Genomic DNA, 115343 nt, shown 5'->3' on the forward strand with positions numbered 1-115343 from the left:
GGCGGGGGGGGGGGGGGGGGTCGGGGGGCCGGGGCCCCGCCCCCCCCCCCCCGCCCCCGATCACGCCTTCTTGATGATCCAGCGCTGGTCGGTCCGCCGAGACTCGCACGAAGCGAGCCTCAACTCCTTGTAGACGCCGTTGTGCGTGATGCACTGGTCGCTGGTGCCGAGTTCGAACTGCCACGAGTGGTAGCCGTCGTACGAGTGGCCGACCCAGCGCTGGCTCTCGGACCCGTCGCACTCGCGGCCCGCGACCGCTCCGTCGACCTCCGTCGCGCACCACCCGTACTTCTTGTCCCTGATGGAGCCGTCATCGGAGATGTACCACCGCTGGTTGTCCTCGCCGTGGGAGGGGTGGGCGACGACCGGGAAATCCGGGTCCCACGCCCAGTTGGACTGGTCCCACACGTCGCCCGGCCGGGTCACGCTCTCGATCACCCACTCGTCCTGGGGCGCATCGACTTCGACGGCGTTGGAGGTCGGTGCGATGAGCAGCGCCGAAGCAGCCACGGCAACGGCAGCGAGAGCTCGTCCGAACTTCATTCGGGTTCCTTCCGGTTCGACATCCGAAGTGCACCGTCGAGTAGACGCAACGACCGGGCTTCGCGCTCGCCGGAGACAACGAAAGTGGGAGCGAATGACACGCATGGTGGATCTTGCCGCCACGCCTGTCACCGCCCCCAAGAGGTGCGCCGCTTCCTCAAGGGACGGTCAGCGGTCGTCACCGCCGCGCGCCCCCGCGTCACCGCGAAACAGGAACGCGGCGACTTCTCGGCCCACCGAACGGGGATCGTCGCCCAGGTCTCGGGACAGGGCTCCGGTGTTCCACAGGGTTGCGAAGCCGTGCACGATCGACCACGCCGCCACCGCTGCCAGCCTCGGGTCGGGCTCGTCGGTCACGCCTCCTTGGAGCAGGGCGGCGGCGCGCCGTTGAGCGGCTCGGAGGTCCGGGTCGTCCGAGTGGTACAGGTCGGGGCGGAACATCACCTCGAAGTGGGCTCGGTGGTCCACCGCGAAGGCCACGTAGGCCGCTCCCACGTCCACGTACGTCCCTCCCCCGTCCCCGGCCGCCGCCAAGGTCTCCGCGAGGGTGTCGAAGCCCTCGGTGGCCAGCGCGGTCAGCAGGCCCGCCTTGTCGCGGAAGTGGTGCACGGGGCCGGCGTGCGAGACGCCCACCCTCCTGGCCAGGTCGCGCAGGCTCACGGCGGACGGGCCGTGTTCGGTGATCACGTCCACTGCGGCGGTGAGCACGGCGCGGCGCAGGTCGCCGTGGTGGTACGGGCGCTCGGGTGTCACCCCACCAGCCTAGCCGCGATCTAGGCGTTGACAAGTTCGGGTCCGCAGGCGCATCTTGTCACTGTCTAGTTGCCGCACTCCGGGAGAGCCCGCCGTGGAACCGTTGATCATTCTCGTCTCCGTCGCGCTGACCCTGGTCGTCGCGCGCGCCCTCGGGCTGACGCGGGTTCCGCCGTGGCCGTTCGCGGTGCGGATCGGGTTGGCCGGGATGTTCACGGCGACCGGGATCGCGCACTTCGTCGGACTGCGCGGCGAGCTGGTCGCCATGGTGCCGCCGAGCCTCCCGGCACCCGAACTGCTGGTCACCGTCACCGGGGTGCTGGAGTTGGCGGGCGCTATCGGGCTCCTGGTGGACCGCACCGCCCGCCCTGCCGCGCTCGGCCTGGCGGTGCTGCTCCTGGCGATGTTCCCGGCGAACGTCCACGCGGCGGCCAACGGCCTGTCCCGCGCCTTCGGCGACCAACTGCTCCCCCGCACGATCATGCAGGTGGTGTTCCTCGCCGCGACCGTCGCGGTGCTCGTCAAGCACCGCTCACGACGACCCGCGCTTGACCGTGCACAAGTGTGAGTGTTTAATCACTCTTGTCCCGAGGTCCGAAAACAGAGCGAGGCCGGGCCAGGGTGTGAATGGTCAACCACACATGGAGGTACGTCATGCGGGCACGGGAAGTCGTCCTGCCGGGGATCGTGGAACCCGAGGGGCTGCGCCTGCGGCACCGCGAGCTGCCCTCCCCCGCCGTCGGGCAGGTCGTGGTCCGGGTGGAAGCGGGCGGGGTGTCGTTCGCCGAGCAGCAGATGCGCCGGGCCAAGTACTACGACCAGCCGCCGTTCCCGTTCGTGCCCGGCTACGACCTCGTCGGCACGGTCGCCGAGGTCGGGCCCGGCGTCCCGGCCGACCTGGTCGGCCGGCGGTTCGCCGCGCTGACCAAGACCGGCGGGTGGGCCGACCACGTCCTGCTGCCGGCCGCCGACCTCGTGCCCGTCCCGGCGGGCGTCGACCCGGCGGAGGCGGAGTCGTTCGTGGTCAACGGGATCACCGCCTGGCAGATGCTGCACCGCGTCGCGCGGGTGCGGGCCGGGCAGACCGTGCTCGTGCACGGGGCCAACGGCGGCGTCGGCTCCACGCTCGTGCAGCTCGCCCGGCTCGCCGGGGCGACCGTGATCGGCACCGCCTCGCCGCGCCACCACGACGCCGTGCGCGCGCTCGGCGCGACCCCCGTCGACTACCGCGACCCCGCGCTCCCCCGAACGGTCCGCAGCCTGGCACCGTCCGGTGTGGACGCCGTCTTCGACCACGTCGGCGGGCCCGGGATCGTCGACTCCTACCGGCTGCTCGCCCCGCGCGGCACGCTCGTCTCGTACGGCACCGCGTCCACTAAGGACGAACAGGGCTCCTCGCGGCTGCCGGTGCTGCGCCTGTTCGCCCGGCTGATGTGGTGGAACGCGCTGCCCAACGGCCGTCGCGCCACGTTCTACAACATCTGGGCCGGCAAGCGCCGCCGCGCCGCGTTCCAGGCCCGCCTCGCCGAGGACCTGGGCTCGGTGTTCGCCCTGCTGGCCCGGGGCGAGCTGACCGCCCAGGTCGCCGCCCGGATCCCGCTCGAAGAGGTCGCGCGGGCGGTCCGGCTGGCCGAGTCCGGCACGGTCGCCGGCAAGGTCGTCCTCGTGCCCTGACGCCCGCCGGCCGGAGTCGTGGGACGACAGGCGGGTCAGGATTGGCGGACGAGGGCGGTGATGCGGTCCGCGAAGTCCGGGAACTCGCGGCGCGCGTCGGCGACGACGTCCACGGCGGGCCGCTCCCGGCCCGGGGCGAAGCGCTCGGCGACGGCCCGCAACTGCGCGTGCGGCTTCCCGGGCTCCTCCGGGTACTCGGTCGCCTCGTACGGTCCGACGCCGCCGGCCAGCACCCAGAGGAACCCGGCCAGGTCTCCCGCCACGACCCCCAGCTCGCCCTCCGAACCGAGGAACACCACGGGCTGGTCGACCACCTCCGCGCCCGGCCGCACCAGCCAGACCGCCGCGTACCCGCCCGTGCCGTCCTGGCCGAACACCAGGTAGTCGTCGCCGGACGCCACCGGGTTGTCGGTCCACGCCCGGATCCAGTCGGCGGTGTCCTCGGCGGACAGGAACTCCCGGCGCGGCTCGAAGTCCATCCCGGTGTCGTGCTCGAACTCCACCTCGGCCACGGCGGCCAGCGCGGGCGGGAACGTGCGGTCGTGGGTCTGCGTCACGCGCGAAGGGTAGCCGGCCCCCGTGCTCAGGTCCCGAAAGCCCGGACCACGGCCGCCATGTCCTCGGTGCCGCCGTGGTCGGCGGCCACCCGGTACTGCTCGTGCAGCGCGCGCATCACGCGGTCCTCGGTGCCCGCCTCGCGCATCGCGTCGAGGATCAGCTCGGCGTCCTTCACCGCGCCGTCGATGCCGAACGACGGCGCGAAGTCGCCCGCGATCATCGCCCGCCCCTTCGCCTGGGCGTAGGCGCTGTCCGCCGGCCCGCCGGAGATCGCGTCCAGGAACGCCTCCGGCTCGACGCCGAGGCCCCGGCTCAGCGCGACCGCCTGCGCGGTGGCGGCGGTGATCGACAGCACCCACGAGTTGGCCGCCAGCTTGAGCCGCTGGCCGTCCCCCGGCTTCTCGCCCGCCCACACCGTGCGCGCGCCGATCGCGTCGAACACCGGGGCCACCCGCTCGCGCAGCGCGCTCGGACCGGACGCCAGCACGGTCAGTTTGCCCTCCTCGGCGGGTTTGCGGGTGCCGAGCACGGGGGCGTCGACGTACCCGGCCCCGCCCGCCAGCCCGGCCAAGCGCTGCGCGCCGGTCAGGCCGACCGTGCCGCTCTGCACCCACACCACGTCGTCGCCGAGGTCCAGCCCGCCCACGACCTCGGCCGTGGAGTCCGCGTCGAACAGGACGGTCAGCACGACGTCCGCGCCCTCGACCGCGACCGCCGGGTCGTCGGCCACCACCGCGCCGTCCTCGGCCAGCGGCCGGGCCTTGTCCGCGCTCCGGTTCCACACCGCCACGGAGAACCCCGCCCGCAGCAGGCTCCGCGCCATCCCCGCACCCATCATCCCGGTGCCCAGCACCGCGACCGACTTCGCCACCTGGAATCCTTTCCCTCTGGTGACCGCAAATCTGCCACCGCTGCGGCCGACCCGCATCTTTCGTCTTCACTGGGTCGGAGCAATTCCGCTTGCGCCCGAGCGGATCGCGCGCGTTGCTCCGCCCGCCGGCCCTACCGTGGGCCCGAACGCACGCGCGTGGGGAGTTCGGTATGGACGGCACGGCACGGCCGGGCGGCTCGGCACTCGTCGCCGCCGGGTGGACGTCCTCGGTGGTGGGCCTGGCCCTGCCGCTGGGGGTGGGCTGGCTGGTCGGCTCCGGCGCGCTGGACTGGTGGCACCTGGCGGCGCTGCCCGCCGGCGCGGCGCTGGTGCACGGCGGCGAGCGCACCCGGGCACGCGGCCGGGGGCATCCCTCGCGCGGCGGCGAGCGGACCCGGGCACGCGGCCGAGAACACCCTTCACGCGCGCCGGGACGGCCGCGCGAGGTGGTCGCGTGCGGCGCGGTCCGGACGGCGACGGCGCACCCCGCGCTCGAACCGGTGCGCGCGACGCCCGACGACGGGGACGCGGCGGCCGATCCCGCCCTGGCCCGGCGGAGACGGCTCGGCGAGGTCATCCAGGCGCTGGGCGCGGTCCTGGTCGCCTTCGCGCTGTGGCGACTGGGCCTGGCCCTGTGGCGGCTGGTCCGCCACGACTGGGCGATCGGCTGCCACCAGCTCTACGTGATCGTCCCGGCGGTGTTCGCCGGCACGTGCGGCGCGGTCGCGGCGCGGCTGGGCGGCCGGATCAGGCGGCGGGCCGCTCCGCCGCCGCGCGGGTCCGGGTGAGCAGGAAGCCCGCCAGTGCCGCGATCGGGAACATGATGACGCCGTAGACCGCCGCCGGGACGGCCAGCCGCTCGCTGCCCATCACCGTGACGGCGACGGCGATGGCGAGCGTGCTGTTGTGGATGCCGACCTCGAACGCCGCCGCCACGGCCTGCCGCCGCCCGACCCGGAACAGCCGGGGCAGCAGGTACCCGGCGGCCAGGCTGCACGCGCAGAACAGCGCGGCGACCACGCCCGTGTCGGCCAGGTAGCCGCCCAGGTTCTCCCGCTCGGCGAGCAGCGCGCCCGCGATCACGGCCACCAGCACGACCGCCGACACGATCCGCACCGGCTTGTCGGCGCGGTCGGCGAACGCGGCCGACCACCGCCGCACGGCCATGCCCAGCACCACCGGCACCAGCACGACGGCGAACACCTGGGCGACCTTGCCGAACTCCAGGCCCACGGCCCCGTCCCCGACCGCCGGGCGGAAGTGGTCCAGCGCCAGGTTCACCACCACCGGCAGGGTCACCACGGCGAGCACCGAGTTGACCGCCGTCAGCGTCACGTTGAGCGCCACGTCGCCCCGGAACAGGTGGCTGAACAGGTTCGCCGTGGTGCCGCCGGGCGAGGCCGCGAGCAGCACCATGCCCACCGCGAGCACCGGGTCCAGCCCGAACGCGGTCACCAGGCCGACGCAGACCAGCGGCAGCAGCACGAGCTGGGTGGCCAGCGCGACCGCGACGGCGCGGGGCTCGCGCACCACCCGCGCGAAGTCGGCGACGGTCAGCGACAGGCCCAGCCCGAACATCACGACCGCCAGCGCGACCGGAAGCCCGACGCTCGTCAACGCGGTGCCCACGGGCCACCACCTCCCCGTCGAGCCGCGACGCTGCGGCGTGACGGGCGCATCCTCCCCCGGTGTCCGGTTCGCCCGGAAGGGTCGTTACCGAACAGCGGCCGGACCCGGTGGGTGGCGGACCGGCTGGTGGGTCAGCGGGCGACGGTGAAGCGGCGGTTCTCGAACTTCGGCTGCTCGATCTCGTCGACCAGGGCGACGGCGTAGTCCTCCGCGCTGATCCAGCTCACGCCCTCGGCGTCGCCGACCAGGTCGTCCTCACCGGTGCGGTACCGGCCGGTGCGCTCGCCGGGCTCGATGGTGGCGGCCGGGCTCAGGGCGGTCCAGGTCACGTCCTCGACGCCGCGCAGGTAGTCCAGCGCGTCGCCGTGCGCGTGCATGATCTGCAGCAGCCAGTCCGGCAGGCCCGGCTTGTCCCAGACCTGCCCGCCGCCGGGCGCGCGCAGGCTGCCTGCGCCGTTGACGACGATCAGGCGCGGCCTGCCGTCGACCGCGCGCAGCGCCTCCACCAGCGACTTCGCCGCCGGTGCGATGGTGGCCTGGTGGCCGGGGCCGTCGCCGCCGCCGACCGCGCTGACCACCACGTCGTGCCCGGCCAGCAGGGCGGGCAGGGACTGGGTGTCGAGGACGTCGCCCGCCACGGCCGTCAGGCCGGCGTCGGTGCGGTCGAGCTTCGCCGGGTCGCGGACGACGGCGGTGACGGTGTGGCCCCGGCGCAGCGCCTCGTCGAGGATCCGGGTGCCGATGGTGCCGGTGGCGCCGATGAGCGCGATGTGTGCCATGGCTGGACTGCATCTCCACTGTGGACGGTGGGCGCCGTGTCACGCCCGTAGTGCATATTCAAGCCACGCTCCGGCGGACCGGCGAGGTGGGAGAAGGACACGTCATGGTGAAAAAGCGACACATCCCGGAGGTGACCTACCGGAACCCGACCGGCACCGAGCTGGGTGTGGAGGTGCTCACGCTGGGCGGGCTGCGCTCGCGCGCGGGCGACGGGCACGACCTGACCCGCCCCCAACGGCCCGACTTCCACCTGCTCATGCTGATCACCGCCGGCACCGGCACCCACACCGTGGACTTCACGCCCTACCGGCTGCGGCCGGGCAGCGTGGTGTGGGTGCGCCCCGGCCAGGTGCAGCAGTTCCAGGACCGGTCACGGGTGGAGGGCCCGCTGCTGCTGTTCCGGCCCGACTTCCCGCCGCCCGGCTCGGCGAGCCCGTTCGGGCCGGCGCACTGGCAGCTCACCACCCAGGACCGGCTGCTCGCCGCGACCGCCGCGCAGCACCTGGCGACCGAGTACGCCGCGCTGGCGCACGCGCCCGTCGCCGCCGCCGGGCGGCTGCTGGCCCACCTGCTGGCGGCGCTGCTGCACCGGCTCTCGCTCGCCTCGGACACCCGGGGGCCGGTGTACAACGACGCGTTCCTGCGGTTCCGGGAGGCCGTGGAGCGGGACTTCGCCACCCGGCACCGGGTGGCCGACTACGCGCACGCCCTGGGCTACTCGCCGCGCACGCTGACCCGTGCCGCGCAGGACGCCGTGGGGATGGGCGCGAAGGAGTTCCTGGACCGCCGGGTCGTGCTGGAGGCCCGCCGGCTGCTCGCCCACACCGACCTGCCCGCCGCCGCGATCGGCACCCGGCTCGGCTTCCCGGACCCGGCGAACTTCTTCAAGTACTTCCGCCACCGCGCCGGCTGCTCGCCCGGCGAGTTCCGCGCGGCCTTCACCGCGTGACGCCGGCGGGTCGCGCGGGGTGGAACCCGGGCCGGCCGCCGGGGCGCGGCGGCCGGACCGGAGTCAGATGTCGCCGAGCAGCTCCTCGGCGGCCTTGATGGCGGCGTCCTGGTGCGGTTGGAGCTCCTGCTGCCCCAGGTTGTCGAACGAGAACGGTTCCTTGAGCGGCTCGGTCACGCCCGCCAGCACCTCGATCACGGCGTTGGCGCAGAACGGCACGTACGCGGGGGCGTACCCGCCCTCGTGCACGGCCACCACCCGGCCTTCGCACAGGTCGGCCGCCGCGTCGAGCACCACCCGGGTGATCTCCCGGTACCCGCGCGGGGTGACCATCATCCGGCCCAGCGGGTCGAGCGCGTTGGCGTCGAACCCGGCCGCGATGATCACCAGGTCGGGCCGGAACCGGCGCAGGGCCGGCAGCACGACCCGGCGGGCCGCCTCCAGGTAGCCGCCGTTGCCGGTGCCGGGCGGCAGCGGCAGGTTGAGCGTGTAGCCGAAGCCCGCGCCCTCGCCGCGTTCGGTCAGGTGCCCGGAGTCCGGCGGGAACATCCGGTCCTGGTGCAGCGACAGCGCGAGGACCGTCGGGTCCTCCCAGAAAACGGTCTGGGTGCCGTTGCCGTGGTGCACGTCGACGTCCACGACGGCCACCCGCTCGACGCCGCGCGAGCGCCGCGCCGCCCGGATGGCGATGGCGATGTTGGCCAACATGCAGAAGCCCATGCCCGAGTCGGGCACGGCGTGGTGGCCGGGTGGTCGGACCAGGGCGTAGGCGTTGTCCACCTCGCCGTCGAGGACGGCCTCGACGGCGCGGATCGCGCCGCCGGTCGCCAGCCGGGCGATGTCCAGCCCGCCCCGGCCGAACGGGGTGCCGCCGTCACCCCCGTCGCCGCCGGTGTCGTTGGCCGAGGTGAGCCGGGCCAGGTGGCCGGGCGTGTGCACGAGGAGGATCTCGTCGTCGGTGGCGGGGCGCGGGGCGAGGCGGGTGAGCCGGTCGATGAGACCGGTCGCCACGACCAGCTCGTGCACCCGCCGCTTGGCTTCGGGGTTTTCCAGGTGTCGGAACGGCTGGATCCCGCGACGCGGGTCCGCGGGCACGAGGCTCGCGTGGGTTCCGGTGTCGTGCCAGCCGTAGAGCTCGTGGTACACGTAACCCGTCGACATTCCGTCGATGGTCCTCGCGCCGGAGGCGGGCCGTCTTGTCCTCCAGCGCCCGGGGGTTGACTGCCCGCGAACGTGCGCCGGCGACCAAGTCCGGTACGCCGCACGCCAAGAATTTCCCGCGCGCGGGACGAATACTCGGGGCATGACCCACAGCCCCCACCCGCTCGACCCGTTCACCGCCGACGAGATCTCCCAGGTCAGGGAAGCGCTCGTGCGCGCGGGGAAGGTCGGTGGGACCACCCGGTTCCCCAGCGTCCTGCCGGTGGAGCCGGCCAAGGAGGCGGTGCGGTCGCACCGCGCGGGGGACGCGGTCACCCGGCGGGCGCGGGTCGTGCTGCTGGACACCGCGACCGGGGTCGCGGCCGAGGCGGTGGTGAACGCGACCGAGGGCGCGGTCGAGTCCTACCGCGAGCTGGAGCCGGCCAAGGACGGCCAGCCCGCGATCCTGTTCGAGGAGTACGACCGCAGCGCCGAGCTGGTCAAGGCCGACCCGCGCTGGCAGGCGGCGATGCGCCGGCGCGGCGTCGAGGACTTCTCGCTGACCTTCATCGGCCCGCTGTCCCCCGGTTTCTTCGACGAACCGCTGCTGCGCGAGCGCCGGGTGCTGCGGGCGCTGACGTTCCTGCGCGACCACGTGGACGACAGCCCGTGGGCGCACCCGGTCGAGGGCCTGCTGTGCGAGGTGGACCTGATCGCCAACGAGGTGCTGGCGGTGACCGACGAGGGTGACGTGCCGACGCCGGTCGAGCACGGCAACTACACCGGCGAGCCGGCCCGCACCACGCTCAAGCCGATCTCCATCACCCAGCCCGAGGGCGTGAGCTTCACCGTCGAGGGCAGCGAGGTCACCTGGGAGGGCTGGCGGCTGCGGGTCGGCTTCAACGCCCGCGAGGGCCTGACCCTGCACCGGATCTCGTTCGGCGGCGACCCGGTGCTGCACCGGGCGTCGATGGCCGAGATGGTGGTGCCCTACGGCGACCCCGCGCCGTGGCGGAACTGGATCAGCTACTTCGACGCGGGCGAGTACCTGCTGGGCAAGAACGCGAACTCGCTGCGGCTGGGCTGCGACTGCCTGGGCGTCATCCACTACTTCGACGCGGTCCTCGCCGACGACCACGGGCACCCGGTGGCGATCCCCCAGGCGATCTGTATGCACGAAGAGGACTACGGGGTGCAGTGGAAGCACACCAACATCCTGACCGGGGCGTCGGACGTGCGGCGCTCGCGGCGGCTGGTGGTGTCGTCGTTCAGCACCATCGGCAACTACGACTACGGCTTCTTCTGGTACTTCTACCTCGACGGCACGATCGAGCTGGAGGCCAAGGCGACCGGCGTGGTGTTCTGCGGCGCGGGCGGCGACAACCCGCACGGCGCGGAGATCGCCCCCGGCCTGATGGCCCCGGTGCACCAGCACCTGTTCTGCGCGCGGCTGGACACCGAGGTGGCGGGCCAGGCGAACACCGTGGAGGAGGTCGACTTCGTCGGCGTGCCGTCGGGGCCGGACAACCCGCGCGGCAACGCGTTCACCACCACGACGACCGTGCTCGACCGGGAGTCGGCGGCGGCCCGCCTCGCGGACCCGCTGCGCGGCCGGACGTGGGTGGTCAGCAGCTCCGACGCGGTCAACCGGCTGGGCAAGCCGCGCGCCTACCAGCTCGTGCCCAAGCCCGGCCCGACGCTGCTCGCCCAGCCGGACTCGTCGATCGCGGCCCGCGCCGGGTTCGCGTCGAAGCACCTGTGGGTGACCCGCTTCCACGAGGACGAGCGCTACCCGGCGGGCGAGTACCCCGACCAGCACCCGGGCGGCGCGGGGCTGCCCCGGTGGGCCGCGCAGGACCGGCCGCTGGTGGACGAGGACGTGGTGCTCTGGCACGTGTTCGGCCCGACGCACCTGCCGCGCCCGGAGGACTGGCCGGTCATGCCGGTGGATTACAGCGGATTCATGTTCAAGCCGCTGGGATTCCTGGACCGGAATCCCACGCTCGACCTGCCGGATTTCGCGGCGTGCTCGCACTGCCCGCCGGGTGAATGCCACTGCGCCCACTGAAATCCCCCACGGACCGGTCGGCGAACCGGCCCCGGAGCCCCCGATGCGCCGCGCAGGCACCGGGGGCTCCGGGTTTTCCGGGCCGCCCGGCCGGCGGGCGGGGTCGGCGTTCGCGGGTACCGGGGCGGCGGAACGCCCGCCCGGACTGCTCCCGCAGGTCCAGACCATTGCGGCCGACCGGGTCCGGCGGCGGTTGCGCCGGACGCCGGTCCGGGCCAAGTCGCCGCGCCTGTGAACGGCCGGCGACGGTGCATATGCACGGGCATGTCCGGAGAGTGACTCCGGCGTTACCAAATCGTGCACAGCGGACACGCTCCGCCATTGTCCGAACGCTTTCCGGTGAATACCTGTCGACCCGGCCCCTGACCGGCGAAAAGCACCCGGTGCCGCCGGCCGGGCGCCGGGGGCCGTGATCTTCCCGGGACCTCCCCCGCCTTTCCCCGGCGGGCGCTTCAGTATTTCTACGGACCGGTGATCGAGTCCTCCGGGACCACTCTGACCCGACCACCCCGGAAGTGTCGACAGGACGGTGGGTTCGGTGAGTGTGCTGTCCCTGGAGGACGTGACGGTCCAGAGGTCCGGGCTGACCATCGTGCGGGGCGTGTCGCTGCGGGTGGACCCGGGCTCGGTGACCGCGCTGCTGGGCGCGAACGGCGCGGGCAAGACGACCCTGCTGGAGGGCGTCTCCGGGGCCATCCCGATCGCCTCCGGCCGCATCCGGCTGGCCGGTGAGCGGGTCGAGCGGCTGCGGGCGTGGCGGCGCGCGCGGGCCGGGCTCGCGCACGTCGAGCAGAACCGCGCGGTGTTCCGCGAGATGTCCGTGCTGGACAACCTCCGCGCCGCCGGCCGGTCCGGCGACACCCCGGACCGGGTGCTCGACCTGTTCCCCGAGCTGCGCAAGCAGCTGCACGCCCCGGCCGGGCTGCTCTCCGGCGGCGAGCAGCAGATGCTGGTGGTCGGCCGGGCGCTGCTGGGCAGGCCCAAGGTGCTGGTCATCGACGAGATGTCGCTCGGCCTCGCGCCGATCGTGGTGCAGCGGCTGGCCACCGCCGTGCGCAGGCTCGCCGACCGGGGCGTCGGCGTGCTGCTGGTCGAGCAGTTCGCGGCCCTCGCCCTCGACATCGCCGACCGGGCCTACGTGATGGCCCGGGGCTCGATCGTGCACTCCGGCGACGGCCGCCGGCTGCGCGCCGACGAGGGCTACCTGCGGGCGCTCTACCTGGGCGACGCGCACAACCGGAGCGGAGTCTGACCGTGCACCTCCTGCGCCGCCGACCGCACCCCGTGGTGCCGGGCCTGCTGCTCGCCGCCGCCGTCGCGGTGGCCGGGGCCACCCTCGCCAACAGCAACGTCACCTTCCTGCTGACCGGCGCGGCCGTGTCCGCGGTCTTCATGCAGAGCTACGGCCTGATCACCGGCCGGGCGGGCGTGATCTCGCTGTGCCAGCTCAGCTTCGCGGCCATCGGCGCGTGGGTGGTCGGCTGGGCCAACGTCGCCGACCTGCCCGGCGGGTTCTACGCCTGGCTGCTGCTGGGCGGCCTGGCCGCCACGGCGGCGGGCGTGCTGATCGGGCTGCCCGCGCTGCGCCTGCGCGGGGTGAACCTGGCGGTCGCCACGTTCGCCTTCGCCATGGCCCTCGACGTCGTGTTCACCGGCATCCCCTACCCCGGCCAGGGCAACTACGACTTCGTGCAGCGGCCCGCCGGCTTCACCACCGACAGCGGCTACTTCGTGTTCACCGTCGTCGTCGTGACGGCGATCTTCGTCGGCCTGCGGTACCTGGACCGCACCCGCACCGGCGGCGCGCTGGTCGAGATCCGCCACTCCGAGCGGGCCGCCGCCGCGCACGGCATCAGCGTCGCCCGGGGCAAGCTCACCGCGTTCGCGCTCAGCGCGTTCGTGGCCGGCGTCGGCGGCGGGCTGATGGCGGGCCAGCTCGGCATCGTGACGGCGGGCAACTTCGCCGCCCTCGCGTCCGTGTCGTTCTTCGCCATCGCCCTGTTCATCGGCACCAACAACGTCGAGGGCGCGATCGCGGGCGGCCTGATGGGCGCGCTGTTCCCCGTGCTGCTCGACGCGCTGGGCATCCCGCAGGACCTCGCCGTGCTGTTCTTCGCGGTCGGCGCGGTGCAGGTGCTGCGGCTGGGCGGCAGCCAGACCGACCTGCTGCGCGCGAAGCGGCGGCGCAAGCTCGCCGCGCGCCGGGGGTCGCTGCCCATCCCGCACGCCAACCCCAAGCCGATCGTGCCGCTGCGGCTGCGCGCCCCGCGCGACACGGCCGACGCCACGCCCGCGCTGGAGGTGCGCGACCTGCGGGTCCGGTTCGGCGCGCTGACCGCCGTCGACGGCGTCAGCCTGACCGTGCCCCGGGGCCACGTGGTGGGCCTGGTCGGCCCGAACGGCGCGGGCAAGTCGACCCTGATCAACGCCGTCACCGGGTTCACCGCCGACTACAGCGGCCAGGTGCTGCTCAACGGTCGGGCCGTGGACGGCCTCGCCGCGCACCGCCGCGCCCGCCTCGGGCTGCGCCGCAGCTTCCAGCAGCTCCGGGTGCCCGAACAGCTCACCGTGGGCATGTTCGTCCAGGTCGCGGCCGGCCGGTCGCTGCCACCCGAGGAGCTGGACGAGCAGTTGGCGCTGTTCGAGTGCCCCGCCGCCGACGTGCCCATCGACACCGTGGACGTCGCCACCCGCCGGCTGCTGGAGGTCGCCGGGCTGGCCGCCGGCCGGCCGCCGGTGCTGCTGCTCGACGAGCCCGCCGCCGGGCACTCCGGTACCGAGACCGAGCTGCTCCAGCGCCGGCTCGCCGAGATCCCCGAGCGCTTCGACACCGCCGTGCTGCTGGTCGAGCACGACATCGAACTCGTCCGGTCCACCTGCGACACCGTCGTGGTCGTGGACTTCGGGCGGGTCATCGCCTCCGGTCCGCCGGACGAGGTCCTGGCCGACCCGGCGGTCATCGCCGCCTACCTGGGTTCCGCAGCCCGCTGACACACGCACAACCGAGGAGAATCACCTTGACCAGCAAGCACCTCAAGGCGGGAGCGGTGTTCGCCGTGGCCGCCCTGACGGCGTCTGCCCTGACCGGATGTGGCGTCGGGGGCGGTGGCGACACCATCAAGATCGGTGCCGTCGCCGGCCTCACCGGCCAGTTCATCACCGCCGAGGTGCCCAAGACCGCCCAGCGCGTCTTCGACGACGCCAACGAGGCCGGCGGCATCAACGGCAAGAAGATCGAGTACATCGTCAAGGACGATGCGGGCAACGCCCAGCGCACCGCCCAGGTCGCCCGCGAACTCGCCGACGCGGGCGTCGTCGCCATGGCGGGTTCGGCCAGCTTCACCGACTGCGACGTCAACGACGGCTTCTACCGGCAGGCGAAGCTCAGCTCCGTGATGGCCGTCGCGGCCACCCCGAAGTGCTTCCAGAGCCCCAACATCGCCCCGGTCAACGTCGGCCCGTTCACGCTGATGACCGCCGTGCTGCTGCACGCCACGCAGAAGCTCAACGACAAGCGGGTCTGCAACTTCACCGTGGTGCTGCCCGGCTCCGAGGACGCGGTGAAGGAAGCCCTGTCGCGCTGGGAGAGCCTCAGCGGCCAGAAGCTCGTGATCGACGACCAGACCGTGCAGCAGAGCGGCGACCTCACGCCGTACCTGCTCAAGGCCAAGCAGGAGCGCTGCGACGCGATCCTGTTCAACCCGGCCGAGCAGCTCGTCGTGCCGTGGTTGCAGGCCGCGAAGACCCAGGGCATGGACGACGTCGACTTCCTGCTGCTGGCACCCGCCTACACCGACAGCGTCGCCAAGGCCGTCGGCGGCCTCGGCCTCAACGTCTACGCGGGCAGCGAGTTCGAGCCGTTCACCTCCGACAGCCTGGCCAACAAGGGCTGGCGCAGCGCGGTGACCCGGGGCGACGCCCAGCCGACCGCGTTCTCCCAGGGCGGCTACCTGGCCGCGAAGTTCACGGTCGAGGTGCTCAAGTCCATCAAGGGCGAGATCACCCGCGAGTCGGTCGGCGCCGCGCTGCGCGACATGACGCCCATCGAGGACCCGATGCTGGGCACCCCGTGGGAGTTCGGCCCCGGCGAGGCGCACGCGCCCAACCAGGCGTCCAAGATCGTCCGCCTGACCGGCCTGCGGTGGGTCGTGGTGGACGACACCTTCATCACCGTGCCCAACGCCTGACCCGGAGGCTGCCGTGCTGCACGTGTCCGCGGCGATCGCGGGACTGGTCACCGGAGGGGCCTACGCCCTGATGGGCCTGTCCACGCTGCTCACCTACCGCCTCGTCGCCGTGGTCAACTTCGCGCAGGCCGCCGTGGGCGCCTTCGGGGCGTTCACCATGGTGGTCCTGCACGAGGAGGGCCTGCCCCTGGTCCTCGCCATCGCGTGCGGCCTGGTCACGGCCGCCGCGCTGCACATGGGGCTCGGCGCGGTCATGGTGCGCTGGTTCTCCGAGGCGGGCGAGGGGGTGAAGGCGGCGGTCACCATCGCCACCTTCACCGGGCTCGTCGCGGTGGGCCTGCGGCTGTTCGGCGCGCAGCACCCGCACCGGTTCCCCAGCCCGTTCGACAGCCCGGCGTTCACGGCGGGCGGCGTGGTGGTGACGTGGACGGCGGTGGTCACGATGGCCCTCGCGGTGCTGTTCGCCGTGCTGCCCACCGTGCTGCTCAAGCGGACCCGCGTCGGCCTGCTGCTGCGCGCGCTGTCCGAGCGGCCGACCACGGCCGAGCTGATCGGCATCCGGGTGCCCCGGCTGTCGATGGTGGTCTGGGGCACCGCCGGCGCGGCCAGCGCCCTGGCGATCATGATCGTCGCGCCCCAGCTCGCCAGCGACTTCGGCTCGCAGGCCCTGCTGATCACGCCCGCGCTGGCCGCCGCCCTGGTGGGCGGTTTCCGCAGCTTCGCCTGGACGTTCGCGGGCGGTGTGGCGCTGGGCGTGCTCCAGGGCCTCGCCAGCACCGTCGTCGCCCTCCAGCAGTACCGCGGAGTCCTGCCGTTCCTGGTGATCCTCGTCGTCCTGCTGTGGACGCGCCGCCGGGACCGCTGGGACTCCATGGCCTGACCGGACCGAAGGGGGTTCGCATGACCCGAGCCGACGACCAGCGCCCGCCGACGCCCCCCGGGGCCGGCGGGCCCTCCGGCGCGCGGGACGGGTGGTTCGACGCCGGGGTCCCCCGCCCGCCGACCGCGTCCCCCGCCGGGTCCCGGTCCCGCGCCGTCGCCGGAGCGGTGTGCACCGCCGGCCCGCCGACCGCCGGACCACCGGGGCAGGTGAGCGCCGGGCCGCTCCTGGCCGAGTCGCCGGCATCGACGGCCGACGAGCTGTCGGTGGCCGGGCTCCTTGATGTCGTGGGGCCGGCGCACGGGCCGTGGCAGGAAGCGCCGCCGGCGGCGGGATCGTCGGCGGCCGGCGGGGCGTCGGGTACCGGGTCGGGGGCGGGTGACGGGTGGTTCGTGGCCGGGCTGCCCGCCGCGCGTGCCGCGTTCCCCGCGCCGGGCCCGCACCCGTTCCTCGCCCGCGCGCTCGCCGAGCGGGCCGGGCGCGGTCCCGCCCGCACCGACCCGACCAGCCCGGAGGCGTAGATGCGTCCCACCGCGACCCGCGCGGCGGTGCTGCGCGACTTCAACGCGCCGCTCGAACTCACCTCGGTGCCGCTGCCCAAGGAGCTGCCGCCCGGCTCGGCGCTCGTCCGGATCACCTGCACCACGCTGTGCGGCACCGACGCCCACCTGTGGGCGGGCGCGATGCCGTCGGTGTCGCTGCCGATCATCCTCGGCCACGAGATGACCGGCGAGGTCGTCGCGCTCGGCGCGAACTCCGGCCGCGACGCCTACGGCAAGCCGGTCGAGATCGGCAGCCGGGTCGTCTGGTCCGAGTCGGTGTGCGGGCACTGCGAGGGCTGCACGGTGCTGCGCGAGCCGGTGCTGTGCGACAACCGGGGCTACGGCTTCGGCCAGCGCTCCGACCGCTGGCCCTACGCGATCGGCGGGCTCTCCGAGTACGTCTACCTCGCGCCGGGCGCGCACCGGATCGTCGTGCCGCAGGACCTGCCGGACACGTGGGCCGCCGCCGCCGGGTGCGCGGTCAAGACCGTGGTCCGGGCGTTCGCCAACGCGGGCGGCGTGCGGCCCGGCTCGACCGTGGCCGTACAGGGCGCGGGTCCGCTGGGCCTGGTCGCCACGGCGTTCGCCCGCGCGGCGGGCGCGGGCCAGGTGATCACCCTGGGCGGGCCGCCGAACCGGCTGGCCCTGGCCGCCGGGTTCGGCGCGGACGCCACCATCGACGTCACCGACGTGACCGACCCCGACGAGCGGGTCGCCCAGGTCGAGGAGCTGACCGGGGCGCTGGGCGCGGACCTGGTGCTGGACTTCGCCGGTGCGCCGACCGCCAACCGCGAGGGCGTGCTGATGTGCGGCAAGCGCGGCACGCACGTGGTGGTCGGCATCGCCGGGCCCCGGGCCGCGCCGGTGCCCATGGACGTGGTGCTGGGCCGCGAGATCACCGTCGTGGGCTCGCTCAACGGCGACGTGGGCGACCTGGCCCGCGCGCTGCGCTTCCTGTCGGCGTTCGCCGACCGCTTCGAGTGGGACGCCATGTTCTCCCCCGCCGTCGGGCTGGCGGGTGCGGGGCAGGCGATCCGAGACACGGAGTCGATGGCCTCGGTGAAGGCCGTCGTCGACCCCGGACTGGACTAGGAGAAGACCGCGATGACCGATACCACCGCACCGGTGACCGTCGCGGCCGGGTGCACGGCCGCCGAGGACCTGCTCGTCACGAGCGAGCTCGGCGTGTACAGCGCACTGGCCCTGGGACCCGCGACCAGCCTGCAACTGGCCGAACGCGCCGAACTGCCCGAGCGCACCGCGCGCTCGCTCGGCGACGCGATGGTGGGCCTGGGCCTGCTGGAGCGCCGCGACGGCGGGTACGCCAACACCCCGGCCGCCGAGGCGCACCTCGCCGCGCGGTGCGGGATCGGCCCGCCGGCCGGCTCGGGCCACCCGCGCCGGTGGCCCTGCGCCTCCTCGACCCGGCTCGCCCCCTTACGGGCCACCGCGACCGGCACGCCGAGGAGCGGCACCCGCGCGCACGACCCGCTCGCCGTGACAGCCGTGCCGACCGTGACAGCCGTGCCGACCGTGACTGCCGTGCCGACCGGCGGCGGCCGGACCCGGACCGCCCGGCCCCGCACCGCCCTGCACGCGGTCGTGCTGGCCGAGCACTACGACTTCTCGCGGCACCGGCACGTGCTGCACCTGGGTGCCCGGTCCGCCGCGTTCCTCGCCGAGGCCGTGAAGCGCAACCCCGGGCTCACCGGGGTGCTGGTGGGCACCGGGGAGCCGGCGGCCCGCACCGTCGTCGACGCCGACCTGGCCGGGCGGATCACGCTGCACGCGGCCGACGCGCAGATCGACACGCGGATCGACGCGGGACTCGACGTGGTGCCCGGCCGGTACGACGCCGTGCTGGCGCACCTGCCCCACCGCTTCCACGCCACGCGCACCGGGGCCCTCCTCCGGGTGGCGCGCGGCGCGGTCGACCCCGGCGCGGTGCTGCTGCTGCCGGACCCGTCGCCGCACGCCCCGGACCGGTGGTCGACGGTCGCCGAGGTGCGGGCCACCGGCTGGCGGGTGCGGGAGACACGGCCGCTGCCGGGCTGCCCGGCCCTCGTGATCGCCGAGGCCGTGTGATGGTCGCGCTGGTGACGGGTGGGGCGGGCGGTATCGGCGGTGCGATCGCGGCGGCGCTGGCCGGGCGCGGGCACCGGGTGGCGATCGCGGACGTGGACCCGGTGGGCCTGGCCCGGACCTCGGAGGAGTTCGGCGGGTTCCCCGTGCCGATGGACGTGCGCGACGAGTACTCGGTGCGCGCGGGCGTCGCCGCCACCGTCGCCGAACTGGGCCCGATCGACGTGCTGGTGCACGCGGCGGGCGTGGTCGGCGGCGCGGCGCCGCTGATGTCGCTGCCCGTGGAGGCGATGGACGCGGTGCTCGCGGTGAACGTGCGCGGCACGTTCCTGGTCACCCGGGTGGTCGGCGAGGCGATGATCACCGCCAGGCGCGGCGGGTCCATCGTGCACATCAGCTCGGCGGGCTCGTTGCAGCCGACCGTGGGCCTGGGGCACTACGAGGCCACGAAGGCCGCGATGAACGCGCTGACCCGCTCGGCCGCGCTGGAACTCGCGCCGCACGGCATCCGGGTCAACGCGGTCGCGCCCGGCCCGGTGGAGACCCCGCTGACCGCCTCGGCCATGGCCGACCCGGCGGCCCGCGCGCCGTGGGTGGAGCGCATCCCGCTGGGCCGGCTCGCGAACACCGACGACCTGGTGCCGACCGTGCTGCTGCTGGCGTCGCTGGAGGCGCGGCACATCACCGGCACCGTGCTGCCGATCGACGGCGGCCAGCTGCTGAGGGGCTGAGATGGCACCCGTGGACCACACCCGAGCCCCCGTCGTCGGCTACACCGACCGGTTGGGCTACCGGCCGGGCGACCGCGTCACCGTGCACGCCAGCGCGTCCACGCCGGACGCGCGGGTGCGGGTGCTCCGGGTGGACCACGACGGCACCGCGCCCGTCCGGGCGCCCGTGGACCTCGACCTCCCGTCCCGGGTGGCGGTGCCGCACCAGGACCTCGACCACGGCTCGTACGGGCTGGTGCCGCGCCCGCCCACGCTGGGCGCGGCGGTGTCGTTCGCGGTGTGGGTGTGGCCGACCGCGTTCCCGGACGGGCGGGCGGGCCTGATGAGCCAGGGCGACGAGGCGGACGAGCCGTTCGCCGAGCTGGCGCTGCGCGCGGACGGCACGCCGGAGTTCGCCGTGCGCACGGCCGGCGGCGTCGTCCGGGTCGGCGGCCCGGTGCTGCGCCTGCGGCGCTGGTACCTGGTCGTCGGCGGCTACGGCGAGGCCGGCGCGCGGATCGAGGTGCGGCCCCGCGACCGGCTCGCCGACGAGGCCGGCGTCGTGGTCACCGCCGCCCCGACCGGACCGCTGGTGCCGGGCACGGCACCGCTGCTGTTCGCCGCGCGCCGGGTCGGCGACCGGGTCGGCGGGCACTTCGACGGCAAGCTCGACGGGCCCACCGTGTTCGCCGAGCTGCGCACCGAACTCGACTGGCTGGTCGCCGACACGCGCTCGGCGTGGCACCTGGGCGCGCGGGCGCACTGGGAGCTGTCGCACGACATCGGCGGCGACACGCTGCTGGAGCTGGTCGACGGGCGGCACGGGGCGCTGCGCAACCAGCCGCTGCGCGGGGTCACCGGGCACGACTGGACCGGGGAGGTGCTGGACTGGCGGTTCGCCGACCGGGGCTACTCGGCGGTGCACTTCCACTCCGACGACCTGGCCGACTGCGGCTGGGACCCGGTCCTGGAACTCACCCTGCCCGACGACCTGCCCGGCGGCTGCTACGCGGTCGAGCTGGCGACGGCCGAGGGCGTGGACCGGCTGCCGCTGTTCGTGCGGCCGACGCGCCCCGCGGCCCGGCTGGCGTTCCTGGTGCCGACGCTGAGCTACCTGGCGTACGCGCTGGAGCACGTGCACCTGCCGTTCCTGCCGGAGGACCCGGCGGAGGTGGCGGCGCCGTTCGCCCGCGACAACCACCTGCACAGCCTGTACGACCGGCACCGGGACGGCAGCGGCGCGGCCACCGCGTCGCTGCGCCGGCCGCTGCTGGGCGTGCGCGACGACCACGTGTTCCGGCACGCGGGAGGACCGCACCAGTACAGCGAGGACCTGCACCTGGTCGGCTGGCTGCGCCGGCAGGGCTTCGCGTTCGACGTGCTGACCGACCACGACCTGCACGCCGAGGGGGCCGCCGCGCTGGAGCCCTACCGGGCGGTGGTCACCGGCAGCCACCCCGAGTACTGGACCGGGGCGATGCTCGACGCCGCGCAGCGCCACCTCGACGGCGGCGGCAACCTCGCCTACCTGGGCGGCAACGGCGCGTACTGGGTCACCTCGATCCACCCGCGCAAACCGCACCTGGCGGAGCTGCGGCGCGGCTACGCGGGCGTGCGGATGTGGGAGTCCGAGCCGGGCGAGCTGCACCTGTCCTCGACCGGCGAGCCGGGCGGCCTGTGGCAGGAGCGCGGACGCGCGCCGCACCGGCTGTTCGGCATCGGCACCACCGCCGCCGGCCTGGTGGGCGGCGGCGCGTACGAGCTGGCGGGTCCGCACCCGCTGCTGGACGGGCTGGCGTCGCCGCTGGGCGGCTTCGGCGCGGTGCAGGGCCACGCGGCCTCGTTCGAGACCGACGGCATCGACCCGCTGCTGGGCAGCCCGCCGAACATCGTGCTGCTGGGCCGCGCCGGGCTCGGCGAGGGCTACGAGCAGGCGGACACCGGCCCGACCACCCCGCACCCGCTCGGCGACCCGCTGGACCGCCGGCGCTCCGACCTCACCCTGCTCGACACCCCGGGCGGCGGCGCGGTGTTCGCCACCGGGTCGATCGGGTGGTGCGGCGCGCTGTCCCACGACGAGGACGACAACGACGTCTCCCGGCTGACCGCCGCCGTCCTGCGGCGGTTCGGCGCGGGACCGGACACGGAGGACGACCCCGATGCCGCTGCACCCTGAAGCACGAGCGGTGATCGACGCGACCGACGCCCAGGGCGGCCTGCTGCCGCTCGACGGGTCGTCGCCCGCCGAGATGCGCGCCGCGTTCGCCAAGGCGTGGCAGCCCCCGCCGCACGTGGAGCAGGTCGACGAGGTCGTGGACCGGACCATCCCCGGCCCCGCCGGCGACATCCCGGTGCGGATCTACCGGCCGCACGGCGACGGCCCGTTCCCGGCGCTGGTGTGGTTCCACGGCGGCGGCTGGGTGATCGGGTCGCTGGACGAGAACGACTCCACCTGCCGGGTGCTGTGCAACGCGGTGGGCATGGTCGTGGTGTCGGTGGACTACCGGCTGGCCCCCGAGCACCGCTACCCGGCCGCCGCCGAGGACGCCTACGCCGCGCTGCTCTGGGTTTCCGACCACGGCGCGGAGATCGGCGCGGACGGCCGGATCGCGGTCGGCGGGGAGAGCGCGGGCGGCAACCTGGCCGCCGTGGTCTCGCTGATGGCCCGCGACCACGACGGCCCGCCCCTGTCGCTGCAACTGCTGGCCGCCCCGGTCACCGCGCCGCCCAGCGACCGGCCGTCCTACGTGGACTACGGCGAGGGCCACTTCCTGGACCGCGAGAGCATGGAGTGGTTCTTCAGCCAGTACCCGCGCGACCCGTCCGACCTCGACGACCCGTACCTGGCCCCGCTCGCCGCCTCGCACCTGGGCGGGCTGCCCCCGGCCCTGGTGATGACCGCCGAGTTCGACCCGCTGCGCGACGAGGGCGAGGAGTACGCGCACCGGCTGCTGGACGCGGGCGTCCCGGTCACCCTGATCCGCTACGAGGGCCAGATCCACGGCTTCTTCGGGCTGCTGGTGGACCAGCTCAGCATCTCGGCGACCGCGCACGCGCGCGCTGCCGCCGCCCTGCGCGCCGCGTTCGCCCAGGAGGCACTCCACTGACCCACCGGCCGAGTCACCGCAGTCTTCCGCGCCTGCCACCGCCGTGCCTGCCGGGCCGGCCGACCCGCGGATCTGCGGCCGGGGACGGCACACGGGACCGGGCGGCAGCCGGTCGGTGGCTCCGGGCGCGGCGCGGTCGGCGGTCGGGCTCGCGTGGTGCCGGGTCGACGTCGCGGGCCGGGTGGTCGGGGTGGCTCGACGGGGCGTCGAGCGGACCGGTCGTGGTGGTGGGCGGTCCACACGGCCCAGTGCCGACGATCCACTGGGTCCAGATTGGTTCAACCACTCGGCTGATGATCGGCGGCGTCGCACCTGCTGTGCTTGAGCGGGCCTCACACCCGGGGGCTGAAGTGCGGCGGAAGGCGGAATTGCGATGATCGGCAAGACGTTCGGCGCAACGATCGGCAAGACGGTCGGCGTCCTGGTCGCGGCGGTGCTGTCGGCGGCGGCGTTGGCCGCGCCGGCCCAGGCGGGGCCGTCCCGCTGGGAGTGCCGCTACGTGCCGGCGGGCCACACCTACACCATGATCCGGGCCGACCAGGGGTGCACGCCGCTGTTCCTGGTGACCCTGCCGGAGACCGGGCTGTGGGCGTGCCACGTCCCGGCCGGCTTCACCTACACCGCGACGCGGCAGAACTACAACTGCGCCTTCAGCCCGGCGATCTCGACGCAGTACCTGCTCGCCCAGGTGTGACCGGCCGCGCCGTCCACCCCGGGCGGCGCACCGCACCGCCGCCGCGCCCCCGTCCGCATCAGCTCCGGGCGAAGGCCAGGAAGTGCGCGCTCGCGTTGATCAGCAGCGGGTCGGTCTCCACCAGGCGGGCGCAGCGCAGCGCCGCGTCCAGCCGGTCGGCGGAACCGTCCGTCCCGAGCACGTCCAGCGCCGGCCACGCCGGTCCCTCCACCCCGTGCACCACCACGTCCCGGAAGCCGGCGGCGGTCAGCTCGTCGCGCAGCCCGGCGGCCGTGTGCCAGTGCGTCTCGGTGAACCCCACGTGCCCGTCGTACCGCCCGGTGGCCAGCACCTCGCCGACCCGGCCGACCAACTCCGGGGTCAGCGTGCCCGACGAACCGGTCTCCAGCACCGACAGGTAGCGGCTGATGGCCGCCGCCACGAGCACCCCTCCCGGGCGCAGCGCCCGCCGCGCCTCGGCCAGCGCCCGCGCCCGGTCCTCCGCCGACACCAGGTGGTAGAGCGGGCCCATGAGCATGACGACGTCCGCGCTGCCGTCCGCCACCGGCAGGTCGCGGGCGTCGCCCACCGCAGCGGTGACACCGGGCAGCCTCGACGCGCTGTCGACGTGCGCCGGCACGACGTCCACCAGGTGCACGGCGTGGCCGTCCGACGCGAGCCACCGCGCGTGCACGCCCGTCCCGCCGCCGACGTCGAGCACCCGCGCGGGCGCGGTCAGGTGCCGGCGCACGAGCTCCTGCGTGCGCAGGAGTTCCAGCCGGCCGTGCGGCGTCCGGTGCAGGCGGTCGTCCTCGTCGAACTCGGCGGTGTAGTGCCGGATCAGATCGGTCATCGCCCGATGGTGTCGGCGGGGGCGTCGGCGGGCAACGGGGTTTCCGGCCGGGCCGTACGATCTCCCGCACATCCGATCTCGAGGGCCGGCCGCGCAGTCCGGCCCGCATCCGTTCCAGGGGAGAGTCCTCGTGCGAGAGTTCGTCGTCGTGGTGTGCGCCGCACTGGCCGTGGCGGGGTGCTCCGCCGAGGCCGGGCCCGCGAAGCCCGACCGGTCCGGGGCGCTGCGGGAGCTGGTGCTGCCGGACGACGTCACCGCGCCCCACGGCCTGGTGCGCGCGGGCGAGCCGGTGGCCGGCGTGCGCGAGCTGGTGGAGTGCCCGGACCTGGCGTCGGCGGACCAGGCCGAGGCGGGGGTGACGGCGACTTGGACGTGGTCGCGGGACGGCCGCGAGGTCACCCTGACGCAGTACAACGCGGTGTACCGGGTGCCCGGCCGGGACGTGGTCGAGCAGGCCCGCACCGCGTCGAACTGCCACCGGGCCGAGGAGAGCGGCCGGCTCCGCGCCGACCTCGACACCGACGAGTACTTCCACCTCAACACCGCGCTGCCCGCCACGACCCCGGCGGTGGACGACCGGTACGCCTACTGCGTGACCAACCGGGTCCGCGAGCACAGCGTGTGCACCGGAATCCTGGCGAAGGGCGACGAGGTCGTGCGCCTCACCGTGGACGGCAAGGGCGACCGGCGGGGCATGGAGAGCCCTTCGGTGGAGATGTTCGCCCAGGCGCTCACCGACCGGCTCTCCACCTGACGACGGCACCCGGCTCGACGGCACCGAGCCGGGCCGTCACACCCAGTACGGGTCGGCCCCCCTGGTCAGCCTGGCCAGGGAGCCGACGCCGGCCGCGTCCGAGGACGGCCGCACGAAGCCCGCGCGGGCCGCGATCCCGGCCGCCTCGCCCCGCGACGAGCAGTCGAGCTTGGTCAGCAGGCGCTCGACGTAGGTCTCCACGGTCCGCCGGCTGACCACCAGGCTCTCCGCGATGGCCTGGTTGGACAGCCCCGCGACCAGCCCGGTGGCGATGTCCAGCTCGCGCGCGGTCAGCCCGGACGGGTTCTCGAACGGCGCGCACGCCGCCACCACGCCGTTGCGGGGGCCGTCCGCCACGCGCAGCAGCCGCACCCGGTACCAGCCGTCGCGCGCGGGCCACAGGAACGGCACGGTGCGCACGCCCAGCGCCGCGAAGGACTCGGCCAGCGCGCGCAGCGCCGGGTCGTCGGCGACCGGGGCGGGGGCGCGGCCGGTGACCGCGCCGTGCGCCGGGGACACCCAGCTCGCCGTCCACTCGGGCTCGAACAGGGCGTCGAAAGTGGGGCAGTACAACGGGTCCACCCGACGGGCCAGCGCGGAGCCGACCTGGGCCACGAAGCGCCGCGCCTCCTCGTCGAACGCGCCGCGCACGGGCGCGTTGGCGTGCAGCACGCCGACCACCTGGCGGGTGCCGCCCAGCCGGAGGGTCGCGGAGAGGCCGTCCTCGAAGCCGGCCGGGCGCAGGCGCTCCTGGTAGTGCGGCGAGTCGCGGAAGTTGTGCGGCATGTCGTCCATGAGCAGCGGCACCGGAGAGTCGAAGAGCTGGCCACCCCACCGCGACCGGGGCAGCTCGTGCGCGAGCTCCTGGCTGATCGCCCGGTGGTAGCCGTCCTCGCCCATCACCACGAAGCCCCGGGAGACCGGGTCCCAGCCGGTCACCTGCACCGCGCAGATGTCGGGCACCGCCACGCGGAGGGCGGCGAACACCTCGTCCCACTCCACGGCGGCACCGCTGCCCAGGGCGGAGCCGATGCGCACCGCCGAGGCCACTTTCGTGGTGTCCATCCTGTCTCCTCGGTAGGCGCACAACCTACGGTCTGTGACGTGATCACGACAATACCGGGTCACCCCAGGCACACGACGGGGTGCGCTACGGGTCAACCGAGGTTCCCGGGCTGTCAACAGGTTTGACTGTCCGTCACACCGTGGGAGATGCCACCCGCCGAACGAGCGACACGACGGCCCGGCGTCGGCGCGGCCGGCGGATCCGGGACGCCGGGACGACAGCGGCCCGACGTGCGCTCGCACGTCGGGCCGCCGGGATCGGGCAGGGGCGCTCAGCCGTGGTGGATCCAGACGCCCTTGATCTCCGTGTACGCGTCGATCGCGTAAGGCCCCATCTCGCGGCCCCAGCCGCTGGAGCGGAAGCCGCCCCACGGGGCCGCCGCGTCCGGGACGCACGGCATGTTCACGAACACCGCGCCCGCGCGGATGCCGTCGGCGAGCCGGTGGGCGACGCGCAGGTCGTTGCTCCACACCGACGCCGCCAGGCCGTAGGGCGAGTCGTTCACGCGGTGCAGCAGCTCGTCCTCGTCGTCGTAGTCGAGGACCGCCAGCACGGGCCCGAAGACCTCTTCGCGGGCGATGGTCATCCGGTCCTGGACGCCGCCGAACACCGTCGGGCGGAAGAAGTGGCCGGGGCCGTCGCCGCGCTCGCCGCCGGTGACCAGGTCGGCGCCCTCGGAGACCGCGCCGCGCACGAAGGACTCGACCCGGTCCCGGTGCTCGGCGCTGACCAGCGGACCCAGGTCGGTGTCGGGGTGCAGGCCCGCGCCCAGCCGCAGGTTGCCCGCCGCGTCGGCGAGCTTGGTGGTGAACTCGTCCTGCCGGGCCCGGTCGACGTACAGGCGGGCGTAGGCGGCGCAGACCTGGCCGCTGTTGAGCAGCCCGCCCGCGATGGTGCCGGCCACGGCGGCGTCGATGTCGGCGTCGCGGGCGATGACGGTGGGCGTCTTGCCGCCCAGCTCCAGGGTGATCCGCTTGAGGTCGGTCGCGGACGCGGCGACGATGTCGCGGCCGACCGACGTGGAGCCGGTGAACGACACCTTGTCCACGCCGGGGTGGCGGACCAGCGCCTTGCCGGTCTCCGGGCCGCCGGTCACCAGGTTGACCACGCCGGGCGGGAACCCGGCCTCGACGCACAGCTCGACCAGCCGGACCGTGGTCAGCGGGGTCTGCTCGGCGGGCTTGATGACGGTGGTGTTGCCGCAGGCCAGGGCCGGGGCGAGCTTCCACGCCATGATCATCAGCGGGAAGTTCCACGGCGCGATCAGGGCGCACACGCCGACCGGCACGCGGCGGTCGAACTGGAGCGTGTCCGGGAAGGACACGTTGCGCACCGCGCCGTCCAGCTTGGTCGCCCAGCCGGCGAAGTAGCGGAAGTGCTCGGCCGCGCCGGTCACGCTCACCGCGCGGGCCACGCCCAGCGGCTGGCCCTGGTCGCGGGTCTCCAGCTCGGCGAGCTTCTCGGCGTCGGCCTCGATCAGGTCCGCGAGCCGCCACAGCAGCGCGGCGCGCTCGGTGGCCGGGGTGGCGGTCCAGCCGGGCAGGGCTTCGCGGGCAGCCGCCACGGCGTCGTCCACGTCCGTGCCGCTCGCGTCGGCGACCACCGCCAGCTGCTCACCGGTCGCGGGGTCGGTGGTGGTGAACTCCCCCGCCCCGGCGGTCCACTGGCCGCCGATGTACAGACCTGTCGCGCGCATGTCGACTCCCTCCCACTGGCTCAACGCGGCAAGTGTGGGGTGCGCCGTTCCCGCAGCGCTTGCTCGCGGGCGCACGGCGTTTGACCGTCAGCGCGCCCGGTGCTCCACGCTGCGACGGCGGTACTCCGAGGGCGACAGGCCGTACTCGGTCTTGAAGGCGCGGCTGAGGTAGGAGGCGTCCACGAGGCCCCAGCGGGCCCCGATCACGCCGATGGCGAGCTGGTTCTTGCCCGGGTCGGCCAGGTCCTGGCCGCAGCGCTCCAGCCGGCGGTGCCGGATCCAGCCGGACACCGTGGTGCCCGCCTCGCTGAACAGCTTGTGCAGGTACCGGGTCGAGATGTGGTGGGCGGCGGCGATGTCGCCGGGCGAGAGCTCCGGGTCCTCCAGGTGCGCCTCCACGTAGGACTTGATCTTGACCAGCATGGCCGCGCGGGAGGTCTCGGCGGGCACGTCGGCGTAGTCGACCTGGTCGGCCAGCGCGGTGCCCAGCAGGTCGACCACGTTGCGCGCGAGCCGGACGCTGCCGTGCACCTGGGGGTCGTCGATGTTGCGCGCGAGCTGGACCAGGGTGGTGCTGACGATCCCGCTCACGCCCTGCCCGCCCGCGAACCGGATGGCGGTGAGCTGCTCGACCTGGCCGGAGGGCAGGCACAGCATCGACCTCGGGAACATCAGGACCATGGTGGACGACACGTCGTCGAAGGCCAGCGCGTACGGGCGCGTGGTGTCGTAGATGGCGAAGTCACCCGGGCGCAGCGCGGCCTGGCGGCCGTCCTGGGTGAGCTTCGCGGTGCCGTGCAGCTGGAGGGAGAGCTTGTAGTAGTCCGGTGCGGCGCGGGAGATCGTGCGGGAGGTCCGTCGCACGGTGTGCGCGTCCGCCGACGCCTCGTACACGGCGACGCTGCCCAGGTTCTGACCGCGCAACCGGCCCCGGAAAGCCGCGTGCTCGCCCGCCGTGGCCTCCAGCGGCACGAACGTCTGCGAGACCGCCGACTGCCAGAGATCGAACTGCTGCGTCGCCGGCACGCCGGCGGTGGTCAGCACGTAGGACATCGTTGCCCTCCCGGACCTCGTGGTGCACAGTGTTCTGCGTAACACTGCGTGACAGGCACAGTCGTCTTCATTCACCCGTTCGTCAAGGGGTCGTTGCCGAAGCGTGAATGGCCCGACCGCCCGGTGCACGCGGAGTCAAATGCCGTGCATCCGTGGTCAACCCTACTCCCCCGGCGGACTGTTACACCTGGATAGCCGGCACGACAGCCCGTGCCGGAGACGGATCGTATTCGATCCGCTACACGATCCCCGATGCGGAGGTGACCATGGGTGAGGTCGTGCTGGCCGCGAAGATCACGCATGTGCCGTCGATCTGGCTGTCCATCCACCCCGGCAAGCACCACGGCATCCGCAGGCCCGCCGAGGTCGGCCTGGCCGAGGTCGGCCGCCGAGCGAGGGAGCGCGGCGCGGACACCTTCGTGGTGGCCGACTCGCACTGGATGAACAGCATGAGCTTCCACATCAACGGGAAGGCTCGGCACCAGGGCAGCTACGCGTCCCACGAGCTGCCGCACTTCATCCAGGACCTGGAGTACGACTACCCCGGCAACCAGGAGCTCGCCCGCCTCATCGGCGAGGAGATCAACGCCGGCGGCCAGAAGTCCCTGGTGCACGACGTGAAGGACCTCGGCCTGGAGTACGCGACGCTGGTGCCGATGCACTTCATGAACCGCGACGGCGACCCCCTGGAGGTCGTCCCGGTCGGGTGCAACATCTACTCGTCCATCGACGAGAACCGGCGGGTCGGCGAGGCCATCGCGCGCGCCGTGCTGCGCAGCGACCGCAAGGTGGCGTTCCTGGCCAGCGGCTCGCTGTCGCACCAGTTCCCGCCGAACGAGGTCTCGTCGCAGTACCTGGACAAGATCAGCAACCCGATCAACGAGCAGGCCGACCGGCTGGTGCTCGACCAGTGGACCACGGGCAAGATCCCGGAGTTCCTGGCCGCGCTGCCCGCCTACAACGAGCGGTTCACCGGCGAGGCCGCCATGGCCGACACCGGCATGTTGTTCGGCATCCTCGGCTGGGACAAGTACAACGGCCACGGCGAGCAGCTGTGCGACTACTTCCCCAGCAGCGGCACGGGACAGGTGATCGTGGACTTCCCGATCCCGGACGGGCTGAAGTCGTGACGCACCCGCTCGGCCTGGCGCCGTCCAAGATCATCGCGGTGCACCTGAACTTCCGCAGCCGCGCTGCGGAGCGCGGGCGCTTCCCCGAGGAGCCCTCGTACTTCCTCAAGCCGCCGTCCTCGCTGTCCTGGTCGGGCCGCGACCTGGTCCGCCCCGAGGGCACCGAGCTGTCCGCCTTCGAGGGCGAGATCGCCGTCGTGATCGGCAAGCAGGCGTCCCGGGTCGCCCGGGAGGAGGCCGCCGAGTACATCGGCGGCATCGCCGCCGCGAACGACTTCGGCGTGCACGACCTGCGGTACGCGGACCGGGGCTCCAACCTGCGGTCCAAGGGCGCGGACGGCTACACGCCGATCGGCCCCGTGCTGCTGGACCCGCGCGCGGTCGACCTGCGCGACCTGCGCCTGCGCACGTGGGTCAACGGCGAGCTGATGCAGGACGACAACACCGGCGACCTGCTGTTCGACTTCGCGTACCTGATCGCGGACCTGAGCCGCACCATCACGCTGGAGCCGGGCGACGTCATCCTCACCGGCACGCCGACCGGCGCGACCGTGGTCTCCCCCGGCGACGTCGTCGAGGTCGCGGTCGGCGACACCGAGCGGCTGCGCAACACCGTCCGGGAGGCCGGAACGCTGGCCAAGCCCGGCGCGCGGCCGAAGGTGACCCGCGAGGACCGGGCGGCGGCCGTGGGCGGCAGCGTCCCGGCGATCAAGCCGGAGACCGAGGCGGCGCTGCGGTCGGTGTCCACCGCCACGCTGTCCAGCCAGCTGCGCAAGCGCGGCCTGCACCACACGTTCCTCACCGGGCTCAAGCCGTCCCGGCCGGACCTGCGGATGGTGGGCACCGCCCACACGCTGCGGTTCCTGCCGCTGCGCGAGGACCAGTTCGCCGAGCGCGGCAACGGCATGAACGCCCAGAAGCGGGCCGTGGAGTCCATCGGGGACGGCCAGGTCCTGGTCATCGACGCCCGCGAGGACCACGGCGCGGGCACCCTCGGCGACATCCTGGCGCTGCGCGCGCTCAAGCGGGGCGCGGCCGGCGTGGTGACCGACGGCTGCCTGCGCGACAGCCCGTCGTTCGGCGACGTCGACCTGCCCGCCTACAGCGCGGGGCCGCACGCGGCCGTGCTGGGCCGCAAGCACGTGCCGTGGGAGGTCGGCGTGGACGTTGCGTGCGCGGGCGTCCTGGTGCGGCCGGGCGACGTGCTGGTGGGCGACGCCGAGGGCGTCATCCTGATCCCGCCGGCGCTGGTCGACGAGGTCGCCTCGGACGCGGTGAAGATGGAGCGCGAGGAGCGGTTCATCCTCGAACGCGTCGCCGCCGGCGAGGGCATCGACGGCCTGTACCCGCTGGGCGCGGCCAAGCGCGCCGAGTACGAGGAGTGGTCGGGGTGACCGCCGCCCCAGTCCGATCCAAGACCCAGTACGCGTACGAGACGTTGCGCGACCGGATCGCGGAGGGCCGGTACGGGCCCGGCGTGCGGCTGGTGTTCGACCGGATCGCGCGGGAGCTGGGCATCAGCCCGGTCCCCGTGCGGGAGGCCGTGCGCCGGTTGCAGGCCGAGGGCTGGGTGGTGTTCGAGCAGAACGTCGGCGCGCAGGTCGCCGAGTTCGACCCGGACGGCTACCGCCACACCATGGAGGCCCTCGCGCTGCTGGAGGGCCACGCGGTCGCCACGGCGCGGGTCACCGGGGCGCTGCTGGACCGGGCCGCCCACCTCAACGACCTGATGGCCGCCTCCCTCGTGGAGTTCGACCCGCTCGGGTTCACCCGCCTCAACCGCGAGTTCCACCTCCTGCTGTGCGGCGCGACGCCCAACCCCCGGTTGCGCGAGCTGGTCGACAAGGAGTGGTCGCGGTTGGACATGACCCGGCGCACGACGTTCAGCCTGGTGCCCGGCCGGGCCCGGGAGTCGGTCGCCGAGCACGCCGAACTGCTGCGCCTCCTGCGCGCCGAGGCACCCGCCGAGGTCGTGGAGCGCTTCGCCCGCGAGCACAAGCTCAACACCCTCCGGGCCGTGGACACGAGGTCCCCGGCCCCGCTCTCAGGGGAGTTCCCGTCATGAGGTTCCGTTCCGACCCGGCGCAGATCCGAGGGTCCATCGCGCCCGTCGTCACGCCGTTCACCGCCGAGGGCGCCCTCGACACGGACAGCCTGCGCGCGCTCGTGCGCTGGCAGCTGGAGTCCGGCTCGCACGGCGTGTCCATCGGCGGTTCGACCGGCGAGCCCAGCGCGCAGACGATCGAGGAGCGGATCACCGCGATGCGCGTGGTGGCCGAGGAGCTCGGCGACCGCGTGCCGTTCCTGCCCGGCACCGGCGCGGTCACCCTCGACCACACGCTGGAGCTCACCGACCAGGCGCAGAAGCTCGGCGCGGACCTCGCGCTGGTCATCACGCCGTACTACAGCCGGCCCACCCAGGAGGGCCTCGTCGCGTGGTACGGCGCGGTGGCCCGCGAGTTCCCGGACATGCCGATCGTGATCTACAACGTGCCCTCGCGCACGGCCGTGGACATCGCGCCGGACACCGTGGCCAAGCTCCGCCACGCCCACGACAACATCGTGGGCATCAAGGAGACCACCAAGGACTTCGAGCACTTCTCGCACGTGCTGCACAAGTGCGGGCGCGACTTCCTGATGTGGTCGGGCATCGAGCTGCTGTGCCTGCCGCTGCTGGCGATCGGCGGCGTCGGGTTCGTCAGCGCGCTGGCCAACATCGCCCCCGCCGCCGTGGCGAAGATGTACGAGCTGTACGTCTCCGGCGACCACCAGGGCGCCATCGACCTCCACTACCGGCTGGCACCGCTGGTGGAGCTGCTGTTCGTCGAGACCAACCCCGCGCCGGCCAAGCACGTCCTGGCCGACCTCGGCCGCATCTCCAGCGGCCACGTCCGCCCGCCGCTGATCGAGCCGACCCCGGCCGGCCTGGAGAAGATCAACAAGCTGCGCGCCGAAGCCGCCGACCTGCTCATCCCGTCTGGAGTGAACGCATGACCACCGTGAAGAAGCCGGCGGACCTGCCCACCGAACTGCTGCACCACATCGACGGCAAGGACGTCCCGTCCGTCGACGGCGCCACGTTCCCGGTCGCCGACCCGGTCACCGACACCGAGTACGGCACCGTCGCCGCCGGCGGTCCCGCCGACATCGACAACGCCGTCGCCGCCGCCCGCAAGGCGTTCGAAGAGGGCCCGTGGCCCCGGATGTCGGACCGCGAGCGCGCCAAGGTGCTCAACCGGATCGCCGACGCCATCGAGTCGCGCGCCGACCGGCTGGCCGAGCTGGAGACCTTCGACACCGGCCTGCCGGTGACCCAGGCCAAGGGCCAGGCGCACCGCGCGGCGGAGAACTTCCGCTACTTCGCCGACGTGATCGTCGCGCAGCACGAGGACGCGTACCTCGTCGGCGACAAGCAGGTCAACTACGCGATCCGCCAGCCGGCGGGCGTCGCGGGCCTGATCACGCCGTGGAACACGCCGTTCATGCTGGAGACCTGGAAGCTCGCGCCGTCGCTGGCCTCGGGCTGCACGGTGGTGCTCAAGCCCGCCGAGTGGTCGCCGCTGTCGGCCAGCCTGCTGCCCGGGATCATGGCCGAGGCGGGCGTGCCGGACGGCGTGTTCAACCTGGTGCACGGCATCGGCGAGTCGGCGGGCGCGGCCCTGGTGGCGCACCCGGACGTGCCGCGCCTGTCGTTCACCGGCGAGAGCGGCACCGGCCAGATCATCATGCGCACCGCGGCGGAGAACCTGAAGGAGGTGTCGATGGAGCTGGGCGGCAAGTCGCCGTGCGTGGTCTTCGCCGACGCCGACTTCGACAAGGCCGTCGACGCCGCCGTGTTCGGCGTGTTCTCGCTCAACGGCGAGCGCTGCACGGCCTCCTCGCGGGTGCTGGTGCAGCGGGAGATCTACGACGCGTTCGTGGAGGCCCTGGCCGCCCGCGCGTCGGCCGTGCGGGTGGGCCTGCCCTCCGACCCCGCCACCGAGGTCGGCGCGCTGATCCACCCCGAGCACTACGCGCGGGTGCTGGAGTACGTCGAGATCGGCAAGAAGGAAGCCCGGCTGGTCGCCGGCGGCAGCCGCCCCGACCACCTGGACTCCGGCAACTTCCTGTCCCCGACGGTGTTCGCCGACGTCGCGCCGGACGCCCGGGTGTTCCAGGAGGAGATCTTCGGGCCGGTGGTCTGCGTGACGCCGTTCGACACCGAGGAGGAGGCCGTCGCGCTGGCCAACGCCACCAAGTACGGCCTGGCGGGCTACGTGTGGACCTCGGACCTCAAGCGCGGCCACCGGGTGGCCCGCGCCGTGCAGTCCGGCATGGTGTGGATCAACTCGCACAACGTCCGCGACCTGCGCACGCCGTTCGGCGGCATCAAGGCCAGCGGCGTCGGCCGGGAGGGCGGTGCGCACAGCATCGACTTCTACAGCGACCTGCGCGCGGTGCACGTGGCCGTCGGCGACCTGACCCCGCCGAGGTTCGGAGTTGCCCGACCGTGAACGGTCGTTGATTTCGGGCGCACCCGCCTGTGCCGGCTATGGGGCAGGCGGGTGTCGCGCGGATAACGTCCGATCATGGGCATGGAGGGCAGGGTCGCGCTGGTGACCGGGGCGGGCTCCGGGATCGGCGCGGCGGTGGCGCGCAAGCTGGACGCCGCCGGGGTGCGGGTGGCGGCGCTGGACGCCGACTCCACGGCGGTGGAGCTGGTGGGCGGCGCGCTGTGGTGCGGCATGGCGGTGCGCGCCGAGGCCGCCGACCCGGCCCAGGCCGAGTCGGCGGTGAGCACCGTGGTCGACCACTTCGGCCGGCTCGACCTGCTGGTCGTGACCACGCCCCCGGTGCCGTGCCCCGGGCCGCGCCGGCTCGGCGGCCTCACCACGCTCGCCCTGGACGACGAGACCTGGCACTCGGTGCTGGCCACCCAGCTCGACGCCGCGTTCTACACCACCCGGGCCGCGTTGCGGGCCATGCGCGCCGGGGTGATCGTGGCGGTGGCGGTCACCTGCCCGCACCTGCCCCACCAGTCGGCCTCGGCGGCGGGCGTGCGCGGGCTGGTCCGCGCCGTCGCCGAGGACGCCGCACCCGCCGGCGTGCTGGTCCGCTCCGTCACCGCCCGCTGCACCCCCGATCCCGTCGAGGTCGCGGACACCGTCGCCGACCTCGCCGTCACCACTGGAGGACCGACATGGGCTCTCGATTCACCGGCCGGGTCGCCCTGATCACCGGCGCGGGCACCGGCATCGGCGCGGCCACCGCGCGGCTGGTCGTGGCCGAGGGCGGCAAGGTCGTGCTGACCGGCCGCCGACCCGCGCCGCTGGCCGAGGTCGCCGGGCCGCTGGGCGACGCCGCGCTGGCGCTGCCCGCCGACGCGGCCGACGGCGCGGCGATGGCCGCCGTCGTCGCCGAGGCCACCGAGCGCCTCGGCCGGGTCGACGTGGTCGTCGCCAACGCGGGCGGCCACGGCCTCGGCACGGCCGGGGAGACCACCGACGAGGGCTGGCAGCTCGCCCTGGACGCCAACCTGACCAGCGCGTTCGTCACCATCCGGGCCGCGCTGCCCGGCCTGGTGGACGGCGGCGGCTCGGTCGTGCTGGTGTCCTCGCTCGCGGGCCTGTTCGCCGGGCCGGCCGTGGCGGGCTACACCGCCACCAAGCACGCGCTGGTGGGCCTGAGCCGGTCCGTCGCCCGCGACTACGGCAAGCACGGCGTGCGCGCGAACGTGGTGTGCCCCGGCTGGGTGCGCACCGCCATGGCCGACGAGCAGATGGACCGCTTCGGCGAGTCGCGGGGCATCAGCCGGGACGACGCCTACGCCCTGCTCACCGAGAACACGCCGCTGCGCCGTCCCGCCGACGCGGAGGAGGTGGCGTCCGTGATCGCGTTCCTGGCCTCCTCGGACGCCTCGATCGTGAGCGGCGCCGTCGTCACCGCCGACGCGGGTGCGAGCGCCGTGGACCTGCCCACCATCGAACTGGCCTGAGAGGACACCTGATGTCGGATTGGAAGACCGTCGACGACTTCGCCAAGGGCATCGACGGGAACCGGCTGCCGCGCACCGACGCCCTGGTCGGCCTGACCTGGACCGTCCGGCACGACGAGGGCGGCGAGGTCACGCTGACCTTCACCGACTCCTCGCACGCCGCGTGGACCGCCGGCGAGGCGTCCGGCACCGACCGCTACGAGGCGGTGGAGGGTGCGCCGGGCATCTACTTCGTGTCGCTGATCGACACCAACACCCCGCGCGAGTGCGCGGTGCTGATCGCCGACGTCGAGAACCGGCGGACGCTGAGCGTCGAGTCGACCATCGCCGAGGAGAAGGTCGACGGCGTCCCGCAGGTGTCGCAGGTGTTCAAGCCGGGCGTGCTGGACACCGGCGACGGCGTGGGCCCGAAGGGCGAGCCGGCCGCCGAGACGCGCGAGCTGATCGGGTTCCGCGCGCTCTACCGGTACAGCCCCAACCACCTCTACGAGCACGTCTACCTCAGCTCGGAGCGCTACGCCTGGCAGTGCCTGGTGGGCGAGCAGCACGGGCACGGCGACGTGGACCTGGCGACCGCGTACAAGATCGCGGAGAACCGGTACGTGTTCACCTTCCGGGAGTTCCGCATCCCGGTCGCCACGACGTGGCTCTACGACATGGACGCCATGCGCACCACGGGCACGTTCTTCGGGCTCAACGGCGAAGGCGAGATCCGCAGCGCTCCCGGCGGCGCGCACATCCTCCCGCTCGGCCGGGTGTCCTACCCCGACGAACAGCCCGTCTGAGAAGGAAGAACATGACCGCACTGGAAGTCGTCCGGGCCCACTACGCAGCCTCCGACCGGGGCGACCTGGACGGGATGCTGGCCCCCCTCGCCCCCGGCGCCACCTGGACCGAGGCCGCCGGCTCCACCTACGGCGGCACGTACACCGGCCGGGACGCCATCGTCGCCAACGTGTTCGAGCGGATCGGCGCGGACTGGGCGTCGTTCGGCGTCTCCGTGTCCGAGTTGCTGGACGCGGGCGACACGGTCGTCGCGCTGGGCAGCTACACCGGCGTGCACCGCGCCACCGGCAAGGGCATGACCGCCCGCTTCACCCACATCTGGCGGGTGGCGGACGGCCGGGTCACCAGTTTCGAGCAGGTCGCCGACACCGCGCTGATCGTGGGCGCGGAGTCCTGAGACGGGAGCGGGCCGCTCTCGGCGGGGCGGCCCGCTCCTCCCGGGGAGTTCCCCCCTCGGACGGGAGCGGGCCGCTCGGGGCCGACCGGCCCGCTCTCTTTTTCGTGCCGGGTCGCGGTGCGGTGGGTCGCAGAGCCCGGCACCGGGTCCGGTGGGCGGTGCTCAGGGTCTGGCCTCCCGGACGGGTGTCAGCAGGGTGGACGACCGCCCGATGCCGGTGATGGCGTCGAAGGTCGCCCGGCCCGCGTTCCACGCCCGTGCCCGCTCCGGCCCGAACACCCGGGACACCAACGGCGCGAGGCGCGGCGTCGCGTCGCTGACCTGGGCGAGGTCCTGGACGAACCGCAGGCTGCGCGGTGGCCTGGTCCGCACGTCGACGTGCAGGCCCGACACCGGATCGCCGTGCGCCGGCACCTCGTTGGCCTTGCGCGCCCGGCACGCCCGCAGGTACTCCAGCGACGCCGACAGGCTGCCCTCGTCCGGCGCGACGCGATCGTCGGGCCCGATCGCCCAAAGCACCGCGAACGGCGCGCGCAGCGGGTGCGGCGCGTAGGGGACGGACAGCCGGTCCGCGACCTCCTGGCAGTAGAACGTCAGGGCGACGTCCTCCATGGCGCGCTGCTTCTGCGCCAGGTTCTCACCGGCGACGGCGAGCCCGAAGAAGTCGGCCAGGCCACCGACCTGCCGGTTCGCCCACTCCTTGGCGTTGTCGAAAGCCCCCGCCGTGAAGGCGGTCCTCGCCAGGCGTTCGAGCGTGGCCTCCTGGTCCCGGTTGCGGCTCTCCAGCAGCTCTCGGCGCAGCACGTGGCTCGTCAGCAGGAAGAACTCGACCGCGTGCTTTAGGTCGGAGAACAGGCCCGGGTCCGAGTACCCGGTCTCGTAGTGGGCGCTGCTGATGTCCAGGAAGGTGGCCGGCGCGCCGGTCTCGGCGAGGGTCGCCACGTACCGGTCGAACAGGTCGGTGTCCACCCGCCACAGTGCCAGGTCCGTCCCCACCGCGAGGTCGGTGATCCACTGGTCCTCGTCGGCGCTGTCGACCACCGCGAGGACGTCGGCCAGCCCGTCGAACGCGACCGGCAGCCCCAGCGGGTCGACCCGCTCGGCGGTGATCCCGTCCCACCGTCCGGGCGACGGAGACCAGCGGCGTGCTCGTGCCGGTAAGGGGGTTTCCGGCGAACGGACCCGCCCGCCGGAGACCCCCTCATGTTCCGCAGCAAGCGCTCGACAGGCTTGTCCGGATCAGAGGACCGACAGGTCGATCGCGTGCGCCATCGCGCGGTAGCCCGCGTCGTTGGGGTGCAGCTTGTCGCCGCTGTCGTAGGCGGGCAGCAGTGCGTCCGGGTCGGCCGGGTCGGCGGTGGCGCGGTCGAAGTCCACCACCGCGTCGAACTCGCCGGAGGTGCGGATCCAGGTGTTGACCTCGTCGCGCACCGCCTCGCCCGCCTCGGTGTAGTACAACGCGCCCTTGTACGGCAGCAGGGTCGCGCCGACGACCCGGACGCCCTTCGCGTGCGCCTGCCGGATCAGGGTGCGGTAGCCGGCGACCAGCTCGGCCGCCGTCACCACCGGGTCGGGCTTGGCGCAGTCGATCGGGAAGTTGCTGAACCCGATGTCGTTGATGCCCTCCAGCAGGATCACCGTGCGCACGTCGGGCTGCCCGAGCGCGTCCCGGGCGAACCGCGCGGTGCCCTTCTCGCCGAAGCACGCCGAGTCGTTGAGCACCCGGTTGCCGCCGATCCCCGCGTTGACGACGTTCTTCGTGCCGCGCAACCGCTCCGCCAGCTCGTCCGGGTACCGGTTGTCACCGTCCACTGTGGACCCCGCGCCCTCGGTGATGGAGTCGCCGAACGCCACCACCACGTCCCGGCGCGGCGTGCGGTCGACGGTCTCGACCCCGCTGAGGTAGAACCAGGACTCCGACTGCTCGCCGAACGCGGCGGCCGAGGTGTCGGCCCGGTGGTCGCCGGACGCCCGGTAGCTGGTCGCGTCGGCGAACAGGTGACCGGTCGCCGGGCCGGTCTTCCCGGCCAGGTAGAGCGTGACCGTGACGCGCTGCAACGGTTCCACCGGCAGGAACGCCACGTCGCTGACCAGCTCGCCGCCGGTCCGCACGGTGGTGGAGCGGTGGCCGCCGAACGTCAGGTGCCGCACCGAGCCCGGCCGCACGGCCGCACCCTCGGCGGACCGGGCGACCGTCGCGCCGGCGACCCGCAGCGGCGTGGACCCGTGGGCGTTGGACAGGCGGACGCGCACCGCCGGCCCGCCGCCGGAGATCCGCACCACCTGGCGCACGGTGTGGTTGTCGAAGCCCTGCGAACCCCAGTTCGGGCCGAACGCGTCGGTGAGCTCCTGCGGTGACGCGGTCCAGGTCGCCGCCCAGCCGGGGTGCGCGGACGCGACCGGCGTCAGCACCGCCCCGAGCACGGCGGCGAGCAGGACTGCCGCGATCTTCTTCATCGAGTGACCCCCGTGGTCGATTTCCGAACCCGATCAACCGCCGCAGGAGCGCGTTTGTTCCGGCGGGGCGATGAGCGGGAGGTGGAACGGATCCGGGGCCGTCCGCCTACCGCCGTTCGTGTGAAACTCGCCGAAGCGCCTGGCCGGTACCCGCATCCCTCGCTATCCCTGTGTCGGGGGAACCAGGGGGGAAACCATGTCCATGGAGTTCAGCCTGCTCGGAGAAGTCTCCGCGCGGGCACGGGGGAAGTCGGTCGACCTCGGTCCGGCACGCCGGCGCTGCGTGCTGGCCGCGCTCGCCGTGGACGTCAACCGGGTGCTGGCGGTCGGCGAGCTGATCACGCGGGTGTGGGGTGCCGACCCGCCGCCCCGCGCGCGGGCCACGCTGTCCAGCTACGTGTCCCGGCTGCGCCAGGCGCTGGGCGGCGGTGCGCCGATCGTGCTGCGCTCCGGCGGGTACCTGTTGCAGGCCGCGCCGGAGTCGGTGGACCTGCACCGGTTCCGGGAGCTGCGCGACCTCGCGCGGACCGCCGACGACCACGCCGCCGAGGAGCTGCTGACCGAGGCGCTGGGGCTGTGGCGCGGCGCGGCCCTGACCGGCCTGGACGGCGACTGGGCCGACGAGCAGCGGGCGCGGCTGGGGCGCGAGCGGCTGGACGCGGAGTCCGACCGGGTGGACGCGCGGCTGCGGCTGGGCCAGGGCGAGCAGCTCGTGGCCGAGCTGTCCGCGCGGGCCGCCGAGCACCCGCAGGACGAGCGGGTCGCCGGGCAGTACCTGCTCGCGCTCTACCGCTCGGGCCGGACCGCCGACGCGCTGGAGCACTACCGGCGGGTGCGCGCCCTGCTGGTCGAGCGGCTCGGCGCCGACCCCGGCCCGGCGCTGCGGCAGCTGCACCACCGCATCCTCAACGCCGACCCGGCGCTGGACCCGGCACCGCGCGCCGAGCGGGCCGCGGTGCCGCGCCAGCTGCCGGCCGCGCCGGGTTCGTTCGTCGGCCGGCGCACCGAGCTGGACCGGCTGGGCGGACCGGGCTCGGGGGTCTCCGCGATCACCGGGCCGGGCGGCGTCGGCAAGACGTGGCTCGCGCTGCACTGGGCGCACCGCAACCTGGACCGCTTCCCGGACGGCCAGCTGTTCGTCGACCTGCGCGGGTACAGCGCCGACCGCGCGCCGCTGGAGCCGGCGGCGGCGGTGCGCGGGTTCCTCGACGCGCTGGGCGTCGAGCGCGACGCGATCCCGGCCGACCCGGACGCCGCCGTGGGCCTGTACCGCAGCCTGGTCGCCGACCGGCGGCTGCTGGTCGTGCTGGACAACGCCCGCGACGTGCGGCAGGTGACCGCGCTGATCCCGGGCGGCGCGCGGTGCGCGGTCGTGATCACCAGCCGCAACGCGCTGACCGGCCTGGTGGCCACCAGCGGCGCGCGGCCCGTCCCGCTGGACCTGCTGAACGCCGACGAGGCGCGGGAGCTGCTGGTGCGGCAGGTGGGCGCGGCCCGGGTCGACGCCGAGCCCGCCGCCGTCGACGGCCTGCTGCGGCCCTGCGCCGGGCTCCCGCTGGCGCTGGGCATCGTGGCGGCGCGCGCGGCGACGAGCCCGGAGCTGCCGCTGCGGGCGCTGGCGGACGAGCTGCGCGACGAGGTCGACCGGCTCGACGCGTTCGACACCGGCGACCCGGCGCTGAGCCTGCGCGCCCTGTTCGACGCCTCCTACCAGGCGCTGGACCCCGACCCAGCGCGGTTGTTCGGGTTGCTGGGCCTCGCGCCCGGACCGGACCTCGGGCTGCCCGCCGCCGCGTCGCTGGCCGGGCTCCCGGTGCACCGGACCCGGCTGCTGCTCGGCGCGCTGGAGGCGGCGAACCTGGTGGTGCGCCAGCGCCGCTACCGGATGCACGACCTGGTGCGGCTGTACGCGGCCGACCGGGCGGGCGCGGACGAGGAGGCGGTGCGCCGGCTGGTGGACCACTACGTGCACAGCGCGTTCGCCGCCGAGCGCCTCCTGTACCCGGCGCGGTTCCCGATCGACCTGGGCCCGGCCGCGTCGGGCTGCGCGGTGGTGCCGCCCGCCGACGAGACCGCCGCGTGGGAGTGGTTCCAGGAGGAGTACCGCTGCCTGCTCGCCGTCCAGCGGGTGGCGGCCGAGGCGGGGCTGCACGACCGGGCGTGGCAGGTGGCGTGGACGCTGGAGACGGTCCACCAGCGGCAGGGCCTGCACCGCGACATGCGCGACGCCTGGGGCATCGCGCTGACCTCGGCGCGGCGGTCGGCGGACCGGGACGTCCAGGTGCTGGCCCACCGCAGGCTGGGCTACGCGCACTTCTGGCTGGGGGAGCACGACGACGCCGTCCGGCACCTGCACCGGGCGCTCGGGCTGGCCGACCGGCCGGGCGCCGAGGTGCCCCGCGCGCACACCCACTACTCGCTGGCCCAGGCGTGGACGCGGCAGGGCCTGCACTCCCGCGCCCTGCGGCACGCCACCACGGCGCTGGACCTCTACCGGGTGCACGGCGAGCCGCTGGACGTGGCCGAGGGGCTGAACATCGTGGGCTGGCTGGAAACCCGCCTGGGCCGGCACGAACCGGCCCGCGCGCACTGCGAGCAGGCGCTCGCGCTGTACCGGGAGCACGGCGACGAGGAGGGCGAGTCGGCGGCGCTGGACAGCCTCGGCCACACCGCGCACGAGGCGGGCTGGCACGCGGAGTCCCTGCGGTACTACCGGGAGGCGCTGGCGCTGTGCCGCCGCCTGGGCCGGACGCTGGCCGAGGCGGAGGTCCTGGACCGGGCGGGCCACGCGCACGCCGCCCTCGGCTCGCCCGACGAGGCCCGGCTGCTGTGGCAGCGGGCGGTGGAGCTGTACCGCCGGCACCACCGCGCCGAGGACGCGGACCGCGTGGAGTCGGCCCTGTTCAGCCACCACTGACCGGGCCGTCAGCGCTGGTGCGGCACGAAGACGGCGTCGTCGGGCGAGCGGCGTTCGGGGATGGCGCGCGGGCGTCGCCGCCCGGTGGCGATGCCGTTGACGACGTGGTGCCGGGCCTCGCGCCGGGTCCAGCCGTCCACGCCGAGGTGTCCCGCTGCCGCGTCCAGCAGCACCTCCCGCGCCGCGCCCTCGTCCAGGAAGCCCGCGCCGACCAGTTCGCCGAGCCGGCACGCGGCGGTGAACAGCACGTGCGCCCGGGTGCCGGGCAGGGCCGACCGGACCCGCGCCACCTCGCCGTCGACCACGGCCGCGCGGTAGGCGCGCACCCGGCGCGGCGCGGGCGGGTCGGCGGCCGGCCGGCCCCCTCGGTCCGGCGAGTCGGCCCGGGGGTCGGCGTCCGGCGGGCTCAGCGCCGCGACCAGCCAGTCCGGGGCGGGCGCGACCGGCAGGTCCCGGACCACCTTGTAGAGCCGCAGCCCGCTCGTCGTGTGCCTGATCGAGCCCTGCGCGGCCACGTACCCGCCTGCCGCGCGGGTGTCGACGTGCCGGCCGAGCTTGCCCGCCGTGTTGCGCAGCGGCGCGTCCGGCGCGCGGAAGTAGCGGTGCTCTCCCCCGCTGGGCGTGGCGACGGTGTAGGTGTCGCGGGGGTCGTCGGCCCCGTGGGCGCGCGCGAGGTCGGCCAGCACGTCCCGCCCGTGCGGCACGCCCTGGTCGAGGTCCACCACGAGCAGACCCGCCGCCCGGCAGGAGATCCCGACGTTGTAGGGCCGGTGCTCCCACCACGCCAGCACCTGGTCCGGGTCGAGCGTCGCCCGCCGGTCCCAGTCCCGCAGCGCGGGCACCTTCCCGTAGGGCCGCAACGGGATCACCGGCCAGCCCCGTTCGACCGCCGCGACCGCCGCCGCCAGCCTCGCCCGCTCCCCGCCCATGGTCGGCCCCCTCCGCCTCACGGCAACGGGGGAAGCGCGCCGGCCTCCATTGTCCGGCGGGACGGCGGCCGGCGTACAGGTGCGTCCGGATGACATCCGCCGGTAACCGCCGGTCAGGGCGGCCCCACGCCGGCGGACGGCGTCCCGCCGGGACCGGGCGGTCGGCCGTCACGGGGCTCCGGTGGGCTGCCGGTAGACCGCCACCAGCACGCCGTGGACGGGCTCGCCCGCGCCGGCGTCGGGGGTCCGGTCCACCAGGTCCTGCAACGCCCGGCCGAGTTCCTCGGCGGCGGCGGGCGTGAGCCGGACGTGCCGGAGCGCGACCAGCGCGGTCGGGTCCTGGCCCGCTTCCTCCGCGACCGCGCCGAACATCGCGTTCGTGTGCTCCGCGCCGGGTGCGGCGAACGACAGCCGGCGGGCCGTCCGCTGGTAGTACTGCTCGGTGCCGCCCCGGACCTGCCGGGTCTCCACGACCCGCACCAGACCGGCTTCCCGCAACACCTTCAGGTGGTGGCCGATGCTGCCCTTCGCGGCCTTCAGCGCCACGGCGAGCCCGCTGGTCGTCGCGGGCTCGCGGCCCAGCGCGAACAGCAGGCGCTGCCGCAGGGGGTGTGCCAGCGCCTTGAACTGCTCCGGCGTGCCGATGTCCACGGTCTCGTCCACCGGCCAAGTGTCCAATTCTCTTGACGCTTTTACAACCGCGCTGCTCTACTCCCGCCGTGGACACCGCGAAGATCGTCGACCGGACCCGTGACCTGCTGCGCGAGCACTACGTCTTCCCCGACGTGGCCGCCGCGCTGGACCGGCTGCTCGCCGAGCGCACCCCCGACTACGCCGCCGCGACCACCCCGGTCGAGCTGGCCGGCCTGGTCACCGCCGACCTCCAGTCCGTCAACGGCGACCGCCACCTGCGGCTGAAGCACCACGAGGAGGAGATCCCGGAGGCCGACGACGCGGCGGTCGAGCAGGGCGACGCCCGGCTGTTCGCCGGGTCGATGGGCGGCGTGCCCCGGGTCGAGCGCCTGCCCGGCGGGGTGGCCGTGCTCGAACTGGCCCCGCTGCTGGCCCCGGTCGAGTGGGTCGGCGAGGTGGTCGCGGCGGCGTTCACCCTGGTGTCGCGGGCCGGGGCGCTGATCCTCGACCTGCGCGCGAACCGGGGCGGCGACCCGCGCACGGTGGCGCTGGTGTGCAGTTACCTGCTGGCCGAGCCGACCCACCTCAACACCATGTACCACCGCGAGGACGAGAGTTACCAGCAGTTCTGGAGCCTGCCGTACGTGCCGGGCCGGGTGTTCGGCGCGGACAAGCCGGTCTACGTGCTCACCAGCGGCCGGACCTTCTCCGGCGCGGAGGAGCTGGCCTACGACCTCCAGCAGCTCGGCCGCGCCACGGTCGTCGGCGAGCGGACCGGCGGCGGCGCGCACCCGCGCCGGGGTTTCACCGTCCACCCGCACCTGGAGGCGACCATCCCGACCGCGCGGGCGATCAACCCGGTCTCGGGGACGAACTGGGAGCTGGTCGGCGTCGTCCCGACGATCCCGGTGCCGGCCGCCGACGCGCTCGCCACCGCGCACCGCGAGGCGCTGGCCGAACTGGTCCGCCGCGACGCACCGACCGCCGGCGAAGCCGCGGAAGCGTTGGCGGAGCAGACTTCCTGACCCGTACTGCCGCCGGTCCGCGACGGGCGGTGTGCGGGGTCCGCGTGCGCGTGCGGACCCCGCACAGCCGTGTCAGCGCACCACTTCCCGCGCCCAGGAAGCGACCGCCGAGTAGTACTGGCCCGCGTTCGGGGCCAGGTTGATCGAGTGCCCGTAGCCCTCCAGCACGTAGGTCCGGAGGTCGTTGTAGTAGGGCGACTCGTCGGCGTGCAGCGTGGCGGCGCTGGAGCAGTTGCTGGCCAGCAACCCGCACACCGTGCCGTCGTACTGGCCGGTCACGACCAGCACCGGCACGTCGATCAGCTTGCTGTAGGGCAGCAGCACCGCGACGCCGAGCCCGTCGACCGCCTCGGTCGGCGCGAAGACGTCCTTGGTCCGCTCGTCCAGCGCCTTGAGCGGAGCGGGCAGGAAGCCCGGCGCGTGGAAGTCGTTGTAGCGGGTGCCGGGTGAGGTGGTGAGGTAGCCCAGCGGGTAGGCCAGGCCGAACTTGGGGTCGAGGTTGGCCGGGATCATGCTGCCCAGCACGGTGACCACGCCCGCCGGGTTGGCCCGGTGGGTCAGGCCGGTGACCAGCACGCCGTCCACGTCGTGGTACGTGCCGGCCTCCAGGATCGCGATCGACGAGCCCAGCGAGTGCCCGCCGACGATCACCTTGTCGTAGGACGGCCCGTAGGCCCCGGACCGCAGGCCCCGCACCACCTGGTGCACGGCGTCGGCCTGGACGAAGCTGGTCAGCGTCAGGCCCAGCGGCTTGGAGCTGGACCCGGTGCCCAACCGGTCCACGGCGAGCGTGGCGAACCCGGCCGCGTTCTGCGCGTCGCGGAACGAGTGCGCGCCGTCGTCGTAGTGCCAGTACGAGCTGTTGTAGGTCGATCCCGGGATCAGGACCTGGACGGTGGTCGCGCCGCCGGCGGGCGAGCACAGCTCCCCGTGCACGGTCTCGCGCTGGCCGAGCACCGTGACGGGGGCGTAGACGTCGCGGCACGAGGACGCGGCGGCGGCCGGTGAGGCGGTGAGGAGGGACGAGGCGACGAGCAGCGCCGCCGCGCCGACGACGAGTGAGGGGCGCAAGGTGGGGATGACCTCCGAGGTTCAGGGGACGGGTTGGGACCGGGTGGTCACCGGGCGCGATCGGGAACGCGCCCGGTGACCTCAGGGGGTGTGCGGAGCGGCCCCGGCGGGACGGCCCGGTGGAGCGGCCCGGACGGCGCTGCGGAACGGCATCCGGGTCGGATGTCCGCGTGAACTCGTCCACACCGCCGGGAATTGCGCACGTCTTCCCGGAAGTGCCCGCTGCCACCGGTTCGCGCCTTACCAGACTCCCGCCGACTCGCGGAAGTAGGGCCACTCCCCCGGCGCACCGGGGCGCGGTCCGCCGCCGGCTCGCGGCGGGTTGCGGAAAACGCCTGGTGAGCCGAATCCGACCAGCCGGAATCGCGTTCCCGGCCCGCCGGACCGACTTCGGCGCGCGCGAATACCACCGGGTTCCGGAACCGCATTTTCGCGGTTGCCGCGAGCTGTTCCCGCAGCTCGACCGGGGCGGCACGGGGCACGGCACGAGCCGCCGGACGGCGTCCGACAACTGTGCGAGCCTCATGTTCCACGATTCCGGCGGTCATCGACGTAAGCCTCCAGCCGGGATTGACCGCGAGCACTCTATGCTCCGTTCAGACGCCGTGGGGATCGCGCATTCGAGTTAAGTTGCTGGATCGGCTGGTGCCCGCGCGCACGACGCTGTTGGATGTTCGGGTTACTGAGGGACTGGAGTGCGCCATGACCGACTTCGACTGGGTGCCCGAGGGCGTCGACACCACCATTCCCAGCGTGGCCAGGGCATACGACTACATGCTGGGCGGCGCGCACAACCTGGCCGTCGACCGCGCGATGGCGACCGAGGCCGCGCGGCTGCTGCCCAGCACCCCGCGCCTGGTGCGGATGAACCGCGCGTACCTCCGGAGAGTCGTCACCCACCTGGTGGAATCCGGGATCGACCAGTTCCTGGACATCGGCTCCGGCATCCCGACCGTCGGCAACGTGCACGAGGTCGCGCCCGACGCCAAGGTCGTCTACGTCGACAAGGACCCGGTCGCCGTCGCGCACAGCGAGCTGCTGCTGTTCGGCAACGAGAACGCGACCGTCGTGCAGGGCGACCTGCGCGACCCGGACGGCCTCCTCTCCCACCCGCAGGTGCTGCGCCTGCTGGACTTCGACCGCCCGGTCGCCGTGCTGATGCTGATGGTGCTGCACTTCGTGCCGGACGCGGACGAGCCGTGGCAGCTCGTCGCCCGCTACCGCGACCACCTCGCGCCCGGCAGCTACCTGGCCGTCTCGCACGTCACCGACGACCGGCAGAGCGCCGCGTGGCGCGGGGTCGCGCGCACCGCCGCGCAGAGCCGGGACAGCCTGAACAACCGCTCGCACCCCGAGGTGCTGGAGTTCTTCGAGGGCTTCGAGCTGGAGGAGCCCGGACTGGTCGGCTGCGGCCTGTGGCGGCCCCAGGGGCGCGGCGACATCTCCGACAACGCCGAGGAGAACACCCTGATCTACGCCGGCCTCGGCCGCAAGCCCGCGAGCGGGAGCCGCTGACATGACCGCTGCGCTTCCCCAGGACGCGGAAGGACTGCGCGCCCGCGCGAAGCTCGCCAAGAAGTGGACCTACCTGCTCAGCTCGCGCACGTTCATCCCGCTGAGCACCACCGAACTCGAACGGCACCTGCTCGGCCTGGTCGAGCGGCTGTGCGCGGGTGTCGGCAGCGAACCGCTCACCCAGAAGGTCGGCCGCGAGGTCGGCGCGGCGCTGGTGGACCTGAACTGCACCGCGCCGGAGGGCCTCCAGGTCTCGGTCGAGGTGGTCAGCAAGGGCCTGCTCGGCATGACCGGGCTGGGTGCGCCGGACCGGCTGCGCGACCGCGTGGTGGACGTGATCGCCGCGCTCGCCGCCGGGTTCGTGGAGCGCGTCCGGGTGTCGACCCTGGAGCAGCAGGAGCAGCTCGGCCGCTCGCTGTACAAGGCGATGCGCCAGGCCCAGCTCGACCTGGAGGTCAGCACCACCCGCAACGAGCTGATCGAGGGCTTCACCTCGACCGGGGTCGCCACCACGGACCTGCAGGCGACCCTGCTGCGGGTCAACGGCGCGCTGGCCCGGATCGTGGACCACCCGCAGGCGGAGCTGACCGGCCGGGCGCTGTTCGACCTCGTGCACCCGGACGAGCAGGACGGGCTGCGCAAGGACTTCGCGCAGCTCACCGATGGCGGCACCACGTCGATCACCCAGCCGCGCAAGCTGCTGCGCGCGGACGGCGAGATCGCCTGGGTGACGCTCACGCTGTCGCCGCTGCGCCGCTTCGAGGGCGGCAACCAGGTGATCGTGCTCGCCGAGGACGCGACGGACGTGAACCTGCTGCAGGGCCAGCTCAACCACCAGTCGCTGCACGACGTGCTGACCCGGCTGCCCAACCGGCAGTTCTTCACCAGCCGGCTGGAGCAGGCGCTGCGCACCGCCGACCCGGCGACCGGCGTCACCGTGTTCCACCTGGACCTCGACGGCTTCTCGCTGATCACCGGCGGCCTGGGCCGCGAGGTCGGCGACCACCTGCTCAAGGTGGTCGCCGCGCGGCTGGAGGAGGTGGTGGCCGAGGAGACCGCGATGGTGGCGCGGTTCGGCTACGACGAGTTCGCCATCCTGGTGGAGAACACCGGCACCACGCCGGACGTGGTGACGCTGGTGCGGCTGATCAACGACAAGCTGTCCGTGCCGTTCGAGTCGGACGGCCACCGGATCGCCTGCACCGCCACCATCGGCGTGGTGCACCGGCCGCCGCGCGACGCCTCGCCGCACGACCTGCTCGACTCGGCGGACCTGACCCTGCGCCGGGCCAAGGGCAACGGCCGGCGGCAGTGGGAGCTGGCCGACCCGACCCGCGACGGCCTGGACCGGCGGATGTTCAGCATGGCCGCGACCATGCACGGCGCGTGGGAGAACGGGGAGCTGCGGGTCGAGTACCAACCCGTGGTCCGGCTGTCGGACCGGCGGATAGTGGCCGCCGAGGTGCTGCTGCGCTGGGACCACCCGAAGCTGGGCGCGGTGCCGCACGACCAGTGCCTGGCGCTGGCCGAGGACACCGGGCTGGTGGTGCCGCTGGGGTCCTGGATGCTGCGGGTGGCCACCGAGCAGGCCGGCGCGTGGCGGCGGCAGCTCGGTCGGGACGTGCCGGTGCGGCTGTCGCTGACCCGCAGCCAGGCGACCGACCCGGAGCTGGTCGGCACGGTGCGGGAGTCGCTGTCCGACGCCGGCCTGAGCCCGGGTTCGCTGTGGCTGGGCGCTCCCGCCGACGTCGTGCTGGGCGAGGAGGAGCCGGCCGACGACCTGCGCATCCTGGCGGAGAGCGGGGTGGGCGTGGAGGTGGACGGCTTCACCGCCGCGCCGGCGGACCTGCTGCGGGTGGCGGACTTCCCGGCCCGCGCGGTCCGCATGTGCCGCCCGCTGACCGACCAGCCCGCGCCGGTCGTGGCGCGGCTGCTGGCGCACATGCTGGGCGTGGTCCGGGACGCCGGGGTGGCGGTGTCGGTGTCGGGCGTGTCGACGCCGGCCCAGGCCCGGTGGTGGCGGGAGGCCGGGGCGGAGACCGCGTCCGGTCCCCTGTTCGCCCCCGCCGGCCCACCGGACGCGATCGTCGAGTAGCGCCACCGCCCGCCCCGCGCCGGGCGGGCGGCCCGCGCGGCCTCCGGCACTCGCCCGGCCGGGCTGTCCGCGAGACCGGCCGCCGGGCGAGGTGGCACCGCCCACGCGGCGGGCGGGCAGCCCGGCCACCCGCCGGGCCGGGTGACTCCCGAGGCGGGCCGACGGGCGGCACCGCTCACGCGGCAGCCCCGTCACCCCGCCGAGCGGGCGCTCCGCGAAGGCACGGCTCCGGTCATGCGGCGGGGTGGGTCGGGGTCAGGCCGCAGAGGCGGTCGGCCACCGACCACAGCTCCTCCTCGCGCGCCTCGTCGTACGACTCCGCCGACGACCGGACGGCCGTGCCCCGGTCGACGTACGCGCCGCTGTCGCCGGGGCGCGGGCCGGTCAGCGCCTCGGCCAGGGTGCGCCCGGCCTTGGCCGGGCCGGTGCCGGCGGGCGTGGCCCGCAGGAGCTGGCCGACCGTGGCCACCAGGAGGCGGCTGACCGGGCCGGCGTCGCGGATCAGGCCGGTGCCCGGCACGAAGCCGGGGTTGTAGCTGTACACGTCGACCCCGCGCGGCAGCCTGCGCCGCAGCGCGTGCACCAGGTACACCACGCCGAGCTTGCTGGTGGCGTACGCCTCGCGGCCCGCGCGGGTGCCGCCGGGTCGCGGGGTCGCCAGCGCGGCGGGGTCGCCCCAGCGCGGTGCCGGGACCACGGCGAGGCTGCGCTCGTCGCCGCCGAAGTGCACCTCGCTGCCCACCACGACGATCCGCGCCGGGGCGGCGAACGCGTCGAGCAGCAGGGTCAGCAGCAGGTGGTACGCCAGCACGTTGACGCCGAAGGTCATCTCGAACCCGTCGGCGGTGGTGGCGTCGGTCGAGGTCATCTGGAGCCCGGCGTTGCCGAGGAACCCGGTCAGCGGCGGGCGGTCGGCGAGCAGGGCGCGCACCTCGGCCGCCGCCCGGCGGATGTCGGCCAGGGACGCCAGGTCGCACCGCACGGTCGTGACGTTCGGGTTGCCGGTCTCCCGGGTGAGCCGCCGGGCGACGTCCGCGCTGCCGCGCACGAGCAGCACGAGGTGGTCGTCCGGGCGGGTGCGCAGCAGGTGGGCGGCGGCGTGCCGGCCGAGGCCGCGCGTGCCGCCGGTCATCAGAGTCGTTCCCATGAGCGCTCCTGGTACGTAGTACTAACTGGTACTCAGTACCATAATGGACGACGTACCGCCGCGCTATGCTGACCGCCATGTCCCTCCGGCAGCGCAAGCAGCAGCGGGCCCGCGAACAGATCGTGGACGCGGCGTTCGCGCTGTTCGCCGAACGCGGGTTCACCGACGTCACGGTCGCCGACATCGCCGAGCGCGCGGAGGTCGGCCGGACCACGTTCTTCCGCTACTTCGGCGACAAGCAGGAGGTCGTGTTCTCCGACGAGCAGCGGATAATCGACGACTGGACCGCCCGCTACCGCGCCCTCCCGCACACCGCCGACGTCCCGGACGCGATGGTCCGGCTGCGGGAGTTCACCGTCGCGCTGTGCCGCGAGATGACCGCCGACCCCGCGCACTACGTGCTGCACGAGACGCTGCTCGCCGACAACCCCGAGCTGCACGACCGCTCGATGCGCAAGCTCCAGCGGCTGGTCGCCGCGATGAGCGAGGAGCTGCGCGGGCGCGGCGTGCCCGAGCCGGCCGCGACGCTCGCGCCGCAGGTCGCCCTGGCCTGCTACCGCACCGGCCGGCACACCGCCGGGGTCGACCCCGCCGCGCTGCCCGGCGCGGTGGACGCGGCGTTCGAACAGCTGTCCGAGTTCACCTCCGGAAAAGCGCCCTTCCCGCCCTGATCGGCCACCCGGATGGACTAGGTTCGTCCCGTCATGCGACTCATCGGACGGGACCGCGCCACCGAGGTGCTGCGCACCGAGATCGACCGCGCCGCGCGCAGCCACGGCGGCCTGGTCCTGGTCGCGGGCGAACCCGGCATCGGCAAGACCGCTCTGGTGACCGGCGTGGCCGACCTGGCCCGCGAGCGCGGCGCGCTGGTGCTCGCCGGCTCGTGCTGGGACTCCGGTTCCGCGCCCGGCTACTGGCCGTGGGTGCAGGTGGTGCGGGCGCTGCGCCGGGCCGCCGACCCGGCGCAGTGGGCCGAGGTCGACCGCGAGCGGCTGGACGTGCTGCTCGGCGAGGCGCCCGCCGACCAGGCCCCGGAGAGCTTCCCGCTCTACGACGCGGTGACCTCCGCGCTCGTGGTGGCCTCGCAGCGGCGGCCGGTCGTGGTGGTGCTGGAGGACCTGCACTGGGCGGACGTGGCATCGGTGCGGCTGCTGGAGTTCGCCGCGCGGCACACCTGGTTCGAGCGGGTGCTGCTGGTCGGCACCTACCGCGACGCCGAGGTCGAGGCGGACGGCCACCCGCTGCGCCCGCTGATGTCCCCGCTGGTCAGCCGGGCGACGTCGGTGACGCTGACCGGGCTGTCGGAGGCCGAGGTCGGCGAACTGGTGGCGGAGACCGCCGGGCGCGCGCCGGACGCCGCGCTGGTCGCCGAGGTGCACCGGCGGACCGGCGGCAACCCGTTCTTCGTCGAGCAGACCGCGCGGCTGTGGCAGGGCGGCAACCCGGTGACCGCCATCCCGCCCGGCGTGCGGGACGCGTTGCGGCACCGGCTGTCCCTGCTGCCCGAGCCGGTCGGCGGGCTGCTCGGCCGCGCCGCCGTGCTCGGCCGGGAATTCCACCGCCAAGTGCTCGCCGCGACCGCCGGGCTGCCCGTGCCGCACGTGGACCGGCTGCTCGACCAGGCTGCGCAGGCCCGGCTCGTCCGGGCGCTGGGCGCGGGCCGGTTCACCTTCGCCCACGACCTGGTGCGGGAGACCCTGTACGACGCGCTGGAGGACGTGGCCGACCGGCACGCCGCCGTGGTGGCCGCGCTCGCCGACGCCTCGCCCGACCAGGCGACCCCGGCCGAGCTGGCGCGGCACGCCTTCCTGGCGGGCCACCGGCTCCCCGAGGAGCGGGTGGTCGACCTGCTGGTCGAGGCGGCGCGCGACGCCGACTCGCGGATGGCCGTGGACGAGGCCACCCGCCACTACCGCCGCGCGCTGGAGCGGACGACCTCTCCGCACCGCCGCATCGGGCTGGAGATCGCGCTCGCGCAGCAGTTGTTCTTCTGCGCCCCGTCCGAGCAGTCCGCCGCCCACTTCGACCACGCCGTCGAGCTGGCCCGCGAGCACGACGCGCCGGACGTCCTGGCCCGCGTGGCGCTGGCCCGGTACCGGTTCGTGGACGTGGGCGAGGAAGGTCTGGCCCTGCTCCGCGAGGCCCACGACCGGCTGATCGGGCCCGCGCCCGACGAGCAGGCGGACGTGCTCGCGCGCGCCCTGAGCGTGCGGGTCGCCGACCTCGCCCGCGACGGCCAGGACGACGTGGCGCTGACCGACGGCCTGTGGGCGGCGCACGACACCACGTGGGGGCTGGGCACCGCCTCGGCCCGGCTGGAGCTGGTCGGCGAGCTAGCCGACCTGGCCCGGCGCACCGCCGACCACGCGTCGGAGGGCTTCGCCGCGTCGCTTCGCTGGGTCGTGCTGCTGGAGCTGGGCGACCCCCGCTACCTGGACCAGTTGCGGGCGTTCACGGCGAAGGCCGACCGCTGGGCGATGCCCCGGTTCCAGTTCTCGTCCGCGATCGACCGGAGCATCATCGCCGCCTTCCGGGGCCGGTTCGGCGAAGCGGAGTCCCTGCTGGCGCGGGCGGACGCGCTCGGCGGTGACGACGCGAGCGGCTTCCGGATGATGCACGTGCACCTGCGCTGGGCGCTGTACCAGTTGCAGGGCCGGTACGACGAGCTGGACCGGCTGGACCTGGAGGGCTACCCGTACCCCGACCTGCTGCGCGGCCTCACCGCCGTGAACCGGGGCGACCTCGACACCGCGCGCGCCGTGCTGGCCGCGTACGACCCGCGCGACGACCGGTTCCTGCGCATGTTCGAGCCGCTGTGGACGCGGTTCCGGGCGCACCTGGCCTACGCGACGGGCGACCGCGCGCTGGCCGGGTCGGTGCGCGCCGAACTCGCCGACCACCGGGGCCAGTGGCTGGTGTCGCTGTACGGGTGCGACCTCAGCGGCCCGGTCGACCTGTGGCTGGGCCTGGTGGACCTGGTGCTGGGTCGGCACGGGGACGCGGTCGCGGAGCTGACCGCCGCGCGGCGGTCGGCGGAGGTGATGCAGTCCCGCCCGTGGGCCGAGGAGGTGCAGCGGTACCTGGCGGTGGCGTTGCGCGCCAACGGTTCCCCGGCCGGGGCGGACGCCCGTGGCACGGCGTCGGCGCGACCGTCGCCCGGCCGCGAGCCGGTCGACGAGTTCCGGCGGGACGGCGACGTGTGGTCGCTGTCCTACCGGGGCACGATCGCGCGGATGCCGGACTCGAAGGGCTTGCGCGACCTGCACGTGCTGCTGGGCAGTCCGGGCGTGCCCGTGGCGGCGGTGAGCCTGCTCGCGCCGGAGGCCGTGGCTGCGGCGCGGCTGGGCGGCGACCCGGTGCTGGACGACGAGGCGAAGGCGGCCTACCGGCGGCGGCTGGAGCGGCTGGATGAGGAGATCGACAACGCCCACGACGACGCCCGCGCGGCGGCGCTGGACCGGGAGCGGGCCGCGCTGCTGGAGGAGCTGCGCGCGGCGGCGGGGCTGGGCGGCCGGACCCGCCGACTGGGCGACGAGGCCGAGCGCGCCCGCAAGACGGTGACCGCGCGCATCCGCGACGCGCTGCGCAAGCTCGCCGACCGCCACCCGGAACTGGCGGAGCACCTGCGCGAGCACGTCTCGACCGGCTCGACGTGCCTCTACTCCGGTGCCGCGCGCTTTCGGCTGTGACGCCGCACGGCGCGCGCAAAACCCGGTGAGCGCTGAAACCCGTGCACACACCGGAGGCCGTGCCCCGTGACGGGGCACGGCCTCCGGCGCATGGTCACTTGCGGTTGTACAGCCGGATGGTCAGCGCGCCGAACACCACGACGAACCCCACGCCGTAGGCCAGCGTCCACAGCAGCGCCGAGCCGTCGGCCGCGCCCGCCATCAGCGAGCGCACCGCCTGCACCAGTTGCGTGATCGGGTTGACCTCCACGAACGCCTGGAGCCACCCCGGCATGGTGGCCGGCTCGACGTAGACGTTCGACAGGAACGTCAACGGCATCATCACCATCATGCTGACGCCCATCACGGACTTCTCGCTGCGCATCAGCAGCCCGAACATCGTCCACACCCAGGAGAACGCGAACGAGAACGCCACCAGCACAGCCACGCCCAGCACCACGCCGACGAACCCGCCGCCCGGCCGGAAGCCGAGCACGAGCCCCACCACGACGATGGTGAACGACGCCAGCAGGTACCGCAGCAGGTCGCCCAGGATGGAGCCGACCAGCGGCGCGGGCCGCCACACCGCGAGCGTGCGGAACCGGTCGAACACGCCCTTCGAGATGTCGGTGTTCACCGCCACCCCGGTGTACATGGTGATCATGACGACGCTGGTCACCGTGATGCCGGGCAGCAGGTACTGGAGGTACTCCCCCGGCGACCCGGCCAGCGCCCCGCCGAACAGGTAGGTGAACATCAGGATCATCATGACCGGGAACGCCGTCACGTCGAACAGCTGCTCCGGCACGTGCTTGATCTTGAGCACCGCCCGCCACCCGAAGGTGAGCGACGCGGACAGCGGTCCGGGGCGCTTCGGCGCGGCCCGGTCCAGCAGCACGCCGGCCAGGTCGTCCACCTTGGGCGCGGCGAGTGCGCCGGTGTTCTCGGTGACGGTCACGCCGCCGCCTCCTTCTTGTCGGTCAGGGCGAGGAAGACCTCGTCCAGGCTGGGCTGGCCGAGGGAGAAGTTGTCCACGGTGATGTCCGCGCGGGCCAGTTCCGCCAGCGCCCGCGCGGCCTGCTCGGTGGCCCGGCCGGACAGCCGGGCGGTCAGCGCGACCGGGTCGGTGTCGAGCAGCACCTCGGCGTCGAGCACGCGGGCCAGCAGCGCCCGCGCGTCGGCCCGCCGGTCGGCGTCGCGCAGCCGGACGTGCACCGCGCCCTCGCCGACGGACGCCTTGAGCTCGCCCTTGGTGCCCTCGGCGATCACCCGGCCCCGGTCCACGACCGCGATCCGGGACGCGAGCTGGTCGGCCTCGTCCAGGTACTGGGTGGTCAGCAGGACGGTGGTGCCGTGCGCGACGACCGCGCGCACGATGTCCCACACCTGGTTGCGGCTGCGCGGGTCGAGGCCCGTCGTCGGCTCGTCCAGGAACAGCAGGCGCGGGGTGTTCAGGATGCTCGCGGCGATGTCCAGCCGCCGCCGCATCCCGCCCGAGTAGTGCTTGACCTGCTTGCCGGCGGCCTCGGTGAGCCCGAACGCGTCCAGCAGCTGTGCGGCGCGGTCCCCGGCGTGCCGGCGGCCGTGCCCGATGAGCCTGCCGAGCAGGACCAGGTTCTCGGTGCCGGTCAGGTCCTCGTCGACGGACGCGTACTGGCCGGTGAGGCTGACCAGCCTGCGCACGGCGTCGGGGTCGGCGCGCACGTCGTGTCCGAACACCCGCGCCTCCCCGCCGTCGGGGCGGAGCAGGGTGGCCAGCATCCGCACGGTCGTGGTCTTGCCCGCCCCGTTGGGGCCGAGCAGGCCGTAGACGGTGCCGGTGGGCACGGTCAGGTCGACCCCGTCCACCGCACGGGTGTCGCCGAAGACCTTCACCAACCCCGAGGTTTCGATCGCGTTCACGGTTTCTTCCTTCCTCATGAGACGTAGGGGTGGGCGTGCCGCGCGCCGCGCAGCGCCGCCGCCCACCAGGTGAGCTGGTCGAGCATCGTGGTGGCCGCCCGGTGGCGGTGCTCGGAGTCCAGCGGCTCGTCGTCGAGCAGGTTGACGCCGACGCCGTTGCGCATGGTCACGACGTGCAGCTCGGTGAAGACGGTGCGCAGGTGCTCCACCGCGTACACGCCCTCGGACCGGTGCCCGTAGGAGACGAAGGCGGCGGGTTTGGCGTGCCACTCGTCGTAGGCGTAGTCGATGGCCTGCTTGAGCGACGCGGGGAAGCTGCGGTTGTACTCGGGGGTGACGACGACGAACCCGTCGGCCCACGCGACCCGGTCCACGAACCGGCGCATCGCCGGCGTGGGGTGGTCCGGGTAGGACGCGGGGAACTCGTAGTCGGCCAGGTCGACCACGCCGCACTCCACGTCGGACCGCAGGCCCACGACCTCGGCGGCCCAGCGCCCGATCGCCTCCCCGGCCCGGCCCTGGCGCGTGCTGCCGATGATCACGGCGATGTGCAGCGGCTGCATCCGGCACCTCCTCACACCCTGAAGGCGCGAGACGGCCCGCCAGCTCGGATCTGGCACCTCTGCCAGGCGCTGAGGAGCGGGCCGGCGGACGGTGCGCGGCGGGTGGAGTGCTCGTCCGGCCCGGAAAAGCAGGAAGGGCGGCCCGTGAGGACCGCCCTTCCGAGGAGTGCCGACCGATCAGATGCGACAGGTGTCCAGCGAGCTGACCAGGATCGCGCGCGCACCGACCCGCCACAGCTCGTCCATGATGAACGGGGCGTCGTCGCGCGGCACGAGCGAGCGCACGGCCACCCAGCCCTCGCGGGCCAGCGGCGACACCGTCGGCGACTCGATGCCGGGCACCAGCTTGAACGCCTCTTCCTGGGTGCTGACCGGGCAGTCGAAGTCCAGGATCACGTACCGGCGGGCGATCAGCACGCCCTGGAGCCGGCGGTGCAGGATCTCCACCGAGCGCACCGACTCCGGCACGTCCTCGACGGTGTCGCCCTGGATGAGCACCGCCTCCGACTTCAGTATCGGCTTGCCGAACGTCTCCAGGCCGGAGGTCTTGAGCGTGATGCCGGTTTCCACGACGTCCGCGATGGCGTCCGCGACGCCGAGTTCGACGGCGGTCTCCACCGCGCCGTCCAGCCGGACCAGCTTGGCCTTGATGCCGTGCTCGGCGAGGTGGTCGTCCACCAGGTGGGGGTAGCTGGTGGCGATCCGCTTGCCCTCCAGCCCGGCCGAGTCGGAAATGGTGCCGGGCCGGGAAGCGAAGTAGAACGACGCCTTGCCGAAGCCCAGCGGCAGGATTTCCTTGGCTTTCACCGTCGAATCGAGCAGCAGGTCCCGGCCGGTGATGCCGACGTCCAGCGACCCCTCGCCGACGTAGACCGCGATGTCCCTCGGCCGCAGGAAAAAGAACTGCACGTCATTCGCCGGGTCGGCCACGATCAGCTCACGCCCGGACCGATGGACCCGGTACCCCGCCTCGGCCAGCATTTGCGCCGCGGGAGCACTCAGGGAGCCCTTGTTGGGCAGGGCGAAGCGAAGAGGAGCCATGGCGCGCAGTCTCCCACACACGCCGGGTTGCCCTGACCTGGGGCCGGCGTCCTGTCCCAGGGAATGGAACCGGGCCGGTGCCCGCCGCGCGCCGACGCGCACCGCCGGTCGGCCGGGGTGGCGCGAGCGGCTCGGGCCCGGACGTGCGGCGACATCCGCCGACCGACTCCGGGCGGCCTTTCCGACAATTCCCGGGCGTCCGGACCGGCGGTATCGGCGAAAGAAGTCCGGTATTTCCGGAATTCACCCGGAGGGAGTACGGCAGTCCTCCTGGGGACCGTTCCCCGCCCGTTGTGAACGGTCTCAGGAATCCGGGCGGAGCCACCAGGTGGCGGAGGCCACCGTCTCGAAGCCCAGGGAGTCGTAGAGCGCTTTGCCGGCCTGCGCCGACGACAGGGTGCAGGGCACGCCCTCGCTGTTGAGCACGCCGTGCATCAGCGCTCTCCCGACGCCCTGCGAGCGGTGCGCGGGCAGGGTCGTGACCCAGTAGAGGCCACCGATGCCGTTGTCCACGACCGACAGGCACGCCCCGGCGACCTCGCCGTCCCGGCGCACCAGGAACAGCCGCATCCCGTCGTGGTCGAGCAGTGCCGGGGTGAACGCCTCCCCGTACGCGAACCCGGGCAGCGGGAACCCGTCCACGACCACCCGTTCGGCGACCGCGAGCTGGTCGGGCGTGCCGACCGGCGTCACCTCCAGGTGCGGTTCCGGCAGCGGCGAGGGCGGGCGGAACATGACTGGGAGCTGCTGCGGGACCAGGCCCCACGCGCCCGCGTCGACGGTGCCGTACGGGTCCTCGACCATGGCCTCGCCGGGCGCGGTGGTGATCAGCCGGGCGATGGCGGCCAGGTCGTCGGCGTCGGGCTCCGGCCGCAGGACGAGGACGCGCACCAGGGCCGGGCCGGTCATCGCGGTGAAGCCGGGGCGCTCGACCAGGCCGTGGCCCCGGGTCCGGGCCAGCGCGGCCAGCAGGTACCGGGCGTTGCCCGTGGCGAGGTCGAGCGCGTCGGAGGCGGAGGTGGTCATGATCCGACTGTAGGCGGGCGGTCGCCCCGGCCGGGGCGGCGGGTCAGGACCGGTTGAGCAGCCGCTCGAACGGCACCAGGTCGGCGAACCCGTCGGCGGGCCCGGCCGGTGCCCGCAGCACCTCGGCGGGTGCCCGGCCTGCCGGAGCGCGGTCGGCGGACCCGTCGGCGTGCACCCGGCCCGCCAGCGCGCCGACGAGTTCGGCCGCCGCGCGGTCGATCCGGTCGGACAGGCCCTGCGGCGAGCCCCAGTCGCCGGACGCCGCGTACACGGCGGTCGGCACGACGTCCGCGCGCAGGTAGGCGAACAGCGGGCGCAGCGCGAAGTCCAGCACCAGCGAGTGCCGCTCGGTGCCGCCGGTCGCGCCGATCAGCACCGGCTTGCCGACCAGCGACTCCGGGTCCAGCACGTCGAAGAACGACTTGAACAGGCCGCTGTAGGACGCGTTGAACGTCGGCGTCACGGCGATCAGCGCGTCCGCGCCGACCACGTCGTCCACGACGGCCGCCAACCGGGGGCTCGGGAACCCGGTGACCAGGTTGTCGGCGATGTCGCGGGCGACGTCGCGCAGGTGCGCCGACCGGACGGTGACCGGGGTGCGCGTGCCGACCGAGGCGGCGAGCCGGTCGGCCAGCAGGTGGCTGGACGACGGCTCGCCGAGCCCGGCGGAGACCACGGCGAGGGTCGTCATCGGACCGCCGCCGTCCGCAGCGACCCGTGGGTGGGCGCGTCCGGCACGTCGGCCGGGCGGCCCGAGGCGAACTCGGCGCGCAGCACGGGCACGATCTCGCCGAGGTGGTCGAGCTGCTCCAGCACGGTCTTGAGCGGCAGGCCGGCGTGGTCCACCAGGAACAGCTGCCGCTGGTAGTCGCCGAAGTGCTCGCGGAAGGTCAGCGTCTTGTCGATGACCTCCTGCGGGCTGCCCACGGTGAGCGGGGTCTGCTCGGTGAACTGCTCCAGCGACGGGCCGTGGCCGTAGACGGGGGCGTTGTCGAAGTACGGCCGGAACTCGCGCACCGCGTCCTGGGAGTTGGGGCGGATGAACGCCTGCCCGCCCAGGCCGACGATCGCCTGGCTCGCCGTGCCGTGCCCGTAGTGCTCGAAGCGCTCGCGGTAGAGGGTGATCAGCCGCATGAAGTGCTCCTTGGGCCAGAAGATGTGGTTGGCGAAGAAGCCGTCGCCGTAGTAGGCCGCCTGTTCGGCGATCTCCGGGCTGCGGATGGAGCCGTGCCACACGAACGGCGGCACGCCGTCGAGCGGGCGCGGGGTGGAGGTGAAGGACTGCAACGGCGTGCGGTGCCTGCCCTCCCACGTCACGACGTCCTCGCGCCACAACCGGTGCAGCAGGTGGTAGTTCTCGATCGCCAGGTCGATGCCGTCGCGGATGTCCTTGCCGAACCAGGGGTACACGGGTCCCGTGTTCCCCCGTCCCATGATCAGGTCCACCCGGCCGTCGGCCAGGTGCTGGAGCATCGCGTAGTCCTCGGCGATCTTCACCGGGTCGTTCGTGGTGATCAGGGTGGTGGCGGTGGACAGGATCAGCCGCTCGGTGCGGGCGGCGACGTAGCCGAGCATCGTGGTGGGCGAGGACGGCACGAACGGCGGGTTGTGGTGCTCGCCGGTGGCGAACACGTCCAAGCCGACCTCCTCGGCCTTGAGCGCGATGGCGACCATGGCCTTGATGCGCTCGGCCTCGGTCGGCGTCCGCCCCGTGGTGGGGTCGGGCGTGACGTCCCCGACGGTGAAGACCCCGAACTGCATAGCCGCTCCTCGATCCAAGTAGTTGCGAGTTCAACTACTCGGTCCAACCGTACCCCGACCGCGCCTATTCCGTCGCCACCGGGTGGCGCGGGCCACGCCCCGGGCCATGACCTCCGAGCCGCGGTCGCCATCGGCATCGCAGGCGCGGCTCCGGGCGCTTGCAGTCCGCACCAGCCCACCGTCGACGTGGTGCGGCAGCCGGTCGCCTGGACACCCCTGCCGTCGAACCGATCCGACCGGACTCACACACCACTGGTGTTGCAAACCGGCTACGGGCAACCCGCATCGACCTCGCCGAACCATGCCGCAACCCGACCGGATCCCATAAGGGAACCAGGACGAACCGAATGTAAACCGGCATACCCAGCGATAGACCCCCAAGTCCGCAAGCGTTTTTCCGCGCGAGCGGGGTGGCCCCTCGACGGTGACGACCTGGGTGATGCGCTTGTCGTCTTCCCCGCGCGGCGGGGGTGGCCCCCGCCCGCCATGCGAGCACGACGTGACTGGCACCGCAGACGTGGAGGGGACCATCACAACACCTGCCGTGGCTGCCATTCCGGATCTCGCCGGACGCATGACGGTTGTCGCTGCGATAGGTGGCCGGTGAGCTGCGGGCATCGGCGCAGCCGTTGATCCCGAAGTTGTTCACGGCCGCGTTGTGGCGTCGCCTGCATCAGGCCGTGCTGGGCGAAGAAGGGGCGATCCGACCGGCCCGAATCCGATCGACTCCGGTAGGCCGAGTTCGAAGATCCTCACCGTCCCGACCGCGCCGGGCTCACGTTGACCGTCTGCATCTTGGCCGCCATGCCGAAAACTATTGCGGCCCCTCATTCTTGCCGCAGCGTTGACCTGCTTCACCGGCGACATTGCAGACCTGACACCGGGGGGTAACGAAGACCTTCGGTGTGCGATAGAACGATACCGGCACCACCGAATCCGCATTTGTGCGGAAACCGTGTCCAAAAAGGAGAACCACCATGTCCCGGATCGTCTCCTTCTTCGCCGCAGTCCTGATGACTGCGGCGTCTGTCCTGTTCGCCACGTCCGGCACGGCGGCTGCCGCAGGTCTCGACGTCACGTGCACCCCGCCCAGCAGTGCGAGCCTGCTGTTCGACCCGCCCGCGACCAACCACCCGCAGGACATGACGCTCACCGTGTCCCGGCAGTACGGGCCGTGCGTCTCGGCCACCCGGCCGGACATCACCTCGGGCGTCTCGACGGCCACCGGCACGGTTTCGGGCAGAACCTGCCTGAGCCTGGTCGGCGCGAACGCGCTCACCATCCCGATCACCTGGAACACCGGTGAGACGTCCGTCCTGTCCGGCAACAACGTGTCGAGCCTGAGCGGCCTCACCCTGACCGTCGTCACGACCGGCACGGTGACGTCGGGCGTGTTCGCGGGAGCGACGTTCGTGCACACCATCGTCTACCCCAGCACGAACATCCTGCTGTGCAACCTGGGCCTGGACACCTTGTCCGGCCTGTACGGCCAGGTCGTCCTGGAGATCATCACCCCGTGAGCCGGAAGCCCACGATCCCCACCGGGTCCGCCGGGTACCGGAGGGTGCGGTGGGGCGGTGCCGAGGAGTGCGCGGACCGCGACCGGAGGGCGCGGCTTTCGAGCCGCCGTCGCCGTCGCCCCTGAGCCGGAGGCGCTGCGCGCCCGTGGGGCTTAGGGCGGTGCGCAGCCTGTCGGTGGCCGCAGGCGAGGGGTCGGTGGTGCGGTCTGCCGGCAGACCACCGCTGTGCCACCGGGCACCCGCAGGAACGCCCGGGCTTCACCACGGGCCGGGTTGTTACTTGAACATGGCATTCATTAACATCACGGGGTGACCGCCACCCTCGACGTGCCCGCGCGCGACTTCAGCCGCTACCTGACCGCCCGCCTGCTGTCGGTCGCGGGCAGCCTGGTCTCCGTCGTCGCGCTGCCCGTGCTCGTCTACCAGCTCACCGGCTCGGCCGGGTGGACGTCGGCCGTCGCCATGGCCGAAGCGCTGCCCTACCTGGTGTTCGGCCTCCTCGCGGGTGCCGTCGCGGACCGGGTGGACCGGCGGCGGCTGATGGTGTCGATGGACGTCGTCGTGGCGGTCGGGCTGGTGACCGTGCCGCTCGCCTGGTGGCTCGACGTGCTGACCGCGCCGCACGTGGTCCTGGTCGCGTTCCTCGCGCAGACCGCCTTCGTGTTCTTCGACGCCGCGAACTTCGGCGCGCTGCCCTCGTTGGTGGGCAAGGACAAGCTGACCGCCGCCTACGCCACGCTGTTCGGCCGGTCCACCGTGGTCGAACTCGTGGTGCCCGGCCTGGCCGGCCTGCTGGTCGCCACCGTCGCGCCGGCCGGCCTGCTCGCGGTCAACGCGGTCACCGCCGCCGGCTCCGCGATGCTCGTCCGCGCGATCCGGGGCGCGCTGTCCACCCCGCGCGCCGACGCCACCACCCTGGTCGGCGACATCGGCTCCGGGCTGCGCTTCCTGTGGCGGCACGACATCATCCGCACCCTGACGCTGATCGGCGCGACGCACTCGGCGGCGGCCGGCGCGTGGGTGGCGATGCTCGTCCCGTACGCGGACAAGGTGCTGGGCGTCGCGCCGTCCGGCGATCCCCGGCTGGCCGCCCTGTTCAGCTGCTGGGGCGTGGGCGCGCTCGTCGCCTCCCGGCTGCTGGCACCGCTCACCCGGCGGTGGGGCGGGGCGCGGCTGGCGCTGGGCGGGCTGCCGGTCTCGTTGCTGTGCGCGGGCTGCGCGCTGCTGAGCACGCACTGGGTGGCCGCGTGCCTGGCCGCGATCGCCTGGGGCGCGGCGCACTCGACCGTGGTGCTCAACTCGATCACCTACCGGCAGCGGATCTGCCCGCCGGAACTCCAGTCCCGGGTGAACACCACGGCCCGGATGCTGTCCTGGGGCCTCGGGCAGCCCGCCGGCGCGGCGCTCGCGGGCGCGGCGGCGGTGGTCGCCGGTCCGCGCGCCGGCCTCGCGTCGGGTGCCGCCGTGCTGCTGGTCGGGGTCGCGCTGGCGTGGGCGACCCCGACCCTGCGCCGCGCGGCTACGACCGGTGCTGCGGACTAGGCCATTTCCAGCGGAATCCGTAGCCGCCCGGTCCGAAATCGAGGGCGACGCCCAGCAGCGACCCGCCCGCGTCCATTTCCACCGGGCGCACGTCCTCGTCCCCGTCGCCCGAATTCCGGTACAATTCGCATTCCACCGGGCGGGCCAGCGGGTCGAATGCGACCTCCAGCACGTATTCGCGCACCGGCAGCCGGAATTTGCGCCCGCAGTCGGTGGCGACCGGGTACGGCGGCCGGTTCACCAGCTCGTGCTCGATGACGATGCTGTCGCCCCGGCGCAGCGCCCGGTCGAACAGCAGCTCGGCGACCACCAGCCCGGCCGCCGGCTGGGCGACCAGCCGGCCCACCGCGCAGTGCCGCAGCGGGCGCAGCAGCGGCAGCGGGCGGTCCCGCTCGTCGACGTGCACGACCACCACCCAGCGGTCCGCGCCGTCCGCCTCGGCCCGCAGCACGTGCCGGGAGCGGGTGGCGCGCTCGCCCCGGTCCGGGCCGACGGTGACGAAGTCGTGCTGGCTCAACCTGGTCAGCCGGGCGTCCCAGCTCGTGTCGACCTGCCGGATGGCCCAGTCCACCTGGTCCGGGTCCGACCACAGGGCACCGATCGGGGCCGGCTCGTCGGGCACCCGCTTGAGCCACCGGCCGCGTGGCCGGGGTGGACCGAGCAGGCCGGCCAGGTAGCCCGTCGGCAGGGCCAGGATCTCCTCCAGGTGGCCGATGGCGGCCAGCGACGAGCGGCGTTCGGGCCTGCTGCGGCCCGACTGCCAGTAGCTCAACGTCGCCAGGCTGACCTTCACCCCGTGCTGCGCGAGGTGCTCGCGGATGCGTTCGAGCCCCAGCCCGCGCTCCGCGATGGCGGCCCGTAAGGCACCGGCGAATGTGTCCGTTCTCGCTGTGTCCATGGCAACTCCCCCTTGCTGCCCGTACAACGGTATTGCGCGGATCGTGCCGGGGGAATGGCTTTATGCCCACTTTCTATGTCCGGATGCCCGGTGCGGTGGACTCGCCGACCACGAACAGGGCCAGCGGGACGTCCTGTTCTCCACCCCTGACGAGGGCTTTCACCGCGTCGTCGGTGAATCCGGCGACCGCGCAGCCGTTGAGCCCCAGCGCGGTCGCCACCAGGTAGAGGTTCTGCACCGCGACGCCCGCGTCGAGGTGTGCGGTGCGGTAATGGCGAGGACCGTATTTCGCCAGGCCGGGCCCCATCCGTCCACTGAGGACGATCACCGCGCGGGCGCGGCGGGCGAACTCCTCCTGCGCGAAGACGCCCGCGAGGTCGGCCGACCCGGTCGCGCACAGCGCGTGCTGCTCGCGCAGGTACTCGAAGACCGACCCCTCCAGCACGACGTGCACCCGCAGCGACGGCAGGCCGCCCGCCGTGGGGTTCGTGCCGTGGACGAGCGGGGTGCCCGGTGCGCCGGAGGTGTTGGGGCGCTGCGCGCCCACGGCGTAGCGCAGCAGCGACCCCAGTTTGCGGCGGCTCAACGGCCCATAGGAGTAGCGCGACCGGCGGGACAGCAACGCCTCCACGAGCGTCATCGCCGGTTCCTCCGGCTCGGGCAGCGCGATCACAGGAACGGCGGCGGGTCGGGCAGCACCCGGCCCGGCTCGCCCCAGCGCGGCAGGCCCAGGTAGCGGAACGCGGCGGGCGCGTTGGGCACGAGCCCGGTGGCGCACACCCGCACCACCCGCAGGCCGGCCTCGGCGACGTCCTCGGTGGTCAGGTCCGCGGTGGCGATCCGGTTGCCCGCCAGGCTCCGCCGCAGCGCGGCCAGGTCCCCCCGGGCGCGCGGTTCCGCCATCCGCTCGGGCCGGGTGAAGCGGGGCAGCAGCTCGGCCTGGACGCGCGGGTCCAACCAGACCTGGACCTGCGCGCCGAGGTCGCGCACCTTCGCGTACCCCTCGCCGGCGTCGTCGCGGTAGCGCCGGTCGGCGCGGTGTGGCAGGTACAGGCCCTCGGCGAGGATGCCGGCGTCGATCGAGCGGAACACCCACCCCCCGGGCTCCAGCAGGCCCTGCGTGAAGATCCAGGTGTGCACTGCCTCCAGCACGGCCTTGGTGCACGCCTCGACCGGGTCGAACCGGGCCGCTCCCCCGCCCGCGACGATGCCGGTGGCCGGGTCGACCACGACCGCGCCGACGCACGACACCGGGTGCTCGGTGGGCAGCTCCACCAGGTGCACCTCCAGCGGGCAGCCGGCCAGCTCCGCCGCCAGGCCGGGCACGGCGTCCACGGCGATGCCCGTCGTCGGCGCGTCCAGGTGCCACCAGCGCTCCAGGGCGTCGCGCTCGACCAGTTCGAGCAGGGCGCGGGTGAACGCGTCCTCGGCGTCGACCCCGGTGGCGATGCCGGCGTAGTTGAGGTGGTGCAGCCTCGGTTCGCCCCGGCGTGCGCCGGAGTGGTAGTTCAGATACACCCAGGAAGCGGGAAGGAGGCATATTTCACCTGATTCCTCGCCCTCCACCCACGCGATCGGCACATCGTCGTGGAACGGCCGATAGGGGAAACCGGGTGCGGCGTGTTGCGCGGGCGTGAAGAACGGCAGGTCGGCCGGCCCGAAATGCGGGATTCCGGCCGCTGCCAGTTCGCCGGCGGTGGCCGTGCGCAGACCGGGCGGGACCCGGTTGCCGCAGTAGCGCTCCACCGCCTCGCCCACGGCGGCGACGCGCGCCGAGTCCACGTCGCCGAACGTCGTGCCCAGGCTGACCCGGTCGGCGGGCCACGCGCCGAGCCGGCGGGCGTCGGCCACCTCGGCGGTGACGGCCCGGTAGCGGCGCGGTGCGCCGGGCACCCCGGCGACGTCCACCAGCCTGCGCACGATCCCGGTCAGCGGGTCCACCAGCAGCGGCGCGATCACGATGCGATCTCCTCGGGTAGGTCGGCGGCCCGGACCTCGCCGGACCCGGTGGGGTGCCAGGGGAGGCGGGCCCCGGCGTGCCGCACGGCCCGGCGGCTGGGGTGCAGGCGGGTGGCCCGCACGGGGTCCTCCCCGGTGTGCGGGTTGCGGGCGTGCCGGGGCCAGTGGTGCCCGGCGACCTCCAGCCGCAGCCGCGCGCCCGCCGGCACGGCGTGGCCGACCGGCGGCAGCTCCAGCGCGACCCGCGTCGGCTCCCCGGGCCGGTGCCGGACCCGGGTGATCGCGTGCGCGAGCTGGATGCCGTTGTGGGACAGGCGGATCACCCAGTCCGCGTCCGGCGCGTCGGCCACCGCGTCGAGCAGCACGGTCGTGCCGCCGCGCAGCTCGCCCCCGGGCAGCGGCGGGGTGAGCAGGACGCCGCTCGGGTCGTCGGTGATCGGCGCTCCCGGCGGGACCGACCGGAACGGGCGGTCCGGGTCGGCGCGGAACTCGCCCCGGACCACCTCCAGCGCGACCGGCAGCGCGGACGCGGTGTGCCGGCGCCAGCCGTCGACGGCGTAGAAAGCCCTGTCCCCCCTGAGGTCCGGCAACGCCCTGGCCCAGGCGAGGTACAGCGCGCCGATCCGCCGGCCGGCCAGGGCCGCACCGGGTTCGGCCGCGTCCAGCTCGTGCGCCCACGGGCCGAGCACCAGCCGCGTGGGGCCGCCCCAGCAGCGGGCCAGCCGTTCGGTGTCGGCGGCGAACGGGTCGTGCAGGCCGCCGACCGCGAGCAGCGGCATCGTCAAGCGGGGCAGCGCCCGCCACAGGTCGGCCGTGCGCGCGGGGGCGGCCCACAGGTCGTCCCAGCCGGTCACCAGGTCGACCACCGGGGTCGCGGCGAGGTCGGCGGACGCGGCGGTCGCCGCGTGCTCGCCCCACCAGCCGACCCGGCAGGCCAGCCGGGCCGCGCCGCCGGGCTCCCGGGCGGTCTCGCCCAGGCCCAGCGCGGGCACGGCGGCCAGCACGCCCACCACGGCGTCCGGACGGGCGATGGCGGCGGTCACCGCGCAGTAGGCCGCGTAGGACGACCCGGCCGCGATGACCCGGCGGAAACCCAGGCGTGCCAACGCGTCCACGACGGTCGCGCCGTCCACGGCCTCGTTCCGGTAGGGGCGGAAGCGGCCGGCCGAGCCGTGCCGGCCGCGCACGTCGCCGACCACGCAGGAGAACCCGCGCCGCCGCCACGCCTCGGCTTCGGCGAGGTGGTGGTGCCGCCCGTAGGGGGTGCGGATCAGCACGACGGGCGCGTCCCGGTCGGCCGCGACGAGGGTGTGGGCCAGCCCCGCCACGGTGAAGTCACGGGGCACTGGCGGGCACCGGCAGCACCGGGTGGTCGGCGAGCGCCCCGGTGTCCAGGTCGAGCACGCGCAGCCGGCGGTGCGCCGGGACCGCGCCGGGGGTCAGCGCGTTGCCCGTGACGGGCAGGTCGGCGGCCCAGCGCGCGAGGTCCTTCACGGCGAGCGCGGCGACCAGCAGGAGTTCGGCCGGGTCCGGGGTGTCGTCGCCCAGCACGACGTCCTCCCCGGCCCAGTACGCGCTCAGGTGGCGGTGGCCGGAGCCGGCGGCGGCGAGCCGGCGGGCGCGGACGTCCCGGTGGGACACGCCGATCGGCTCCAGCAGCACGTGCCGGCCCTCGCGGCTGACCCGCTGCCAGCCGATGCCGTGGTCGGCCAGCGCGTCGAGGTCGAGCCACCGGTCGGGCGCGGGGCCGTCGTGCCACGCGCACAGCGCGGCCGGGCGCAGCGCGAGCACCTCGTCCAGGCCCGCCCCCGGTTGCAGCGCAACGGGGTTCGCGCCGGCGCGGCGCAGCGCGTCGAGCAGGTCGGCGCTGTGGTCGGCCAGCACGGCGACGGTCCGGCGGGCCGTCGGCCAGCCCGCCCGGCGGCCGAGGTGCCCGGCGTGGTCGAACGCGCCCAGCTCCGGCGGCACGGGGGCGCCGGCCCTGGTGAGCGCCGCGCGGACCCCGCCGACCGCCTCGTCGGACAGGGCGACGGCGAACAGCTCGCCGGCCGCGTCCCGCAGCACCGCGCCGGACGGGCCGGTGAACAGCGCCGTGCCGGGCTTCAGGGTTTCCAACGCAGTCCTCCAGGTGCGGGGAAGGGTCCGGGGCCGCCGCAGCGGCGGCCCCGGAGCGGGTCACTCGTCGTCGTTGCCGTCGAACGGGTTCTCCACCAGGGCGTTGCTGTGGCTGGCGGAGTTGTGGGGCAGCTCGCGCTCGGCCTCGACGCTCACGAAGACCTGGTCCACGGGACATCTCCTCTCGTTGTGGGTTGCTGCGGTCGGATCGACCTCCACCAACCTAATCCGGAACGACAACCATTTTCAATACCCCGTTGGTGGTGATCCACACCACTTCGCCGGCCACGCCGTAGACGTCGCGCAGGAACGCCGAATCGACCACATCGGACGGTGGACCGTCCGCGTGCACCACGCCCTTCCGCAGCGCCACAACGCGATCCGAGTACCGCGCGGCCTGCCCGAGGTCGTGCAGCACGGCCACCACGGTGAGCCCGCGCTCCCGCTGCAACGCCCGCACGAGGTCGAGCACGTCGATCTGGTGCCGGATGTCCAGGTACGTCGTGGGCTCGTCCAGCAGCAGCACGGGCGCGTCCTGGGCCAGCGCGAGCGCCAGCCGGACGCGCTGCCGCTGGCCGCCGGACAGGCGCTCCAGCGGCGCGTCCGCCCACTGCGCGACCCCGGTGTCCCGCAACGCCTCGCGCACCGGTCCGTCGTCGGACTCGCCGAGCATCCCGAGCGGACCCCGTGCCGCGTAACGGCCTTGGCGCACGAACTGGCGCACGGTCAGCCCCTGCACGTACGGGGTCGCCTGCGGCAGCAACGCGATCCGGCGCGCGACGTCCCGGCGGGACAGCGCCCCGAGCGGCCCGCCGTCGAGCAGCACGGTGCCGGACGACGGTTCGAGCAGGCCCGCCAGGACGCGCAGCAACGTCGTCTTGCCGCTGCCGTTCTCGCCGAGCAGGCTCAGCCACTCCCCCGCGCCCACCGCCACGTCGACGCCCTTGAGCACCTCGTTGTCACCGAAGCGCACCCGCACGCCGTCCGCGCGCAGCGGCGTCGCCCGGACGGGGGCCACGTCCCGCCTCGGCGGTTCCTCGACGGGCACGTCCTCGGCGATCCCGCCGAGGGTGGTCACGTCCTGTCGAACCCCGTCCCGCGCTGTCTCGCCCCGCGCCGTCCCGTTGTGGGCTGTCCCGTTGTGGGCTGTCACCCGATCCCTCCCGTCCTCCGCGCCACCACGATCAGCACACCCGCGCCGAGCAGCGCCGTGATCGCCCCGGCGGGCACGTGCGCCACCTGCCCCACCGCGTCCGCCGCCGCCACCGCCGCCGCGCCGGTCAGCGCCGCCGCCGGCACCGCGTCCCGGTGCACCGCGCCGACCAGCCGGCGGGCCAGGTGCGGGGCGAGCAGGCCGACGAACGCCGTCGCGCCCATCGCCGCCACGGCCGCCGACGTGGCCAGCGCCGCCAGCAGCAGCACCGAGCTGCGCCACGGCCCGACCGCCAAGCCGACCGCGTGCGCGTGGTCGTCGTCCACCGCGAGCACGTCGAGCACCCCGCCCAGCAGCGTCGCGGCCACCAGGACCACCAGCAGCACCGGCCACAGCGGTGCGAGGTGCTCCCACGTCCGGCCCACCAGCGACCCGAGCAGCCACCGCGACACCGCGCCCGCCAGTTGCGGGCGCGCGGTCAGCAGCACCAGCGTCGTCCCGACCAGCACCGCCGAGACGACCACGCCGCGCACCGCGACGTCGCCCGACCGGCCGGCCACCACCCACAGCACGCCACCGCCGACCACGCCGCCGACCAGCGCGGCACCGGCCATGGGCAGCGGCTGGGCCGCGCCGACCACGGTGGCCAGCACCGCCCCGAGCACCGCGCCCGAGCCCACGCCGGTGATCTCCGGCGACGCGAGCTGGTTGCGGATCGCCGACTGGAGCAGCGTCCCGGCCACGCCCAGGCACGCGCCCGCGCACAACCCGACCAGCACCCGGGGCGCCCGCAGCTCCAGCACGACCATCCGCGCGTGCGCGTCGTCGCCGAGCAGCGCGCCCAGCGTCGCCCCCGTCGACCCGACGCTGACCTGCGCCAGCGCGCACACCACCACGACCAGCAGGAGTCCGCCCAACCGCAACCAGGTCCGGGTCACGCGCGCCTCCGCACCAGCAGGCCGACCGCGACCGCCGCGAGCGCGGTGAGCCCGCCCACCGGCAGCTCCACCGGGTACAGCGCGGTCCGCGCGACGAGGTCCGCGACGACCACCACGAGCGCGCCGACCAGGGCGGTGACCGCCGGGGAGGGCCGGCCGAGCCGGGCGGCGAGGCGGGGCGCGAAGAACCCCACCCACGCCACCGGGCCCGCCGGCCCGACCACGACGGCGACCAGCAGCGACGCCACCCCGAGCACGGCCGGCCGGACCCGGCCCGGGCGCAGGCCGGCCGACATCGCCTCGTCGTCGCCCAGCCGCAGCACGCGCACCCGGGGCAGCACGGCCAGCACCGCCGGGACGGCGAGCACCAGCCCGACCGCCACCGGCCAGAGCGTGCGCCACGTGGTGCCGGTGAGCGAGCCGAGCAGGTAGCGCACCAGCACGCCCTGCTCGCGCGAGTCGGTCACCGCGGTGGCGGCCAGCATCACCGCCTGGCACGCAGACCCGACCGCCGCGCCGATCAGCAGCACCGACGCGGGCCCGGTGGCACCGCGCACCGCCAGCAGCGTCAGGCCGCCGCCGACCGCCGCGCCGAGCAGCGCCGGGGTGAGCGGCGCGAACGGCACGGCGACGCCGAACGCGACGGTGGTCCCCACGGCCGCCGCCGCGCCGCTGGACACGCCCAGCAGCTCCGGCACGGCCAGCGGGTTGCGCAGCGACTCCTGGAGGAGCAGCCCCGCAACGCCCAGGCACGCCCCGGCGACGGCACCCAGCACCAGCCTCGGCGCGCGGAGCTGCCACACCACGACCTGCTCCAACGCGGTCTCCGGGACCAGCACGACCGGCTGCCCGAGCGCCAGCGAGCCGAGGACGGCCAGCACGGCGAGGGCCGCGAGCAGCCTCAAGCGGGGACCTTCGCCAGCGCCTCGTCCACGACGGCCGCCAGGCTGCGCAGCCCTCGGCCCGAGCCCCACAGCTTGGCGTGCATCTCGTGCACCTGCTGCTGCTGGACGGCCGGGATCTGCTGCCAGACGGGGTTGTCGGCGAGTTGGGCGCTCAGGGTCCTGTCGTCGGAGGAGAACAGCAGCGAGTAGACGAACACCACGTCGGGCTGCTTGGCGAGCAGCTCCTCGACGCTGTAGTTGCTCGCGGTGTCGACGTCGGTCCCCTTGGCGGGGAACGGGTAGCTGAACAGCTGACCGAGCAGGTGGCCCTTGAGCGAGGCCGTGGTGTCGACGCCGATCGAGTCGACGCTGCCGTACATCAGCAGCACCTTCCGGGCGGCCTGGGCGCTGCCGTGGGTGCGGGCGACCGCGTCGGCGAGCCTGCCCCGGAACCGCTCCTCCGCCTGCACGGCCCGGTCGGCGCGACCGGTCAGCGCGCCCAGCGCCCGCAGGTAGCCGGCGGACTCCTCCCACGTGGCGGGTTCGGCCGTCCACAGCGGGGCGAACTTCTCGATGGCGGGCCGCAGCGCGTCGTGCACGCCGGGCAGGCCGATCACCAGGTCGGGCTTCAGCCCGGCGATGGCCTCGACGTCCTCGCCGCCGAACGAACCGGGCACGACCGGGACGGACCGGCCGGCGTCGCCGAGCAGCGCGGGGTGGCCGGCCAGCACGGGGTTGCTGGTGCCGACGGGGGTCAGGCCGAGGTCGGCCACGATGTCGTCGCACAGGCCGTTGAGGCAGACGATCCGCTCGGCGGGCTTGGTGAGCGTGATCCGCTGCCCGTGCGGGTCGGTGACGCTGAGCGCGTTGGCCAGCGGCGCGGCGGTGCGGACCACCTCGGTGACCTTCGGGGCCTCTTCGGCGGAGGGTGCGGGCGTGCACGCGCCCGCCAGCGCGAGGAGGGCGAGCGCGACGGGGACCAGCGCGGCGCGGGCGGGCTCGGTCATCGGGGGTCCTCCAGCCAGGACAGCAGGGTGGCGGCGTCGCGGTGGAACGCCTCGGGCGAGTCGTCGGGCACGAACTCCAGCAGCACGTCGCGGTCGCGCCCGTCCTGGGCGAGCACGGCGAGCACCGGTCGCCAGAGGTCGTCGCGGGCGGCCAGCGGCAGCCGCTCGGTGAACCCGTCGGGGCCCCACGAGAACGCGTGCACGGCGGCCAGCCTCGGCAGCAGCGCGGCGACCTCGGCCAGGCACACCGCGACGTCCGGCGACTCGCGCGGCTGCCAGTGCGCCACCAGGTCGACCTCCTCCAGCAGCCGCACGGCCGACCCGAGCTCGTCGGTGAGCGAGGAGACGTGGTGCTCGGCGGTGACCGCGAGGCCGCGCGCGGCGGCGAGGTCGGCGCAGCGGCGCAGGTCCTCGGTGATGGCCGCGCGCTCGCCGGGGCCGACGTCGGCGGACGCCTCGACCCCGGCCCACACCCGGACGCGGGGTGCGCCCAGGGCCTCGGCGGAGTCCAGGACGGGCCCGAAGTCGGCCGGGTCGCTGTGGCCGGGCTTGTAGTACGAGCCGTAGGTGCCGACGGCCAGCCCGCGTTCGCGGCACAGCCGGGCGGCGCGGGCGGCGCAAGCCAGGTCGCCGGGCGGGACGTGGACGTCACCGCCCCACTCGACCACCCCCAACCCGGCGTCGGCGGCGAGGCCGGCGACGTGGTCGACCGGTCTGTCCCGGAAGGTGACCGAGGCCAATCCTGCGGTGATCATGGGCGCCCTTCACTCGTGCGGGTGAGGGTGCCATACTTACTGAATATGAGAGTCGTTATCAAGCCCAGATCGGTTGACGGCGCACCGCCATCCGGCGGACACGACGGACACCCCCTCGGTGGGAGGGGGTGTCCGTCGTTGCGGTGATCAGGGACGGGCGGACCGGCTCATCGGGGCAGCGCTGTTCCCGGGACCCGTCAGGTGGACGGCTCGAACGGCAGCGCGGGCACCGGCTCCGGCTCGCAGCACGGCCGACAACGCCGGCCCACAGCGCGGGTGCCGGCTTCGGGTTGCCGTCGGGGTCGGTCCCCGTCGGGGTCGGTCCCCGTCGGGGTCGGTCCCCGTCGGGGTCGGTCCCCGTCCGGCGACGCACCGCGCGCCGGACGGGTGCGGTTCAGCTCCGCTCGACCAGGTGCCCCACCACGTCCGGGCCCGGGTGGGCGTGGCCCGACCCGTCCCGCCGGGCGTCCACCTCCGGCAGCTCCACCGGTGAGCCGTTGGTCGCCGCGCCCGCCGGCCTCGGGCCGACCCACGCCAGCACCAACCCGTTCTCCCCCTTGAGGAACCGGTGCGCGCGCACCCCACCGGTCGCCCGGCCCTTCGCCGGGTACTCCGCGAACGGCGTCACCTTCACGCTCTGCCCGGTCGAGGTCACCACCATCGGCTCGCCGTGCTCGTCGTCGTCGGTCCGCACCGCGCCGAAGAACACCACGCGCGCGCCCGCCGGCAGGGTGATCCCCGCCATGCCGCCGCCGCGCAGCCCCTGCGGCCGGACCAGCGACGCGCCGTAGCGCAGCAGCGACGCCTCCGACGACACGAACACCAGCGCCTCGTCGGCGCTGCCCAGCCAGGTCGCGCCGACCACCTCGTCACCCTCCTTGAGGGTGATCACCTCGAACTCGTCCGACCGCACCGGCCACTCCGGCGCGCACACCTTCACCACGCCCTGCCGGGTGCCCAGCGCCAGGCCCGGCGACCCGGTGTCCGACAGCGGCGCGATGCCCACCACCCGCTCGCCCCCGGCCAGGTCGACCAGCTCGCTCGCGGCCATGCCGCCGCTGAGCGACACCGTCCCGCTCTGCTCCGGCAGCACCGGCAGCGGCAGCACGTCGGTCTTCACCGCCCGGCCCCGGTTGGTCACCAGCAGCACCTGGCCGCGCGCCGTCGTGTGCACGGTCGCGGCCACCGCGTCGTGCTTCACCCGGCCGTTGCGCCTGCGGGCCTCCGAAGCCTCCTCCGACTCGGCGGCCGTGCGCGCCACCAGCCCGGTCGCCGACAGCACCACCTGGCACGGGTCGTCGGCCACCTCCAGCGGCCCGGCCGGCTTCGACGCGGCCAGCACCTCCTTGAGGTCGCCGTCGAGCAGCACCGTGCGGCGCTCCTGCCGGAGGTCCTTGGCCACCTTCGCCAGCTCCGCCGACACGACCTTCTTCAGCTCGCGCTCGTCGTCGAGGATCTTCGACAGCTCGGCGATCTCCTCGCGCAGCCGGGCCTGCTCGGCCTCCAGCTCGATCGAGTCGTAGCGGGTCAGCCGGCGCAGCGGCGTGTCCAGGATGTAGGTGGCCTGGACCTCGGAGAGCTTGAACGACTTCACCAAGCCCTCCTTCGCGGCCTGCGCGTTCTCGCTGCCACGGATGAGCTTGATCACCTTGTCGATGTCGAGCAGCGCCTTGAGCAGGCCCTCCACCAGGTGCAGCCGGTCCTCGCGCTTGCGCCGCCGGTAGCGCGTGCGGCGGGTGACCACCTCGTACCGGTGGGAGAGGAACACCTCCAGCAGCGGTTTGAGCCCCAGCGTCCGGGGCTGCCCGTCCACCAGCACCAGGTTGTTGATGCCGAACGACTGCTCCATCGGCGTCAGCCGGTACAGGTCGGCCAGCAGCGCCTGCGGGTTCACGCCCACCTTGCACTCGATGACGACCCGGACGCCGTTCTCCCGGTCGGTCAGGTCCTTGACGTCCGCGATCCCGGTCAGCCGCTTGGACTTGGTCACCTCGTCGGTGATCTTCTCGATGATCTTCTCCGGGCCGACGCCGTAGGGCAGCTCGGTGATCGTGATCGCCTGCCGGCCGCGACTGCCCTCCAGCAGCCCGGTCTCCACCTTGGCCCGCATCCGCACCACGCCGCGCCCGGTCTCGTACGCCTTGCGCACCTCGTCCAGCCCGAGCAGCACCCCGCCGGTCGGCAGGTCGGGGCCGGGGACGAACTCCATCAGCTTGTCCAGCGACGCGTCCGGGTGCGACACCAGCCACCGCGCCGCCGCGACGACCTCGCCGAGGTTGTGCGGGATCATGTTCGTCGCCATCCCGACCGCGATCCCGGACGTGCCGTTGACCAGCAGGTTCGGGAACGACGCGGGCAGCACCGACGGCTCCTGGAGCGACCCGTCGTAGTTCGGCCGGAAGTCGACCGTGTCCTCGTCCAGCTCGCCCACCAGCAGCATCGCGGCCGGCGACATGCGCGCCTCGGTGTACCGGCTGGCGGCCGGGCCGTCGTCCGGGGAGCCGAAGTTGCCGTGGCCGTCGACCAGCGGGGTGTTCAGCGAGAAGTCCTGGGCCAGGCGCACCATCGCGTCGTAGATCGCGGTGTCGCCGTGCGGGTGGTACTTGCCCATGCAGTTGTGCACGACCTGGCCGGCCACGACGAACGCGTGCTCGTCGGTGCCGACCTGGACGTCGAAGGTCTCCTCCGGCGCGACCGGCTCGACCGACACCACCGCGCAGTGGGCCACCGGCTCGGCCGGATCGGCCTCGCGGCCGGCCCGGACCACCTCGACCAGCTGCTCGTGGCGGGTCTTCGCCCAGCGCAGCAGCGCCGCCGCCAGCGCCGCCGCGCCCCGGCCCGCAACCCACCGGCCGTCCGCCGCGCGCTCGCCGCGCAGGCCCGCGTCCGCGAGCAGCGCGGCCACCCCGTCACCGAGGTCGGCGAACCCGATCGCGCGGCCGTCGCGCACCTGCCCGGCGGCGTCGAACAGGCCGGCCAGGAACGGCGTCCAGCGGGAGCGGTCGGACAGCACCGGGGCCGGGGTGCCCGCCGTGGCGGCGAACAGCACCGGGTCCGGCGCGAAGGTCAGCACGTGGTGGTCGACGCCGGCGGACTCGTACTTGTCGCGGGAGACCGCCAGGCCCCGGGCGATCGCCCAGCCGTGCGCGTCGTCCACCGGCTCGGCGACGGGCAGCGCCAAGCGCACCCGGCCGTCCTCGACCACGCCCGCCGCGGCGACCAGGCCCAGCACGTACGCCTCCGCGTCACCGCCCGCCGCGACCAGGGTCGCGTGCCGGTCCGCGCCGAACGCCAGCGTCCGCTTGCCCGCCAGGTCCCGCGCGGCGGTCCACTCGTCGGGGCCGGTGCGGAAGCGCTGACCGGGCGTGACCCGCAGCGCGTCGCCGTTGGCCCAGGTCACCCGGACCAGCTCGGACACCGGGTTGCGGTAGGTCTGCACGACCGGCACCGGCAGGCCCGCGCCGTCCAGCACCCGGTCGCCGACCTCGACCTCCTCGATCGGGCGCAGGCCGTCCGGGGTGGACACCAGCGCGCCGCGCACGAAGCAGTCGCCGACCACGCGGGAGGACTTGACGTACGGGCTGGTCGGCCGGTGGCCCTGCTCGTTCATCGAGAACAGGATCCGGCGGTGCACCGGCTTGAGCCCGTCCCGCGCGTCGGGCAGCGCCCGCGAGTGGATCACCGAGTAGGCGTACTCCAGGTAGGAGTCCTCGATCTCGGTGGTCAGCGAGTTGTCGAACACCTGCGCGCCCGCCCGGTCGAAGGCGGACGGGTCGACCCTGGTCGTGGGGGTCTTGCGGCGTGCCACTGGAGTCTCTCCTGCGTTCAGACGTCGATCGCGGACTGGTCGACCCGGGCGGCCGACTCGACGAGCCACGCCCGGCGCGGCTCCACCTTCTCGCCCATCAGCAGCTCCAACGCGGCCTCCGCGGCCTCCGCGTCGTGCATGGTGATGCGCCGGACGGACCGGGTCGCCGGGTTCATCGTGGTCTCCCACAGCTCCTCGGCGTCCATCTCGCCGAGGCCCTTGAACCGGGGCACCGGCTTGACGACGGTCTTGCCCGCCTTCTCCAGCCGCGCGACGGTCTGCTCCATCTCCCGCTGGGTGAAGGTGAAGCGCGTCTCCGGGTTGCGCCCCCTGGTGACCACCTTGTGCAGCGGCGGCATGGCCGCGTACAGCCGGCCGTCCTCGATCACCGGCCGCATGTACTTGGCGAACAGGGTGATCAGCAGGGTCCGGATGTGCGAGCCGTCGACGTCCGCGTCGGCCATCAGGATCACCCGGCCGTAGCGCATGGTGGCCAGGTCGAACGTCCGCCCGGTGCCCGCGCCGAGCACCTGCACGATGGACGCGATCTCGGCGTTGCGCAGGGTGTCGGCGAGGCTGGCCTTCTGCACGTTGAGGATCTTGCCGCGCAGCGGCAGCAGCGCCTGGTACTCCGAGACCCGGGCCATCCGCGCGCTGTTGTGGACGAAGACGCCGGCCGCCAGCGCGAAGTTGTGGTGGCCGTCCACGGTCAGGTCGTACACGTCGGCCGTCCCGGGCAGCGGCTGCACCGACGCCACGGTGCGGTCGCCGTCCGGCCGGTCGGCGAGGGCCACCGACCCGGCAACCCGGACGCGACCGGCGGCCCGGTGCGAGGCCGGCCACCGCCCCGCGGAGGCGGCGTGGTCGTCCGCCGCGCCGGCGACCGGCGGGTGGTGCAGCGACATCAGCGCGTCACCGGGCTGGAGCAGGTCGGCGCGGCGGTAGGAGCCGTCGCCCAGCCGGAACAGGTGGTCCGGGGTGCAGCGGACCGACCGGCCGTCGTCCAGCGCCACCCGGACCAGCGGCGCGGCGCGCCTGGTCAGCCTCGGCTCGACCAGCGGGACCACCACCGCGTGGCCGGCGCGGTCGGTGGCGTAGCCGAGGTGGCGGACGCCGCGCCGCCAGTCCGCCGCCAGCTCGGCGAAGGGCAGCGAGCCGCCGGACGCGAGCGCCACCCGGGTGTCCCCGGTGAAGCAGCCCAGCGCGCTGTCGCCCTCCACCAGGAACAGCTCGCTGCGCGCCACGCCCGTGGTGCGGCAGTCGACCAGCTTGGGCGGCATGGCCGCGCCTTCGAGGGCGGTCTTGCGGCGGGCCGCGTCCTTCTGCTGCTTCTGGGTCAGGCGGACGCGGGAGGCGTCCACCACCTTCTGCAGGACGACCTTGGCCTCGGACTTGGTGCGGCGGTCCTCGGTCCACGCCTTGAGGTGCTTGTCGACCACGCCGAGCGCGACCTTGGTGATGCCGGCCGTGGACAGCTCGTCCTTGGTCTGGGAGGTGAACTGCGGCTCCGGGATGCGGACGTGCACCACCGCCGTCATGCCCTCCAGCACGTCGTCCAGGGTGGGCGGGTCCTCCTTGGGCTTGAGCAGGCCCCGCGTCCTGCCGATCGCCTCCTGCACCGCCTTGAGCACGGCCCGCTCGAAACCCCGGCGGTGGGTGCCGCCGTGCACGTTGCGGATCGTGTTGGTGAAGCACTCCACCGTGCGCTCGTAGCCGGTGCCCCAGCGCAGCGCGATCTCGACCTCGGCGTGGCGCTCGACCTTGGAGCGCATCACGCCGTTCTCGTCGGCCGCGTTCTCGTGGTAGACGCCGGCACCGTTGATCAGCAGCGTGCCGGAGACCGGCTTGTCGTTGGCCGGGGCCAGGAAGTCGACCATGTCGGACAGGCCGCCGGGGTAGTGGAAGGTCTCCTCGACCACCGCGCCGCCGGTCGCGTCGCGCAGCACGTAGGTCACGCCGGGCACCAGGAACGCGGTGTTGCGCAGCTTGGCGCGGACCGCCTCGACGTCGAGCTTCGCGCCGTTCTCGAAGTAGCGGGCGTCGTACCAGTAGCGGATGGAGGTGCCGGTGCGCCGGGTGCGGCCGGTCACGCGCAGGCCCGACTCGCGGGTGAAGGCCGCCTTCGGGCCGGGGCCGGCGAACGTGCCCGGCACGCCGTGCGCGAAGGACATCTCGTGCTTCTTGCCCTCGCGCAGCACCGTCACGTCGAAGCGGTGCGAGAGCGCGTTGACGGCGGACGCGCCGACGCCGTGCAGGCCGCCGGAGGTCTTGTAGCCGGAACCGCCGAACTTGCCGCCGGCGTGCAGCCGGGTCAGCACCAGCTCGACGCCGGACAGCCCGGACTTGGCGTGCGTGCCGGTGGGGATGCCCCGGCCGTCGTCGTCGACCTGGACGCTGCCGTCGGTGTGCAGGGTGACCACGACCTTGGTCGCGTGGCCGGCCACGCCCTCGTCCGTGGAGTTGTCCACCACCTCGGTGAACAGGTGGTTGATCCCCCGGCTGTCGGTGGAGCCGATGTACATGCCGGGGCGCTTGCGAACCGCTTCCAGACCTTCGAGGTGGGTCAGGTCGTCGGCCCCGTAAAGGATCTCAGCGGTCACCGGGTCGTTCTCCCCAGGTCTTGGCGTGCTCGAAGCGGTTCACGGTAGTGCAGGGTAACTTCCGGGTCCGACAATCGGCCGACCAGACGACGCCGCGAGCGCGTCGCGGAGGTGGCGCGGACCCGGTCCCGCGCCCCCGACCGTACACGCGCTGGTGACCGCCCGTGACGCAGCGGCGGCGATCCGGGCCGGGCGGGCACCACCGGTCGGGGCGCGGAGGTGCCCGGCCCCGGTGGTCCACTGTGGACCGGCGGGTGCGGCCGGACCGCAACTGCGCCGCCGAGGGCTTGGCCGTGGAGCCGTCGGTGTTCCCGCAGCCGGAGTCGGGAGTGGAGCTTCGCCCCGGCGGCCCCGGTCCCGCCGGGGCCGACGCGCGCCAGGTCGACCGCGCCCCACCGCCTGGTAGGCCAGGCGGTGGGCAGGTCGGCCGGCGCGGGCACGCCAAGGGCACCTCACAGGCCGGCCGGCGCGTCGGGAGCGCGAGGCAGATGCCGGCACGTCCGGCGCGCGGACAGCGCAGCGCACCGACCGGTCGGTGACCCCCTCGGGCGCGAGCCGGGGAAGCATCCCGCCCGTTGGGCCGACCGGGGGCACCTGCGAGCGGGAACGGCCCGTGCGGGGTGGCGGGGGCCACACGGGGCGGGCGTAACCCCCGGTCGCGCAGTTCGTGCCTGGCCGTACCCACCCCCGTTCCGCGTAGAGTGCGGGCGTTCCGCGCAGTCTGCATGGAGGTGATCGGACGCCGTGATGTTCCGACGTGCCGCAGCCGTGCCGAAGGAGCCTGTGGTGGCAGCCCCACCACCCGAACCGCCCCCGGTCGAGCGCGAACCCGCGCCCGCCCCGGCGCAGTTCTCGGCCTCCTTCGCCGGGGCCGCGCTGGTCGTGGGGCCGCCCGGCGGGCCGGGCGCGGCGGCGGCGAACCTGGCGCGGGGCCTGCCGGTGGACCGGGGCCGGACCGTGGTCGTGGTGGACTTCCCGCCCGGTGACGAGGCGGCGTTCTGGCCGGCCGTGGCGGCGGCGCTCCAGGGGCGCGGCCCGGTCCGGCTGATGACCTCGCACGCGGGCACCATGCGGCCGACCGCGCCCGCCCAGTGGCTGGCCGAGCAGCTCGGCGCGGAGGTGGTCGCGGCGGACGGCGCGGTGACCACCGTGCCCGGCGCGGCGTTCGTGGTGGGCACCGGCGGGTACGGGAGCTGGCTGCGGTTCGTGCCCGGCGGGTCGCCGATGCCGATGGGCCGGCGCTTCCCGGTGCCGCACTGGGAGGCGGTGGACCCGAACTCGCCGTGGCCGACCGGCGAGGTGGGCGTGTCCGAGCCGATCCCGGCGGGGCTGTGGCTGCGCGCGCAGCGGGTGCCGTTCGACCCGGCCGCGCCGGACGCCCGGCCGATCGTGGGCCTGCCGTGCCGGGACACCGTGCTGACCGTCGTGGTCGGCGGTCCCGGCCAGCCGCAGATCCCGACCGACGAGGTGTGCCGGCTGCTGGGCGGGCTGCCGTCGGCGGCCCGGTCGCGGGTGCGGCTGGTCTGGTACGGCGGCGAGCACCAGGGCCAGGCGGTGGCCGACCAGGTCGGCGAGCCGATCGCCCTCTACACGGGGTTGCCGGTGGGCTCGCTGCGCAACGGCGCGGCGGTCGTGGCGGTCAACCCGCGCGGCCAGCAGACGTGGCGGCCTTACGTGACCGAGGTGGCGTACACGGCGGGCGGTGTGCCGGTCGTGTCCGGCTACCGGGTGCCGGTGCCGGGCCTGGTGGAGCGCGGGCCCGGCGTGTTCGACCTGGGCGGCGGGGTGGTGCTGGAAGTCGTGCCGTCCGGCCTGTGGGTGCGCGACGCGGAGGACAACGGGCCGGAGGTGCGGGCGCTGCCGGTCGACCCGGAGTGGGCCCGGCTGACCGTCGGCACGCCCGGCAAGACCACCGCCGGCGCGGTCGCGGTGGCGGGCGCGTCGCTGGTGGAACGCCTGGAGCCGGAGGTGCGCCGGCTGCTCAAGGTCGTGTTCTGCGACCCGACGCCGCTGCCGAGGCCGCCGGTCGCCGAGGAGGAGCCCGCGCCGGCCGCCGAGGGCGGCGACCCGGTGCCGATAAGCCTCGACGGCCCGCTGCCGCCCCCGCCCGCCCCGGTGTGGGGCGAGCAGACCGGCGACGAGGTCGTGCCGCCGGACCACCGCAGCACCGAGCCGGAGCGCGACGCGCTGCGCCGGATGCTCGGCGAGCGGTACGGCGAGCACGCGGCCGTGGCGTGCCGGCACATCGAGGAGCGCCCGGAGGACCCGGAGGCGTTCGAGGCGGTGGTGACCGACCTGGCGGCGGTGTCGGCGTGCCTCCAGCAGGACGAGGAGGTCATGGTCGAGGCGCTGCGCTCGGGCCGGCTGGGCAGGCTGTGGCCGTACGCGGCCGGGGTCGTGTCCGGGCTGCGCCGGCTGCCGGCGCACCAGGGCGTGACGGTGTGCTGGGGCGAGCCGCGCGCGTTCCGGACCGGTGACGTGCTGGTCGAGCACGGGGTGCTGAGCACGGTGGCGGGCCCGGTGGTGCCGGTGGACGGCCGGGTCGAGTTCCTCGTCTGGTCGGTGACCGGGCGGCAGGTGCACGTGGTCGACTCGTTCGGCAGCCTGGTGCAGGAGCGGGTGGTGTTCCCGCCGGGCACCGCGTTCAAGGTGCTGGCGGTGGTCGAGGCGGAGGAGTCCGCGCCGATGCAGGTGATGGTCCAGGAGGTCGTCGGCCGCCACCACGAGCTGCCGCCGGGCGTCCTGGGCAGCCTCGAACGGGCCGCCGTGGCCCTGCGCAACGCCGCTCGCGCCCACGCCTGACCCGGACCCCCGCACCCGGCCTGGCTCGCGGAACCGGCTCACGAGCCGGGTCGGTGGGCGTCGGGTCGCCCGGCGACGGGTCAGGCCAGGGCCGAGGCCACCACGGGCGCGGTCGGGTCGATCCGCCGGGACAGGCGGTAGGACTCGGCCGCCTCCCGCGCGCGGCCCAGGCGGGCCAGCGCCCAGCCCCGGTAGAACGCGGCGCGGGCGGCGGGCAGACCGCCCAGCGCGACCCCCCGGGCACACGCGTGCACGGCCTCCTCCGGGCGGTCCGCCGCGAGCAGCGCGTCACCCCGGATCGCCCACGTGCGGGGGTCGCCCGGGCTGAGCCCGACCAGCTCCCCGGTCGCCTCCACCGCCCGGTCCGGCTGCCCGGTCCGCAGGTGGGTGCGCGCGATGGTCTCGTGCAGCGGGTAGGCGTAGTCGTCCCACGCCAGGCGGTCCAGCCCGGTACCCGGCCGCACCGACCGCTGCTCGGCCAGCGCCCGGTCGAGCAGGTCCCAGGTCCCCGCCACGTCCCCGGCCAGGAACGGCACGAACGCCAGCGCCCGGAAGTGCGCCTGGCGCACCAGCGGCTCGTCCGGGGCGGTCGCCCGGACGATCGCGGCGGCCTCGTGCAGCGCGGCCGTCCCGGTGCCCCGGCGGCCGTTGCGGACCAGCACGAACAGCGCCAGCGCGTGCCGCTCGGCGGCCGGCAGGTCGGACCGCGCCCCGGCCAGGGCCAGCGCCTCCACCCCGGCCGACGAAGGCCGCGACCAGAACAGCACGGCCAGTTGCTTGACCGCGCGCCCCGCCGTGAACCCCTCCGCCCCCAACCCGCCCGCCGAGGGCTCCCCCATCCCGAGCACGTCCGCCGCGTGCCGCTGGTAGCCCAGCCGCAGCAGCAGGTCCGCCGCGACCACGGGATCGTGCCCGGCGCGCACCCGGTCCAGCACCCGCCACCACAGCGGCGCGGCCAGGTCCGGCGGGAACGCCGCCATGTCCGGGCCCAGCGCGTCCAGCCTGCCCCGGCTGGCCGCCGCGAACACCCTGGTCGCCGGGTACGGGTTGGTGTTGAAGCGGGGCAGCACGCCACCGGTGCCGTCCGCGAGGTGCCGGGCGACGGCGTGGGTCACCTCGGCCAGCCGGGACGACCCGGCGTCCGGCGCACCCAGCCCCAACCACACCGGGCAGCGCACCGGCACGCCCGCCGACGCCAGCGCGGCCAGCCTCAGCGCCAGCGCGCGCGGCCCCGGATCGGGCGCGTAGGGCGGCACGACCATCACGCCACCACTGTCCCGCACCCCGGCGACCCGGGACCCGCCGAATGCCGGGCAGCCCCGTCCCGGGCTGCCCGGCAACGGTCAGACGTTGCGCCGGTACTGCCCGCCCACCTCGAAGAACGCCTCGGTGACCTGGCCCAGCGTGCACACCCGGGCCGCGTCCATCAGCACCGCGAACACGTTCTCGCCGGACTGCGCGGCCTCCTTGAGCCGGCGCAGCGCGGGCTCGGCCTCCTCAGCGTGCGCGGCGGCGAACGCCCTGGTCCGCTCGACCTGCGAGCGCTTCTCGTCCTCGGTCGCCCGCGCCAGCTCGATCGTCACGTGCTCGCGCTCGCCGTTCTCCGGCAGGAACGTGTTCACGCCGACCAGCGGCAGCGAGCCGTCGTGCTTGCGCTGCTCGTAGAGCATCGACTCGTCCTGGATGCGACCCCGCTGGTAGCCGGTCTCCATCGCGCCCAGCACGCCGCCGCGCTCGGAGAGCCGGTCGAACTCGACCAGCACGGCCTCCTCGACCAGGTCGGTCAGCTCGTCGATGACGAACGAGCCCTGCAACGGGTTCTCGTTCGACGACAGGCCCCACTCCTTGTTGATGATGAGCTGGATGGCCATCGCGCGGCGCACCGACGACTCGGTCGGCGTGGTGATCGCCTCGTCGTAGGCGTTGGTGTGCAGCGAGTTGCAGTTGTCGTACAACGCGCACAGCGCCTGGAGCGTGGTGCGGATGTCGTTGAAGTCCATCTCCTGCGCGTGCAGCGAACGACCCGAGGTCTGCACGTGGTACTTGAACTTCTGCGAGCGCTCGTTCGCGCCGTAGCGCTCGCGCATCGCCACCGCCCAGATCCGCCGCGCCACCCGGCCGATCACGCTGTACTCGGCGTCCATCCCGTTGGAGAAGAAGAACGACAGGTTCGGCGCGAAGTCGTCCACGTCCATCCCGCGCGCCAGGTACGACTCCACGTAGGTGAACCCGTTGGCCAGCGTGAAGGCGAGCTGGCTGATGGGGTTCGCGCCCGCCTCGGCGATGTGGTACCCGGAGATCGACACCGAGTAGAAGTTGCGGACCTTCTGCCGGATGAACCACTCCTGGATGTCGGCCATCATCCGCAGCGAGAACTCGGTGGAGAAGATGCAGGTGTTCTGGCCCTGGTCCTCCTTGAGGATGTCGGCCTGCACCGTGCCGCGCACGTTCGCCAGCGCCCACGCCTTGAGCTGCGCCGCCTCCTCCTCCGTCGGCTCCCGGCCCTCCGCCGCGCGGAACGCGTCGACCCGCTGGTCGACCACCGTGTTGAGGAAGAACGCCAGGATGGTCGGCGCGGGGCCGTTGATGGTCATCGACACCGACGTGGTGGGCGCGGTCAGCTCGAAGCCGTCGTAGAGCGCCTTCATGTCGTCCAGGGTTGCGATGGACACCCCGGACGTGCCGATCTTCCCGTAGACGTCCGGCGGGGTGTCCGGGTCTCGGCCGTAGAGCGTCACCGAGTCGAACGCCGTCGACAGCCGGGTCGCCTCCGACCCCTGGGACAGGTACTTGAACCGGCGGTTCGTGCGGAACGCGTCGCCCTCGCCCGCGAACATCCGCGCCGGGTCCTCGCCGTCCCGCTTGAACGGGAACACGCCCGCCGTGTACGGGAAGTGGCCCGGCAGGTTCTCCTTGCGCAGGAAGCGCAGCAGCGTGCCGTCGTCGTCGTGGCGCGGCAGCGCCACCCGGCGGACCTTGTTGCCCGACAACGTCTCCCGCGTCAACCGGGTGTGGATCTCCCGGTCCCGCACCCGGACCACCAGCTCGTCGCCGCTGTAGTCCTCGACCACCCCCGGCCACGCCTCCAGCAGCTCCGAGGACACCCCGTCCACGTGCTTCTCCGCCTTGGCCAGCAGCTCCGACACCGGCCCGGTGTCGTGCCCGGCGGCGGCCAGCTCGTCGCGCGCGGCCCGCAGGTGCGCGGCCCGGCGCACCGCGTCCACGTGCGTCTCGGTCGCCCGGTGGTAGCCCCGCACGGTCTCCGCGATCTCCGCCAGGTACCGGGCCTTCGAGGCCGGCACGACCGTCGACGCCGCCGTGGAGACCTTGCCCGCCACCGGCAGCAGCGCACCCGGCGACACCTCCAGCCCGCGCGCCACCAGCTCGTCGCGCAGGTGCAGGTACAGCGCCGTGACGCCGTCGTCGTTGAACGTCGCCGCCGACGTGCCGAAGACCGGCATGTCCTCCCACGAGGCGCCGAACGCCTCGCGGTTGCGCACCAACTGGCGGGCCACGTCCCGGCGCGCGTCCTCCGCGCCCCGCCGCTCGAACTTGTTGATCGCCACCGCGTCGGCGAAGTCGAGCATGTCGATCTTCTCGAGCTGCGACGCGGCGCCGAACTCCGGCGTCATCACGTACAGCGAGTGGTCCACGAACGGCACGATGGCCGCGTCGCCCTGGCCGATGCCGGGCGTCTCCACCACCACCAGGTCGAAACCGGCCGCCTTGCACGCCAGGATGGCGTCCGACAGGCCGTCGGGCACCTCGCTGCCCGCGCGCCGGGTCGCCAGCGACCGGAAGAACACCCGGTCGCCCTCCAGGCAGTTCATCCGGATGCGGTCGCCCAGCAGCGCGCCGCCGCCGCGCCGCCGGGTCGGGTCGATCGCCAGCACGGCGATCCGCAGCTTGTCCTCCTGGTCCAGCCGGAACCGGCGGACCAGCTCGTCGGTCAGCGACGACTTGCCGGAGCCGCCGGTGCCGGTGATGCCCAGCACGGGCACCGGCCGCGCGGCCTGCTCCAGCCGGGCCTTCAGCTCCGCCGGCAGCTTCCCGGCCTCGATCAGGGTGATCGCGCGGGCCAGCACGTCGTCCGAGCCGGTGAACAGGCCGTCCCAGGACGACGGGGGCTCGGTGGCCAACTCGTGGTCGCACGCCTCGACCATGGAGTTGATCATCCGGGCCAGGCCGAGCTGCTGACCGTCGCCCGGCGAGAAGATCCGCGCCACGCCGCGCGAGTGCAGCAGCTCGATCTCCTCCGGCACGATCACGCCGCCACCGCCGCCGAACACCTTGATGTGCCCCGCGCCGCGTTCGGCGAGCAGTTCGACCAGGTAGCTGAAGTACTCGACGTGCCCGCCCTGGTACGCGCTGATCGCGATACCCTGGACGTCCTCCTGCACGGCGGCCGCGACGACCTCGCGCACCGAGCGGTTATGCCCGAGGTGGATGACCTCGGCACCCTGCGACTGGAGGATGCGGCGCATGATGTTGATCGCCGCGTCGTGGCCGTCGAACAGGCTCGCCGCCGTGACGAAGCGGACCGGGTGCTCTGGGGTGTGCAACGGGGCAGCGGTGGACACGACGGCTCCTTCGGCATCGCGGAACTGCCCTCAGATTACTAGGACATCCGTCTATCGGAAGTGCAAGTGTCCTGTGGCCCGGCTCACCCGGCCCCGACTTGCCCGGGGTGCCGGTGCCACCACCAGGGCACATGCGCCCCTCGGCCGCCCAGGCACTCCGCCGATCACTCCAACGGCCGACTTCCCGCCGGGCGAATTCACCCGGACGGGCTGTGACAACGTGCGACACGCCGAGCCCAACCGGGGGCACTGCGCCGAGCGCTCCGTCCGTTGTGGAACGATTACCCTCCGCGCTGGTCGATCCGGGGCCGGCGAGTCCCGGCGGGCGTTGATCCGCCTGCCAGCCCTGGCCGTACCCCTGGTCGCACGCGCGTGTAGCTTTCGCTTGAAAGGGGTACGTGACCGCCCATGAGCAGCACACCGATCTACGACGAGCTGGCCGCGCGGCTGCTCGTCGACCATCCGGTGAAGACCGAGGCCAAGCCGCCCGCCGCTGCGGCCAAGCCCGCCGAGGACCCGGCCAAGCCGGTGCGGACCGGCGGCCGGAGGCGCAAGCCCGAACCGGACGCGTGACCACGGGCCGGACCGCCGACCGGGCTGATCTTTAGTCTGCACTGAAGGAATAGTGATCAGGAATATTCCTGACTGCGGTCGAACACGTGTTCGACCTCGGCTAGGCTCCCGGCCATGCAGGTGTCGCTGTTCGACGCGGGCGCGGAGCCGCCCGGCCTGCGCCCGCTGACCGGGCTGCGCCGCGCGGTGCTCGGCGCCGGCGCGTGGATCGACGTGCTGCCCGGCTGGCTGACCGGCGCGGACGCGCTGTTCCGGCACCTGGCGGCGGACGTGCCGTGGCGCGGCGAGCGCCGGCAGATGTACGAGCGCGTGGTCGACGTGCCCCGCCTGCTGTGCTTCTACGGCGAACGCGCGCCGCTCCCCCACCCCGTGCTGACCGAGGCGCGCGACGCGCTGAGCGACCGGTACGCGGCCGAGCTGGGCGAACCGTTCCGGACGGCCGGCCTGTGCTACTACCGCGACGGGCGGGACAGCGTCGCGTGGCACGGCGACACGGTCGGCCGGGGCAGCACGGAGGACACCATGGTGGCGATCGTGTCGGTGGGCGCTCCACGCGCGCTCGTGCTGCGGCCACGCGGCGGCGGGGCGACCGTGCGGTACGCGCTGGGGCACGGCGACCTGGTGGTGATGGGCGGCTCGTGCCAGCGGACGTGGGAGCACGCGGTGCCCAAGACCACCCGCCCGGCAGGCCCCCGCATCAGCATCCAGTTCCGCCCGCGCGGCGTCCGCTGACCCCCGCCGGGCCCACCGCTGCACGCCCCGGCCCCCGCCCGGCGGCCCCGCGTCACCCGGCCGCGCCGCGTGCACCCGCCCCCGTCCGGCGGCCGTCCGGCCACCTCGCCGGCCTGTCCGCCCGGTGCCGCGCCGGCCTCGGGTAACGCTGTGTCGGATCGCAGTTCCCCTTATCGGCGGAGGCCCTTCACCACTCCACCGGTACTCAGCGCGCTGATCACCGCCCTACTGTTCCACCCCACGCCGCCCGGCCCGACGCGCTCAGCGCACCCGCCAGCCCACCAGTGCCAGGGGAGATCATGAGCATTCCCACCGAGCCCATCGGCAGCATCCCGCGCCCGCCGGAGCTGATCCGGGGCCAGCAGGACTTCGCCGCCGGCACCATCGACGCGGAGGCGTTGCAGGCGCTCACCGACCGGGCGGTCGCCGACACCGTCCGCCGGTTCGAGGAGACCGGCTCACCGGTGGTCACCGACGGCGAGCAGGGCAAGGCGAGCTTCCTGACCTACCCGGTCGCGGGCATCGCCGACCTGGCCCCGGACGGGGTGGTGGTGCCGTTCTCCGACGGCCACACCCGGCAGCTCCCCCGCCTGACCAGCGGCCCGTTCCGCTACCGCGCGCGCGCCGCCGACCACCTGCGCGCCGCGCGGGCCCGCACGTCGGCGGCGGTCAAGCAGGCGGTGATCGCGCCGTCCGCGCTGAGCCTGCTCTACCCGCAGGACGGGATCGACGGCTACCCGCGCGAGCAGTTCGTGGCCGACCTGCTCGACGAGGCCGAGGCCGACATCCGGGGCTGCCTGGAGGGTGGCGCGCACAGCGTCCAGCTCGACTTCACCGAAGCCCGGCTGTCGCTCAAGCTCGACCCGTCCAAGGGCCTGCTGCAAGACCTGATCGCGCTGAACAACCAGGTGCTGGACCGGTTCTCCGAGGCCGAGCGCACCCGGATCGGCGTGCACACCTGCCCCGGCGGCGACTGGGACGCCACGCACAGCGCCGACGTGGACTACGCCGAACTGCTGCCCGACCTGTTCACGCTGCGCGCGGGCGCGTACTACGTGCAACTGGCCGGCGAGGCCGACCGGGAGCGGGCGCTGGGCGTCATCCGGGACTCGCTGCCCGAGGGCCGGCGGCTGTTCATCGGCGTGACGGACCCGATCAACCCGGTGGTGGAGACCCGGGAGCAGGTCCGCGACCAGGTGCTGGAGGCGGCCAGGTTCGTCCCGGCGGAGGCGCTGGGCACCTGCGACGACTGCGGTTTCTCGCCGTTCGCCGACGACACGTCGACCTCCCGGGACATCGCCTTCGCCAAGATCACCGCGCGGGTGGAGGGCACGAAGCTGGCGGAGAAGGCCCTCGGCGTCTAGCTCCGGGGAGCCCGGTTGCGGTCGCCGGCCACTTCCACCGTGCGGTCATCGGGCAAGTCCGGCGCGCGGGCGTGCCGGCGGGCGGCGGCCCGTGGTAGCCACGGGGTGCGCGACCACTCGTCACAGCCGACCGCCGGCGCCCGCACCCGGGAGGTTCCATGGGCATCGTCCGCACCGCGCTCCGCCGATCCCTGAGGTCGGTCCGCCACGTCACCCCCGTCCGGCCGCGTGCCGCGCGGGGGGCGGTCGCCGCCGTCTACGCCCGGGTCGAGGCCGACTTCGGGCTGCTGGCCGCTCCCGTCGCGCTGCACTCGCCCTCGCCCACCGCGCTCAGCGCGTGCTGGACGCTGCTGCGCGAGACGCTGATCGCCTCCGGGGCCGAGTCCCGGGCCGCCAAGGAGGCCGTGGCCGCCGCCGTGTCGCGGCAGAACGACTGCCCGTACTGCGTCACCGTGCACGCCGCGACCCTCGACCGGTTGTCCGACCGACCGCCTGTCGAGGTCGCACCGCCGCTCGCGGAGGTGGGGGCCGAGCTGCTGGGGGTCGTGGTGGCGTTCCACTACCTCAACCGCATGGTGAACGTGTTCCTGGAGGACTCCCCCCTGCCCGCCGGCGCACCCGCGTTCGCCGAGGGGTTGCTCGGGCGGTTCATGGTCGTCGGCGCGCGGCGCGCGCACCCGCCCGGCGTGACCGCGCGGCTGCTGCCGGCGGCACCGCTGCCGCCGGACCTGGCGTGGGCCGCCGCCACCCCGGCGGTCGGGGACGCGCTCGGCCGGGTTGCTGCGGCGTTCGAGGCAGGTGGCCGGCGGACGCTGTCCGACCCGGCGCGGGAGCTGGTGACCGCGCGGATCGCCGCGTGGGACGGCACGCCACCGGGGCTCGACCGGGGCTGGGTGCGCGAGGCGGTGCGCGAGCTGCCCACGGACGAGCAGCCGGGCGCGGCGCTCGCGCTGCTCGTCGCGTTCGCCTCGTACCAGGTGGACGACGCGGCGGTGACGGCGGTCGGCGGCGGTGACGCGGCTCTGGTCGAGCTGGCGGGCTGGGCGGCGTTCAGCGCCGCGCGGCGGATGGCCGCCCTCGCGGCACAGACCACAGGCGTGTGAGCTCCTCGCGGCACGAGCCACGGGCGTGAGCGCCGCGCGGCGCGGGCCTCGCCCGTCACCCGCCGACGAGGATCCGGACCGTGGGTGACGCCCGATGGCTGTCCGTGGCCGGTTTCTCGTGACGTGCTCACTCCCGCCGCAGAGCCCGGACCAGCGCGAAATCCACTCGTAACGCCGTTATTGTCAAGGTCGGACCCGCACCCGACTCTTCTCGCGGGAGGACCTGTGACCCACACCGAAGTCCGGTCGAACGCCGTGGGCGGCACGACCGGCATCATGGAAGCCCTCAACACCCGCTGGCACAAGGCGGCGCTCTACGCGTTCATGCTCGTCGTCATCGGCCACTGGGCGGAGCACATCGCCCAGGCCGTCCAGATCTACGTGCTGGGCTGGCCGGTGCGCGACTCGCTGGGCGTGCTCGGCATCCCGTTCCCCTGGCTGATCACCTCGGAGGCCCTGCACTACGGCTTCGCGCTGGTGATGCTGGTCGGCCTCGTCACCCTCCGCAAGGGCTTCACCGGCCGGTCCCGCACGTGGTGGGGTGTCGCGCTGGGGTTGCAGTTCTGGCACCACATCGAGCACCTGCTGCTGATCGTGCAGGCGTCCACCGGGGCCAACCTGCTCGGTCGCCCGGTGCCGACCAGCGTCATCCAGCTCATCGTGCCCCGCGTGGAACTGCACCTGTTCTACAACGCCGTGGTGTTCGTGCCGATGGTGGTCGCCATGGTGCTGCACATGCGCCCGACGCCGGCCGAGCGCGCGCGGATGCGGTGCACCTGCGCGGTCGCGGTGTAGCGCCGTGCACGACCACGGATCGGTGGCCCTCCCGCTCGGCTTCACGTTCCTGCGGCTGCTGCTGCTCATCGCGGTGACGGTCGTGGCGGGCTGGGCGCTGGCCCGCCCGTTCACCGTCGGCGGCGCGCTGACCCGGCGCGTGGTCACCACCGTCGCGGCGGTGGGCGGCGTGGCCGCGCTGCTGGTGGCCGACGCGTCGTGGCTGCCCGGCCCGGCGGCGGTCGCGCTGATCGCCGCCCTGGTGGCGCCCCCGTTGCTGCGCAAGGAGGTGCCGTGGCTCGCGCCCTCCGTGCTAACGGTCGCCGTGCTCGTCCTGGCGGCGTCCGCGCTGTGGTTCGACGGCCCGCCGCCGGCCACGGCCCACCTCGCGCTGATGGTGGGGTTCGCGGCGGTGGCGTGGGCCGCGCTGTGCCCGCCCACGCTCGTCGTGCGGGTGCTCGACGCGGGCCTGGCCGTGGCGCTGCTGACCGGGCTGGCCCGGGTGGTGCTGGCGGGCCACCTGGACACCCCGGTCCCCGGCCCGACCCTGACCAGGGTCGCGGTCGGCGGCGAACCGGCGGACGTCCTGATCGCCCCGCACCGGCCCGGGTGGAACGTCGTGCGGGTGCCGGACGCCCCGCTGCGGGTGGGCAACGCGCCCACCGCCCTGGTGGCCGCCGAGCACCGGCCCGGCGCGACCGGCCGGTGGGCGCTGGTGTGGCTCGACGCGGGCCGGGGCACGCTGTGGCTGGACCGGGGCGGGAGCCGCGCGACCGTGCCGGTGAATCCCGGCGACGAGCCGTGGACCGGTCCGGACGTCCGGGGCCCGGACGGGACCGGGTACGCCGACGCCGCGCTGGCCGCCGTGCTCGCCGGCAAGCCCGAACCCCCGTGGCCGAGCCTCACCGGGGCCGACGAGCGGGCCCTGCGCGCGCAGGTCGCCGAGCTGCCCCGGCGCTTCGCCCTGGCCGGCGACGCGTCCACCCGGGCGACCGCGGCGGCCGGCGCGGTCCGCGACGAGGCCGCCCGCACCGGCCGGGCGGTGGTGCCGGACGCTCCCGACGTCCTGGTGGTCGGCGGCGCGCCGACCGGCGAGCGGGTCCACCTGGCACCGTGGCTGCGCCCACCCGACCTGGGCACGCCGGAGGGCCGGCGCTACGCCCGGGTGCTCGCCGACGCGTTCCCCGGCACCCGCCCCACCGAAGCGGGCCTGGCCGCCTGGCGCGGTGACCGGACCGGACCCCGGGACGTGCCACGCGTCCGCCCGGCAACTCCGTGACCGGTCTCCGGCGGCCCTGCGGTTCGCAGCACCTGTGGTCGGCGCATCTACTGCTGGCGCAACGACGGGAAGTCGTCGTCGCGGAACTCGCCCGGCGGGCGGTCGCCGGTCTCCCGGCCGCGCAGCTCCACCCGGCGGATCTTGCCCGAGATCGTCTTGGGCAGCTCGCCGAACTCCAGCCGGCGGATCCTCTGGTACGGGGCCAGGTTCTCCCGCGCGTGCCGCAGGATCGCCAGTGCCGTGCCCTCCCCCGGCTCGAACCCGGCGGCGAGCACCACGTACGCCTTGGGCACGGCCAGCCGCACCGGGTCCGGGGCAGGCACGACCGCCGCCTCCGCCACCGCCTCGTGCTCCAGCAACACGCTCTCCAGCTCGAACGGCGAGATGCGGTAGTCCGACGCCTTGAACACGTCGTCGGTGCGGCCCACGTAGGTCAGGTACCCGTCCTCGTCCACCGACGCGACGTCGCCGGTGTGGTAGAAGCCGTCCCGCATCACCTCGGCGGTCCGCTCCGGGTCCCCGTGGTAGCCGACCATCAGGCCCAGCGGTCGCCGCGCCAGGTCCAGGCAGATCTCCCCCTCCGCGCCGGGCCGCCCGGTCACCGGGTCGACCAGCACCACCGGGTAGCCGGGTGCGGGCCGGCCCATCGAGCCCGGCTTCACCGGCTGGCCCGGCGGGTTGGCGATCTGCACGGTGGTCTCGGTCTGCCCGAACCCGTCCCGGATCGTCACGCCCCACCCGGCGCGCACCTGCTCGATGACCTCGGGGTTGAGCGGTTCGCCCGCGCCGACCACCTTGCGCGGCGGGGTGCGCAGCGCGGTCAGGTCGGACTGGATCAGCATCCGCCACACCGTCGGCGGCGCGCAGAAGCTGGTCACGCCGCAGCGGTCCATCTCGGCCATCAGGCGGGCCGCGTCGAACCTCGTGTAGTTGTGCACGAACACCGTCGCCTCGGCGTTCCACGGCGCGAACACGTTGCTCCACGCGTGCTTCGCCCACCCCGGTGACGAGATGTTGAGGTGCACGTCGCCGGGCTCCAGGCCGATCCAGTACATCGTGGACAGGTGCCCCACCGGGTAGGACACGTGCGTGTGCTCGACCAGCTTGGGCCGCGCCGTCGTGCCGGAGGTGAAGTAGAGCAGCAGCGCGTCCGATCCCCGGGTGACCCCGTCCGGCGTGAAGCCGCCCGGCGCGTCGGCCGCCCGCGCGTAGTCCAGCCAGCCCGGCACCGGCCCGCCGACCGCGACCCGGGTGTACGCGCCGGGCACCTCGGCGAACTTCGCGGTGTCCGCCGCGCCCGCCACCACGTGCCGCGCTCCCCCGCGCCCGACCCGGTCGCGCAGGTCGGCGGGGCCGAGCAGGGTGGTGGCCGGGATGACCACCGCGCCGAGCTTCATCGCGGCCAGCAGCACCTCCCACAGCTCGACCTGGTTGCCGAGCATCAGCACCACCCGGTCGCCCCGGCGCACCCCGTTGTCGCGCAGCCAGTTCGCCACCCGGTTCGAGCGGAGGGCCAGCTCCGCGAAGGTCCAGCGCCCCTCGGTGCCGTCCTCCTCGACGATCCACAGCGCGGTGCCGTCGTTGTCCCGGGCGATCTCGTCGAACCAGTCGAGCGCCCAGTTGAACTCGTCCAGTTCCGGCCAGGAGAACGCGTCCCGGGCGGCGGCGTAGTCCGTCGCGTGGCGCAGGAGCAGGTCACGGGCTTCGCGGAAGTTCATCGTCCCAGCCTGGGCCGGTGGGCCCCGCACCGCCACTCCCGTTCGGAGGAGTCGGTCCGCGCCGGCGGCACCCGGTGGGACGCGTCGACATCGGACCGCCACCTCCCCGGTCGGGTCACCTCCGAGACCGTGAGCAGCCCAGACGGTGGACGTTCGGGCGGGTCGGCCACCGGTTCACCGGCGGCGTCCGCGCCTCAGAACTCGGCGAGCTCCGCCCGCGCCTGGGCGCACTCGGTCTGCAGGCCGTTCTCCACGGCGCGGCTGATCTCCCGCAGCGAGTCGAGCTGGGCCGGGGTCAGCACGTCGAACAGGTGCTCGCGCACGGCGGAGACGTGACCGGGCGCGGCGGTCTCCAGCACGGCGAAGCCCCGGTCGGTGAGCCGGGCGATCGAGCCGCGCCGGTCCGAGGCGCACGCCTGGCGCTCGACCCAGCCCTCCTTCTCCAGCTTGGCGACGGCGTGCGAGAGTCTGCTGCGGGACGAGTGGCAGTTGAGGGCCAGCTCGCTCATCCGCAGCGCCCGGCCGGGCGCCTCCGACAGCGCGACGAGGATCTCGTAGTAGGCCATGGGCATCCCGGAGTCGCGCTGCAACTGCCGGTCCAGGTGTTCGGTGAACTTGGTCACGGCGGTCCTGAAGCCACGCCAGACCTGCTGTTCCTCGGCGCTCAGCCACCGCACTTCGCTCATGCTCCCATCATACGGGCCTTGTTGAGAGTTCAACCAGGATGCGCTATGTTCGGTTGAGAGTTCAACCAGACCGACCGAGAAGGACATCATGACCTCGCAGACTGCGCAGATCCCCGGCTACCTCGTGGGCACGTGGGCCATCGACCCCGTGCACTCGGACGTCTCCTTCGTGGTCCGCCACCTGGGCGTCTCCAAGGTCCGCGGCCACTTCGACACCTTCGAGGGCACCATCGTCACGGCGGAGAACCCGCTGGAGTCGACGGTGAACGCCAAGATCGCCACCGCGTCCATCAACACCAAGAACGAGTCCCGCGACGCGCACGTCAAGGGCGAGGACTTCCTCGACGTCGAGAAGTTCCCCGAGCTGACCTTCTCCTCGTCCTCGGTGCGCGCCAACGGCGAGGGCTTCCTCGTCGCGGGCGAGCTGTCGCTGCGCGGCGTCACCAAGGCGGTGGAGCTGGAGCTGGAGCTCAACGGCTTCGGCGACGGCTTCGAGGGCGCGAAGGTCGCGGGCTTCTCCGCGAGCACCGAGATCAGCCGCAAGGAGTTCGGCGTGACCGGCGGCCCGGCCGGCGCGGCCGTGGGCGACAAGATCACGATCCTGCTGGAGATCGAGGCCGTCCTCCAGTCCTGAGGGCGTCCGGGCCGAACGGCCCGGCACTGGAGGACCCGATGCCGAGGGGCTCGCCGGATCGCCGGCGGGCCCCTTCCGCGCGCCACCGGCAGCACGCGGCTCACGGCGCGGGGCATGGCAGGGGGGCGTGGCTGGGGGGTGTGGCAGGGGGCCGAACGGCGAAGATCACCCAGCGTGGTCGTGATCACCGCCGGGTCGCCGGATCGGGGGGACCCCGATATTCCCTTCGGCGGAGCATTTCGGTACTTTTCCGGGCACCGCCGTGACTACCCGTGAACCATGAGCCCGTGAGCCCCGTACTAGGACGTGAGCCGGAGGTCGCTTTCGGTCGAGTCCGCGACCACGCGACTCGATCCGGACACGGTCCGCGCACGGGGTCTGGACCACGTGGGTGACAAGGGCTGTACTCATGGCACCCGGCGCGGCGCGTGCCGGACGCAGGCGAGGAGGATCGGTGTGAACGCCCAGACCGAACAGGTCGACGACCTTCGACTCGTCGCGTTGCCCACAGCGATCAACGTCGCGGACATGTTCGTGCGCTTCTCCCTGGGCGAGTGGCGGCTGCGCGGGATGCAGGACGAGGCCGCCCAGACCGCGCGCCGGCTGGTCGGCGCGGCGGTCGACGTCGCCGACCCCCGCGCGCCGGGGCTGCTGCTGGTGCGCCTGCGGTTGAGCGGCAGCTACCTGGTGGTGGAGGTCGAGGGCCACCGGGTGGCGCTGCCGCCGGAGCTGGCCGGCGGGCGGGCCGGGCTGGTGGACCTGACGGCGGGCGGCCGGCTGGCGTGGTGCGAGCTGACGCTGCCGTCCGGCATGAACGCCTCGGCGGTGCCCCTCCCCCGCCGCGAACCGCGCCGCTCGCCGGCGGCGGAGAAGCTCGGTGACGAGCCGGACGTCGACCCCGAGATCATCCAGCGCATCCTGTACGGGCTGGGCGGTGCGGCGGAGCGGCGTCCCGACTAGGGCGGAACGCCGCCCGGACGACCTCACCCCGTCGTGGACCGCTGTTCCCGCCCGACCGCCGCGCCCCGCGCCGGCGCACCCGGGGGCCGGGCGAGCGCGAGCAGGGCCGCGCCGAGCAGCCCCATGCCGCACCACGAGACCGGCGGCAGCCGCTCGTGCAGCACGAGCACGCCGAGGACGGCGGCCACGGCCGGCTCCGCGAGCGTGAGCGTGGTCGCCGCCGCGGCGGTGGTGTGGCGCAGGCCGTGGCCGAACAGCAGGTAGGCGACGAACGTCGTGGACACCGCCAGGTGCCCGACGACCGCCGCGCCGCCGACCGTCCCGATCCACGACACGCCCAGCACGGGCAGGACCGGCAGGGTGAGCGCGGACGCCCCGCCGAACACCGTGCCGACGACCGCCCGCGACGGGTGGCCCGACGCGATGAGGTGGGCGCAGACCGCCGAGTACGCGGCGTAGGACAGCCCGGCGACCAGCGCCAACGCCACGCCGACCAGGTCGACGTGCGCGTCGCCGCCGCCCAGGACGAGGATCCCGCACCCGGCGACGGCGGTGAGCGTGACCACCGGCCTCGACCGGGTGCCGAGCACGATCGGCGCGGTGGCGAGGGCGACCGCCGTCGCCACCGCCACCCCGGTGCGGGCGACCGCCGGGTAGAACGCGAGCGCGTACCCGGCGACGGTGACCGCGCCGAGCACGAGCAGCCGCCGGTCGGCGGTGCGCAGCACCTCGCGGGTGCCCCGCGCGGTCAGGAAGAGCAGCAGGCCGCCGACCACCAGGCCCGCCGCGCCGACCGCCCCGGCGGGAGCGGACGGGGCCAGCGAGGCGGCGGTACCGGTGGTGCCCCAGAGGAAGCACGCGGCGAGGATCGGGAGCGGACCTTGCGCGAGGCGCGCTCGTGCGACAGCGGGTGACACGGGTTCTCCGTTCGCGGGACGACGTCGCGGAAGTGGCGAGATCGGCGAACGGGCGCACGGCGCGGGCCGGCGCGGGAGCGCCCGGGGCCGCGAGGGGCCGCCGGGGAGCGGGGTGCCGCAGGTGCGCCCGTCAGGCGGCCGGCGGCGGGAGGGCGACGTGCCGGTGGGTGGTCACGCCTCCATCGTAGCCGGGCGGTGGGCCGGTATTCTCGGGCTCATGGACATCGTCGCGGATGACCTGCTGCGGCGGTCCCTCGTGGTCTACAAGTTCGCGGTCGAGGAGCTCATGACGAAGCTCCGCATCCTCAGCGAGGAGTTCGACCTCGTGCACCGGCACGACCCGATCGAGCACGTGACGCAGCGGGTCAAGCGACCGGACGCGATCCTGGACAAGTTGCGGCGCAAGGGGTTGCCGGCCGACCTGGAACTGGCGGCGGAGCACCTGGACGACGTCGCCGGGGTGCGCGTGGTGTGCCCGTTCGTGACCGACGTGTACCGGGTGCGCGACATGCTGGCGCGGCAGAGCGACGTGGAGATCCTCAAGACCAAGGACTACATCGCCGCGCCCAAGCCCAACGGCTACCGCAGCCTGCACCTCATCGTGCGCATCCCGGTGTTCCTGTCCGACCGGGTGGAGCAGGTGAAGGTCGAGGTCCAGCTGCGGACCATAGCGATGGACTTCTGGGCCACGCTGGAGCACAAGCTGTTCTACAAGTACGACGACCAGGTGCCGGCCGGGTTCGTGGACGAGCTGACGAGCACGGCGGCGATCGCGGCCGAGCTGGACGCCCGGATGGAGTCGCTGCACCTGGAGATCCAGCGCGACTGAGCACGACCCCGCCGAGTCCCGGCGCTCCGCCGGACCACCGCGCCCGGCGCGCGTCGCCGGGTTGGCCACTGCCGTGTCCCGCCCGCCGGCCGTGCCGCCCGCTTGACCGCTGCCGCGCGCTTCCGGCCGAGCGGCTACCGCGCCCACGACGTGATGCTCACCACCCCGGACGCCGCTTCGATCAAGCCGTCGCGCCCGCAGGGACGGCACGTGTGCGAAATCACGGTGGCTGCCGGGCCCCTGCGTGTCCTTCGTCACGCGCAGGGTCCGACGGGCGGTTCGCGCGGGTTGCAGCGGTCGCCGGCCGGCCTGCCGCACCGCGGCGGACCCCTGGAGGAATGTCGATCGACGGTCTGTGGTAACCGGGGGCGGACAACCCGGTTCTACCGACGGGTCACTTCGCGCGATGTCGGCCGATACTGGGGCAAACGAGACCGGAGACCGTCGGTTACGGGTGTCCGGATAATTCTTCGGAAATCCCCCGCAGTGGGGACGAACAATCTTCACAACATCATCCCGGAGCCGGGTTGACCATTGACAGATTTCCATGCCACCCGAGTGCGAATAGTCCTCGCAATAGCCCCCTAATTACGGAACCGGCCAGTCCAAACCAGGCCGTTCGAGTGAACCGGGGAGATCTTTTCAAGAACCCGTGGTTACGCCTCGACAAACCGGGGAATCTATATTCCGCAGATGCTCCGTTTGGCGGTCGCGTCGATCCAGGAACGGCCGTCAACGTTGGTTCGAAGCCAAATGGCTCATTCCTGCAAAGGACCTCCGATGGATTACGATCACCTCGCGCGGCGATTAGCCGGACTCGTGCGCGACCACCTGGTGCCCGGCGCGCAGCTGGCCGTCCACCGACCCGGGGACGGTCTCTGGACCACCTCGATCGGCCTGCCCGCGACGGCGGCCGTGCCGATCGGCTCGATCACCAAGACCTTCACCGCCACCGTCGCCATGACGCTCGTCTCGGACGGAGACCTCGACCTCGACACACCCCTGCCCGACGTCGGGCACCCGCTGACCCTGCGCCACCTGCTCAGCCACACCGGCGGCCTGCCGTCCGACCCGGACGACGTCCGCACCACCTCGCTGCGCCGCCACGCCTTGGAGGCGGGGCGCACGCTGGTGCCGCTGCACAGCCCCGGCGCGGGCTTCTCCTACTCGAACATCGGCTACGTCCTGGTGGGTCACCTGATCGAGGTGGCGACCGGGATGTCCTGGTGGGAGGCGGTGGACGCGGTCCTGCTGCGCCCGCTGGGGCTGCGCCCGCACTTCACCGTCGGCCCCGAGGCGGGCGGCGACGTGGTCGCCGGCCACGCGGTCAACGCGGCGCAGGGCCGGGTGGTCCCGGTGCGCCAGTCGCTGGCGCTCGTGGACGCGCCGGCCGGCGCGCTGGCCGCCAGCGCGACCGACCTGGTGACCTTCGGGCGGATGCTCGCCGGAGCGCCGCCGCACCTCGTGGACGGTGCGGACCTGGCGCTCATGCGCACCCCCGTGCGGGACGCGGAACCGTTCGGGATGGCCGACGGCTGGGGCCTGGGGCTCGCCCTCTACGAGCGGGACGGCGCGGTCTGGGTGGGTCACGACGGCACCGCCGACGGCACGTCGTGCCACCTGCGGATCAACCCGGAGGACGGCACCGTGGTGGCGCTGACCACCAACGGCAGCAGCGGCTTCGCGCTGTGGCGGGACTTGGTCCCGGAATTCGGCGAGGCCGGCCTGCCGGTCGGCGATTACGACGGTCTGAGCGACCTGCGGGACCCCATCGCGCCGCCCGAGGACTGCACCGGGAGCTTCGTCAACGGGGACACCGAGTATTCGGTGCAGCCCACCGGCCGGGAAGTGCTCAAGCTCACGGTGGACGGCGAGCCGTTCGCGGACCTGTCGTTGTTCGACGGCCTGGTGTTCGCCATGCGGGATTCCGACACGGGCGACACGAGCCAGACCGGGCGTTTCCTGCGGGACCCGCGTGGGGGCGGGATCCAGTGGATCCAGATCGGTGGGCGGTTGGCCCGCAGGCAAGTCCCGGAAATGGTCTGAAAATCACGTTTCAACGTCCTTCACCGCGGGTAGGCCGCGGCCCCGGGCACGACAAACCCCAAGAAAGGCTCTGCTAGCGATGACGTCTGCCCAGAACCTGCCGAGAGTGGTGAGCGCGCGCGCCGCGTGCGCTCCCGATGCGCCGGCGGTCCTCTCCGCGCAGGAGACGGTCACCTACCGCCAGTTGGAGGCGCGGTCCAACCGGCTCGCCCACCTGCTGATGGCGAAAGGCGCCCGCGCGGAACGGGTGGTCGCCATCGCGCTGCCCCGGTCGGTGGACAACGTCATCGCACGGCTCGCGGTGCTCAAAACCGGCGCGGCCTACCTGCCGGTCGACCCCGCGTACCCGGCGGAGCGCATCTCCTTCATGATCGACGACGCCCAGCCGCTGCTGGTGCTGGACGAGCCGCTGGACGTCTCCGGGTGGCCCGACACCGACCCGGACGTGGAGATCGCCGACGACCAGCCGGCGTACGTGATCTACACGTCCGGCTCCACGGGGCGGCCCAAGGGCGTCGTGGTCACCCACCGGGGGCTGCCGGCCTTCTCCGCCGCCGAGGTGGCGCACTTCGACGTGCGGCCGGGCGACCGGGTGCTCCAGTTCTCCTCGCCCAGCTTCGACGCCTCGGTGCTCGAACTGTGCATGGCCCTGCCGGCCGGTGCCGCGCTCGTCGTGCCGCCGGAGGGGCCGCTGCTGGGCGACCAGCTCGCGGACGTGATCGAGGAGTTCGGCGTGACGCACGCGCTGATCCCGCCGGTCGCGCTGGCCACCGTGCCCCGGCGCGCGTTACCCCGCTTCCGGACGCTGGTCGTCGGCGGCGACGCGTGCTCGGCGGACTTGGTGCGGCAGTGGGCACCCGGTCGCCGGATGATCAACGCCTACGGGCCCACCGAGTCCACTGTGGTGACCTCGTGGAGCGAACCGCTGGTGCCCGGCGGCACGCCGCCGATCGGCCGGCCGATCCCCGGCACGTCGGTGCGCGTCCTGGACGCCGAGCTGGCGGCGTGCGACGAGGGCGAGCTGTACGTGACCGGCGTCGGGCTGGCGCGCGGCTACCTGGGGCGGCCGGGCCTGACGGCGTCGCGGTTCGTGCCCGACCCGTTCGGCCCGCCCGGGTCGCGGATGTACCGGACCGGGGACGTGGTGCGCCGGGCCGCCGACGGGACGATGGAGTTCGTCGGCCGGGCCGACCACCAGGTGAAGATCCGGGGCTTCCGGGTGGAGCCGGGCGAGGTCGAGGCGGTGCTGTCCGGGTTCCCCGGCGTGCGGCAGGTCGTGGTGGTGCCGCGCGACGAGCCCAAGCGGCTGGTCGCCTACGTGGTGGGCTCGACGGACGGCCTGCGCGAGGGGTTGGCGGCGCGGCTGCCCGACTACATGGTGCCGGCCGCGTTCGTCGCGCTCGACGCGTTCCCGTTGACGCCCAACGGGAAGCTCGACCGGGCGGCGCTGCCCGCGCCGGTCGTCGGCGAACTGCCGGAGGACTTCGTCGCGCCGCGCACCGACGAGGAGCGGCGGGTCGCGCGGGTGTGGGAGGACGTGCTGGGCGTCGCGCACGTCGGCGCGCGGGACGACTTCTTCGCGCTGGGCGGGGACTCGATCCTGGCGGTGCGGGCGCTGGGCCGGCTCGGCGGGTTGCCGGTGCGGGCCATGTTCGAGCACCGGACGGTCGAGGCGCTGGCGAGCGCGCTGCCGGTGGCGGAGCCCATCCCCCGGGTGCCGCGCGGGCAGGCGCTGCCGCTGTCCCCGGCGCAGCGCCGGCTGTTCTCGCTGGACGGCACGGCGGAGCAGAACACGGCCGTGGGCCTGCGCCTGACCGGTCCGCTGGACGTCACGCGGCTGGCCTCCGCGCTGGACGCCCTGGCGCAGCGGCACGACGCGCTGCGCACGACGTTCGACGTGGTGGACGGCGCCCCGGCGCAGGTCGTGGCCGAGCGCGGCACGATCCCGCTCGCGGTGCGGGAGGAGACCGACCCGGCGGAGGGCGTCGCGCGCGAGGTCGGCATCCCGTTCGACCTGCGGGAGGGGCCGCTGACGCGGGCGGTGCTGCTGCCGCTCGGGCCGGACGAGCACGTGCTCGTGCTGGTGCAGCACCACATCGTGACCGACGGCTGGTCGGTCGGGGTGCTGGTGGAGGAGCTGGCGGCGCTCTACGCCGGCGAGGAGCCGCCCGCCGCCACCGCGCAGTACCCGGACTTCGCCGCGTGGGACGCGGCCCGCCCGGTCGGCGACGTGGCGTACTGGCGGGAGAAGCTGGCCGACTTGGAGGCGCTGGACCTGCGCACCGACCGGCCGCGCCCGGCGCTGCGCACCTCGGCGGGCGCGGTGCTGCGCCGGCCGCTGCGGGCGGAGCTGGTCGAGCGGCTGGCCGGGGTCGGGCGGGCGCACGACGCGACGCTGTTCATGACGCTCACCGCCGCCGTGCAGGTGCTGCTGTCGGCGCGCAGCCGGCAGCGGGACGTCGCAGTGGGCACGGTGACCTCCGGCCGGGACCACGCCGACCTGGAGCGGGCGGTCGGGTTCTTCGTGCGCACGCTGGTGCTGCGGTCGTGGGTCGACCCCGGGCTGCCGTTCACCGGGTTCCTGGACCACGTCCGCGACACCGCGCTGGAGGCGTTCGCGCACGAGGACGTGCCGTTCGACCGGGTGGTGGCCGAGCTGGGCGCCGACCCGGACCCGAGCCGCACGCCGCTGGTCCAGGCGGTCGTGGCGTTGCAGCAGCCGCTGGTGCGGGACGGGCGCTTCGGCGACCTCGCGGTCGCCGAGCAGGACCTGCCCCGGCCGAACGCGCGCTTCGACCTGGTCGTCGAGTTCTGGCCGAGGGCCGACGGGCTGGTGCTGACCGTCGAGTACAACACCGACCTGTTCGACCGGTCCACGGTGGAGGTGCTGGCCGACGACCTGGAGACGTTGCTGCACAACGTGGTCGAGGACCCGGACCGGGAGCTGCGCCGGCTCGTCGCGCTGGACTTCCCGCCCGACGACGCGGTCCGCGTGCGCGGCGTGCGGGTCGACCCGGGCGCGGTCGAGGAGGCGTTGCGCCGGCACCACGAGGTGGAGGACGCCGCCGTGGTCGCCACGGACCGCCGGCTGGTCGCCTACGTGGCACCGCCGGTGAGCCCGGCGGCCTTGCAGGGCTTCCTGGCCCAGGTGCTGCCCGCGCACAGCGTGCCGACCACGTTCGTCGGGCTGGACCGGCTCGACCGGGACGACCTGCCCGCCCCGCCCGAGGAGCCGAAGGTCCACGTCGCACCGCGCACGCCCGTGGAGGCGGAGCTGGCGCGGGTGTTCGCCGAGGTGCTGGGCGCGGCCCGGGTCGGCGTGCGGGACAACTTCTTCGCCCTGGGCGGCGACTCCATCCTGGGCATCCAGGTGGTCACCCGCGCGCGGCAGGCCGGCCTGGTCCTGACCTCGCGGGACATCTTCGCGCACCAGACCATCGCGGCGCTGGCGCCGCACGTCACCCGCGACCTCCCGCCGGTCACCGACCAGGGCGAGGTCACCGGGGACGCGCCGCTCACCCCGATCCAGCGGTGGTTCCTGGGCACCGGGTCGACGCTGTTCGACCAGTCGCTGGTGGTGGACTTCGACCACGACGTGGACCCGGCGGCGCTGCGCGCGGCGGTGGACGCGCTGGTCGCGCACCACGACGCGCTGCGGATGCGGTTCGCCGCCGACCGGCAGGTCACCCAGCCGGTGGGCAGCGCGGACCCGTTGCTGCGCGCGGAGGTCGTCGGCGCGCGGTCGGTCCGCCTGGTGGCGCACCACCTCGTCGTGGACGGGGTGTCGTGGCGGATCCTGTCCGAGGACCTGATGACCGCCTACCGCCAGGCGGTCACCGGCGAGACCGTCCACATCGGACGCAAGACCACGTCGTTCCGGGACTGGGCGCGCAGGCTGCACGACCACGCGGCGGCGGGTGGGTTCGCCGCCGAGCTGCCCCACTGGTCGGCGGTGGCCGGCCCCGGCGTGCCGACCGACCGGGACGGGGCGAACACCTTCGCCACCACGCGGGAGGTGACCGCGCGGCTCACCGAGGAGGAGACCGCCGCGCTGCTGCGGGACGTGCCGGAGGTGTACCGGACGCAGGTCAACGACGTGCTGCTGACCGCCCTGGGCCGGGTGCTCGCGGACTGGACCGGCGACGACCGGGTGCTGGTCGACCTGGAGGGGCACGGCCGCGAGGAGCTGTTCGAGGACGTCGACCTGTCCCGCACGGTCGGTTGGTTCACCACGGTGTTCCCGGTGGCGCTCGACGTGCCGGCCGGGTGGGGTCCGGCGCTGAAGTCGGTCAAGGAGCAGCTCCGGGCGGTTCCCGGGCGCGGCATCGGCTACGGCGCGCTGCGCTACCTGGCCGGCGGCCCGGCGTGCGACCCGGCGGTGAGCTTCAACTACCTGGGGCGCTTCACCGGTCAGCGCGACCTCGACCTGGTCGCCGACCCGGACATGCCGCGACCGCACCTGCTCGACGTCGTCGGCAAGGTGCAGGACGACCGGCTGGAGTTCTCCTGGTACTACAGCTCGGCCGTCCACGACGACGCGACGGTGGCGCGGCTGGCCGACGCGTTCGCGCACGCGCTGCGGGCGATCCTGGCGCACTGCCGGGAGCCCGGCGCGGGCGGGCGCACGCCGTCGGACTTCCCGCTGGCGCGGCTCACCCAGGACCAGGTCGACCTGATCACCGGCGAGGACGCCTACCCGCTGACGCCGATGCAGGCCGGCATGGTGTTCCACGGCCTGGGCGAGCGCGGGGTGTACTTCCAGCAGACCACGTTCGTGGTGGACGGCGTGCCGGACTCGCAGGCGTTCGCGCGGGCGTGGCAGCGGGTCGTCGACCGGAACCCGGTCCTGCGCAGCTCGGTGCTGTGGGAGGGCGTCCGGGAGCCGTTGCAGGTCGTGCACGCGCGCGCCGAGGTGCCGTTCAGCTTCCTGGACTGGAGCGGGCTGGACGAGCCCGACCGCGCGGTGCGGCTGGCCGCGCTGCTGGAGCAGGACAAGGCCGCCGGGCTCGACCTCGGGGTCGCGCCGCTGATGCGGGTGGCGGTCATCCGGCTGTCGGCCGACTCGGTGCGGGTGCTGTGGACGTTCCACCACGTGCTGCTGGACGGCTGGAGCGTGTTCCAGGTGCTGTCGGACGTGCTGGGCGAACCGCTCGACCGGCCGCCGTTCCGGGACTACGTGGCGTGGTTGGCGGAGCAGGACGACGCGGCGGCGGAGCGGCACTGGCGCGGGGTGCTCGGCTCGTTCGACTCCCCCACGCCCCTGCCGGCCGACCGCCCGGCGACCGGCCGGGCCACGTCGTCCGCGCGGCACCCGGTGGAGCTGACCGCCGAGGAGACGGCGCGGGTGTACGAGTTCGCCCGCGCGCACCGGGTCACGCCCAGCGCGGTCGTGCAGGGCGCGTGGGCGCTGCTGCTGGCCAGGTCGTCCGGGCGGCGCGACGTGTGCTTCGGCGCGACGGTGTCCGGGCGGCCGGCGGACCTGCCGGGCGTGGACGCCATCACCGGCATCTTCATCAACACCCTGCCGGTGCGGGTCGACGTCGACGGCGCCCGGCCGGTCGCGGACTGGCTGCGCGAGCTCCAGGCCGCCCAGGCGGAGTCGCGCCGGTTCGAGCACGTGCCGCTGACCCGGTTGCAGGCGTGGAGCGGGGTCGAGGCGGGCACCGCCCTGTTCGACAGCGCGGTGATCTTCGAGAACTACCCGGTGGACCTGGCCGACGGCATGGGCCTGCGGGAGCTGGAGGCGGTCGAGGTGACCAGCTTCCCGCTGTCCGCGACCGTCTACCCGGCGGACCGGCTGAGCGTGCTGCTGGGCTACGAGCCCGCCGTGTTCGACGCGGACACCGTGGTCCGGCTGGGCGAGCGGTTGACGGCCCTGCTGGTCGGCCTGGTCGCCGACCCGGACCGGCCGGTGGGCCGGGTGCCGTGGCTGTCCGACGCCGAGCGGCACCAGGTGCTGGTCGAGTGGAACGGCCGCGAGTCCGGTGAGCCGTCCGCGACCGTCCCCGGGCTGTTCGCGGCGCAGGCCGCGCGCACGCCCGATGCCGTCGCGGTCCGGTTCGCCGGCCGCGAGTCCGGTGAGCCGTCCGCGACCGTCCCCGGGCTGTTCGCGGCGCAGGCCGCGCGCACGCCCGATGCCGTCGCGGTCCGGTTCGAGGGCACCTCGCTGACCTACCGCGAGCTGGACGAGCAGGCGAACCGGTTGGCGCACCACCTCGTCGGACTCGGCGCGGGCCCCGAAAAGCTGGTGGCGCTCGTGCTGCCCCGCAGCGCCGACCTGGTCGTCGCGGTGCTCGCCGTGCTGAAGTCCGGCGCGGCGTACCTGCCCATCGATCCTGCCTACCCGGCCGACCGGATCGCGGGCACCATCGCCGACGCCCGACCGGTCGCGGTGCTCGACGCTCTGCCCGACGTGTCCGGACATTCCACCGTGGCACCGGATGTCCACCTCACGCCGGACAACGCGGCGTATGTGATCTACACCTCAGGGTCGACCGGCAAGCCCAAGGGCGTGGTGATCCCGCACGGCAACGTCGTGCGCCTGTTCTCGGCGACGGACCACTGGTTCGGCTTCGGCGAGAACGACGTGTGGACGCTGTTCCACAGCTACGCCTTCGACTTCTCCGTCTGGGAACTGTGGGGCCCCCTTCTGCACGGCGGACGACTCGTCGTCGTCCCCTACGAGACCTCCCGGTCGCCCCGGGACTTCGCGCAACTCATGCGCGACGAAGGCGTCACCGTGCTCAACCAGACCCCGTCCGCCTTCTACCAACTCCTGCCCGAGCAACCCGACCCGCGCCTGGTCATCTTCGGCGGCGAAGCGCTCGACCTGCACAAAGTCCAGGATTGGCAAGGCAGCGGCACGTTGGTCAACATGTACGGGATCACCGAGACCACCGTCCACGTCACCTACACCGAGGCGGACGGCAGCATCGGCGTCCCGATCCCCGACCTGCGCGTCTACGTGCTGGACGACGACCTCGAACCCGTGCCGCCCGGGGTGGCCGGCGAACTGTACGTCGCCGGGCCGGGACTGGCCCGGGGCTACCTGAACCGGCCGGGGCTCACCGCGTCCCGCTTCCTGGCAAACCCTTACGGCACAGCGGGTTCTCGCATGTACCGGACCGGCGACCTCGGCAAATGGCTCAACGGGGCGCTGCACTACCTGGGCCGGGCGGACCAGCAGGTGAAGATCCGGGGCTTCCGGATCGAACTCGGGGAAATCGAAACCGTCCTGGGTGCGCATCCTGCCGTCGCCCAGGTCGTTGTGCTGGAGCAGGAACAGCGTTTGGTCGCGTACTACGTGCCGAACGGGGACGTGCAGGTTTCGGAACTGCGCGGTCACGCTTCGAGTGCGCTGCCCGAGCACATGGTTCCGACGGCGTTCGTGGCACTGGATCGTCTGCCGCTCAACGCCAACGGCAAGTTGGACCGCGTCGCGCTCCCCGCGCCCGAGCGCGACGCGGTCACCTCGGACCACTACGTCGCACCCCGCACGGAGACCGAGGAGGCCATCGCGGCCATCTGGGCGGAGGAGCTGGACGTCGACCGGGTCGGCGTGGAGGACAGCTTCTTCGCCCTGGGCGGCGACTCCATCCGCAGCCTGCGCATCACGTCCCGGACCAAGGCGGCCTTCGCCGTCGAGCTGTCGCCCCGGGACGTGCTGACCGCCCGCACCGTGTCGTCCCTCGCGGACCTCGTCGAGGACCTCGTGCTGGCCGACCTCGAAGCCCTCGTCGACCGGGAAGCGTGAACCATGACCACCTCCAGGGAAGACCGCATCTCCGCGCTCCCCGCCCACCTCCGCGACCGCCTGCGCTCGCGGCTGGCCGGCACCGCCGCGCCCGCCGAGGCCATCCCCGCCGTGCCGCGCACCGGGCCGCTGCCGCTGTCCGCCGGGCAGCAGCGGCTGTGGTTCCTCGACCAGTTCCAGCCCGGTGACACCGAGTACAACAGCGCGCTGGCGCTGCGGCTGCGGGGCGTGCCGGACCTGTCGCGCCTGACCGGCGCGGTGCAGGGACTGGTGCGCCGGCACGAGTCGCTGCGCACGACCTTCGCGCAGGTCGACGGGCAGCCGGTGCAGGTCGTGCACGACGACCTGCGGCTGGACGTCCCCGTCGTGGAGGCCGACGACCTCGACGGCGCGCTGCGCGCCGAGGTCGAGCGGCCGTTCGACCTCGCGCACGGGCCGCTGTTCCGCGCGGTGGTCCTGCGCCTCGCGGCGGACGACCACGTGCTCCTGCTGACCTCTCACCACATCGTGGTCGACGGCTGGTCGCTGGGCGTGCTGGGGGACGAGCTGGGCGCGCTCTACCGGGACGAGACCCTGCCGCCGCCGGCGTTGCAGTACGCGGACTTCGCGGCGTGGCAGCAGAAGCAGCCGGTGAACGTGGACTACTGGCGCGACAAGCTGACCGGCGTCCAACCGCTGGAGCTGCCGACGGACCGACCGCGCCCCGCCGAGCGCACGACGGCCGGCGCGGCGCACGAGTTCACCGTGCCCGCGCCGCTGGCCGGACGCCTCGCGCAGCTCGCCCGGGACCACGAGACCACCCTGTTCACCGCCCTGCTCACCGCCACGCAGGCGTTGCTGGCCCGCTACACCGGGCAGGACGACATCGCGCTGGGCACGGTGACCAGCGGGCGCGGGCGGCCGGAACTCCAGCGGCTGGTCGGCTTCTTCGTCGGCACGGTCGTCGTTCGGTCTACTGTGGACAGCGCACGCACGTTCGAGGAGCTGCTCGACTCGACCAAGGCCGACGCGATGGACGCGTTCGCGCACGACGACGTGCCGTTCGACCGGGTGGTCGAGGCCGTCGCCGTGCGCCGCGACCCGAGCCGCTCCCCGCTGTTCGACGTCATGGTCGCCATGCAGAACGTGGGCGGCGCGCTGCCCGAGCTGCCCGGCCTGGCCGTGTCCGAGCAGCCGCTCACCCGGCGGCGGGCCAACTTCGACCTGAGCGTCGACTTCACCGAGACCGGCGACGGCATCCACGCGCTGGTCGAGTACGCGACCGACCTGTTCGACCCGGCGACGGTGGAGAGGTTCGGCCGCCACCTGCTCGTGCTGCTCGCCCGCGCGGTCGCCGAACCGCGCCGGCCGCTGGCCGAGGTGTCGCTGCTGCTGGGCGACGAACCGGACGCGCACGGCGTGCGGGTGGACGTCCCGCGCACCACGTTCCCGGCCCTGTTCCACGCCCGGGCCGCCCGCACGCCCGACGCCACCGCCGTGGTGTGCGACGGCGTCCGGCTCACCTTCGCCGAGCTGGCGGCCGGGGCGAACCGGCTGGCCCACCGGCTGGTCGCGGACGGCGTCGCGCCGGAGCAGGTGGTCGCCATCTCGTTGCCGCGCAGCGCGGACGCGGTGGTGGCGATCCTCGGCGTGATGACGGCCGGCGCGGTGTACCTGCCGGTGGACCCGACGCTGCCCGAGGCGCGCAAGGCCCACCTGGTCGGCGACTCCGGTGCCGTGCGGGTGATCGACGGCCCGGTGGACACCACCGGGATGCCGGACACCCCGCCCGAGGTGGCGCTGCGCCCCGACAACGCGGCGTACGTCATCTACACCTCCGGTTCCACCGGCAAGCCCAAGGGCGTGGTGGTCGAGCACCGCCACCTGGTGAACCTGCTGCACAGCCACCGCGACGACTTCGCGTCGGGGCACCTGCGGGTCGCGCTGACCGCCGTGTTCTCGTTCGACACGTCGTGGGAGGGCCTGGTGCTCATGGCCGACGGCCACGAGCTGCACGTGCTCACCGACGACGTCCGCCTGGAGCCCGGCGCGCTGGTCGGGTACGTCCAGGACCACCGGATCGACTTCCTCGACCTCACGCCGTCCTACGTCGCCCAGCTCCTGCCCGCCGGGCTGCTCGACGGCGAGCACAAGCCGAAGTTCCTGATGCTGGGCGGTGAAGCGCTCGGGGCGTCGCTGTGGCGGGAGCTGGCCGACGCGCCCACCCGCGCCTACAACTTCTACGGACCCACCGAGGCGACGGTCGACGCGGCGTCGACCCCGGTGACCGGCGACCGCCCGGTGATCGGCCGGCCGCTGCGCAACCTGACCCTCTACGTGCTCGACGCCAACCTCCAGCCGCAGCCGGTGGGCGTGCCGGGCGAGCTGTTCATCGCCGGCGCGCAGGTCGCGCGCGGCTACCTGAACCGACCCGGCCTGACCGCGTCCCGGTTCCTGGCCGACCCCTTCGGCGAGCCCGGCACGCGCATGTACCGCACCGGCGACCGGGTCCGCTGGGTCGGCGACCAGCTGGAGTACCTGGGGCGCTCGGACGACCAGGTCAAGATCCGGGGGTTCCGGATCGAGCCGGGCGAGGTCGAGGCCGCGCTGCTGAGCCACCCCGACGTGGCGGAGGCGGCGGTCGTCGCGCGCACCGACAACGGGCACACCCGCCTGGTGGGCTACGTCGTCACGACGGGTCCCGTCGAGCTGCGCGAGCACCTGCGCGGGCTGCTGCCGGACTACCAGGTCCCGGCGGCGTTCGTGGAGCTGGACCGCATCCCCCTGACCGCCAACGGCAAGCTCGACCGGGCGGCGCTGCCCGCTCCCCAGACCCGGGGCGACGACGACGACTTCGTCGCGCCGGCCACCCCGGCGGAGGCGGAGCTGGCCCGGATCTGGGCCGAGGTGCTGGGCGCGGAGCGCGTCGGCGCGCACGACAACTTCTTCACGCTGGGCGGCGACTCGATCCTGTCGATCCAGCTCGTGTCCCGCGCCCGCCAGGCCGGGTTCCGGCTCACCTCGCGGGACGTGTTCCGGCACCAGACCGTCGCCGAGCTGGCGCAGGTGTCGGCGAACGCGCCCGAGGCCGCGCCGGAGAAGGTCTTCACCGGTCCCGCTCCCCTGACACCCATCCAGCGGTGGTTCTTCGCCGAGCACGGGCCGCTGGCGCACTACACGATGACGCTGCTGCTCGAACTGGAACCGGGGGTCGAGGAGGCGGCGCTGCGGACGGCGCTGCGGGCCGTCATCGAGCACCACGACGCTTTGCGGCTGCGGTTCCGCCAGGTCGACGGGCGGTGGACCCAGGACGTGACACCGGTCCAGGACGACGTCCTGACCGTCGGGTCCGATGTGGACGCCGACACGGCGTCGGCGCGCGAAGCCCTCGACGTCGCCGACGGCCCGCTGCTGCGGGCGGTGCTCTTCCCCGGCGAGCAGCCGCAGCTCCTGCTGACCGTGCACCACCTCGCGGTGGACGGCGTGTCGTGGCGGATCCTGGTGGAAGACCTCGAAAAGGCGTACCGGGGTGTCGCGCTGGAGCCGGTCGGGACGCCGTTCACGCAGTGGGCGCACCGGCTGGCCGAGCACGTCCGGTCGGGCGCGCTGGACGACGCCCTGCCGCACTGGCGCTCGCTGCCCGAGCCGGTGGCGCTGCCGGTGGACCGCGCCGGCCGCAACACCACCGCGTCGGCCCGGACCGTGTCGGTGAAGCTGGACCGCGAGACCACCGACGCCGTGCTGCACCGGGTGCCGCCGGTCTACCGGACCCAGGTCAACGACGTGCTGCTCAGCGCGCTGGGGCGGGTGCTCGCCGACTGGACCGGGCGGGACGCCGTGGCCGTCGCGCTGGAGGGCCACGGCCGCGAGGAGCTGTTCGAGGCCGACCTGTCCCGCACGGTCGGCTGGTTCACCACGCAGTTCCCCGTGGTGCTGCCGACCGGCGACGAGTGGGGCCGCACGCTCAAGGCCGTCAAGGAGGCCCTGCGGGCGGTGCCGCACAAGGGGTTGAGCTACGAGGCGCTGGACGTCGGCACCGGCCTGCCCGCGATCTCGTTCAACTACCACGGCCGGTTCGAGGTCGCGGGCGGCGGGTTCGTCCGCGCCCGGCGGGACGCGCCCGGCGACGACGTCGCCCCCGACCGCGACCGCAGCCACCTGCTCGACGTCACCGGCCTGGTGGAGCAGGGCGAGCTGACGCTGACGTGGGAGTACTCGGAGAACGTGCACGACGCCGCGACCGTGCGGCGGCTGGCGGAAGGCGTGCTGGCGGCGCTGCGGGAGATCGTGGCGCACTGCGCGTCCCCCGGCGCCGGCGGCCACACCCCCTCGGACTTCCCGCTGGCGCGGCTCACCCAGGAGCAGGTGGACCGGATCGCCGGGCCGGACGTCGAGGACGTCTACCGGCTCACGCCGCTCCAGGCGGGCATGGTGTTCCACAGCCTGGTCGAGCCCGGCGCGTACGTCGACCGGATGCGCCTGGTGCTCGACGGCGTGACCGACCCGGCCGCGCTGTCCGAGGCGTGGCAGCGGGTCGTCGACCGGACGCCCGTCCTGCGCAGCAGCATCGTGTGGGACGGCGTGGACGAGCCCGTCCAGGTGGTGCACCGCGACGTCGTGCTGCCCTCGGACGGCGAGCTGGACCTCGGTTCCGCGCCCCTGCTGCGCGTGCGGGTCACGCCGCTGGCGGAGGACCGCGTGGAGCTGGTGTGGTCCTCGCACCACGTGATCCTGGACGGTTGGAGCACCGGCCAGGTGTTCAGCGAGGTGCTGGAGCACTACCGGGCCATCACCACCGGGCAGCCGGCGCGGCTGCCCGCCCGGCGGCCCTTCCGCGACTACCTGCGGTGGCTGGCCGACCAGGAGGGCACCGAGGGCTACTGGCGCACCGCCCTGTCCGACGTCGACGGCCCGACGCCGCTGCCGTTCGACCGGGCGCCCGCCGAGGCGCACCGGGCCGAGGCGTCGGAGTCGGTGCGGATCGGCGCGGACCTCGGCGACGCGCCGCAGCGCGCGGGCCTGACCGTCAACACGGTCGTGCAGGGCGCGTGGGCGCTGCTGCTGGCCCGGGTCTCCGGTGAGCGCGACGTGGTGTTCGGCAGCACCGTGTCCGGCCGCCCGGCCGAGCTGCCCGGTGTGGAGTCCATGGTCGGCATGTTGATCAACACCGTGCCGACCCGGGTCTCCGTCGACACGTCCGCGCGCGTCGGCACGTGGCTGCGCGAGCTCCAGGCGGCGCAGGGCGAAGCCCGCCGCTACGACCACACGTCCCTGGCCGAGATCCAGTCGTGGACCGGGACCAGGCTGTTCGACAGCGTCGTGGTGTTCGAGAACTACCCGTTCGACCAGGCGGGCGACGGCCCCCGGGTGGTCGAGGTCGACGCCGTCGACAACACCACCCTGCCGCTCACGCTCACCGCGTCGGTCACCGACCGGCTGAACCTGGAGCTGGCCTACGACCCGGAGCTGTTCGACCGGGCCACCGCCGAGCTGCTGGCCGGGTGGCTGGGCGACCTGGTCACGGCGCTGGTCCGCGACACCGGGGCCCGGATCGCCGACCTGCCGTGGCTCTCGCCGCAGGACGAGCACCGGGTGCTGGTGGCGTGGAACGAGACGGCGCTCGACACCCCGGACGCGCTCTACCCGGAGGTCTTCGCCGAGCAGGCCCGGCGCACGCCGGACGCCACCGCCCTGGTGTTCCGGGGCGACGCGCTCACGTTCGCCGAGCTGGACGCCCGCGCGAACCGCCTGGCGCACCACCTCGTCGCGCGCGGAGCGGGCCCGGAGCGCACGGTGGCCGTCCGGCTGCCGCGCACCTCGGACCTGGTCGTGGCCGTGCTGGGCGTGCTCAAGGCCGGCGCGGTGTACCTGCCGGTGGACCCGGAGCTCCCCGCCGAGCGGATCGACTTCCTGCTGGCCGACGCCGCGCCCGCGCTGGTGCTCGACGCGCTGCCCGACCTGTCCGGCCTGCCCGACACCGCTCCCCCGGTGCGCCTCCGCCCGGATCACGCGGCGTACACCATCTACACGTCCGGTTCCACCGGCCGGCCCAAGGGCGTCGTGGTGGAGCACGGGCACCTGGCGAACCTGCTCCACGCCAACCGGCACGACCTGATGGACGAGCCGACCCGGTTCGCCGTCACGGCCACGTTCTCCTTCGACACGTCGTGGGAGGGCCTGCTGTTCCTGGCCGCCGGCAACGAGCTGCACGTCATCGACGACGAGCTGCGGCTCGACCCGGCCGCCCTGGTCTCCTACGTCACCGAGCACGGCATCGGCACCGTCGACCTGACGCCGACCTACGCCCACCGGCTGATCGCCGCCGGGTTGCTGGAGTCCGGGGTGCGGCAGGTGCTCGTCGGCGGCGAGGCGGTCGACGCCGCGCTGTGGCGGCGGATCGCCGACTCGCCGGTGCGCGGCTACAACTACTACGGCCCGACCGAGACCACGGTGGACGCGGTGTCCACCGAGGTGCTCGGCGACCGGCCGGTGATCGGGCGGCCCCTGCACAACGTCCGGGCGTACGTGCTCGACGGCGACCTGCGCCCGGTGCCGCCGGGCGTGGTCGGCGAGCTGTTCGTGGCCGGCGCGCAGGTCGCGCGCGGCTACCTGGGCCGGCCGGGGCTGACCGCGCAGCGGTTCCTGCCCGACCCGTTCGGCGCGGCCGGCCGGCGCATGTACCGGACCGGTGACCGCGTCCGGTGGGTGGACGGGCGGCTGGAGTACCTGGGCCGCGCCGACGACCAGGTGAAGATCCGGGGCTTCCGGATCGAGCCCGGCGAGGTCGAGGCCGCGCTGCGGGCCGTGCCCGGGGTGCGGGACGCGGTCGT

Annotated in this window: 89 protein-coding genes (1 of these 89 cut by a window edge); 47 read left to right on the top strand and 42 right to left on the bottom strand. The window is 74.1% G+C overall.

The genetic code is table 11. The features are described from left to right. Positions 1 to 60: 60 nt before the first annotated feature. Both AB0I60_RS12780 and AB0I60_RS12785 read right to left on the bottom strand, forming a co-directional pair. Positions 61 to 543, bottom strand: coding sequence for a ricin-type beta-trefoil lectin domain protein (locus AB0I60_RS12780; RefSeq protein ID WP_360728685.1), 483 nt, complete (start codon positions 541 to 543; stop codon positions 61 to 63). A 168-nt stretch (positions 544 to 711) separates the two neighbouring features. Next, positions 712 to 1296 carry a TetR/AcrR family transcriptional regulator gene (locus tag AB0I60_RS12785; RefSeq protein ID WP_360728688.1) on the bottom strand — a complete coding sequence of 195 codons (585 nt, stop codon included), beginning with the start codon at positions 1294 to 1296 and terminating at the stop codon, positions 712 to 714. 94 nt (positions 1297 to 1390) lie between these two features. Between AB0I60_RS12785 and AB0I60_RS12790 the strand changes: the two genes are divergently transcribed. Then, on the top strand, positions 1391 to 1864 hold the full coding sequence (locus AB0I60_RS12790; RefSeq protein WP_360728691.1) for a DoxX family membrane protein: 474 nt from the start codon (positions 1391 to 1393) through the stop codon (positions 1862 to 1864). 86 nt (positions 1865 to 1950) lie between these two features. Next, positions 1951 to 2970, top strand: coding sequence for a medium chain dehydrogenase/reductase family protein (locus tag AB0I60_RS12795; protein WP_360728693.1), 1020 nt, complete (start codon positions 1951 to 1953; stop codon positions 2968 to 2970). A gap of 35 nt (positions 2971 to 3005) precedes the next feature. Here AB0I60_RS12795 and AB0I60_RS12800 read toward each other — a convergent pair whose 3' ends face one another. Beyond that, entirely contained in the window at positions 3006 to 3527 is a 522-nt protein-coding gene (locus AB0I60_RS12800; RefSeq protein ID WP_360728695.1) for an SMI1/KNR4 family protein, read from the bottom strand. 26 nt (positions 3528 to 3553) lie between these two features. Further along, positions 3554 to 4399: an NAD(P)-dependent oxidoreductase gene (locus AB0I60_RS12805; protein ID WP_360728697.1), complete on the bottom strand. Its 846-nt coding sequence runs from the start codon at positions 4397 to 4399 to the stop codon at positions 3554 to 3556. A gap of 170 nt (positions 4400 to 4569) precedes the next feature. Between AB0I60_RS12805 and AB0I60_RS12810 the strand changes: the two genes are divergently transcribed. Beyond that, positions 4570 to 5187 carry a hypothetical protein gene (locus tag AB0I60_RS12810; protein WP_360728699.1) on the top strand — a complete coding sequence of 206 codons (618 nt, stop codon included), beginning with the start codon at positions 4570 to 4572 and terminating at the stop codon, positions 5185 to 5187. On the opposite strand, the gene AB0I60_RS12815 is transcribed toward AB0I60_RS12810, so the two are convergent. Both AB0I60_RS12815 and AB0I60_RS12820 read right to left on the bottom strand, forming a co-directional pair. Next, entirely contained in the window at positions 5147 to 6028 is an 882-nt protein-coding gene (locus tag AB0I60_RS12815; RefSeq protein WP_360728701.1) for a bile acid:sodium symporter family protein, read from the bottom strand. The two genes, AB0I60_RS12810 and AB0I60_RS12815, sit on opposite strands and share 41 nt — an antisense overlap. 131 nt (positions 6029 to 6159) lie before the next feature. Further along, positions 6160 to 6807, bottom strand: coding sequence for an NAD(P)H-binding protein (locus tag AB0I60_RS12820; protein WP_360728703.1), 648 nt, complete (start codon positions 6805 to 6807; stop codon positions 6160 to 6162). Between the two features lie 104 nt (positions 6808 to 6911). Here AB0I60_RS12820 and AB0I60_RS12825 point away from each other — a divergent pair, with 104 nt between their 5' ends. Beyond that, on the top strand, positions 6912 to 7757 hold the full coding sequence (locus AB0I60_RS12825; protein ID WP_360728704.1) for an AraC family transcriptional regulator: 846 nt from the start codon (positions 6912 to 6914) through the stop codon (positions 7755 to 7757). A gap of 63 nt (positions 7758 to 7820) precedes the next feature. Here the strand turns inward: AB0I60_RS12825 and AB0I60_RS12830 are convergent, their stop codons facing one another. After that, on the bottom strand, positions 7821 to 8918 hold the full coding sequence (locus AB0I60_RS12830; protein WP_360728706.1) for a class II histone deacetylase: 1098 nt from the start codon (positions 8916 to 8918) through the stop codon (positions 7821 to 7823). A gap of 142 nt (positions 8919 to 9060) precedes the next feature. On the opposite strand from AB0I60_RS12830, the gene AB0I60_RS12835 reads away from it, so the two are divergent. From AB0I60_RS12835 to AB0I60_RS12890, 12 genes are all read left to right on the top strand, one after another. Next, on the top strand, positions 9061 to 10965 hold the full coding sequence (locus AB0I60_RS12835; protein WP_360728708.1) for a primary-amine oxidase: 1905 nt from the start codon (positions 9061 to 9063) through the stop codon (positions 10963 to 10965). A 538-nt stretch (positions 10966 to 11503) separates the two neighbouring features. Then, the gene (locus AB0I60_RS12840) at positions 11504 to 12217 is read left to right on the top strand and encodes an ABC transporter ATP-binding protein (protein ID WP_360728710.1); all 714 of its coding nucleotides are present in this window, start codon (positions 11504 to 11506) and stop codon (positions 12215 to 12217) included. 2 nt (positions 12218 to 12219) lie between these two features. Next, positions 12220 to 13956, top strand: a complete 1737-nt coding sequence (locus tag AB0I60_RS12845; protein WP_360728712.1) for an ATP-binding cassette domain-containing protein — start codon at positions 12220 to 12222, stop codon at positions 13954 to 13956. A gap of 26 nt (positions 13957 to 13982) precedes the next feature. Next, positions 13983 to 15152, top strand: coding sequence for an ABC transporter substrate-binding protein (locus AB0I60_RS12850; RefSeq protein WP_360728714.1), 1170 nt, complete (start codon positions 13983 to 13985; stop codon positions 15150 to 15152). A gap of 13 nt (positions 15153 to 15165) precedes the next feature. Next, positions 15166 to 16032 (top strand): branched-chain amino acid ABC transporter permease, encoded by an 867-nt coding sequence (locus AB0I60_RS12855; protein WP_360728716.1) that lies wholly within the window; start codon positions 15166 to 15168, stop codon positions 16030 to 16032. A 20-nt stretch (positions 16033 to 16052) separates the two neighbouring features. Next, entirely contained in the window at positions 16053 to 16553 is a 501-nt protein-coding gene (locus AB0I60_RS12860; protein WP_360728718.1) for a hypothetical protein, read from the top strand. Continuing rightward, entirely contained in the window at positions 16554 to 17666 is a 1113-nt protein-coding gene (locus tag AB0I60_RS12865; RefSeq protein WP_360728720.1) for a zinc-binding dehydrogenase, read from the top strand. A 12-nt stretch (positions 17667 to 17678) separates the two neighbouring features. After that, on the top strand, positions 17679 to 18659 hold the full coding sequence (locus AB0I60_RS12870; protein ID WP_360728722.1) for a methyltransferase dimerization domain-containing protein: 981 nt from the start codon (positions 17679 to 17681) through the stop codon (positions 18657 to 18659). Positions 18660 to 18670: 11 nt separating this feature from the next. Then, the gene (locus AB0I60_RS12875; RefSeq protein ID WP_360728725.1) at positions 18671 to 19387 is read left to right on the top strand and encodes an SDR family oxidoreductase; all 717 of its coding nucleotides are present in this window, start codon (positions 18671 to 18673) and stop codon (positions 19385 to 19387) included. A 1-nt stretch (position 19388) separates the two neighbouring features. After that, entirely contained in the window at positions 19389 to 21542 is a 2154-nt protein-coding gene (locus AB0I60_RS12880; RefSeq protein WP_360728728.1) for a N,N-dimethylformamidase beta subunit family domain-containing protein, read from the top strand. After that, positions 21526 to 22473, top strand: coding sequence for an alpha/beta hydrolase (locus AB0I60_RS12885; protein WP_360728731.1), 948 nt, complete (start codon positions 21526 to 21528; stop codon positions 22471 to 22473). Before AB0I60_RS12880 ends, AB0I60_RS12885 begins: the two co-directional genes overlap by 17 nt. Before the next feature lie 373 nt (positions 22474 to 22846). Further along, entirely contained in the window at positions 22847 to 23167 is a 321-nt protein-coding gene (locus tag AB0I60_RS12890; protein ID WP_360728733.1) for a hypothetical protein, read from the top strand. Between the two features lie 58 nt (positions 23168 to 23225). Here AB0I60_RS12890 and AB0I60_RS12895 read toward each other — a convergent pair whose 3' ends face one another. Then, complete coding sequence (locus AB0I60_RS12895; protein ID WP_360728736.1) at positions 23226 to 23999, bottom strand: class I SAM-dependent methyltransferase; 774 nt, start codon at positions 23997 to 23999, stop codon at positions 23226 to 23228. A gap of 130 nt (positions 24000 to 24129) precedes the next feature. Between AB0I60_RS12895 and AB0I60_RS12900 the strand changes: the two genes are divergently transcribed. Beyond that, positions 24130 to 24753: a hypothetical protein gene (locus AB0I60_RS12900; RefSeq protein ID WP_360728740.1), complete on the top strand. Its 624-nt coding sequence runs from the start codon at positions 24130 to 24132 to the stop codon at positions 24751 to 24753. Positions 24754 to 24789: 36 nt separating this feature from the next. Here AB0I60_RS12900 and AB0I60_RS12905 read toward each other — a convergent pair whose 3' ends face one another. From AB0I60_RS12905 to AB0I60_RS12915, 3 genes are all read right to left on the bottom strand, one after another. Then, positions 24790 to 25818, bottom strand: coding sequence for a LuxR C-terminal-related transcriptional regulator (locus AB0I60_RS12905; RefSeq protein WP_360728743.1), 1029 nt, complete (start codon positions 25816 to 25818; stop codon positions 24790 to 24792). Positions 25819 to 26090: 272 nt separating this feature from the next. Beyond that, complete coding sequence (locus AB0I60_RS12910; protein ID WP_360728746.1) at positions 26091 to 27515, bottom strand: aldehyde dehydrogenase family protein; 1425 nt, start codon at positions 27513 to 27515, stop codon at positions 26091 to 26093. Positions 27516 to 27602: 87 nt separating this feature from the next. Next, positions 27603 to 28568 carry a helix-turn-helix domain-containing protein gene (locus tag AB0I60_RS12915; protein WP_360728749.1) on the bottom strand — a complete coding sequence of 322 codons (966 nt, stop codon included), beginning with the start codon at positions 28566 to 28568 and terminating at the stop codon, positions 27603 to 27605. A 266-nt stretch (positions 28569 to 28834) separates the two neighbouring features. Between AB0I60_RS12915 and hpaD the strand changes: the two genes are divergently transcribed. From hpaD to AB0I60_RS12960, 9 genes are all read left to right on the top strand, one after another. After that, the gene (gene hpaD / locus AB0I60_RS12920; protein WP_360728752.1) at positions 28835 to 29698 is read left to right on the top strand and encodes a 3,4-dihydroxyphenylacetate 2,3-dioxygenase; all 864 of its coding nucleotides are present in this window, start codon (positions 28835 to 28837) and stop codon (positions 29696 to 29698) included. Continuing rightward, a complete protein-coding gene (locus AB0I60_RS12925; protein ID WP_360728755.1) occupies positions 29695 to 31092 on the top strand; it encodes a fumarylacetoacetate hydrolase family protein in 1398 nt (465 codons plus the stop codon). The genes hpaD and AB0I60_RS12925 overlap by 4 nt, the downstream gene beginning before the upstream one ends. Next, a complete protein-coding gene (locus tag AB0I60_RS12930) occupies positions 31089 to 31763 on the top strand; it encodes a GntR family transcriptional regulator (protein WP_360728758.1) in 675 nt (224 codons plus the stop codon). The genes AB0I60_RS12925 and AB0I60_RS12930 overlap by 4 nt, the downstream gene beginning before the upstream one ends. Continuing rightward, positions 31760 to 32692 (top strand): 4-hydroxy-tetrahydrodipicolinate synthase, encoded by a 933-nt coding sequence (dapA, locus tag AB0I60_RS12935; protein WP_360728760.1) that lies wholly within the window; start codon positions 31760 to 31762, stop codon positions 32690 to 32692. The genes AB0I60_RS12930 and dapA overlap by 4 nt, the downstream gene beginning before the upstream one ends. After that, a complete protein-coding gene (hpaE, locus tag AB0I60_RS12940; RefSeq protein ID WP_360728762.1) occupies positions 32689 to 34191 on the top strand; it encodes a 5-carboxymethyl-2-hydroxymuconate semialdehyde dehydrogenase in 1503 nt (500 codons plus the stop codon). Before dapA ends, hpaE begins: the two co-directional genes overlap by 4 nt. A 75-nt stretch (positions 34192 to 34266) precedes the next feature. Continuing rightward, entirely contained in the window at positions 34267 to 34911 is a 645-nt protein-coding gene (locus AB0I60_RS12945; protein WP_360728764.1) for an SDR family NAD(P)-dependent oxidoreductase, read from the top strand. Next, positions 34878 to 35672 carry an SDR family oxidoreductase gene (locus tag AB0I60_RS12950; RefSeq protein WP_360728766.1) on the top strand — a complete coding sequence of 265 codons (795 nt, stop codon included), beginning with the start codon at positions 34878 to 34880 and terminating at the stop codon, positions 35670 to 35672. Before AB0I60_RS12945 ends, AB0I60_RS12950 begins: the two co-directional genes overlap by 34 nt. Before the next feature lie 11 nt (positions 35673 to 35683). Next, positions 35684 to 36457 carry a molybdenum cofactor biosynthesis F family protein gene (locus tag AB0I60_RS12955; RefSeq protein ID WP_360728769.1) on the top strand — a complete coding sequence of 258 codons (774 nt, stop codon included), beginning with the start codon at positions 35684 to 35686 and terminating at the stop codon, positions 36455 to 36457. A gap of 11 nt (positions 36458 to 36468) precedes the next feature. Further along, the gene (locus AB0I60_RS12960; RefSeq protein ID WP_360728770.1) at positions 36469 to 36855 is read left to right on the top strand and encodes a nuclear transport factor 2 family protein; all 387 of its coding nucleotides are present in this window, start codon (positions 36469 to 36471) and stop codon (positions 36853 to 36855) included. Positions 36856 to 37017: 162 nt separating this feature from the next. Here the strand turns inward: AB0I60_RS12960 and AB0I60_RS12965 are convergent, their stop codons facing one another. Continuing rightward, positions 37018 to 37896: a hypothetical protein gene (locus AB0I60_RS12965; protein ID WP_360728772.1), complete on the bottom strand. Its 879-nt coding sequence runs from the start codon at positions 37894 to 37896 to the stop codon at positions 37018 to 37020. A 198-nt stretch (positions 37897 to 38094) separates the two neighbouring features. Continuing rightward, positions 38095 to 39312: an SGNH/GDSL hydrolase family protein gene (locus AB0I60_RS12970; protein WP_360728775.1), complete on the bottom strand. Its 1218-nt coding sequence runs from the start codon at positions 39310 to 39312 to the stop codon at positions 38095 to 38097. Positions 39313 to 39508: 196 nt separating this feature from the next. On the opposite strand from AB0I60_RS12970, the gene AB0I60_RS12975 reads away from it, so the two are divergent. Then, positions 39509 to 42229, top strand: a complete 2721-nt coding sequence (locus tag AB0I60_RS12975) for a BTAD domain-containing putative transcriptional regulator (RefSeq protein ID WP_360728778.1) — start codon at positions 39509 to 39511, stop codon at positions 42227 to 42229. Between the two features lie 8 nt (positions 42230 to 42237). Here AB0I60_RS12975 and AB0I60_RS12980 read toward each other — a convergent pair whose 3' ends face one another. Together AB0I60_RS12980 and AB0I60_RS12985 are read right to left on the bottom strand one after the other, a co-directional pair. Then, positions 42238 to 43158 carry a bifunctional DNA primase/polymerase gene (locus AB0I60_RS12980; RefSeq protein ID WP_360728781.1) on the bottom strand — a complete coding sequence of 307 codons (921 nt, stop codon included), beginning with the start codon at positions 43156 to 43158 and terminating at the stop codon, positions 42238 to 42240. A gap of 168 nt (positions 43159 to 43326) precedes the next feature. Next, positions 43327 to 43821, bottom strand: coding sequence for a winged helix-turn-helix domain-containing protein (locus AB0I60_RS12985; protein WP_360728783.1), 495 nt, complete (start codon positions 43819 to 43821; stop codon positions 43327 to 43329). Between the two features lie 56 nt (positions 43822 to 43877). On the opposite strand from AB0I60_RS12985, the gene AB0I60_RS12990 reads away from it, so the two are divergent. Further along, positions 43878 to 44816 (top strand): S41 family peptidase, encoded by a 939-nt coding sequence (locus AB0I60_RS12990; RefSeq protein WP_360728786.1) that lies wholly within the window; start codon positions 43878 to 43880, stop codon positions 44814 to 44816. A 72-nt stretch (positions 44817 to 44888) separates the two neighbouring features. Here AB0I60_RS12990 and AB0I60_RS12995 read toward each other — a convergent pair whose 3' ends face one another. Beyond that, on the bottom strand, positions 44889 to 45887 hold the full coding sequence (locus AB0I60_RS12995) for an alpha/beta hydrolase (protein ID WP_360728789.1): 999 nt from the start codon (positions 45885 to 45887) through the stop codon (positions 44889 to 44891). Positions 45888 to 46589: 702 nt separating this feature from the next. Here AB0I60_RS12995 and AB0I60_RS13000 point away from each other — a divergent pair. Further along, positions 46590 to 47402: an SAM-dependent methyltransferase gene (locus AB0I60_RS13000; protein ID WP_360728792.1), complete on the top strand. Its 813-nt coding sequence runs from the start codon at positions 46590 to 46592 to the stop codon at positions 47400 to 47402. Between the two features lies 1 nt (position 47403). Then, positions 47404 to 49497 carry an EAL domain-containing protein gene (locus AB0I60_RS13005; protein WP_360728794.1) on the top strand — a complete coding sequence of 698 codons (2094 nt, stop codon included), beginning with the start codon at positions 47404 to 47406 and terminating at the stop codon, positions 49495 to 49497. Positions 49498 to 49729: 232 nt separating this feature from the next. Here the strand turns inward: AB0I60_RS13005 and AB0I60_RS13010 are convergent, their stop codons facing one another. Beyond that, a complete protein-coding gene (locus tag AB0I60_RS13010; RefSeq protein ID WP_360728796.1) occupies positions 49730 to 50644 on the bottom strand; it encodes an SDR family NAD(P)-dependent oxidoreductase in 915 nt (304 codons plus the stop codon). A gap of 77 nt (positions 50645 to 50721) precedes the next feature. Here AB0I60_RS13010 and AB0I60_RS13015 point away from each other — a divergent pair, with 77 nt between their 5' ends. Continuing rightward, positions 50722 to 51315, top strand: a complete 594-nt coding sequence (locus AB0I60_RS13015; protein ID WP_360728798.1) for a TetR/AcrR family transcriptional regulator — start codon at positions 50722 to 50724, stop codon at positions 51313 to 51315. A gap of 33 nt (positions 51316 to 51348) precedes the next feature. Beyond that, a complete protein-coding gene (locus tag AB0I60_RS13020; RefSeq protein ID WP_360728801.1) occupies positions 51349 to 54333 on the top strand; it encodes an AAA family ATPase in 2985 nt (994 codons plus the stop codon). A gap of 94 nt (positions 54334 to 54427) precedes the next feature. Here AB0I60_RS13020 and AB0I60_RS13025 read toward each other — a convergent pair whose 3' ends face one another. From AB0I60_RS13025 to AB0I60_RS13055, 7 genes are all read right to left on the bottom strand, one after another. After that, complete coding sequence (locus AB0I60_RS13025) at positions 54428 to 55228, bottom strand: ABC transporter permease (RefSeq protein WP_360729685.1); 801 nt, start codon at positions 55226 to 55228, stop codon at positions 54428 to 54430. 38 nt (positions 55229 to 55266) lie between these two features. Then, complete coding sequence (locus AB0I60_RS13030) at positions 55267 to 56232, bottom strand: ATP-binding cassette domain-containing protein (RefSeq protein ID WP_360728804.1); 966 nt, start codon at positions 56230 to 56232, stop codon at positions 55267 to 55269. Then, positions 56229 to 56777, bottom strand: a complete 549-nt coding sequence (locus tag AB0I60_RS13035; RefSeq protein ID WP_360728807.1) for an NAD(P)H-dependent oxidoreductase — start codon at positions 56775 to 56777, stop codon at positions 56229 to 56231. The genes AB0I60_RS13030 and AB0I60_RS13035 overlap by 4 nt, the downstream gene beginning before the upstream one ends. Positions 56778 to 56954: 177 nt before the next feature. Beyond that, the gene (hisG, locus tag AB0I60_RS13040) at positions 56955 to 57818 is read right to left on the bottom strand and encodes an ATP phosphoribosyltransferase (protein WP_360728810.1); all 864 of its coding nucleotides are present in this window, start codon (positions 57816 to 57818) and stop codon (positions 56955 to 56957) included. Positions 57819 to 58121: 303 nt separating this feature from the next. Beyond that, a complete protein-coding gene (locus AB0I60_RS13045; protein ID WP_360728813.1) occupies positions 58122 to 58844 on the bottom strand; it encodes a GNAT family N-acetyltransferase in 723 nt (240 codons plus the stop codon). A gap of 43 nt (positions 58845 to 58887) precedes the next feature. Further along, entirely contained in the window at positions 58888 to 59535 is a 648-nt protein-coding gene (locus AB0I60_RS13050) for a CE1759 family FMN reductase (RefSeq protein WP_360728816.1), read from the bottom strand. After that, positions 59532 to 60605: an LLM class flavin-dependent oxidoreductase gene (locus tag AB0I60_RS13055; protein ID WP_360728818.1), complete on the bottom strand. Its 1074-nt coding sequence runs from the start codon at positions 60603 to 60605 to the stop codon at positions 59532 to 59534. The genes AB0I60_RS13050 and AB0I60_RS13055 overlap by 4 nt, the downstream gene beginning before the upstream one ends. A gap of 977 nt (positions 60606 to 61582) precedes the next feature. Between AB0I60_RS13055 and AB0I60_RS13060 the strand changes: the two genes are divergently transcribed. Then, positions 61583 to 62125 carry a hypothetical protein gene (locus tag AB0I60_RS13060; RefSeq protein WP_360728820.1) on the top strand — a complete coding sequence of 181 codons (543 nt, stop codon included), beginning with the start codon at positions 61583 to 61585 and terminating at the stop codon, positions 62123 to 62125. A gap of 309 nt (positions 62126 to 62434) precedes the next feature. Further along, positions 62435 to 63667: an MFS transporter gene (locus AB0I60_RS13065; RefSeq protein ID WP_360728823.1), complete on the top strand. Its 1233-nt coding sequence runs from the start codon at positions 62435 to 62437 to the stop codon at positions 63665 to 63667. Here the strand turns inward: AB0I60_RS13065 and AB0I60_RS13070 are convergent. The 13 genes from AB0I60_RS13070 to AB0I60_RS13130 all read right to left on the bottom strand — a co-directional run bounded on the left by AB0I60_RS13070 (position 63645) and on the right by AB0I60_RS13130 (position 79784). Next, a complete protein-coding gene (locus AB0I60_RS13070) occupies positions 63645 to 64565 on the bottom strand; it encodes an XRE family transcriptional regulator (protein WP_360728826.1) in 921 nt (306 codons plus the stop codon). The genes AB0I60_RS13065 and AB0I60_RS13070 overlap by 23 nt on opposite strands. A gap of 73 nt (positions 64566 to 64638) precedes the next feature. Further along, positions 64639 to 65205: a SagB/ThcOx family dehydrogenase gene (locus AB0I60_RS13075; RefSeq protein WP_360728829.1), complete on the bottom strand. Its 567-nt coding sequence runs from the start codon at positions 65203 to 65205 to the stop codon at positions 64639 to 64641. Between the two features lie 29 nt (positions 65206 to 65234). Next, on the bottom strand, positions 65235 to 66524 hold the full coding sequence (locus AB0I60_RS13080) for a YcaO-like family protein (protein WP_360728831.1): 1290 nt from the start codon (positions 66522 to 66524) through the stop codon (positions 65235 to 65237). Then, positions 66521 to 67870: a CocE/NonD family hydrolase gene (locus AB0I60_RS13085; protein WP_360728834.1), complete on the bottom strand. Its 1350-nt coding sequence runs from the start codon at positions 67868 to 67870 to the stop codon at positions 66521 to 66523. Before AB0I60_RS13085 ends, AB0I60_RS13080 begins: the two co-directional genes overlap by 4 nt. Further along, the gene (locus tag AB0I60_RS13090; RefSeq protein WP_360728836.1) at positions 67860 to 68639 is read right to left on the bottom strand and encodes a hypothetical protein; all 780 of its coding nucleotides are present in this window, start codon (positions 68637 to 68639) and stop codon (positions 67860 to 67862) included. Before AB0I60_RS13090 ends, AB0I60_RS13085 begins: the two co-directional genes overlap by 11 nt. Before the next feature lie 60 nt (positions 68640 to 68699). Continuing rightward, positions 68700 to 68810 (bottom strand): streptamidine family RiPP, encoded by a 111-nt coding sequence (gene amiA, locus AB0I60_RS13095; RefSeq protein WP_360728839.1) that lies wholly within the window; start codon positions 68808 to 68810, stop codon positions 68700 to 68702. Positions 68811 to 68862: 52 nt separating this feature from the next. Further along, positions 68863 to 69792 carry an ABC transporter ATP-binding protein gene (locus tag AB0I60_RS13100; protein WP_360728841.1) on the bottom strand — a complete coding sequence of 310 codons (930 nt, stop codon included), beginning with the start codon at positions 69790 to 69792 and terminating at the stop codon, positions 68863 to 68865. Then, entirely contained in the window at positions 69789 to 70730 is a 942-nt protein-coding gene (locus AB0I60_RS13105) for an iron chelate uptake ABC transporter family permease subunit (RefSeq protein WP_360728844.1), read from the bottom strand. The genes AB0I60_RS13100 and AB0I60_RS13105 overlap by 4 nt, the downstream gene beginning before the upstream one ends. After that, a complete protein-coding gene (locus AB0I60_RS13110; protein WP_360728847.1) occupies positions 70727 to 71635 on the bottom strand; it encodes an iron chelate uptake ABC transporter family permease subunit in 909 nt (302 codons plus the stop codon). Before AB0I60_RS13110 ends, AB0I60_RS13105 begins: the two co-directional genes overlap by 4 nt. Continuing rightward, positions 71632 to 72621 carry an ABC transporter substrate-binding protein gene (locus tag AB0I60_RS13115; protein ID WP_360728849.1) on the bottom strand — a complete coding sequence of 330 codons (990 nt, stop codon included), beginning with the start codon at positions 72619 to 72621 and terminating at the stop codon, positions 71632 to 71634. The genes AB0I60_RS13110 and AB0I60_RS13115 overlap by 4 nt, the downstream gene beginning before the upstream one ends. Then, positions 72618 to 73376: a TIM barrel protein gene (locus tag AB0I60_RS13120; protein WP_360728852.1), complete on the bottom strand. Its 759-nt coding sequence runs from the start codon at positions 73374 to 73376 to the stop codon at positions 72618 to 72620. Before AB0I60_RS13120 ends, AB0I60_RS13115 begins: the two co-directional genes overlap by 4 nt. 394 nt (positions 73377 to 73770) lie before the next feature. Continuing rightward, positions 73771 to 77184 carry a DNA topoisomerase (ATP-hydrolyzing) gene (locus AB0I60_RS13125; protein WP_360728855.1) on the bottom strand — a complete coding sequence of 1138 codons (3414 nt, stop codon included), beginning with the start codon at positions 77182 to 77184 and terminating at the stop codon, positions 73771 to 73773. 17 nt (positions 77185 to 77201) lie between these two features. Then, positions 77202 to 79784 (bottom strand): ATP-binding protein, encoded by a 2583-nt coding sequence (locus AB0I60_RS13130; protein WP_360728857.1) that lies wholly within the window; start codon positions 79782 to 79784, stop codon positions 77202 to 77204. Positions 79785 to 80570: 786 nt separating this feature from the next. On the opposite strand from AB0I60_RS13130, the gene AB0I60_RS13135 reads away from it, so the two are divergent. Next, entirely contained in the window at positions 80571 to 82586 is a 2016-nt protein-coding gene (locus AB0I60_RS13135; RefSeq protein WP_360728859.1) for a hypothetical protein, read from the top strand. 80 nt (positions 82587 to 82666) lie between these two features. Here AB0I60_RS13135 and AB0I60_RS13140 read toward each other — a convergent pair whose 3' ends face one another. Together AB0I60_RS13140 and icmF are read right to left on the bottom strand one after the other, a co-directional pair. Continuing rightward, positions 82667 to 83848, bottom strand: a complete 1182-nt coding sequence (locus AB0I60_RS13140) for a tetratricopeptide repeat protein (RefSeq protein ID WP_360728862.1) — start codon at positions 83846 to 83848, stop codon at positions 82667 to 82669. 81 nt (positions 83849 to 83929) lie between these two features. Further along, positions 83930 to 87166: a fused isobutyryl-CoA mutase/GTPase IcmF gene (gene icmF, locus AB0I60_RS13145; protein WP_360728864.1), complete on the bottom strand. Its 3237-nt coding sequence runs from the start codon at positions 87164 to 87166 to the stop codon at positions 83930 to 83932. 408 nt (positions 87167 to 87574) lie between these two features. Between icmF and AB0I60_RS13150 the strand changes: the two genes are divergently transcribed. The 6 genes from AB0I60_RS13150 to AB0I60_RS13175 all read left to right on the top strand — a co-directional run bounded on the left by AB0I60_RS13150 (position 87575) and on the right by AB0I60_RS13175 (position 92991). Then, positions 87575 to 87739 carry a hypothetical protein gene (locus AB0I60_RS13150; RefSeq protein ID WP_360728865.1) on the top strand — a complete coding sequence of 55 codons (165 nt, stop codon included), beginning with the start codon at positions 87575 to 87577 and terminating at the stop codon, positions 87737 to 87739. Between the two features lie 114 nt (positions 87740 to 87853). Then, positions 87854 to 88471, top strand: a complete 618-nt coding sequence (locus AB0I60_RS13155; RefSeq protein WP_360728868.1) for an alpha-ketoglutarate-dependent dioxygenase AlkB — start codon at positions 87854 to 87856, stop codon at positions 88469 to 88471. A gap of 299 nt (positions 88472 to 88770) precedes the next feature. After that, complete coding sequence (locus tag AB0I60_RS13160) at positions 88771 to 89835, top strand: cobalamin-independent methionine synthase II family protein (RefSeq protein ID WP_360728870.1); 1065 nt, start codon at positions 88771 to 88773, stop codon at positions 89833 to 89835. Between the two features lie 158 nt (positions 89836 to 89993). Continuing rightward, positions 89994 to 90938: a carboxymuconolactone decarboxylase family protein gene (locus AB0I60_RS13165; protein WP_360728872.1), complete on the top strand. Its 945-nt coding sequence runs from the start codon at positions 89994 to 89996 to the stop codon at positions 90936 to 90938. 276 nt (positions 90939 to 91214) lie between these two features. Then, positions 91215 to 91733: a hypothetical protein gene (locus tag AB0I60_RS13170; RefSeq protein WP_360729688.1), complete on the top strand. Its 519-nt coding sequence runs from the start codon at positions 91215 to 91217 to the stop codon at positions 91731 to 91733. A 4-nt stretch (positions 91734 to 91737) separates the two neighbouring features. Beyond that, on the top strand, positions 91738 to 92991 hold the full coding sequence (locus AB0I60_RS13175; protein WP_360728874.1) for a DUF6239 family natural product biosynthesis protein: 1254 nt from the start codon (positions 91738 to 91740) through the stop codon (positions 92989 to 92991). A 47-nt stretch (positions 92992 to 93038) separates the two neighbouring features. Here AB0I60_RS13175 and AB0I60_RS13180 read toward each other — a convergent pair whose 3' ends face one another. Beyond that, on the bottom strand, positions 93039 to 94709 hold the full coding sequence (locus tag AB0I60_RS13180) for an AMP-binding protein (protein WP_360728877.1): 1671 nt from the start codon (positions 94707 to 94709) through the stop codon (positions 93039 to 93041). 194 nt (positions 94710 to 94903) lie between these two features. After that, complete coding sequence (locus AB0I60_RS13185) at positions 94904 to 95395, bottom strand: MarR family transcriptional regulator (protein WP_360728880.1); 492 nt, start codon at positions 95393 to 95395, stop codon at positions 94904 to 94906. An 88-nt stretch (positions 95396 to 95483) separates the two neighbouring features. Here AB0I60_RS13185 and AB0I60_RS13190 point away from each other — a divergent pair, with 88 nt between their 5' ends. Together AB0I60_RS13190 and AB0I60_RS13195 are read left to right on the top strand one after the other, a co-directional pair. Beyond that, on the top strand, positions 95484 to 96029 hold the full coding sequence (locus AB0I60_RS13190) for a YceI family protein (RefSeq protein ID WP_360728881.1): 546 nt from the start codon (positions 95484 to 95486) through the stop codon (positions 96027 to 96029). A 456-nt stretch (positions 96030 to 96485) separates the two neighbouring features. After that, positions 96486 to 96989 carry an ATP-binding protein gene (locus AB0I60_RS13195; protein ID WP_360728884.1) on the top strand — a complete coding sequence of 168 codons (504 nt, stop codon included), beginning with the start codon at positions 96486 to 96488 and terminating at the stop codon, positions 96987 to 96989. Between the two features lie 23 nt (positions 96990 to 97012). Here AB0I60_RS13195 and AB0I60_RS13200 read toward each other — a convergent pair whose 3' ends face one another. Next, positions 97013 to 97906, bottom strand: coding sequence for a DMT family transporter (locus tag AB0I60_RS13200; RefSeq protein ID WP_360728886.1), 894 nt, complete (start codon positions 97904 to 97906; stop codon positions 97013 to 97015). Positions 97907 to 98123: 217 nt separating this feature from the next. On the opposite strand from AB0I60_RS13200, the gene AB0I60_RS13205 reads away from it, so the two are divergent. From AB0I60_RS13205 to AB0I60_RS13220, 4 genes are all read left to right on the top strand, one after another. Further along, the gene (locus tag AB0I60_RS13205) at positions 98124 to 98735 is read left to right on the top strand and encodes a GTP pyrophosphokinase family protein (protein WP_360728889.1); all 612 of its coding nucleotides are present in this window, start codon (positions 98124 to 98126) and stop codon (positions 98733 to 98735) included. A gap of 780 nt (positions 98736 to 99515) precedes the next feature. Next, entirely contained in the window at positions 99516 to 100781 is a 1266-nt protein-coding gene (locus tag AB0I60_RS13210) for a serine hydrolase domain-containing protein (protein ID WP_360728892.1), read from the top strand. Between the two features lie 106 nt (positions 100782 to 100887). Then, positions 100888 to 108534, top strand: coding sequence for an amino acid adenylation domain-containing protein (locus AB0I60_RS13215; RefSeq protein ID WP_360728894.1), 7647 nt, complete (start codon positions 100888 to 100890; stop codon positions 108532 to 108534). Positions 108535 to 108537: 3 nt separating this feature from the next. After that, positions 108538 to 115343: the beginning of a non-ribosomal peptide synthase/polyketide synthase gene (locus AB0I60_RS13220; RefSeq protein ID WP_360728897.1), read on the top strand. 11761 nt of this gene lie beyond the right edge of the window; the window shows 6806 of its 18567 coding nt (coding positions 1–6806); the start codon lies at positions 108538 to 108540; the stop codon falls past the right edge of the window.

The sequence above is a fragment of the Actinosynnema sp. NPDC050436 genome (assembly GCF_040655415.1).
Taxonomy (GTDB): domain Bacteria; phylum Actinomycetota; class Actinomycetes; order Mycobacteriales; family Pseudonocardiaceae; genus Actinosynnema.

Coding starts and splice junctions, on each gene's coding strand:
- AB0I60_RS12820 (WP_360728703.1), bottom strand. CDS start 6,807: ATGGCACACATCGCGCTCATCGGCGCCACCGGCACCATCGGCACCCGG.
- AB0I60_RS12835 (WP_360728708.1), top strand. CDS start 9,061: ATGACCCACAGCCCCCACCCGCTCGACCCGTTCACCGCCGACGAGATC.
- hisG (WP_360728810.1), bottom strand. CDS start 57,818: ATGGCTCCTCTTCGCTTCGCCCTGCCCAACAAGGGCTCCCTGAGTGCT.
- AB0I60_RS13060 (WP_360728820.1), top strand. CDS start 61,583: ATGTCCCGGATCGTCTCCTTCTTCGCCGCAGTCCTGATGACTGCGGCG.
- AB0I60_RS12860 (WP_360728718.1), top strand. CDS start 16,053: ATGACCCGAGCCGACGACCAGCGCCCGCCGACGCCCCCCGGGGCCGGC.
- AB0I60_RS13155 (WP_360728868.1), top strand. CDS start 87,854: ATGCAGGTGTCGCTGTTCGACGCGGGCGCGGAGCCGCCCGGCCTGCGC.
- AB0I60_RS13010 (WP_360728796.1), bottom strand. CDS start 50,644: ATGGGAACGACTCTGATGACCGGCGGCACGCGCGGCCTCGGCCGGCAC.
- AB0I60_RS12810 (WP_360728699.1), top strand. CDS start 4,570: ATGGACGGCACGGCACGGCCGGGCGGCTCGGCACTCGTCGCCGCCGGG.
- AB0I60_RS13015 (WP_360728798.1), top strand. CDS start 50,722: ATGTCCCTCCGGCAGCGCAAGCAGCAGCGGGCCCGCGAACAGATCGTG.
- AB0I60_RS13170 (WP_360729688.1), top strand. CDS start 91,215: ATGGAAGCCCTCAACACCCGCTGGCACAAGGCGGCGCTCTACGCGTTC.
- AB0I60_RS13190 (WP_360728881.1), top strand. CDS start 95,484: ATGACCTCGCAGACTGCGCAGATCCCCGGCTACCTCGTGGGCACGTGG.
- AB0I60_RS13075 (WP_360728829.1), bottom strand. CDS start 65,205: ATGACGCTCGTGGAGGCGTTGCTGTCCCGCCGGTCGCGCTACTCCTAT.
- AB0I60_RS13150 (WP_360728865.1), top strand. CDS start 87,575: ATGAGCAGCACACCGATCTACGACGAGCTGGCCGCGCGGCTGCTCGTC.
- dapA (WP_360728760.1), top strand. CDS start 31,760: ATGAGGTTCCGTTCCGACCCGGCGCAGATCCGAGGGTCCATCGCGCCC.
- hpaE (WP_360728762.1), top strand. CDS start 32,689: ATGACCACCGTGAAGAAGCCGGCGGACCTGCCCACCGAACTGCTGCAC.
- hpaD (WP_360728752.1), top strand. CDS start 28,835: ATGGGTGAGGTCGTGCTGGCCGCGAAGATCACGCATGTGCCGTCGATC.
- AB0I60_RS13160 (WP_360728870.1), top strand. CDS start 88,771: ATGAGCATTCCCACCGAGCCCATCGGCAGCATCCCGCGCCCGCCGGAG.
- AB0I60_RS12865 (WP_360728720.1), top strand. CDS start 16,554: ATGCGTCCCACCGCGACCCGCGCGGCGGTGCTGCGCGACTTCAACGCG.
- AB0I60_RS13120 (WP_360728852.1), bottom strand. CDS start 73,376: ATGATCACCGCAGGATTGGCCTCGGTCACCTTCCGGGACAGACCGGTC.
- AB0I60_RS12975 (WP_360728778.1), top strand. CDS start 39,509: ATGTCCATGGAGTTCAGCCTGCTCGGAGAAGTCTCCGCGCGGGCACGG.
- AB0I60_RS13210 (WP_360728892.1), top strand. CDS start 99,516: ATGGATTACGATCACCTCGCGCGGCGATTAGCCGGACTCGTGCGCGAC.
- AB0I60_RS12945 (WP_360728764.1), top strand. CDS start 34,267: ATGGGCATGGAGGGCAGGGTCGCGCTGGTGACCGGGGCGGGCTCCGGG.
- AB0I60_RS13000 (WP_360728792.1), top strand. CDS start 46,590: ATGACCGACTTCGACTGGGTGCCCGAGGGCGTCGACACCACCATTCCC.
- AB0I60_RS12980 (WP_360728781.1), bottom strand. CDS start 43,158: ATGGGCGGGGAGCGGGCGAGGCTGGCGGCGGCGGTCGCGGCGGTCGAA.
- AB0I60_RS12780 (WP_360728685.1), bottom strand. CDS start 543: ATGAAGTTCGGACGAGCTCTCGCTGCCGTTGCCGTGGCTGCTTCGGCG.
- AB0I60_RS13050 (WP_360728816.1), bottom strand. CDS start 59,535: ATGACGACCCTCGCCGTGGTCTCCGCCGGGCTCGGCGAGCCGTCGTCC.
- AB0I60_RS12890 (WP_360728733.1), top strand. CDS start 22,847: ATGATCGGCAAGACGTTCGGCGCAACGATCGGCAAGACGGTCGGCGTC.
- AB0I60_RS13165 (WP_360728872.1), top strand. CDS start 89,994: ATGGGCATCGTCCGCACCGCGCTCCGCCGATCCCTGAGGTCGGTCCGC.
- AB0I60_RS12795 (WP_360728693.1), top strand. CDS start 1,951: ATGCGGGCACGGGAAGTCGTCCTGCCGGGGATCGTGGAACCCGAGGGG.
- AB0I60_RS13115 (WP_360728849.1), bottom strand. CDS start 72,621: ATGACCGAGCCCGCCCGCGCCGCGCTGGTCCCCGTCGCGCTCGCCCTC.
- AB0I60_RS12895 (WP_360728736.1), bottom strand. CDS start 23,999: ATGACCGATCTGATCCGGCACTACACCGCCGAGTTCGACGAGGACGAC.
- AB0I60_RS13045 (WP_360728813.1), bottom strand. CDS start 58,844: ATGACCACCTCCGCCTCCGACGCGCTCGACCTCGCCACGGGCAACGCC.
- AB0I60_RS12910 (WP_360728746.1), bottom strand. CDS start 27,515: ATGCGCGCGACAGGTCTGTACATCGGCGGCCAGTGGACCGCCGGGGCG.
- AB0I60_RS12825 (WP_360728704.1), top strand. CDS start 6,912: ATGGTGAAAAAGCGACACATCCCGGAGGTGACCTACCGGAACCCGACC.
- AB0I60_RS12885 (WP_360728731.1), top strand. CDS start 21,526: ATGCCGCTGCACCCTGAAGCACGAGCGGTGATCGACGCGACCGACGCC.
- AB0I60_RS12870 (WP_360728722.1), top strand. CDS start 17,679: ATGACCGATACCACCGCACCGGTGACCGTCGCGGCCGGGTGCACGGCC.
- AB0I60_RS13180 (WP_360728877.1), bottom strand. CDS start 94,709: ATGAACTTCCGCGAAGCCCGTGACCTGCTCCTGCGCCACGCGACGGAC.
- AB0I60_RS13005 (WP_360728794.1), top strand. CDS start 47,404: ATGACCGCTGCGCTTCCCCAGGACGCGGAAGGACTGCGCGCCCGCGCG.
- AB0I60_RS13185 (WP_360728880.1), bottom strand. CDS start 95,395: ATGAGCGAAGTGCGGTGGCTGAGCGCCGAGGAACAGCAGGTCTGGCGT.
- AB0I60_RS12960 (WP_360728770.1), top strand. CDS start 36,469: ATGACCGCACTGGAAGTCGTCCGGGCCCACTACGCAGCCTCCGACCGG.
- AB0I60_RS13035 (WP_360728807.1), bottom strand. CDS start 56,777: ATGCAGCCGCTGCACATCGCCGTGATCATCGGCAGCACGCGCCAGGGC.
- AB0I60_RS12830 (WP_360728706.1), bottom strand. CDS start 8,918: ATGTCGACGGGTTACGTGTACCACGAGCTCTACGGCTGGCACGACACC.
- AB0I60_RS13070 (WP_360728826.1), bottom strand. CDS start 64,565: ATGGACACAGCGAGAACGGACACATTCGCCGGTGCCTTACGGGCCGCC.
- AB0I60_RS13055 (WP_360728818.1), bottom strand. CDS start 60,605: ATGCAGTTCGGGGTCTTCACCGTCGGGGACGTCACGCCCGACCCCACC.
- AB0I60_RS12955 (WP_360728769.1), top strand. CDS start 35,684: ATGTCGGATTGGAAGACCGTCGACGACTTCGCCAAGGGCATCGACGGG.
- AB0I60_RS12950 (WP_360728766.1), top strand. CDS start 34,878: ATGGGCTCTCGATTCACCGGCCGGGTCGCCCTGATCACCGGCGCGGGC.
- AB0I60_RS12905 (WP_360728743.1), bottom strand. CDS start 25,818: ATGGACACCACGAAAGTGGCCTCGGCGGTGCGCATCGGCTCCGCCCTG.
- AB0I60_RS13020 (WP_360728801.1), top strand. CDS start 51,349: ATGCGACTCATCGGACGGGACCGCGCCACCGAGGTGCTGCGCACCGAG.
- AB0I60_RS13140 (WP_360728862.1), bottom strand. CDS start 83,848: ATGGTCGTGCCGCCCTACGCGCCCGATCCGGGGCCGCGCGCGCTGGCG.
- AB0I60_RS12970 (WP_360728775.1), bottom strand. CDS start 39,312: ATGAAGAAGATCGCGGCAGTCCTGCTCGCCGCCGTGCTCGGGGCGGTG.
- AB0I60_RS13205 (WP_360728889.1), top strand. CDS start 98,124: ATGGACATCGTCGCGGATGACCTGCTGCGGCGGTCCCTCGTGGTCTAC.
- AB0I60_RS12880 (WP_360728728.1), top strand. CDS start 19,389: ATGGCACCCGTGGACCACACCCGAGCCCCCGTCGTCGGCTACACCGAC.
- AB0I60_RS12915 (WP_360728749.1), bottom strand. CDS start 28,568: ATGTCCTACGTGCTGACCACCGCCGGCGTGCCGGCGACGCAGCAGTTC.
- AB0I60_RS13030 (WP_360728804.1), bottom strand. CDS start 56,232: ATGAGGAAGGAAGAAACCGTGAACGCGATCGAAACCTCGGGGTTGGTG.